Raw genomic sequence first — 115343 nt, 5'->3', positions numbered from 1 at the left:
ACTCCTCAGCGGGCGGCCGCTCGCCTTCTGGCTTGTGTCGACCCTGGTCGGATCGTTGGGTTACGTTTCCGAACAGAGCAACCCGTGGGCGCCGCCGGGCTGGCACGGCCGGGTCGTGTTGATCAGCATCGTCCTGTTCGCGTCGGCGATGCTTCTGGCGGCCGTTCCTGCTCCCGAGACGGCAGGTCCCGTCCCTGTCCTGACCGTCCTGCTCGGCGGCCTCCTGTGGCTGGGCCAACATCGCTCGTCACTGATGCCCTGGGGTGCAGGGGTCCAGGCTTTCCTCGTCGATGCGTTCTGCGTCCTGGCGGCGACCGTGATCATCCTCTGGCTACGCCTCGCTAAGCGCTCACGCGCCGGCTTCGTGCTTGCCGTCGGCGGGGTTGCAGCATTCGCCACCGAGCAATTCCGCCCCTGGGCACCGGCCGGCTGGCACGAGCGGGTTTTCGTGATATCAGCGATCACGATGGTGATCGGCTCATTGGTGCGATCGCCGACTACGTAGGGCGGGAGAGCCATGGAATGGTTCTCCTGTTCGGCGCCGGGTGGGGCATCGGCGCTTTGGCCGTCGGACATGAGCGGCCCGGGCGCAGTCAGATCGAGCCGGCATATGCCGCACTTCTCAAAGTTCTCGGCACGAGCCTCCTGGTCGTTGCCGTCACCGGCCTTATCTGCTTCGTCATCCAGATGGTTGCTTCGAGCATCGAGGAATATCGGCAAGACACCCAAGGCGGGGACACCGAAAGGGAACTCCTTGCGGGATTTTGCGTCCAGTCGACCATCGCCGCCGGCGGTGGCGTTCTGCTCGGGGTTGCGGCACTGACTACATTGCGCGTCTACCACCAGAACGGGTTCACAAAGGGCGGCCTGTTGCTGCTCATTCTCGCGGGGATGGGCGTCGGTTTTGCCGGGATCGGTGCGGCTCTCGCGGCAGCGATTGATCATCGAAACTTGACGCGGCTCCCGCAGAACGTCGACGAGGTAGGGGCCTTCCTCGTACGGGCAGCGACGACCGGGCCATACGCCCTCGGCCCCGGGCCGGCAATCATTTACGCCGGAACGACACTGCTGTCGAGTTGCATGTTCATCGTCAACACGGCACTTGCCTGGTTCACTCTCGGGTTGGCCGGCGGCGCCTTGGCGGTCGTGGGTGCCACCCTGTCCGTCAGTGCCAATCTGCGCCGGCTGTCGGACCGGGCCGCAGCCGGCTTCTCCTCGGTCCGTTTGAGCGTGGCCCAGGTCTGGCAACAGGAGGGTCTGGCGTCCCGGGCCACCGCGACCGGGGGAGGTGCGGTCATGCTGCTGTTCTTGGTGAGAGCCGAATTGGTGCCGACACCCCTGCGGGTGCTCCTATCGCTGCTGGTTGTGTCCGGCTTCGTCCTCGCAGCGGAGGCGCCCGCCCCGCTGCTGGTCGCCCTGCAGAGCAGACAAGGCGAATTCAGCTGGCACGACGCCAAGAGTGACCGACGGGTCCACACTCGTTTCCGAGCCGCTGCGACGGCACTCGCCGCCAGCTTCGCCGCGACAGTCTGGGTGACCTCGTTCCATCTGGACACTTGGGTGCGCGCGGTTCTTACGCTCGTCGCGATCGCCGGTTTCGGGGCGTCTTCGGATTCGGAGTAATCACCATTGCGACCGTCAGCGACAACATTCGGACCGGGGACCGTACGCTGGCCGACCGCGCTCAGCGTATCGCGGGCACCCACGGAGGCCTCTTTCGGTTGCTACCGGCGCCTCGTCGCGTGCCACTGCTGCTTGACTGGGACGACGAGCATCTTCTAACCCCGGTCTCGGATGGGCAGGCCTTCGAGGAGGCTTTGGACTCGCACCCGCCATTGTTGATCGAGCCGGGAGACGCGGAGTAAGCCTTCGAGGATTAGTCGGGCGGCCCTGCTCTCGTTCAGCGCTACAAGCTCGCTGATTGAATCCAGCGTCGATTCCATGGGCATGCCGACCGCGAGCAGCATCTCTCCCATCAGTTGACCCCACAGCTGGTCGTCGTTCAGACGGTCCAACCGCGTCGGCCGAACCTGGGCTTCTTCGTCTTCGGTAGGCAGTTCCGGCCATTGTTCCGCAGAGTCCGGGACGGTCAACAGGCTTCGGAGCCGCCGCAGAGCGTCTTCGCCATCAACCGTAAGCAGGTTGAGTCCATTCACGGCCCCTTCCTTATCCGCAAGTGAATCGAGGCGCCACACTACATTGATGCGTAAGAGCGCCGGCACCTGCCGCATCTCGGTTATCCTGCGAAGAACTTGCAAGAAGTCTTCGTCTGTCTCGGCGCGCCGCGCGATTCGGTCAACCGCGTCAATTCTGCTCTCCAGGTCGACGGAGCCGTCGAGAATTTCGTCGAGGTCGGCGAAATAGGCGGCCCTGTTCCGCTCCACACGGACCGGCCTGTAAGCACGGTTGCGGGCTATCACCAGGCGTGCACCGTCATTGGTGTTCTGCTGGGCCGGTGTCGGGTACGGCCCGGCCAGATCAATTTGCATTTTCTGGAAGAGCTGGTGCATCTCAATGAACTTTTGCCCATCCGGAATCCCGCGCACCAACAACTTGATAAGAGCGCCGGTGAAGGTCGTGTACGTACTACCGACCGGGGCCAGAGACGTCTCATTCGCCGCAGAAGAAGCGAGGACATACGTGCCCGCCATCTTTGCCTGCCGGGCGAGCAATTCTGAATCCTCCGCACTCCCCAGTCGGTTCAGCGTGGCGGTCCCGGAGTAGCAGCAGTCCAGCACCAGGATCCGGAACTTGGCCCGGCTGCTCTCGATGGCTTTCTTGAGGTCATTGACCCGCAGAAAAGACCACGGCTCGTTGCCGCTGGTGCTCTCGGGGAGACTCAACAGAAGAGAGTCGCCGTCCCGGTCATCGAGAACGGCGTGCCCACAGTAGTAAACTAGCAACGTATCGGTGGCTTCTCGACCCAGGCGGGATACTGCCTTGAGGACCTGTTGGAAGCTTCGCTGCTCAACCTCTTCGCAATGTTCGGGCGTGAAGAAGCCGACCTCACGATCGCAGAGCGCATCGCGTAGACCGCCCAGATTGCTATGGACCTGCGGCACCGGCGGGAGGCGGTCGCCCGCACAAGTATGGGTGCCGATCAGCGCTGCCCTCGACTGTTCGGGATTCGGTGTACGTGGCCCAGTCATTCTCCGGTCAGCTCTCGAGTCAGGCTGAGGGCGATCTTCTTGAGATCTTCCGGAGAGGAGTTTTCCAGGTTTGACCCATTTACCTTGATCTTCTTGCGTCCAACGCTCACCTCGACAGAAAAGCTGGAGCGGCGACTCTTCAGCCACATCAGCACCGATCCGATGAACATGGTCACCACGCCACCATTCGCCAGCAGGAGTTTGACCACCTCCAACCCGCCGCCCAGCTCACCCTGACGCGCGTCAGAGGGAATAACCTCGTACAAACCGCGCAACTCGTCGGATCTGATCAACCAACCGTGCAAAGAAGATCGCTGTGCTGGATCGCCCGTTGTCACAACCAGTTCGGTAGGAACAGGTCCGGCTCCATAAGGATTCGCAGTCGGCATACATCGAGGATGATGGGTATCTGCGGGTGAATGCAACGGCGGCTCAGGCGAAGCTGGAGAGACGCCGGGTTGATGTCGGTGACGATGCCGGCCACGTCATCGGCAGCGGCCGCGTGGCGGGCCACAGCTGATCCGCTGTCGGGCTCGACCCGGCGGCGGGTGCGTAGTCGGCCTCGGGCGGCCCGCCGGCAGCGCTCCCCCGTTTACCTGCTGACAGAGACTTCGGCGGCCGGCTCGCGCAAGTCACGCCAGATGCTGCCCTCGGAGGGGCCGAGCTCGGTGCCGAGGCTCTTGGCGACGATGCGGCCCTCGTCTCGCCCCGCACCGGACGCCGGCGCGGAGCGAGACGAGCAGACAGCCGGGGTCAGGCGGCGAGCCGCGCTTTCAGGGCGTCCAGCTCGGCCCAGAGCACCGCCGGAAGCTTGTCGCCGAACTTCTCGAACCACTCAGTGACCTGGGGGATCTCGGCCCGCCACTCGTCGGTGTCGACGCGGAGGACGGCCTCCAGGTCGGCCGAGGTCAGATCGAGGCCGGTCAGGTCGAGGGCGTCCGGGGCGGGTACGTGGCCGATCGGGGTCTCGACCGCGCCGACCTTGCCGTCCAGGCGGTCGCAGATCCACTTGAGGACCCGGCTGTTCTCGCCGAAGCCGGGCCACAGGAAGCGCCCGTCGTCGCCGCGGCGGAACCAGTTGACGTAGAAGACCTTGGGCAGTCGCGCGGCGTCGCCGGTGGCGCCCTTGGCCATGTCGATCCAATGCTGGAAGTAGTCGCCGGCGTGGTAGCCGATGAACGGCAGCATGGCCATCGGGTCGCGGCGGACCACGCCGACCTGGCCGACCGCGGCGGCGGTCGTCTCCGAGGAGAGGGTGGCTCCCATGTAGACGCCGTGCACCCAGTCCCGGGCCTCGGTGACCAGCGGGACCGTGGTCTTGCGGCGGCCGCCGAAGAGGATCGCGTCGATCGGGACGCCGCGGGGGTCGTGGTATTCGTCGGCGAGGATCGGGCACTGCTCGATCGGGGTGCAGAAGCGGCTGTTCGGGTGGCTCGACGGCGACGACGAGTCCGGCGTCCAGTCCTGGCCTTTCCAGTCGGTCAAATGCTGCGGAGGCGTGCCCATGCCCTCCCACCAGACGTCGCCGTCATCGGTGAGGGCGACGTTGGTGAAGACCGAGTTGCCCCGGGCGAGCGTGCGCATCGCGTTGGGGTTGGTGTGGAAGTCGGTGCCGGGCGCGACGCCGAACAGGCCGAACTCGGGGTTGGTGGCCCATAGCCGCCCGTCCTCACCGAACCGCATCCAGGCGATGTCGTCGCCGACCGTCTCCACCTTCCAGCCTTCGATCGTCGGCTCGAGCATGGCCAGGTTGGTCTTGCCGCAGGCCGACGGGAACGCGCCCGCGATGTAGCGGACCTGGCCCTCGGGCGAGGTCAGCTTCATGATCAGCATGTGCTCGGCGAGCCAGCCCTCGTCGCGGGCGGCCACGCTGGCGATGCGCAGCGCGTAGCACTTCTTGCCCAGCAGGGAGTTGCCGCCGTAGCCCGAGCCGAACGACCAGATCTCGCGGGTCTCCGGGAAGTGCGAGATGTACTTCGTCTTGTTGCAGGGCCAGGGCACGTCCTTCTGTCCCGGCGCGAGCGGTGCACCGACGGAGTGCAGCGCGGGCACGAAGTCGGCGTCGTCGCCCATCGCGGCCAGGACGTCGGCGCCCATCCGGGTCATGATGCGCATGCTGGCGACCACGTACGGGCTGTCGGTCAGTTCGACGCCGAACATCGGCTGCGGGGCGTCGAGCGGACCCATGCAGAACGGGACGACGTACATCGTCCGGCCGCGCATACAGCCCCGGTAGAAGACGGTCATGGTCGCCTTCATCTCGGCCGGGGCCATCCAGTTGTTGGTCGGGCCGGCGTCGGCCTCGTCGACCGAGCAGATGAAGGTGCGTTCCTCGACCCGGGCGACGTCGCCGGGGTCGGTGCGGGCCCAGAACGAGTTGGGCTTCTTGGCCGGGTCCAGCCGGACCAGCGCACCGGAGTCGACCAGGGCGTCGGTGAGGCCGGTCCACTCGGCCTCCGATCCGTCGCACCAGACGATCCGGTCGGGCGTGGTCAGAGCGGCGACTTCGTCGATCCACTTGAGAAGACGGGCGTGGGGCACGGTGATCTCCTTCGGTCGTCACTGACCAATGACCGATCGGGCCGCGCGGGCGGCCGGGTCACGGGAGTCACGTCAGACTAAGACGTATCGGGGTCCTATTCATCGGTCGTTCTTGTGGACAACCGCACAATCCATGGTCCTCGTGCGCATAGACGTTCGATTCTTCGCTCCCATGCGCAGTTGTGCGCGCGTGACGACAAACGGTCAGTTCGCGACCGGCCGTTCGGGCCTTTCACAAAACGGTCATAAGGTCCTAAGCTTCACCTAATCGGGTTTTCCTCCCATCCCGCCCGCAGGAGGCAGGAATGACGATCCCGGGCAGCGAGCAGGACACCGACATCGCTCTCCTGACCGCCGTCCGCGCCGGTGACACCGGCGCGTTCGGCACGCTTTACGAACGGCACCGCGGATCGGCGCGGCAACTGGCGTACGGGCTGGCGCGCGACCCGGCCGACGCGGACGACCTCGTCGCCGAGACGTTCGCCAAGGTCTTCGCCTCGCTGCGGTCCGGCCGGGGCCCACTGGTCGCGTTCCGCGCCTACCTGCACACGACCATGCGGCACGTCTGCTACCACCGGGCCCGGCGCGACCGCCGGCTCGAGTTCACCGACGACCTGACCCGGTACGACGAGGGGCTGCCGTTCACCGACCCGGCGCTCGACCGGCTGGAACGGGCGTACGCGGCGGCCGCTTTCCGCAAGCTGCCGCCCCGCTGGCAGGACGTGCTCTGGCAGACCGAGGTCGAGGGCAACACCCCGGCCGAAGTCGCGGGCGTACTCGGCATGACGCCGAACGCCGTCGCCGTGCTCGCCCACCGGGCCCGGGAGGGCCTGCGCAGCCTTTATCTGCAGCAGCACGTCGCCACCGCCGAGCACCCCGAATGCCGGTGGGCCGGCGACCGGCTGGGCGGCCAGGTGCGGGGCCGGCTCGCCACCCGGGACTCCAATCGCATGCGCGCCCACCTGAGCTGGTGCGCCGAATGCCGGGGCCGGCTGGCCGAACTGAGCGAGATCGACGGCTTCCACCACCGTCCGTATCGGCAGCGTCACCATGCTGGGAGTGCCGGTTAAGACTCGCAAACGAAAACTGCGTTCCGTGACAGGCGTCGGTACTCTCGGGTTCGTGCCCGACACCCCGCCGCCGCCGTCCGGGCTGCGCACCCGGCTCCGCGGGCTGGTGCGGGAGGTCGGCAAGTTCGGCACGGTCGGCGGGATCTCGTTCGCGATCGACACCGTCATCTTCAACCTGATGCTCGGCGCGGGTGCCGAGACCCTGCTCGCCAAGCTGGTCTCGACCGTGGTGGCGACGACCGTCGCGTTCCTCGGCAACCGCTTCTGGACCTGGCGGCACCGGGCCCACTCCCACATGGCGCGGCAATACACCATGTTCTTCGTGCTCAACGCGGTCGGCCTGGGCATCGGCCTCGGCTGCCTCGCGATCAGCCACTACGGACTGGGTTCGATCTGGCCGGCCTTCCAGAGCCGCCTCGCCGACAACCTCTCGGCGCAGATCGTCGGCACCGCCGCCGGCACACTGTTCCGCTTCTGGTCCTACCGCCGCTTTGTGTTCCCGGACACTGCCGACCTGTTGTCCGGCGGACAGGATCCGCACGACGACACTCGAGCGACTAATGTGACGTCGCCTTCTTCCCCCCCTCGTGACTCGGCGTGACCGTCGACTCTCCCGTAAGGTAGCCCAATGCCTTCAGGCACCCCGCTGACGCAACGCCTGCGCCGTCTCGCTCCGGAAGCCATCGCGTTCGGCGTCATCGGCGCCGGCAACACGCTGCTCTACATGGCCATCACCTGGGCGGCGCTGCCGATCGGCGCGGTCAAGGCGAGCGTCATCGCCACGGTCGTCACGACCACGCTGGCCTACATCGCCAACCGCTACTGGACCTACCGCAACCACACCCGCACCGCCCTCCGGCGCGAATACCTCTTGTTCTTCGGGTTCAACCTGGTCGGCATGGTGATCCAGTCCGGCGCGGTGGCGATCGGGAAGTACGGCTTCGGTCTCTCCGAGGACACGGACAAGTTCGCCTTCATGGGCGTGACCGTCGTCGGCATCGTGATCGCCACGGTGTTCCGGTTCTGGGCCTACCGCACGTTCGTGTTCCTCAAGCCGCCGGTCGACGGGCACGAGGCCGCGATCGCCGACCTCGACGCCACGGCCGGTTTCGCCGAGCTGAGCGCGGAAGAGGCCGCGGGCAGCGTGGCCGCCCTCGACCTGCAGTTCGAGCCCGAGCGTCTCAGGTAGGAGTCCGCCGACCGAACAACCCGCGGCGCTGGACCGGCAACTCGGGCTCCGGCTCGTCCTCGTCGTCCACGTCGTCGGGAAGACTCTCGATCAGCTCGTAGAGCAGGTTCTGCACGTCGTGGGCGCGAGGCACGGCGGCCAGCACCGCGGGTTCGTCGCCGATCGAGGTGACGGTCAGCGTGCCGGCGCCGGTCAGACGGTCGAAGACGGACTGGCTCAGGGCATGGTCGTTGATCCGGTTGAGCGGCAGGTCACGGCGCTCCCGGGCGATCACACCGTCCTGCAGGACGACGCGCTCGCCGGTCACCAGGTAGTGGGTGCAGCGCCACACCACCAGCGGCCGCACGCCGTAGCGGACCCCGTAATAGAGCATGATCAGCGCGACCACGCCGAAGGCCAGCAGGCCGCCGTCGTTCTGCGGGAGCATCACCCACGCGAGGACGGTGACGGCCAGCGCCACCAGCAGGATCAGCACCGGGCCGACCACGACCCTCCAGTGCGGATGCAGATGGAGGACGAGTTCCTCATCGTCGGCGAGCACATCGTCGGGGAACGCCACGCGCTCAGCGTACGTGCAGGACGTCACCGGCCGAGACGTGATGGTCACGGTCGTCGCCCGTACGGACCACCAACCGGCCGTCCGGGTCGACCGCGGTGGCGCGGCCGGTCAGCTCACCGCCCCCGGGCAGCAGCACCCGGACGTCCTGGCCGATCGTCGAGCAGCCCCGCCGGTACGCCGCGAGGAGCCCCGACAACTCGGCGTCGCCGTCCGCCTCGCGCCACCCCTGGTACCAGTCGGCGATGCCACGCAGCAGGGCCCGCAGCAGCGGCTCCCGATCGACGTGCTCGGCCCCGGCCACCCGCAGCGAGGTTGCGGGCAGGCCGGACGTCTCCGGCAGTTCGTCGGCCCGCGTGCTGACGTTGAGGCCGATGCCGACAACGACCGCGTCGCCGGTCATCTCGGCCAAGATGCCGGCGCCCTTCCCCTGATCACCCTGCGCATCCTTGACCAGCAGATCGTTGGGCCACTTCAGGGTGGCGTCGACCTCGGCGACCCGGTGCACGGCCTCGCGCAGCGCGACCCCGGCCAGCAGCGGCAGCCAGCTGAAGGCGGCCGGGGGCGCGGGCGCCCAGCCCTTCTCCTCGTCGGGCCGGCCCGGCCGCAACAGGACACTCAACGTGAGGCCGGCCCGCGGCGGCGACGTCCACTGCCGGTCGCGGCGGCCCCGGCCGGCCGACTGCTGCTCGGCGACCACGACCAGGCCCTCGGCGGCGCCGCGGTGGGCGGCCTCGATCGCGTCGGCGTTTGTCGAACCGGTCTCGCCCCGGATGTCCAGCCGCGACCAGAACGCGCCCGGCGTGACCAGGGCGCGGGTCAGGGCCCGCGCGGAGAGCGGCGGGCGGTCGAGGTCCGAGTACGGCGAAGCCACCCGCCGAGCTTAGGCCGGTCGCGTGGAGGCGGGGCCGCCCGGGCTACCGCGGTGGATCGGCGGCGTGCCGGCTCACGTAGACGTTGTCTCCAGGGATGGCCGGGCGGGGGCGTGGACGCGGACGGCGGCGCTCGGGTTCGCCGGTCGGGGCGCGGAAGCGCTGGTCGGCCTCGTCGGGGCGCAAGCGTCGGGGCTCGTTCTCGAGGAAGCGGTTGTCGGCCGGCTTGGTGTCGCGTCCGGTCCACGAGCCGGGCAGGCGGACCTGACGCTCGTCGGCCAGGCCACCCGGCCCCTCCGGGCGCCCGACGGGTCCCTCTTCCAGACGCTCTTCCAGACGCTCTTCCAGACGCTCTTCCAAGCGGCGGCGGCGCTTGTCCGACCGGCGGCGGCGCTCGCCGGGGACCGGGGGCCAGGTCGGGACCAGCTCGGTCGGCTCGGTGCCCACCGGGGTGAGGTCGAAACCAGTGGCCGGCTCGTAGTCGGGGACCGCCGGGAGACGCTCGACCGGGATGGGCCAGCCGTAGCCGCGGGCCGACGGTTCCGGGTCGTCCTCGGGCAGGTCGAGGCCCTCCATCGGGACGGGGGTCCAGTACTCGCCGGACGGGGACTCGGCCGGGTCGTCGTGGTATTCGGGGCGGATCCAGCCGTCCACCCGACTGCCGTAGGCGGGGTCGGAACGGTCCACCCCGCGTACCGGAATCGGGCGTGACTCCTCGTCGCCCGGGGTGACCACCAACGGGTCCGGCTCCGGCTCGTCCGGAGCCGGACGATAGGCCGGGATGACCGAGAAGATCTCGACCTCGGCTTCTTCAGCGTCGTCGCCCAGGCCGATCGACGCCAGGCCCCCGGGGAGATCGTCGTCGCCGCTCGCGTGCCGGCGATTCTGCCGCGGCGTGTCCGGGCGGCGGGGCTCCGGACGGTCGAGTTCCGCCCAGGAAGCGCGCCTCGCCGCCGGCAGTTCCACGTCGGCGATCTCGGTGCGGGCAGCCTCGGTGCGGGCGGCCTCGACCCGCGACGGCCGCCGCGGCCTGGATCCGGTGCCGTCCCGCTGGGGTGACCCGCGATGCGGGCCGCTCTCGAGCGCCTTCGGCCCGGCCTCGACCTGCTTCGGGCGGCCCTCGACCTGCTTCGGGCGGCCCTCGACCTGCTTTTGGCCGCCCTCGGGCTTGGCTCGCCCGAAGAGGACCGAGCGGAGGCAGATCAGCGTGGCGATGCCGCCTGCGATGAAGGCGATCCCGGCCGCGGTCATCCAGTTCGTCACACCAGACGTAACGAATGGGGCATTGAGTGCGAAACGCACCCGTAGCGACGCGGAGCCCGAACCCGCATTACGATCACCGGAGACCCCCTGAACCATCGTTCGAGAGTGCGAGGAACCCGGTGACGACGCAGCAGGACGCGGACATCCACACCACCGCCGGCAAGCTCGCCGACCTGGCCCGGCGCACCGACGAGGCGGTGCACGCCGGCTCGGCCCGGGCGGTCGAGAAACAGCACTCGCGGGGCAAGAAGACCGCCCGCGAACGCATCGAAATGCTGCTCGACGAGAGTTCGTTCGTCGAACTCGACGAGCTGGCCCGGCACCGGTCGACCAACTTCGGACTCGAGAACAACCGGCCCTACGGCGACGGCGTGGTCACCGGCCACGGCACGATCGACGGCCGCCAGGTGTGCGTGTTCTCGCAGGACTTCACGGTCTTCGGCGGCTCGCTCGGCGAGGTGTTCGGGGAGAAGATCGTCAAGGTACTCGACCTGGCCATGAAGATCGGCTGCCCGATCATCGGGATCAACGACTCCGGCGGTGCCCGCATCCAGGAGGGCGTGGTCGCGCTCGGGCTGTACGCCGACATCTTCTTCCGCAACGTGCGGGCCAGCGGCGTCATCCCGCAGATCTCGCTGATCATGGGCCCGTGCGCGGGCGGAGCGGTCTACTCGCCGGCGATCACCGACTTCACGGTCATGGTCGACCAGACATCGCACATGTTCATTACCGGCCCCGACGTGATCAAGACGGTCACCGGGGAAGAGGTCGGGTTCGAGGAACTGGGCGGCGCCCGCACCCACAACACCCGCAGCGGCAACGCGCACTACCTGGCTTCGGACGAAGACGACGCGATTGACTACGTGCGGGCACTCCTGTCCTATCTGCCGTCCAACAACCTGGACGAGCCGGTCGCGTACGAGGAAATCTCCGACCTGTCGGCGTCCGACGCCGACCTCGCCCTCGATGGTCTGATCCCGGACTCGGCCAACCAGCCCTACGACATCAAGAAGGTCGTCGAAACCGTCGTCGACGACTTCCTCGAAGTGCAGCCGCTCTACGCGCAGAACATCGTCGTCGGCTTCGGGCGCGTCGAGGGACGGCCGGTCGGCGTGGTCGCCAACCAGCCCATGCACTTCGCGGGCACCCTCGACATCGCCGCCTCGGAAAAGGCGGCCCGCTTCGTCCGCACCTGCGACGCCTTCAACATTCCGGTGGTCACCTTCGTCGACGTGCCCGGCTTCCTGCCGGGCACGTCGCAGGAGTGGGACGGCATCATCCGGCGGGGGGCCAAGCTTATTTATGCGTACGCCGAGGCGACGGTTCCCAAGGTCACGGTCATCACCCGCAAGGCGTACGGCGGTGCGTACGACGTGATGGGCTCGAAGCACCTCGGGGCCGACATGAACTTCGCCTGGCCGACGGCGCAGATCGCGGTGATGGGTGCACAGGGCGCGGTCAACATCCTCCACCGGGCCGAACTGGCCTCCGCCGACGATCCGGTGGCGCTGCGGGCGTCGCTGGTCCAGGAATACGAGGACACCCTGGCGAACCCGTACATCGCGGCCGAGCGGGGCTACGTGGACGCGGTGATCAAGCCGTCGCAGACCCGGATCCAGGTGACGCGGGCGCTGCGTACGCTCCGCACCAAGCGGGAGACGCTGCCGCCGAAGAAGCACGGCAACATCCCGCTCTAGGCGCTGTGGCGTAGCAGCAGCACGCCGCCGTAGATGAGTGCGGCAAGCGAGCCGGCCCAGAACAGGGCGACGAAGAAGGCGCTGGACAACCCGGTCTTGTCGGACAGGGCTCCGGTGTCCGGCTCGCCGCCCCGTTGCCATCCGAAGTACAGATCAGGGATCTTCCTACTTCCGCCGATCAGCAGGAACCAGACCCAGATGTGCGCGAAGACCAGCTGCACCTGCTCGGTCGACCGCATGGCGACCACCCAGATCAGCGCCCCGGTCAGCGGCACCGCTATGAAGCCGAACGCGTTCCGCACCATGACTAGCATCATGGCGATCAGCACGAGCGTCATCAGCAGGACCGCGCGGGGCGCCATGTCGTGCACCAGCATCCAGGCACCGGCCAGGCCGAACATCGACGGGCCGAGATAGCCGGCCAGCCCCGCCGCCAGCGTCTGGATCAGCCCGAAATCCTTGACCTTCTTGCTGTAGCCGGTCGAGCCGCTGCCGTCCCGGTTCACTCTTATCTGCTTGACGACGAGACCGGTCAGCGACCCCAGCATGGCATGACCGCCCTCGTGGGCGATCGTGATGGCGTGCGAGGTGTATCTCCACAGCGGCCCGGCGGCAACGAACGCGACGATGCCCGTCGTCCAGGCCATTCCCGGATCGGCCATGACCGGACGGTAGCCGGATGGCTACCCGGAACGTATTGGCCGATAGGACTACGTCGTTGCGCTAGGTAGCCACTGCCCGGCGAGCAGGAACGCGCCGACGACGAGGGCGGCGATGTCGACCACCAGGAACACGGTCACCCAGAAGAGGGCCGGAACGTGGGTGACGTGGGCCAGTTGATCGGCGTCCGACTCCGGCATGCGGCCGCGGCTGCGCAGGCTCTGCAGCTCGAAGACCGGGCGCACACCGCCGAAGAGCAGGAACCACACCCCGGCGTACGCGAACACGGCCTGCACCTGGGCCGAGGCATACCACGACACGACGACCACGATCGCGCCGGTGACCAGCAGCGACAGCACCCCGAACAGGTTGCGGATGTTGATCAGCATGAGCAGCAGCAGGACCACGGTCAGCCACAACAGCAGGGTGATGCGGTTGCCGCCGAGCAGCCAGGCGCCGAGCACACCGACCAGTGACGGGGCGATATAGCCTGCGAGCAGGGTGAACATCATGCCGGGGCCGGTCGGACGGCCGGCCGACAGGGTGAGGCCGGACGTGTCGAACTCCAGCCGGATGCCCCGCAATCGGCGGCCCGTGAGCAGGGCGATCAGGGCGTGGCCGCCCTCGTGGGCGATCGTCACCGCGTTGCGGGCGATCCGCCACACCGGACGGAACGCGACCGCCAGCAGGCCGGCCAGAGCAGTAAGTAGCACGAGCAGGCCGGGCGGATCCGGCTGAGCACCGAGCAGCTTGTCCCAGAGGTCTGTCACACCGTCGATCACAGCCCGCGACTGTAGCCGATCAACCTAAGCGCGACGGCGGAGCACCGTACGAGTAGCGGGAACACCACGCCGGGTCAGCGAACGGGTGGCCACGACGCCGCCGGCGACCAAGGCGAGCGCGGCGAGAAACGAACCCATGACGGCAGAACCAGCCGCGGCGAACAGCATTGCCACGTCGGCGACCGCGATCAGCATCCAGAACGCGATCGTAGGTTTACTGCCGTAGCGTCGGCAGCCCATGGCGTACCTCCATCCGTGATACCGCATGAATTACCCATTCACCCGGGTCTCACGCATGCGGCTACGGCTTGGGCTGGAACCCCTGATAGATCGCCTGGATGTCCTTCTGACCGGCCGCCCAGTCCTCCGGCGTGGTGTACCAGTTCAGCGAGTACGCCGCCGAGCCGCTGAACACGATGTTCCGCTTGTCGGCGTGCTGCTCGTTGCCGTTGTCGGAGACGTACGTGAACTCCCAGTCGGCGCACGCCTTGAACTGGCAGCCCACCGGAACAATCTTGATCTTGTGGTAGCCGCCGTGCCCCTGACTACCTTCCTGATCCTTCCAGTCCTTCACCGGATCGGCCGCCGGGGCGTTCGTCCGGTCCACCATGAGCAGCCGGTTGTTCCACCGGATGTAGATCTGGCTGCCCTGCGGGTCGACCGCGGCGTTCGGCGGCAGCGGAAGCGTGAAACCGGGCCAGTTGCCCTGAGTCGGCCGGGTGTACCACCGCCATCCGGCGGGCAGCGCCACAGCGGCTGCGCTCGACGGCGCGGACGAGGCGCCCTTGCTCGGCTGAGTGCTCGGCTGAGTGCTAGGAGTCGTCGAACCGGCCGCACCGGACGGGACCGGCCCACCGGTCGCACCGCCCGTCGGCGACTTGTCGCCGCCGCCGAACGCCTTCACCGCGAGCACAATCAGCAGGACCACGATGACCAGCAGCGCGACGGCACCGATCGCGGCCTGCTGGTACGTGAGGCGGGTGCCGAAAATGGTGATGCCCGCGGTCTTCCGGAAGGTCGGGCTGGGCTGCATCGGATTCCACGCCGGACGCGGGGCCGGGCTGAACGGCGGCAGATTGCTCGGCACCTCGGCCCCGTCGTCGCCGGCTTCGGCGTCGGACAGGGGCGACCGGTGGTCACGGGCCGCCGGGAGCGCGATCGTGCCGTCGACCGGGGCCTTGCCCCGGCGACCCCGGGCCAGCGGCATCGCGACCTGGGAGGCCTCGGCGGCCGGGGTTTCCTTCCGGCGGGCACGGGACCGCGGCAAAGCAACGTGAGCGGCGGCGATGTCGTCAGCCTCGACCGGGTGCTCCTGGGCGGTGGTCTCGGCTGAGCCTTCCTCGCCGCGCGCCGCCGATGCATCCTCGGCCCGGGCGTCGGCAGTTTCGGCCTCGCCGGTCACATCCGCTTGGCTCGCGGCGGTGGCCTTAGCCGCGCCGTCCGCCGCCTTCGCAGCCTCGCCGTCGTTCCCTGCCGCGCCGCCCTTCGCTGCCGCGCCGTCGTTTCCTGCCGCGCCGCCCTCGGCTGCCGCACCGTCGTTCGCTGCCGCGGTGTCGTTCGCTGCCGCGCCGTCGTTTGCGGCCTCGCCGGGTTCCTTGGCGGGCACGGCCGATGAATCGGTCGGAGTTGCCTCAGTGTCCTGAGCGGTCGTGGACTTGGCGGTCTCCTGCTCGCGCTTCGTGGCTGACGATTCCTCGCCCGTCGCCGCGGCCACCGCATTGCTCGCGCTCTCGGCGCCGTCCGCGCCGGAGTCTCCTTCAGCAGCACTGCCAACGGTGGCGGGACCGGCGCCGTCCGAGGTGGCCCGGCCGGCAGTGGTCGAGGCCGCCTCGGCGGCAGCGCTTTCGGTGCTGCTGTCTTCGGCGTTGTCCGAGTTGACCGTGGTCGCGGTGTCCGGGCTGATTGGCGGGGCTTGGCTCGCGCCGGCCTCCTCGGCAGCACCGGCGGCGTCCGCCGCGGTCTCCGTATCGGGGTCGGCGTCCGCCGTTGTCGTGCTGTCGCCGGTCGTGCCCGATCCGGACTCGATCTGATCGGCGGCGTCCGGGCCGCGATCAGCCGTCGAAGGCTCGGTGGAGGCGGGTTCGGCACCGGGGCGGTCCGGTGGCGGGACCACCGTCGTGGCGTCGGCGAGCGGTGCGTCCGCCGGGTGCCGCACGACCGTGGTCGACTCGGCCGCGGGTGCCGCGCTCGACGGGCCGGCGGACGGGGTTTGCTTGGCCGGAGCCGGAGCCGGAGCCGGAGCCGGAGCCGGGGCCACGGTGGTGGCGTCGGCCGTCGGGGCGGTGACCGCCGGCTTGCGACCGGAACCCGGCCGGGCCGGCGCCGGCACGACCGTGGTCGCGTCGGCGGACAATGGGCGGCGCTTGCCGGCCGGGGGCGGGACGACCGTGGTCGCGTCGGCAAGCGGCTGCGGGACGACGGTGGTCGCGTCGACCGGCGTCGTCTTGCCCGGCGGCGGAACCACCGTCGTCGCGTCGGCGGGCTTTGTCTTGCTGGGCCGCGGAACCACCGTCGTCGCGTCGGCCGTCTTCGTCTCACCGGGCGACGGAACCCGGGTCGTCGCGTCGACGGGCCGCGGAACCACCGTGGTTGCGTCGACGGGCCTCGACGGCGGAACCACCGTCGTCGGGTCGACGGGCCTGGTCTTGCCGGGCGGGGGGACGACCGTCGTCGCGTCGGTCGGTTGCCCCGTCGCGGCGGCGTCGGCCAGGGACTTCTCGTGTTCGGGGGCGGCCTTCTTACGCCGGGCCGCGGCCACGTCGGAGGCGGTGAAGCCGCCCGGACCACCCCGTGCGGTGCGAGTCAAAGCCGGATCCACCTCGCTCGGATGTGAGCGAGCAGGCCGGGACGGCGGGGTTGCGGGTGGTGGCGGGGCTTGCCGCGTACCGAATGGGGGTTGGTCTTCACGGACCGGCGGGCCATCGACCCGGGTGGGGTCGAGACGCGAAGCGTCGGCCTTCGGCCCGTCGACGCGGGTCGGTTTGTCGGGGGTGCGGCCGACCGAGGCCTTGCCGGGCACAAAAACCGGCGGCCGGCCGTCGCCGGCCGCCACGCGGCCCCCCGAAGCTGGTGTCTGACCGGGCGGATTGCCCTGACGCGAGGGCGCGACCGGCGGACGCGGACCGGGCACCACCGGCATCGCCCCGGTCGGCGGAAGCGCACGACCCAGGCCCGGACGGCGCATGGTCGGGCTCATCGGGAAGGTCAGTTTGGACCGTCGGCCGGTCGCCCGCAGCAGCAGACGCTCGGCCTCCTCCGCGTTGATGCGGTGCGTCGGGTCCTTGCGGAGCAGGCCGTTGAGCACCGGCTTCAGCGGGCCCGCGTTGCGTGACTGCGGCGGATTTTCGGTCGCCAGGGCGGCCAGCGTCGCGATGGCCGACGGGCGGGCGAACGGCGAAGCACCCTCCACCGCGGCATAGAGAGTGGCGCCCAAAGACCAAAGATCGGCGGCCGGTCCGGCGGTGCCGTCCCGGGCGCGCTCCGGAGCGATGTACGCCGGGGAGCCCAGCACCAGACCCGTTCGGGTGACGTTGGGGTCTCCCGGAACCGTGGCCAGGCCGAAGTCGGTGAGCACCACGCGGCCGTCGGCACCGATCAGAACGTTGCCGGGTTTGACGTCGCGGTGCACCACGCCGGCGCGGTGCGCGGCGCGCAGCGCGTTGAGCACGCCCAGGCCGATCTCGGCCGCGCGGACCGCGTTGAACGGGCCGTCGCTGGCCAGCGTGTCGTGCAGCGAGCGGGACGCCACGTATTCCATGACGATCCATGGGTCGGCATCCGTACGCAGCACGTCGAAGACGCGGACCACGTTGACATTGTTGAGCCGGGCGATCGCGCGCGCCTCACGCAGCGACCGCTCGCGCATCTCCTGCCGCTCCCCGGGCGTCAGGCCGGGCGGCGGGACGAGTTCCTTGATGGCGACGTCGCGGTGCAGCACGACATCGGTCGCCCGCCAGACGCGACCCATCCCGCCCTGACCGAGCGGCGCGACGAGCCGGTAACGGTCAGCGACAATAAGCGGGGGAGAAGAAGACATCACGCAGAAAATACCCGGTCCTGTCGAGCGGCAGCTAATTGATCAGCCGAGTGTGGGACGCGTGTCACCGGAACCTCCGGGCCTTTGTCGTACGCTCGGTCGATGGATGAGGAACCGCTGGTCAGCGTCGTACGCGGCACCCCGACCGATCTTGAGCTGGCCGCACTCGTCACGATCATCGCGGCCCGATCCGCAGCCGTCGATGCACGCCCGGCCCGGCCCGCCACCTCGACCTGGGCCCGATCCGCACGTCCGTCGATCGGCCCCGCTTCCTGGCGCTCCTCAGGCCTGCCACGATAGATCATCTGACCTCGATCGATATCGGTCGGGTTGCGACCGTCCACCGCCGCCGATCGCGACCCCCGCGGCTGGCGGCGAGCGACTACCCTACGAGAGCTCAACGTGAATGTTCGGTGAGTGATCGTCAAGTAGTTCCGTCGGGGGAGGAAGCATGCTTTCCGAGGAGGACCGCGGGCCCGCCTGGATGCGAGATTACGGTTATACCGACTTCAGCCAGATCGAGGCCGACGTAACGGCGATGGAGCAGTTCGCGACTCAGCTGCAGGGCGACGTCACGAAGAACTACAACACGCACGTGCCGGTGGTGCAGCAGCTGATGTTGACCGAGCTTCCCTCGCCACCCGCCGAGTTTCAGGAACTGTCGTCCTTCCTCGTCGTGCACAACGACGCGCAGAACATCTCCCAGCAGAACGTCTTCCACTTCAGCAAGGGCACCGAGCAGTTCGCCACGGTGGCCAAGGACGTCAGCAAGGATTACCGGGGCTCGGACGCCTTCTCGCACGCCAAGGTCTCGGACGTCGATTCGGCCTTCACGTCGGTCTCCAAAGACGGGAACGAGTGATGTTGGAAGCGGGCGGTGGAGGCGGCGGGGGCACCGACTGGTGGGGCATGAGCATGGAAATGATCCAGCAGCTCGCCCAGAGCCCCGACATCGACGCGCATTACCAGATCGTCGACGGCTGGCAGAAGTCCGCCGATCTGGTCGGCGAGCACATGTTCCAGGTTCAGCAATACCGGGAGTCGCTGGCGACGGCGTGGCCCCCGGAGAAGAGCAGCGCGGCGGCGGCCTACATCACCCGTCTCGACGCTCTGATCAAAAACCTCAACGAGACCTACGAGGCTGCGCTCTCCAACCACGAGGCGTTGAGCTCGGCAAGCCTCTCCCTCGGTCTGGCCAAGTCGGAGATGAATAAGCTCTACAGCCAGTGGGATACGAACAACAAGGCGTTGGTGGCCTTCAACCAGCAGCAGGCGCAGAAGAAAGCGCAGGCCACGAGCGGCCAGCCGACGCCGACCCCGAGCCCGAGCGGCGACGAGCCGCCCCCGGTGACCGCGTCGCAGCAGGAGGCCTTGCGGCAGAAGGCGATCACGTTGATGTCCGGCGTGAGTTCCGACCTCGCGCAGGCCCAGCTCAAAGTCGTCCGCCCGGCTCAATACACCCCCATGTCTGACGTCGGCAGAGACACCCACAACGTCGGAGGGGGCGCCAACAACGCGCCTAACCTGCCACCGGTCGTGCCTACCCCTTTCTCAGGCAACGGCGGCGGGTCGACCAGTGGAAGTTCGTTTTCGTCGAACCACGGCGCCACCACCGCCTTCCCAACCACGCCGCACAACGCGCTGCCGACCACCGGCTCGCCGTTCCCCAGCGGCAACGGCAATCCCGGCCTGGTACTTGGCGGAACGAATACCGCGCCTCCACCGCCGCCAACCCTTGCCCCTGGCCCCAATCCGATCACCACATTGCCCGGCGGCGGCGGTCCGGCCGTGAACCCGGGCATCATGCCGCCGGGTACAGGCCCGGTCCTGCCGAACGGGACGCTGCCGACGGGCGGCAACTTCCCCAAGGGCAAGGGTGGGTTCAAGCCGTTCGGGGGCGCACCTGAGGGCGGGTTGAAGGCGATGCCGCCCGGCGGGATCATCGGAAAAACCCCCGGCGTCGGACTTAGCGAGCCGATTGCCGGTCGGCTGGGGCCGCAGCGAGTCAATCCGGTCGGCGGAGTGATCGGCGGAGAGCCCACGACCGGTCCCGGCATGGTGGGCGGCCGAGGTGTGGCTTCCGGTGCCCGGGGAGGTGCTACCGCGACCGGTCGCGGTGGCATGAGCGCCGGCGGCACCCAGCAGCCCTATGGCCAGTTGGGCGGTCGACGATCTGGTCGGCGTGGCCAGTCCGAAGACATGACTTGGGATCCAAATAACCCGTGGGCGACCGACGAGGGCGTTGACCCGGTGGTGCTGCCTCCGGTAGAGCAACGCATCGACCCGGGACCGGCGATCGGGCTCAGTTGATTATCCGTCGTGCGGTGCATGCGGCTGCCGGGGCGCTTCTCCTAGCAGCCGCTGTTGTCATCCCCACCAGCCCGGCCATGGCCGACAGCATCCGGGACCAGCAGTGGTTCCTGCGAAGCCTCAATGTCGGTCGGGCACAGGCGATCAGCAACGGCGCCGGCATTACTGTCGCCCTCGTCGATACTGGCGTTTATCCACATCGAGACTTCAAAGGCAACCTTCTCGCGGGATACAACCTCGTTACCGCTAAGCCCGACGGCCGAATCGACACTGATGGTCACGGGACCAACATGGCTGGCCTGATCGCAGGTAGCGGCCACGGTAATAGTGGAGTGCTAGGCATCGCCCTCCGCGCCAAAATCCTTCCGATCAAGGCCGGGAACGATGGGCACATCCCCGGGGGTATGGTCGCCAAAGGAATCGACTATGCCGTAGCCCACAAAGCACAGGTCATCAACGTTTCGATCGCATCCGCGCCTGCCTTTGAGCTGCTCAAGGCCATCAAAGACGCGAATAAGGCTGACGTGGTGATCGTCGCTGGTTCAGGAAACGAGGGGGACCAGCTAGTAGGCTACCCGGCGGCCGCTGATGGCGTCCTAGCCGTTGGCGCGACCGACAAGAAAGGCAAGCACTGGTCGGATTCGACTCACGGCCCGAACCTTCAGATATGTGCGCCGGGGGTAGACATCGTCTCGACCGGTATTGGGAACAAATACGTCGGCTCGGATGGAACCTCTGACGCGACGGCAATCGTGTCAGGTGCCGTTGCGATGGTCAGGGCGAGGTTTCCAAAGCTGTCGGCCCCTGAGGTAATCCACCGGATCACGGCCACCGCCGATGACATCGGACCGCCGGGGCGCGACGACGACTGCGGATTCGGCGAGCTAAATATCGTCAAGGCGCTCACGGCTGACGTGCCGCCGCTGAGCGGGGGCGCTCCTAGCGCGTCGACGTCGCCCAGCGTGACCACCACGGCTTCGGCGACCGCCTCTAGCGACAATGCTGCTGAACCGCCCAGCGCGGAGAAGGCGGACGGCGGCGCGCCGCTTATTGTCGGCGCGCTGGTGGCCGTGCTGCTGGTTGCGGGGCTCGTAGGTTTCCTGGCGGTGCGGCGGCGGCGGCGGGCGTGACTGGAAAATAGGGCTGAAACGCGCGGTTGTGTGCCCCGAGGGGGGCTTTGGCCCTTGTAGCCTCTGAAGCGTGCAGAACGACATCGCGTATCACCTGATCCTGGCCTCGGCCAGCCCGGCCCGCCGTGCCCTGCTCGCCGCGGCCGGGATTGACGCCGAGGTGATGGTCAGCGGGGTGGACGAGTCCGTCGTCGAGGCCGAGGACGCCTACACGCTGTCGCTCGGGCTGGCGCGGATGAAAGCTCGCACCGTCGCCGCCGACCTGGCCGCCGACCCCGGCGCGCTGGTGCTCGGGTGTGACTCGGTGCTCGCGTTCGAGGGTGAGATTTTCGGCAAGCCGGCCAACGCCGAAGAGTCGGTCAAGCGCTGGATGATGATGCGCGGCCGCTCCGGGGTGCTGCACACCGGCCACCACCTGACCGGGCTGGTCTCCGGCAAGCAGGCCGAGGGTGTCGGGACAACCGTGGTGCATTTCGCCGACGTCACCGATGAGGAGATCGCGGCCTACGTGGGGACCGGCGAGCCGCTCAACGTGGCCGGTTCGTTCACGCTGGACGGCCGCGGGGGCGCCTTCGTCGACCGCATCGAAGGCGACCCCGGCAACGTTATCGGCCTGTCGCTGCCGCTGCTGCGTAACCTGCTCGCCGAGATGGACATCTCGATCACGCAACTGTGGCGGAAGTCGGACGAAGCCGGCTAGCGCACGCTGCGGGCAAACTCGCGGGCCGCCCAGCCGACCGCGAGGACCGCCAGTGCCGCCATGATGGCCAGGCCCTGCCAGACAACCGGCGCGCCCAGGTCACCCTGGAACAGGGCCCGGATGCCTTTCACCGCCCACGAGAACGGATTCCAGTCGGCTACCCCCTGGAGCCAGCCCGGCGCGTACGTCAGCGGCAGCAGGATGCCGCTGAGCAGCAGCACCGGCTGCGACACCGTGTTCATGGCCGGGGCCAGCGCGTCCTCGCTCTTGAGGACCAGCGCGATCCCGTAGCTGACCGCCGACGTCATCATCGAGATCAGCGCCAGCAGTAGGTAGGCCAGGAGCAGGTTGCCGATGAACACGCGCAGCCCGAACGCCAGCGCCAGCACCGTGATGATGACCGCCTGGGCGATCAGCGAGACCGTGTCGCGCAGCGAGCGGCCGAGGAGCAGGGCGAGCCGGCTGATCGGGGTGACCCGGGCCCGTTCGATGACGCCGGCCCGGAGTTCGGCGATCAGGCCGAAGCCCTGGAACAGGCCGCCGAAGATGGCGAGCAGCACCAGCAGGCCGGGCACGAAGATCTGGTACGCCTCGGCGTTGGTGCGGACCTGCAGCGCCGGTTTCAGCAGGGGCGCGAAGAGCAGCAGGTACATGACCGGCTGGAAGATCCCGACGAAGATCCAGACGGGGTTGCGGAGGAGCAGCCCGAGCTGCCGGTTGAAGATCAGTGAGGTGTCGCGCAGCAGCTTCATCAGCTCTCCCGCAGGGATCGGCCGGTCTTGGTCAGGAAGACGTCGTCGAGGCTGGGCCGGTGCAGTTCGATGGTGCCCAGCGGCACCCCGGCCGCGTCGAGGGCCCGCAGGATCTGCGGGATCGCCACGGCGCCGTCGTCGACGAACAGGCGCACTCCCCCGTCGTACGTCTCCAGTTTGTAGGAGGCGAGAGCCTCCGCCGCCGCGCTGAGCCCGCCCGCGGCCAGGCCCACCCGGACGACGTCGCCGGAGATCTCGCGTTTGAGTTCGGCCGGTGTGCCGGAGGCGACGATCTCGCCGTTGTCCATGATCGAGATGCGGTCGCAGAGCGCGTCGGCCTCGTCGAGGTAGTGCGTGGTGATGAAGACGGTCATGCCTTCGTCGCGGAGGCGGCGCACCTCTTCCCACATGTGGGCGCGGCTCTGCGGGTCGAGGCCGGTGGTCGGCTCGTCGAGGAAGACGACCTTCGGGTCGTGGATGACGCCGAGCGCGATGTCGACGCGGCGCCGCTGGCCGCCCGAGTACGTCCGGCATTTGCGGTCGGCGAATTCGCTGAGCTGGAAGTTGTCGAGGAGCCGGGCGGCGCGAGATGTGGCGGAGGCCTTCGTGATGCCGTAGCAGCGGGCCTGGTGGATGAGTTCTTCGCGCGCGGTCGACTCGTCCCACGTGCTGCCGCCCTGCGCCACGTACCCGATGCGGCGGCGCACCTCGGCCGGGCTGTCGAAGAGCGAAACGCCGGCGACGGTGGCGGAGCCGCCGTCCGGCTGGATGAGTGTGGCCAGCATGCGCAGGGTGGTGGTCTTGCCGGCCCCGTTGGGACCCAGGAAACCGAAGATCTCGCCCGGGGCGACGTCGAGGTCGACGCCGCGTACGGCGTCGACGACCCCTTGGCGTGTCTTGAACGACTTGCGTAACCCGCGAGTCTCAATCATGCGGGAACGGTAAGCCCGCCGACCACACTAGTCAAACTTGATTATTCGCTTCCGACGAAAGATAGGGCTGCCCCGACTCGATGCGGGCGGCAATCCGCTCACACCAGTCGATCTCGGCCGTGGATCGCGCCATCACGAGCTCCCACATCCAGGCGACATAGACCGGCTTGTTGTCGAGCCAGTCTGCCGAGAGAGCAGCCTCCAGCTGTTTGACCCCCGCCGAAAGCTGCATCGCCCGGTTGCGCAGCGCGGCCGCCGCCTCGTCGCGGGGCAGGGTCGGCAGGAATGCGAACGCGGCCATGAAGGGGTCGGGCGCCGAGGCGAGATGCCACCACTGATTACGCAACTGGGACTGGAACTCGGCCGCGCCCTTCGGCGTGATCTCGTACGAGGTGCGGGCCGGCCGGGCACCCACCTGCTCGGTCGCCACCTCGCGCAGCAGGCCCTCCTCGGACAGCTTGCGCAGCGCGTGATAGATCGAGCCCGGCTGCACGTTGGCCCACTTGTCGGCGCTCCAGCTCAGCAGCTCCCGGCGTACGTCATAGCCGTGCACCGGCTGCAGCCACTGGACCACCCCGAGGATCATCATGCGCGTCGCGGACACCCTCACAGCGTAGGCTCACGTCGTGCGCAAGGTATTGATCGCTAACCGTGCCGAGATCGCCGTCCGAGTCGTCCGGGCCTGCCAAGATGCCGGGCTGACCAGCATCGCCGTCTATGCCGACGGTGATCGCGACGCCCTCCACGTCCGGCTGGCCGACGAGGCCTACGCGCTGGGTGGCGAGACCGCCGCCGACTCCTACCTGCGCATCGACAAGCTGATCGACGTCGCGAAGAAGGCCGGCGCCGACGCGGTGCACCCGGGCTACGGCTTCCTGTCGGAAAACGCGGATTTCGCCCAGGCGGTCATCGACGCCGGGCTGACGTGGATCGGCCCGACCCCGCAGGCGATCCGCGACCTCGGCGACAAGGTCACCGCGCGGCACATCGCGCAGCGCGTCGGCGCCCCACTGGTGCCCGGCACGGCCGAACCGGCCCAGGACGCGGCCGAGATCGTCGCCTTCGCGGAGCAGCACGGCCTGCCGGTCGCGATCAAGGCGGCGTTCGGCGGGGGCGGCCGCGGGCTCAAGGTCGCGCGCACGCTCGAGGAGATCCCGGCGCTGTTCGAGAGCGCGACACGCGAGGCGGTGGCGGCCTTCGGGCGGGGCGAGTGCTTCGTCGAGCGCTACCTCGATCGTCCCCGGCACGTCGAGGCGCAGGTGCTCGCCGACACGCACGGCAACGTGGTCGTCGTCGGCACCCGCGACTGCTCGCTGCAGCGCCGTCATCAGAAGCTGGTCGAGGAGGCCCCGGCGCCCTTCCTCACCGAGGCGCAGCGCGAGTCGATCCACTCCAGCGCCAAGGCGATCTGCCGCGAGGCGGGCTACCACGGCGCCGGCACGGTCGAATACCTGGTCGGCCAGGACGGCACGATCTCGTTCCTCGAGGTCAACACCCGGTTGCAGGTCGAGCACCCGGTCAGCGAGGAGACCGCCGGGATGGACCTGGTGCGGGCCCAGTTCCAGATCGCGTCGGGCCACCCGCTCGACGTCACCGAGGACCCGGTTCCCCGCGGGCACGCGATCGAATTCCGCCTCAACGGCGAAGACCCGGGCCGCAATTTCCTTCCGGCCCCCGGTTCGGTGACGGCTCTGCACTGGCCTTCCGGCCCGGGCGTACGCGTCGACGCCGGCGTCGAGCAGGGCAGCGTGATCGGCGGAAACTTCGACTCCCTGCTCGCCAAGATCATCGTCACCGGTTCGACCCGTGCGGAGGCGCTCGAACGGTCCCGCCGGGTGCTCGACGAGACGGTGGTCGAGGGCATCGCGACCGTGTTGCCGTTCCACCGCGCGGTCGTTCTTGACGAGGCCTTCACCGGTGAACCGTTCACGGTCCATACGCGGTGGATCGAGACCGAGTGGGCGGGCGGCATCCCGCCGTTCGCGGCCGTGCCGGTCGACGCCGCGGAGTCGCCGCGGGAGACGGTCGTGGTCGAGGTCGGGGGCAAGCGGCTCGAGGTTTCGCTGCCGGCGTCGCTGCTGGCCGGGGGTCCGGCGCCGGCTGCGGCCCGGCCGGCGAGCCGGCGGACGGGCGTGGCCGCGCAGAAGGCGGCCGGGAACGCGGCGTCACTCACCGCCCCGATGCAGGGCACGATCGTCAAGGTCGCGGTCTCGGACGGCGACTCGGTCCAGGAGGGCGACGTGATCGTGGTGATCGAGGCGATGAAGATGGAGCAGCCGCTACAGGCCCACAAGTCGGGCGTCGTCTCGGGCCTCACGGTCGAGGTGGGGGCGACGGTGACGGCGGGCGCGGCCATCTGCTCGATCGACTAGCTCGAAATCCAGTAGCGCAGCTTCCCGCCACTCGGCGAGTCGGGAACGCCGCCGTTCCGCTCGATCGTGCGGCGGGACGCCTCGTTGTCCTCGTCACAGGTCAGCAGCACCGACTCCAGGCCGATCCGCCGCGCCCAGGCCAGCGACGCGGCCAGCATCGCCGTGGCATGCCCCTGCCGGCGGGCCGACGGGCGCACCTCATATCCGATGTGGCCGTTGCGTGACCCGGCCGGCTCGGGCGCCAGCCGATGCCGGATGCTCAGCCGTCCCAGGAACGCGGAGCCTTCGACCCACCACAGGTGGGTCGTCGGCACAAGGTTGGCCGGCCGCGGCGTCTCCTCGAGCTCCTGGGCCCGGAGATCGTCGAGAAATCGCTGGAACTCGGCCGGCTCGTGCCACGAGGATGCGTAGGTGGCCACCGCGCGAGCGATCGGGCCGGTCGGATCGAGCTGATCTTCGGCCCGGAGTTCGTCGACGGCAGCCAGGAACGAAGCCTGGACGGACAGGGCGGGAAGCGTCAATGCGGGCACGCGCCCACACACTACGCATAGGGGGGCCGTCGGTACGGGACCTACCGACGGCCCAGCCGCAACACCAGGAACGGGGGACCCGGCGTTTCCGGCACCACAAAGGTACGCCGACCGGGCACGCCCAGAAAACAGCACGCGTGCGTACCAGTCTGTCGTGATCGAGACCGTACCGTGTCGGTCGTCACCGCCGACCGCCCCTGATCAGGGAGCATGCTGAACACAGCACAATCTCAGGTGCCAACCCGGATACTGCCGGGAGCCGACGATTCCCCCCGAGGTGACCACCCGATGACCCAGTTGTTGACCGCCATGGCAACACCGTTGTGGGCGTACCTTGCCCTCTTCGGGTTCCTGACGGTCGACGCGATGGTCCCGGTGGTCCCGGTCCAGGCGATCATGATCACGACCGGGGCGCTGACCGTCTACGGCAACCTCAACCTGGCGCTGGTGATCGCGATCGGCGCGCTCGGCATGTTCGCCGGAGACTCGATCGCGTTCATGCTCGGCCGGTCGACCGGTGGCGTGGGCCGGCACTGGCTGGGCAACCTGCGGGCCCGGTTCGCCCCGAAGAACGAGGACGCCGAGACCAAGAGCGGCGCGCGGAGAGCGGCCGAGCGGTTCACCCGCGGTCTGCGGCGACCGGGCCCTCTCGTACTCCTGCTGTGCCGGTTCGTTCCGGGCGGCCGGATGGCCGCCGGTTTTCACGCCGGCCGCACCGGCTACCCGCTGAAGATGTTCGCCCTCTACGACGGCGCCGCCGCGATCTGCTGGGCCACCTACGGCGGCCTGGTCGGCCACGTCGGCGGCACCGCGATCACCCAGTCGGCCTGGCGGCTGTTCATCATCGCCGCCACGGCCGCGGTGGTCTTCGGCACGGCCGGCTGGATCCTCGCCCTCTTCGGCGGCCGCAAAGCGGCCGACCAGGCCGACCAGGCCGACCAGGCGGAGGAGGCGAGCGAAGAAACGACCGCGGCGGCGCTCGACGCGGAGCTGACCGGCGTACCGGTAATTACTGCCGTTCGTGTTGCATCAGCTGACGTGCCGCCTCAGCGATAGACCCCGACAGCGACGGATAGATCGTGATGGTGTGCGCGAGCTGATCAACCGTCAGGTTGTTCTCGATCGCCATCGTGATCGGCAGGATGAGCTCGCTCGCCTTGGGAGCCACCACCACACCGCCGACGATCTGACCGGTCGCCGGCCGGCAGAACAGCTTGACGAAGCCGTCCCGCAGGTCGGACATCTTGGCCCGGGCGTTGCCGGTCAGCGGCAGCATGACCTGCCGGGCCGGCATCCGGCCCGCATCGACGTCGTTCTGCGAGACGCCGACCGTGGCCAGTTCGGGGTCGGTGAAGACGTTCGCCGAGACGGTCCGCAGCCGTAGCGGCGCCACCGCCTCGCCCATCGCGTGCCAGACCGCGATGCGTCCCTGCATGGCGGCCACGCTGGCCAGCGGCAGCACGCCGGTGCAGTCGCCGGCCGCGTAGATGCCGGGCACGTTGGTGCGGGACACCCGGTCGACCGTGATGTAGCCGCCGTCGGCGACGTCCACTCCGTATTCGCGCAGGCCGAGGGACGCGGTGTTGGGCACTGCACCGACCGCCATCAGCGCGTGCGAGCCGGTCACCGTGCGCCCGTCGGCCAGCGTGACCAGCACCCCGTCGCCGGTGTTGACCACCGAGTCGGCGCGTGACTTGCTGAGGATCGTCATGCCCCGCTCGCGGAAGACCCGCTCGATCGCCATCGCGGCGTCGGCGTCCTCGTGCGGCATGACCCGCTCCCGGCTGGAGACCAACGTCACCTTCACACCCATCGCCAGGTAGGCGCTGGCGAACTCGGCACCTGTCACACCCGAGCCGATCACGATCAGGTGGGACGGCAACTCGGTGAGGTCGTAGACCTGCCGCCAGTCGAGGATCCGCTCGCCGTCCGGCTTCGCCGACGCGAGCACGCGGGGGGTTGCTCCGGTCGCGATGAGCACGGTCGCGGCATCCAGGGCGTACGCGTCGGAGCCCTCCGGCGTGATCAGCACCTGGTGGGTGTGCCCGAGGCTGTCCTCGCCGAGCCTCGCCCGGCCGCGGACGACGTCGACACCCACCTTGACCAGCTTGTCCTGGATGTCGCCGGACTGGGCCAGCGCCAGCTTCTTGACCCGTTGGTTGACCGCGACCGCGTCGACGGTCGCCTCGACGCCGCCGGAGCGGATGCCGAACCGGTCGTTGTGCCGATATCCGGTCATCACCTCCGAGCTGGCGATGAAAGTTTTGGACGGCACACAGTCGGTCAGCACGCACGCACCGCCCGGGCCGTCCGCCTCGACGAGGGTCACATCCGCGTCGAGTTGGGCGGCGACCAGGGCCGCCTCATACCCACCCGGTCCCCCACCAATGATCACGATCCGGCTCACGGTGCACTGTCCTCTCCGCGTCAACTGTGCCGACACGCACTCCTTGTATTCTCCACGACCGCCCTGTCCGGCTATCGTCATCGCCGTGCGTCATTACGCCGCGTATGGCTCAAACCTCGACCCGGCCCGCATGCGGGCCTACTGTCCGCACTCCCCGATGGTGGGGGTGGGCTGGATAGAAGGCTGGCGCCTGACTTTTGCCGGTGAGGGGGATATGGGCTGGGAGGGTGCCGTCACGACGATAGTCGAGTCGCCCGGCGACCGCGTCTTCGTGTCCCTCTACGACGTCCATCCCGGCGACGCCGCCCAGCTCGACGAGGTCGAGGGCGTGACCGCGGGGGCGTACCAGAAGCTCACGGTGCGTGTATCAACGCTCGAGGGTGACCTCAGCGCCTGGGTCTACGTCTTCGACGGCTACGAGGGCGGCATGCCGACCGCGTGGTACCTCTCCGAGATCGCGAACGCGGCGGAGAAGGCGGGCGCGCCCGACGACTACGTCGAGGAGCTCCGGGGGCGCCCGACGCGTACGTCAAACCCGGAGATCTAGCGACCTCTCGTAGATGTTGGCCTGGTAGAGCGGGGTCAGTCCGACCGCGAGGTAGAGCTGGACCGCGCGGGTCGGGTTGGCCATGTCGACGCCGAGGCCGGCTTTCTCGCGCCCGTTGCCGGCATAGACGGCGAACGCGTGCCGCAGCAGCGCCTCGCCGATGCCCCGGCGCCGATGTCCGCGGCCGACCGCGAGGCGCCGGACGAAACCCTCGTTGTCCTCGCCGTCGACCGACTGCAGGGCTCCGGCGATCTCGTCGTCGACCAGGGCGACCAGCCACTCGTTCCAGGTCTTGGTCGGCTCGGCTTCGACCTGCCGGCGCCACACGTCGTAGTCGACGGCCAGGTGGTCGGTGTCGCGGAACGCGTCCTCGATCACCTCGTGGAACCGGCGCATCTCGGCCTCGTCGTCGTGCCGCAGCTCGCGGATCGTGACGCCGACCGGCGGCGCGGGCGGGGTCGGCGAGACACCGTCGAGGGACCTGCGCATGCGCGAGTGCTGCCGGTTGAAGACGAAGCCGGCCTCGGTCAGCAGCTCGATGTAGTCCTTCTCGATCGGCACCGCCCCGGCCCGGATCCGGTAGATCTCGTGCCCCAGTTCGGCACCGCGCTCGGCCACCCGGGCCATGATCATCTCCAGCAGCGGACGCTGGGCGGGCAACCCGCGCGACGGCCAGACGTAGACCTCGATGAAGTCGCGGTCGCCGCCGTCGGTGTTGTGCGGATAGGTCCAGCCGACGAGCGTGCCGGTCTCGTCGAACACGACCCAGCTGTCGCGGCTCATGTCGGTGCCCGGGTCGGTGAGCGCCTCGCGCACCTCGTCGGGGGTGAAGTCGGCCTCACCGACCGCGGCCATGTCGCTGGCTTGCACCATCGCGAGGATGGCCGGCAGGTCGTCGAGCGTCGGCCGGCGTACGTTCCAGCCCTCGGGCAGTGCCGTCCCGGCGAAAGGCAGTGCGGTCATCGTCGGATCGGACCACACCGCCCGGGCGCCGGTCGAGCGGTTATCGGGTCAGCCGGTGGCTGATCGACTCGAGCAGCCCGACGAACTCCACCCGCTCGGACCGGTCGAGGGCCGCGTAGGCCTGCCCGGCCAGCGCGTCGGCGACCGATTCTGCCCACATGAGACGACGCACGATCGGCCCGGCCGGAGGGTAGGGCGGCTGCCACCCGAAGGCCACCGCGCCGGTCTCGCCCTCCGGCCCGGCGATGATCGCCTGCAGCGGGGTGAGCCCGCTCGCCCGCACCGCCACCACGTGCACGCCGAGCCGATGCTCCTGCAGCAGGTGCAGCATGATCGCGGCCAGCGCGCCCGGCGACGGGGCGGGCACCGGCATGGCCCGCCAGGCCGCGAAGAGCGGCAGGGCGGCCACGTCGACCGCGGTCACCACCCGGTCGCCCAGCTCGAGCAGGCGGGTCAGCCGAGGGAAACCGCCCAGCCGTTCGACGCCCCAGGCGCACATCTCGTGCAGGTGCCAGGCGGCGACCTCCATCGGCGCGGAGGTCTTGGCGGTCGACTCCCAGCCGTCCACGACGGCCTCGGGAGCGATGAAGCCGATGGCCGCGGCCACCGTCTCGGGGCGGACGTCGCCGAGCGCTCCGGCCCGTGCCGACACGTGGTAGGCCCAGCCGGAGAGGCCCAGCAGACGCGCCCGGCGGAGCGTCTGCGGTGACTCGGCGAAGGCACCGACGATCGTCGCGAGTCCCGGTTTGGCGTTGGCGGCAGCCTGTTCGGGGGTCACGCGCCGATTCTGCTCTCCTCGTGACCGATCTGGAAAATATTCTTCCCGTCCGATTCGAACGGTCTTTTCTCGATCAGGGGTGCCGGGCGGGGCGGTCGGCGAGGAGAGGGATCAATCGGAATCGTCGCCTTCCAGATCTTCGATCGCCGCCTGGACGTCACCCACGCGCCGCCTCGCGGCGGCGGCCTCCCGCTCCGCGGTCCGGCGGGCCAGCTTGCGCCGAGCAACGTCGGCCTGTGCTTCGGTACGCCGTCGCTCCAGTTCCGCCAGCTCGGCGTCGAGGTCCTCGACCAGGTGCTCGGCGTCCCGCTCGGCGGACTCCGCGCGCTCGACCTGCTTGTCGGCCCGCTGTTCGGCCGCCTCGGCCGCACCGAGTTCCCGCCGCAGTTCCCGTTTGCGCTGCTCGCGCTCCCGGCGACGGCGCTCGGCAACGGCGTTGGCCGCCTTCTCCCGAGCGGCATTCGGCAGCTCGATGACCTCGGCGTCCGCATCCCCCTCCCCGGTCTCGGCCTCGTCCGTGTCGTCCGAGTCGGTGACCAGTCGCAGACGCGGGCGGGGCACCTCACCGAAACCGGCGTAGGTGGCCGACCGGATCAGCCGCCCGGTACGCACCTGGGCCGCCACGTCCGGCTCGGCCAGCGCCGCGCTCAGCGTCGCCTCGACCTCCCCGAGCGGCAGCTTGATGCCGGGCTCCTCGGCCTGAGCCAGCTGACGGGCCGAGGAGACGAGCGCCGAGACCACCTGCCGGCGCTGGGCGGTCAGCTCGCGCAACTGGTCGCCCTTCAAGCCGCGCTGCGCCTCGCGGAGCGCACCGGAGAGCTCGACCAGCTCCTCGATCAGCTCCGGGCGGCGCAGCGCGAGCAGGTTGACCACCCAAGCGGCCACGGTCGGCTTCTTGAGGGCGGCCAGGCGCTTGGCGGTGTCCCGGTCGCCGGCTTTCCGGGCGTCGTTGACCGCGGCCGTCCGGGCCGCGACGAAGCCCTCCGGCGGCGACTCGTAGAGCCGCCGGATGAGGTCGTCGGTGGCGCTGCTCGGCATGGTCAGGCGAGAACCGTGCCGGGCGCGAGCCGCGCGTAATCGGTGCCGCCGAGGTTGCCCAGGAGGTTGTCGTACAGCCCGGCGCCGTTCTCCTTGAGCAGCGCGTCGTGCAGCGCGAAGGCCCGGCCCGGCTTGACCTGCCGGACGAAGTCGATCGTCTCGGAGACCTTGGCCCAGGGCGCGTGCAAGGGCGCGAACAGGGTCTCGACCGACGCCCCCTCGGGAACCTGGAACGAGTCGCCCGGGTGATAGAAATTCGTCGACCCGTCGTCGACCAGGTAAGCCACGTTGGTGATCCGGGGGATGTCCGGGTGGATCACCGCGTGCTGCCCGCCGTACGCCGTGATGTTGAGGCCGACCGCCGTGAACCTCTGGCCCGGCTCCACCGGCACGGTCTCGCCCGGGAAGTCGGCGAGCAGCGCGAGCACGTCGGGGTGGGCGTAGACGTGCAGCCCGGGCCGCTGCTGGGCGGCCTCGACGACGGCCGCGACCGCGATGTGGTCGGGGTGCTCGTGGGTCACCAGAACGGCGTCCACCCCGTCGAGCGCCGACCGCTCGCTGAACACGCCGGGGTCGACCACGAGCACCCCGTCGCCCTCGACCCGTAGGCAGGAATGGCTGTACTTCGTGATTCGCACGGGACTCCTCCGCTGCCGATTCGTAATGCGTCAGTTCGCAGTCTGCCGGAACCACCCCCGCATTGCCGCACGTCTGAGGTGGCACGCCGTCACGGGGATGGGGGAAACATGACTGCCAATTACCGAAGAACGATATTTCTGGCCGGTTCGTTGCTGCTCGCCGGGCTGGTGGTGACCGGCTGCAGCGCCGGCAACAACGCCAGTACCGACAAGGCGTCGGCCTCCGGCGGGGGCATGGCCGCGGCACCCGAGAAAGCACCCGACCAGGTCGACGGGGCGACCGCGAAAGACAGTCCCGACCTGAGCGTCGACCAGCGTTCGATCATCTATACCGGCGCGATGTCCGTACGTGTCCGGGACGTCACCGCCGCCGCCTCCCAGGTCACCGGCATCGCGCAGGTCGCCGGTGGTTTCATCGGCGCGGACAACCGCGATCGCAGCTCGGGCAACGACACCGCCACGATGCAGCTGCGGATTCCGGCCGACAAGTTCCGCACCGTGGTCGACCAGCTGTCCAAACTGGGCACCGAGGAGTCCCGGCAGATCAGCACCGAGGACGTCACCGAGCAGACGGTCGACCTCGACGCCCGCATCTCCGTCCAGCAGGCCCGGGTCGACAGCGGCCGCAAGCTGCTCGCCTCGGCCAAATCGCTCAGTGACCTGGTGATGCTGGAGAAGGAGGTGGCGACCCGGGAGTCCGACCTGGCGTCGCTGCAGGCCAAGAAGCGGCACCTGGCCGATCTGGTGGCGCTGTCCACGATCTCGGTCACGCTGCTCAACGAGCAGGCGCCGCCGCCGAAACCCCAAGCCGAGAAGCACGGGTTCGTCGGCGGTCTGGCGGCCGGATGGCACGCGCTGCTCGCCTCGCTCAGGGTGGTGCTGACCGTGCTCGGGGCGGTGCTGCCCTGGGCGCTGGTGATCGGCTTGCCGGCCGGGGCGATCTACTACCTGGTGCGTCGGATGCGGCGGGGGCGGGGCTCACCGCGTACGGAATCGGCCGGGGCCGAAACGGCCCCGGCCGACACCTGATCGCCGCTGGAAAATCAGAAGGCGCCGGTGGAGAGCGCCGCCAGCGCGGTGTGCAGCATGACCCGCACGCCGTAGCCGATTGCGCTCTCGTCGACGTCGAAGTCGCCCTGGTGCAGGTCGTGCTTCACGTCGGAGCCGGGTGCCGCGGTGCCGAGCCGGATCATGGAACCGGGCACGTGGTCGAGGTAGAACGCGAAGTCCTCGCCACCCATGCTGAGCTCGGCCTCGACGACTCGTTCGGGGCCCAGCGCCGCGCCGGCCGCACCGGCGATGATCGCGGTGGCCATCCGGTCGTTGATCACCGGCGGCACGCCGCGGTGGTAGCCGATCTCGACCTTGGCCCCGGTCGGCGCCACCACGTCCTCGATCAGCTTGGTGATCAGCTCGGGAACGGTCCGCCAGGCGTCCCGGTTGAGGATGCGCACGGTGCCGCGCAGCTCACCCTCGCCGGGGATCGCGTTGAACGCCTTGCCGGCGTGCACTGCGCCCCAGACCATCGATACCCCGGCCCGCGGGTCGATGCGGCGATCGAGCAGCGACGGCACGTCGACGATGATCCGGCCGAGCGCGTACACCAGATCGGCGGTCAGATGCGGCCGGGCGGTGTGCCCGCCGGGACCGGTCAGCTTGACGTCGATGGTGTCGGCGGCCGCGGTGAACGGGCCCGAGCGCACCCCGACCAGGCCGGCCGGCAGTTGCGGGTAGCAGTGCAGCGCGAAGATCGCGGCGACGTCCTTGAGCACCCCGTCCGCGATCACGCCGGGTGCACCCGACGGCACGGCCTCCTCCGCCGGCTGGAAGATCAGGCGGATCCGGCCGGGCAGTTCGCCCTGCTCGTGGAGCTGCGCCAGGGCCAGGCCGAGGCCGAGCATCACCGTGGTGTGCACGTCGTGACCGCAGGCGTGCGCCACACCGTCCACCGTGGAGCGGTAGGGCACGTCCTTGAGATCCTGCAGGGGCAGCGCGTCGAGATCGGCCCGGAACGCGATCACCCGGTCGCCGGTGCCGATGTCGCAGATCACGCCGTTGCCCTTGGGCAGAAGCTGGGGCGACAGACCGGCCATGGCGAGCTCGCGGGCGACAGTCGCGGCGGTCTCGAACTCGTGGTACGACGGCTCGGGGTGGGCGTGCATGTGCCGACGAATGGCTACCAGCTCCGCACCCCGCGCGGCGAGCCAGCGGTCGAGCTGGCCGGGAAGGGGTTCCGCTCCGGGCAGCAGCCCGGGCCAGGGTGTCGGAGCGCCCTTGAATTCGGCACCCTCGGGCGCCTCCAGAGCAGTAGTCACGTCGGCTTCCAAATCTGTTGGTGCTGGAACAGCACTCTTGAAGTTTTGTCGGGTTTCCGCAACGCGCGACAGCTTAGACCGTCTTTGGTGACGCTGTGCAACGCCATTCCCGTACGCATCGGGTCGCGCTGGGTCACGAAAGCCCTGCTGGGAAGAGGGGGAAGCGGTGCCGGGGGTGTCATTCCCACGCAGCATGGTGCCCCTCACCTCCTACAACGGGTAACGAATCCGAGAGGTGACGCGGTTCAACGTCTACCCCTTCGATCCGCGCCCGGTCGTTCTAGAAATGCTCCACCGGCTGGTAGGTGCCCCACACCTCACGCAACGTGTGACACACCTCGCCAACGGTCGCACGAAGACGCAATGCCTCTTTCATCAAAGGTAAAACGTTCTCAGTTCCCCCGGCGGCCTTCGCCAAATCCGCCAGTGCACGTTCCACCGCCGAGCCGTCTCGTTTCAACCGCAATTCCGTCAGTCGGGCGACTTGCGCCGACTCGATCGCCGGGTCGACCCGGAGCGGCTCGTAGCGCTCCTCGGAGTCGGCGGCGAAGCGGTTGACCCCCACCACGACCCGGTCACCGTTGTCGATCTCGTTGGCGATGCGGTACGCCGACGTCTCGATCTCCTGCTTCTGGAAGCCCTGCTCGATCGCGTCGACCGCACTGCCGTACGAGAAGACCCGCTCGATGAGCGCGACCGCCTCCGCCTCCACCTCGTCGGTCATCGTCTCGATCGCGTACGACCCGGCGAACGGGTCGACCGTGCCGGTCAGGCCGGTCTCGTAGGCGAGCACCTGCTGGGTGCGCAGAGCCAGCCGGGCCGACTTCTCGGTCGGCAGCGCGAGCGCCTCGTCGTAGGCGTTGGTGTGCAGCGACTGGGTGCCGCCGGCGACCGCGCCGAGCGCCTGGATCGCCACCCGCACCAGGTTGACCTCGGGCTGCTGGGCGGTCAGCTGGACGCCCGCGGTCTGCGTGTGGAACCGCAGCATCAGCGATTTGGGATCTCGCGCGCCGAACTCGTCGCGCATGATGCGGGCCCACATGCGCCGGGCGGCCCGGAACTTGGCGATCTCTTCGAGCAGCGTGGTGCGGGCGACGAAGAAGAACGAGAGCCGGGGCGCGAAGTCGTCCACCGCGAGGCCGGCGGCGAGGGCGGTCCGCACGTACTCCATGCCGTTGGCCAGCGTGAACGCGATCTCCTGCGCGGGCGTGGCTCCGGCCTCGGCCATGTGGTAGCCCGAGATCGAGATGGTGTTCCACTTCGGGATCTCGGTGCGGCAGTAGGCGAAGGTGTCGGCGACCAGCCGCAGCGAGGGCTTGGGCGGGAAGATGTAGGTGCCGCGGGCGATGTATTCCTTGAGGATGTCGTTCTGGATCGTGCCGGAAAGGGCCGCGCCGGGCACCCCGTGCTCCTCGGCCACCAGCTGATAGAGCAGGAGCAGCACCGAGCCGGGCGCGTTGATCGTCATCGACGTCGACACCTGATCGAGCGGGATGCCGTCGAACAGCCGCCGCATGTCGTCGAGCGAGTCGATCGCCACCCCGACCTTGCCGACCTCGCCGTGCGCGATCGGGTCGTCGGAGTCGTAGCCCATCTGGGTCGGCAGATCGAAGGCGACCGAGAGGCCCATCGTGCCCGCGGCCAGCAGCTGGTGGTAGCGCGCGTTGGACTCGGCTGCGGTGCCGAAACCGGCATATTGCCGCATCGTCCACGGGCGTTCGGTGTACATGGTGGGATAAACACCGCGGGTGTAGGGGAATTCGCCGGGCTCCCCGATCGGCGCGTCACCGACGTCGCCCGGGTGGTAGACCGGCTTGATCTCGAATCCCGATTCCGCGTTCACACGCGCGATCCTAACCTTCGTTCAGGCGGGGACGCGTGAGGGTTTTTGTACTCAGCGTCCGAAAAGGTCGACTCGGCGCGATCTCTCGGTAACTCACGGTCGAACCTTCGGGAACACACCCGCACCGGCTTTCAAATCGACCCCCGCTCCGGGCAAGATAGCGGGGTTGGTCCGACAGCCCCTACATCCCCTCGGTGGCATTCTCAGTGACTCAAATTCCGACGTGGAGCAGTGGTAATCCCGCTCCCACCAGCGGACGCGCGGCCCCGGGCACACTCATCGGCGGGCGATACACGTTGCGCGCCGCCGTGGGACACGGCGGCATGGGCACCGTGTGGCGCGCGGCCGACACCCTGCTCCGCCGTGACGTGGCGATCAAGGAAGTCGTCCTTCCGCCCGGTCTGGCCCCCAGCGACCGCGACGCGATGTACGAGCGGACCATGCGCGAGGCTCGGGCGGCCGCCGCGCTCCAGCACCCCGCCGTGGTGCAGGTCTACGACGTCGTTCATGAGAACGGCCGGCCGTGGATCGTCATGGAGCTGCTCGACGCCCGCAGCCTGGCCGACATGGTGATCGAGGACGGGCCGATCGCGCCCCGGGTCGTCGCCAAGATCGGCATCGCGCTGCTCGGCGCGCTCGAGGTCGCGCACGCGCACGGCGTGCTGCACCGCGATGTCAAGCCGGCCAACGTGCTGATCTGCAACGATGGGCGCTGCGTGCTGACCGACTTCGGCGTCGCCCGCATGCCCACCGACGTGCAGCTGACCACGCCCGGCATGGTGCTCGGCTCGCCGCACTTCATCTCCCCCGAGCGGGCCATGGGCAACGAGTTCGGCCCGCCCAGCGACCTGTTCTCGCTCGGCGTCACGCTCTTCACCGCGGTCGAGGGCCGGCCCCCGTTCGACAAGGGCGACCCGATCGAGACCATGCACGCCGTGGTGGAGGACCCGCCGGCGGCGGCCGTGCGGGCCGGCTCGCTCGCCCCGGTGCTGATGGGCCTGCTCGAGAAGAACCCGGCCCGCCGGATGGACGTGCAGACCGCGCGCACCCTGCTGCGCCAGCAGCTGGCCGGTCCGCTGGCCAGCCAGATGCCGGCACACATGCACACCGACCCCTACTCGGTCGTACCCTCCCAGCGGCCGGCGACCGCGCCCGCCGAGACGCAGGCGATCCCCCCGCAGCCGGCCCAGCCGCAGCAGAACGGCCAGATCGGTGGCCGGGCCATGCTCGCGCCGGGCGACTCGCTCACCGACCACCTGGCCAAACTGCAGGAGACCAACACCCCGAAGAGCGGTCGCCGCCGTGCGGCCGAGCCGGCCCCGGCGGGCACCCCGACCGGCATGATGCCGGCCGCGAACACCCCGACCGGGCTGATGCCGGGCATGCCCCAGGCCGACCCGACCAGCGTTCTGCCGCCGCGCGGCGCCTGGCAGGGCGCCCCGATGGGCGGCACCGTCGTCGCGAGCCCCTCGGCCAAGCGCAAGGCGATGATCGACAAGACGGTCACCGGGGTTCGGGAGGGCACCGGCAAGCTGGTCACCACCGTCAAGGGGTGGCCGCGCAAGCAGCAGCTGATCGCGGGGGGCGGCGCGCTCGCCGTCCTGATCCTGCTGGTCGTGGTCGTCTCGTCCACCGGCGGCAACGACCAGACCAGCCCGCCGGTCGCCGGGCCGTCGTCGGCCGCGCCGGTCAACGCCTCGTTCGACACCCAGATCTACAACGCCAAGGGCGTCTCGGTAAAGGTGCCCAAGTCGTGGAAGAAGACGACCGGCGAGTCGTACGTCGACTACGTCGATCCCGACGACAGCAAGCACAAGGCACGCATCCTGGTCGAGAACGGCAACGGATCACCGGAGAGCTTCCTCAAGGTGGCCGCGACCCGGCTCAAGAGCAACAAGGCCAGCTGCCCTTCTCCGTACAAGCAGATCGGCATCTCCTCGCGGCAGATCGCCGGTCACGACGGGGCCGTCCTCGAATACCAGTGCGGCAACGGTGACTCCGAGCGGCACGCCCTCTGGGGCGCCGTGGTTACCGGGCGGCACGCATACTCATTCTTCGTCACCTCGACCGAGGATCAGTTCGCGGCCAGCAAGCCGATATTCGAAGAGATGCTGTCGAGTTACAAGCTCTCCGACTCCTGACGCTCAGTAATGTAATTGACACCCATAGATTCCTCCCCTTAGGTTCCCTTCTAGGAATTTTCCTAACGGGGAGGCATTTATGCGTTTCAAGGCACTTTTGTCAGCGGCCGCCGGGGCTCTGATTCTCTCGTCACTCGCCTTCGGTTCGCCTGCGCAGGCCGCACCGAAGACCTCGGTCCAGGCCGAGATCGACTCGCTGGTCAAGGGCGGTGCGGAGCAGATCGGGCCGGCCATGGTGCAGTGGCGGAACGGCGCCGTCGTCTACGACCTCGATCAGAAGCTCGACGCCCGGGCCAACGCCTCCTTCAACGCGAAGCTGGCGCCGGCCGCGACCGTGCACAACTGCCCGTCGGGCTACTTCTGCTTCTACGACGCGCAGAACTACGGCGGCCGCCGGGTGCAATACCGGGACTGCTACGAGCAGGCCCTGCCGGAAAACTTCACGAACAATGTGACGTCCTGGGTGCACAACAAGTCGAGCGGCGTCGTCCAGCCGTACTGGGTCGGCGGCGACATCCTGTGGACCGAATACCCGAACTCCTCGTCCAGCAACGTGGGCACGGCGGACAACGACCTGATGTACGGGTTCCTCTGCCACACCTGAGCAGCAGCGGATGGCCCGGCTTCCCAGCCGGGCCGTCCGGGCTCGTGATATCAATCCTGGGTGACGACGCCTACCGATGAGCTGCGGGGCCAGGCCGAGGCCTGGCTTGCCGACGATCCCGATCCGGCGAGCCGGGCCGAGCTGACCGACCTGATCGCCGGTCTGCCCGGCACGGCCGACGAGTTGCGCGACCGGTTCTCCGGACCGCTCACCTTCGGCACCGCCGGACTGCGCGGCCGGCTCCGCGCCGGGCCCAACGGCATGAACCTCGCGGTGGTCACCCGGGCCGCGACCGGCCTGGTCAACTGGCTGGCCGCCCAGGGCGGAAAGGGCCCGCTGGTGATCGGCTACGACGCCCGGCACGGCTCACGCGAGTTCGCCGAGCAGACCGCCCGGATCGCCACCGGCGCCGGACGCGCGGCGATGGTCATGCCGGGCGTGTTTCCCACGCCCGTCCTGGCGTACGCGGTGCGGGCGCTCGACGCCGTCGCCGGAGTCATGGTGACCGCCAGCCACAATCCGCCGCAGGACAACGGTTACAAGGTCTATCTCGGCCGCGAGCTGGGTGGCCCCGGTGGCGACGGCGCCCAGATCGTGCCGCCGGCCGACGCCGGCATCGAGGCGGCCATCCGCGCGGTCGGCGACCTGACCGCGGTCCCCCTGGGCGAGCCGGGCACGCCGATCGACGAGAGGACCGTTCAGGGGTACGTGCGGCGCGCGGCCGCCGTCCTCGACCCGTCCGGTCCGCGCGACCTGACCGTGGCCTACACCCCGATGCACGGCGTGGGCGGCAGCACGTTCGCCTCCGCCTTCGCCGCGGCCGGGTTCCCGCTGCCGGCCGTGGTCGCCGAGCAGGCCGAGCCGGACCCCGAATTCCCGACCGTCAAGTTCCCCAACCCGGAGGAGCCGGGCGCGATGGACCTGCTGCTGGCGCTGGCCGCCGAGCGGGGAGCCGACCTGGCGATCGCCAACGACCCCGACGCCGACCGGTGCGCGGTGGCCATTGAAGGCGACGAGCCCGGCAGCTGGCGGCCGCTGACCGGCAACGAGCTGGGCGTGCTGCTCGCCGACCACCTCATCCGGCGGTCGACCCCGGGGACATATGCCACCACGATCGTCTCGTCGACCCTGCTCAAGGCGCTGTGCGAGGCCCGCGACGTGCCCTACGCCGAGACGCTCACCGGCTTCAAGTGGATCGTCCGCGGCGCGGTCGACCTGGCGTACGGCTACGAGGAGGCGCTCGGCTACTGCGTCGCGCCCGGCCTGGTCCGCGACAAGGACGGCATCACCGCCGCGCTGCTGGTCGCCGAGCTGGCAGCCGGGCTCAAGGCGGCGGGCAGCTCCCTCGCCGGGCGGCTCGACGAGCTGGCGCTCGAGTTCGGCGTGCACCACACCGACCAGCTGTCGGTGCGGGTCGACGATCTGAGCGAGATCACCCGCGCGATGGCCCGGATCCGGTCGAACCCGCCGGCCGCCCTGCTCGGCGACGAGGTCACGGTCACCGATCGGGCGGAGGCCGACGTGCTGACGCTGCGCACCGGCCGGGCACGCGTCGTCATCCGGCCGTCGGGCACCGAACCCAAGCTCAAGGCGTACCTCGAAGTGGTCGAGCCGGTGACCGACGGCGATGTGGCCGCCGCACGCAGCCGGGCCGCCGAAGCGACCGCGAAGGTCTTGCGGCCGGAGGTCGCCTCGGCTCTCGGTTTGTAGTTCCCGCTCCGCGGGCGAGCGTCAGGCGGGCTTGGGAGCGCCCAGGGCGGCCGAGATCGCCCGGCCGAGGGTGGCCACCACCAGGGCGACGCTCGGGCGGACGATCGAGTCTTCCAGGCTCGCGCCGCCCGAGAAGCCGGCACCCGAGGCGATCTCCTCGAGGCGCTGGTGCGCCCGGGCGCTCTCGTCCGGCGGCAGGCGCAGCGCCGGCTCCATGCGGGTCGCGGTGAGCAGCGTGGCCAGCGCGGCCGTCCGCTCGTCGGGGATCTCGTCGCTGGTCAGCGCCTTGGTGAGCCGGACGCGGATCTCAGCCTCGTAATGCGGGTCGGTGGTCGGGTAGCGGTGCACGTGGATGAACTCCATCTGGGTCTCGTCCACGTCGCGGACCACGCCCCGCGCGATCAGGTCCTCCAGGACCCGGGTGCGCAGACGGTGGCGCAGCCGCTGCACCCACTGGGCCGGCGTGTGCGGCTCGTCCTCGGCGGCCCGGGCCAGCACCGCGTCGGCGATCTGGTCGCCGGTCGGGGTGGGGTCGTTGACCGTGAGAAAACCGTCCACGTACGCGATTCGGCCCGCCAGCGCGAGGTCGACCAGCACCGCCGCGGCCATGCCGAGGTCAAGTCCGATGCGGGAGCCGGTCGCCTTGCCGGTCTGGTCGTCATAGGCGAGGAGGAGCAACTCCTCGGCCAGCGGTATGGAGGTCATGGCACGAACGATAGTGGCCGCGGTCACCGGTCACGATCGCCAGGTCGGTCTAATCCTTGGTCAACAACCACTCGATCAGCCGGGCGGCGGCCGGTCCGGTGCCCTCGGTCGGGTGATCGGACGCGAACGCCTTCGCCGCGTGCTCGTACTCGTCGGCGATCCGCGGCAGGTCGCCCACCGCCGCCGCCACCTCGTCGAACGTCCGCAGCAGCGGACCGGGCGCCTTGGTCTGAAGGTCGACGTTGAGCCCCGGCGAGGCCGAGTGCTGGGCCAGGTCGGGCACGTAGAGCAGGGCCGGCTTGCCGGTGGTGACGAAATCGGCGATCAGCGACGAATAGTCGGTGATCAGCGCGTCCGAGGCGAGCAGGAGCGCACCCACGCCCGGGTAGTCGGAGACGTCCACCGAGCCGTCGACCACGCCGAGGACGTCCTGGTCGAGCGTGGGATGACGGCGTACGAGAAGCCGGTAGCCGTCGGGCAGCGCCCGCGCCGTGGTGGTCAGGTTGAGCAGGCGACTGGGGTCGCTCGAACCGCGTTTGCGCAGCTCCATCGGGCGGCGGGTCGGTGCGTAGAGCACGAACCGGGTGTCGGCGGGCAGGCCGAGACGCGCCGCGACCTCGGCTCGGGCGTCCTCCGGCTGCCTCGCCCGGAGCACGTCGTCGGCGGGCCGGCCGTACTCGAGCACCGGGCCGTCGTAGCGGAATTCCCGGCGCAGCACCGGCGTCGCCGAATGGCCGGGCGAGGCCAGCGCGGTCCACTTGCCCGCGTCGGCCGTCAGCTGTTCGACGAGCGTACGACCGAGCGGGTGGGCGACCGCGAGGGTACCGATGCGGCTGATCGGCCAGCCGTCGGTCAGGCGCAGCACGACCTGCTGCGGGCGGGGCCGGAACCAGGGCGGCAGGTCGTCGTTGGTGACGATCCAACGCGAGTTGAGCAGCGCGGCCCGCCAGGCGTCGGTGCCGAGCACGACCGGCTCGGCCCCGGACGGGACGGGCTGGCCCCGCTCGGTCGTCCAGAGCGCGGCCGGGGCGTCCGGCCGGGCGGTCAGCTCGGCCAGCAGCGCGGCCGGATCGTCGGCGACGCGCCGGCCGGGCGCCCCGTCGAAGAGCACGACGTCGCGCAGGACCGGCTCGGTGAGGCCGGTCGAGGGCGGCTCGGTGGTCGTACCGACCGGTGCCGGGCCGACGAACAGGATCGCCCGCTCCTCCCCGGCGCCGCTGAGCACCCGGACGGTGCCGTCGGGCGCGGTCGAGGCGAGCGGCAGGACGGCGCGCGCGCTTCCGGCGAAGCCGAGCGGCGCGATGGTGGAGTGGTGCCGCCCGTTGCTCCGGAAGGCCATGTCCCAGGTGCCCTCGACCAGTGGCAGCGGGCCGGCCAGGCCGGGCATCGCCTCGGGGTCGACCTCGACCGTCCAGCGGCCGCCGGTGACCCGCAGCGGCAGCGTGCGGTCGCGGCGCCGGCCGCGGATGCGGAGCATCAGCTCGCCTTCGACGTCGCGGCCGCTCTCGCCGCGCAGCACGAGCACGCCCCGCGGGTTCCACGACACCTCGGTCACGACCGGGCCGAGCGGGCGCGTGCACACCGACACCTTCCCGGTGTCGGAGACCGCGGTGTAGACCTCGTCGGCAGCGGCGGCGGCCCGGGTCGGCAGGTATTCGTCCCCGGCGACCAGGCTTACCGTCTCGGTTCCGAGGACGAGGTCGACCGGGAGGCGCTGGGCGTAGAGGCCCATGGCGTGGTTGTCGTCGTCGGCACCGAGGGCGATCTCGGCGAGCGGGATGCGGGCCCGGAAACCGGGACCGTCGGTGACCTCGACCGGCACGGTGCGGGCGGCCAGGCCCTTGGCCCGGCGCAGCACCAGCTTGACTTCGCCGGCCGGGGCCGTGCGCAGCCGGCCCTCGAGCACCAGGTCGTCGCCGTCGCGGTGGCTGCCGATCAGCCACGCCTCGACCCGGTTGACGCCCAGGAACAGCTGGTTCTTCGACAGGTAGGGGGTGACCCAGACGCCCGGCGCGACGGCCCGGCGCGGGAGCACCTCGGCCCAGCCGTCGGGCACCCGGACCGGCGCCCGGTTCAGCTCGAGGTTGGCCGCGGTGGCGACGGCGATCCGCCAGGTGCTGTCGCGCCACGCCTTGCGGATCCGCATCATCGCCGGATCGATCGTCACGGTGAATCCCGACCCCGAGTCGGACCGGGCCCAGAGCGGGAGTTTGCGCCGGGTGCCGGTGCGGGCGAGCCAGAACAGCCGGGCCCGGCCGAGGCGGCGCGGTGCAGCACCGTGCACCGAGAGCGTGCCGGTCAGCTGGAGCTTGTCGCCCTGCCAGGTCACCGACTTGACGTGGGCGGCCAGCGGCGGCCGCTTCTTGGTCCGCGCGGCGCGGAAACCGGTGTCGAGCAGCTCGATCAGATCGCCCAGCCGGCCCTCGCGGATTAGCCGCCAATGCTCGCGGGCCGGCTGCGGAAGCCGGTCGACCGCGCCCGGGTCGAGCTCGCCGAGGTACGCCGTGGCGAGCTCCATGAACGTCCGCTGGAACTCGGGCGACGCACCGGGCAGAAATTTGAGGTAACTGCTGAGCTTGTCGCTGATCGCCTGTTCCTGGTAGACCCGCAGCAGGTCGTGGTGGCCGGAGCCGGCCAGCTTCTCGCGGGTCAGGTTGACCGAATAGAACCGGTCGACCAGGTTGCGCAGGTCGTGATCGGACTGGGTGATCGAGAGGACCGCGCCCTCCCGGACCCGCCAGAAATAGATCGGCTCGGCGACGATCGCGACCTTCGTGGCCAGCGCGTGGGCCGGCACGGTGACCGGCACGTCCTCGAAGAGGCGGCCGGGCGGGAACTCGAAGCCGTGCCGGTCGTAGAAACTGCGGCGGAAGAGCTTGTTCCAGATCGTGCGGTCGCGGAGCAGCTTGTGATCGCGGGAGACGTGCGCCTTGAGGTTGGTGGTGCTGACCGCGGTCTTGTGCGGCTCGCCCTGGTGGGTGCCCCGGGAGCTGAGCCGCAGCACCCCGCCGCTGGCGAAGTCGGCGCCGCCGGCCAGCGCGAGCACCAGCAATTCGTACGCATGGGCGGCCAGCACGTCGTCACTGTCCACAAAGGCGACGAACTCGCCCGTCGCATGCTCGAGCCCGTTGTTGCGGGCGATGCTCAGGCCGGAGTTTTCCTGGCGGATCAGCTGGAACCGCGGGTCGGCCCGCACGAACTCCTCGGCGATCGCCGCGCAGCCGTCGGTCGACCCGTCGTCGACCAGGATCACCTCGAGGTCGCGGTAGGTCTGTGCGCGCAGCGAGTCGAGGCAGTCCCGCAGGAAGGGCTCGACGTTGTAGATCGGCACGACCACGCTGACCAGGCCGGGAGTCATTTCTCCTCCAGGAAGACGCGTCGGACGACCCGCTCGGCGGCGTGCCCGTCCTCCAGCGAGCAGAACCGGTCGCGGAAGCGGGCCCGGTAGGCCGCCGCGTGTTCGCCGACGACCTGGCCGCTGTCGAACGCGTCGACCAACTCGTCGAACGAGCGGGCGAAGGTGCCCGGGTGATCGGTCGCGAGGTCGAACGTGACGCCACGCACCGCCTGGTAGACCTCCCAGTCCGGCGCGAAGATCACCAGCGGCTTGTCGAGCACCGCGTAGTCGAACATCACCGAGGAGAAGTCGGTGATCATCACGTCGGCGGCGATCATGAGCTGCTCGACCGACGGATGGGTGGAGACGTCGATCACCCGCGGGTGCTGGGGCGGGAAGCCGATCGAGTCGTAGAAGTAGTGCCCGCGCAGCAGCACCCGGGTGCCGGGCCCGAGCGCCTCGGCCAGCTCGTCGACGTCGAGCACCGGGGTGAAGGCGGCGTGCCACTCGCGGTGCGTCGGCGCGTACAGCACCACGCGCTCGCCGTCGGCGATGCCCAGCTCGGCCCGGGCCGCCGCGGTGTCCGCCGGGGTCGCCCGCGCGAGCCGGTCGTTACGCGGGTAACCCGTCTCCAGGGTCTCGCCCTTGATCGGGAACTGCCGGTCCCAGAGCAGCGTGGTGTGCCGGTTGGCGGTGACGCTGAAATCCCACTTGGCGATGTTGCGGCGCATGCGCTCGGCGTTGTAGCCGACCGTCGAGGCCGGGAACTTCGGCTGGTCCAGGCCCATGGTCTTGAGCGGGGTGCCGTGATGGGTCTGCACGTGGATCGCGCCGGGACGCTTCACCACCTCGGGCGGGAAGGTGGCGTTGTTGATCAGGTATTTGGCGCGGGCGAGGGCACGGTAGTAGTCCTTGGTGCCCGGGTTCACCGTCTTGACACCCGGTGGCACGGTGGCGCCGGGCTTGACCACCCAGACGCCCTTGACCGCGGGGGCCAGCTCCTGGGCCTTCTCGTAGATCGCCGCGGGGTTGCAGGCGTAGCCCCGGTACCAGTACGCCGCGTAGACGGCGAGGTTCTCGTCCATCGGACGGCCGAGTTCCCGTTTGTAGTAGCGGCTCAGCGCCCGCTTGCGCAGCCGCGCACGACCGGTGCCGACCACGTTGCGGGCCTTGCCCACCGCCGCGCGAGCCCGGTCACGCGATCCGAAGAGCAGCCGGTATGACCCGTAGGAGCCGTTCGCGATGGCCTTCATCCGGCGGCCGGTCGCGTCCTTGGAGTGCTTGCGGACCAGCTCGGAGAGCCGGTCGAACACCTGACGGCCGGTCTTGTCGTCGTCGAGGAGGTGGCGAACGGAGTTGACGGCCCGGTCGAGCGCCCGCCGGCGCACCTTCGGCTCGGCGGCCGCCAGGACGGGCAGGCTCAGCGCGGCGTCGAGTTGCGTGACGAGATCGGCGTGCCGGGCCGGCCGGGTGGTGCGGATCGAGCCTTCGCGGTCGAGACGATGGATGTAGCACGGCGGTTCGACGGTCGACACCGTCTGGGCCTGGGCGAGCACCGCATAGCCGAACGCCACGTCCTCGTACCAGCCCTCGCGGAAGCGGATGCCGGCGTCGAGGAGGAACTGGCGGCGGACGACCAGCGCGCCGAGGGGCGGCGCGGCCCGGGTGAGAGCACCGGCGCCCAGGACCACCTCGCCCGGCGTCCTCCACCGGGTCACCGATCGGTTCCAGCGCTCGCGGGCCACGCCGACGACCAGTACGTCCGGCTTCTCTTCGCGGAGCTTCGTCTCGATCACGGCGAGCGCACCGGGCACGATGCGGTCGTCGCCGTCGACGAACCAGACGTATTCACCGGTGGCCCGCTCGAGGCCGGCATTGCGGGCCGCGCCGGGGCCGCCGTTGGCCGTCCGGTGCGTCACGCTGAGTCGCGGATCGGCGGCGGCTCGCTCGTCGAGCACCTCGCCGCCGTGGTCGGTCGAGGCGTCGTCGACGGCGATCACCTCGGCGTCGACGGTCTGCTGAAGCAGAAGGGAATCTAGAGATTCGCCGAGATAGCCCTGCACATTCCATACGGGCACAACGACGCTGACGAAATTCGGCATGGGTGAACGCAGACCGTCCGTACGAAATCGCGAGGGGAACCCCGAGGTTAGCACCAGGTTGTTTCGGGACCGAGTCGTCGATTCGGGGCCACCGGACCGTTACGCAAAGTGACGGGCGTCGTCACGGTAGCGTCATCTGCAGGGCAAGAGGCGTTCACGCGAGCGTGGCCGCTTGTGTACCATCTCTTCCCACCGTCCGCCACGTTCAGCCACACTTGAGAGTGGAGTCATGCGTCTTTCGGTCGTAGTTCCTTGCTACAACGAGGAAGACGTGATCGACACGTTCGATGCACGGGTTCGCTCGACGCTCAACGGGCTCGGCATCGAGCACGAGCTGTGCTACATCGACGACGGCAGCTCGGACGCCACGCTCGAGCATCTACGCTCGCTGGCCGCCCAGAACGAAGACACCACCCGCTACGTCTCCTTCAGCCGCAACTTCGGCAAGGAAGCGGGCATGCTGGCCGGCCTGCGCGAGGCCACCGGCGACGCCGTGGTGATCATGGACGCCGATCTGCAGCACCCGCCGGCGCTGCTCGAGCGCATGCTCGAGCTCCATGCCGCCGGCCACGACCAGGTCGTGGCCCGCCGCACCCGCGAGGGCGACCGGTTCGTCCGCAGTCTGCTGAGCCGCATGTACTACCGGCTGATCAACAAGATGGTGGACGTCGAGCTGACCGACGGCGTCGGCGACTTCCGGCTGCTGTCCCGCCGCGCGGTCGACGCGCTGCTGTCCCTGCCGGAATACAACCGGTTCTCCAAGGGCCTGTTCGCGTGGATCGGCTTCGACACGGTCACCTTCGACTACCGCAACGTCGCGCGGGAGGCGGGCGCCACCAAGTGGCGGTTCAGCAGCCTGCTCAACTACGGCATCGACGGCCTGATCTCGTTCAACAATCGCCCGCTGCGGCTCGGCATCCACGTCGGCTTCGTCCTGAGCGGGCTCGCGGTGCTCTATGCCGTCTGGACCACCGTGGCCGCCATCATCGGGGGCATCAGCCAGCCCGGTTACGTGACGCTCATCGTCGCCATCGCCGGACTGGGCGGCCTGCAAATGGTGATGATCGGCCTGGTCGGGGAATACATCGGGCGGATCTATTACGAATCCAAGCGCCGGCCACACTTCCTGATCAAGGAGACGAACGTGCCGCGTGACACCTTCCGCGGCCCGGGCGCGGGCGTTCAGGCCGTCCTCTCGCGGAGCACGGTGATTCCGCAGGAACGCTGGCCGGCCGAGACGCCGACGACGGTCGGGCCGACCGCCTGATGCGGGCCCACCTGTTCCAGATCACGAAGTTCGCCGTCGTCGGTGTCATCAACACCGGCACGTTCTACGCGATCTATCTGTCGCTGCACCCCTGGATGCCCTATTACCCGGCCTACGTCATCGCCTTCCTGGTGAGCATGGTCGGCTCGTTCTTCCTCAACACGTACATCACGTACCGCACCAAGCCGACCTGGCGGAAGTTCCTGCTGTTCCCGCTGACCAACCTGACCAACTTCGTCGTCACGTCGGTGGGCGTTTTCGTGCTGGTCGAGTGGTTCCACGTCGGCGAGCGGATCGCGCCGCTGCTGGCCGCGATGGCCGCGATCCCGGTGACCTTCGTGCTCTCCCGGCGCATCCTGACCCACCGCGACGGCGACGCCGCCGCGCCGCCGACCGAGCCGGAACGCGTCACCGAAGCCGCTTGAGCCGGTCCACGTCGTACCACTTGGCCGTGCAGGCGGCGACCCAGTCCCGCGAGTACACCGAGGTGTAGAACGGCTCGGCCAGGTTGGCGATGTTCAGCGGCCGGTACGACACCGTGGTCGCACCAGCCGCGGCCTGCTTGTTGATCCGGCTGTTCTGCTTGTCCCACTTCGCCGCGCGGGTCGTCGCGGCGTCGTGCAGGTTTTCCACCCGCGGTGTCAGGGAGACCACGCCGGCAAAGGCGAAAGCGGCCGCGAGAGTGGCGGCGACCAGGCCACCGACGAGAGCGCGCGAGCCCGCACGGCTCTCCAGCACCCTCCGCAGCGCCCGCCCGGCCACGACCCCGTAGGCGCACAGCGTGAAGACCATCGGCGCCACGAAGCTGAACCAGGTGCGGTAGTACGTCCAGCCGGTCGGTCCGTAGCCCTGCCGAACCCCGAGGATGATCACGAACGAGGCGACCAGGACGACCGGAATCGGCATGAGGAACGCCACGACCTTGAGGAACAGCACCGGCCGGGGCCGCTCCGAGTCGACGTCGCCCTCGTCCGACGCCCGGCCGGTCACCAGCAGGCCGACGGCCAGGCCGATCGCGACGGCCGCCAGATAGGTCCACTGTGCAGCCAGGATGTGGACCACCTTGAGCCAGTCATGGTACGAACCCTGCAGGTTGGCCGCCGAGAGCAGTGGCGCGGCGTCCGGGTTCTGCGCGCGGCGCCACTGGGCGCCGGGCGAGGTGAACAGGACGGCATAGCCGGCGATCAGGCCGACGCAGGCGGCCACACACCAGGCGAAGGCGTACCACCGGCGCACGAAACGGAACCACGGGAGGACCAGCAGGCCGGCCGCGGCGGCGGCGAGCCCACCGATCACGACGAACGGCTCGTTGAGCGTGCCGAGGAAGAACCCGACGAGAACCGCCACGCCGAGCGAGACGCCGCGGACCCACGACCGCCCGGAGCGGCCGCACCAGAGCGCCAGCGCCACGGTCCACAGGGCGATGACGATGGGCAGCGTGTGCGAGATCGTCGCCGGCGCCCACAGCAGCGCCTGATAGGGGTTCTGCGCCGCCGCGAAGAGGAGAACCTCGGTCACCCCGGCGATCGCGGTCAGCAGGAACAGCGGCACCCGCCAGCCGATCAGGATGCTCAACTCGCGCAGCAGCAACACCATGCCCACCCCGAACGTGACAACCAGGAACGCCGGCAGCAGCTTCATGCCGGTCACGCCGTCGACGTCGACCAGCCCGCTGACGAAGGCGTTGGCGATCCGGCCGTTCTGCGTCTCGTAGAAATCCTTGGTGATGCCGAAAACGCCCATGTCGCGGGTCTTCCACAACGCGCACCAGTCGTCGGACGTGGGCCGCACGAAACGGCCCAGGTAGCCCAGGGCCACCAGCAGCCCCGCCGACACCACAGTCACGGCGCTGGCGATCGCCTGGAGCGTGAAGCGATACCAGGTCGGAGGCACGTTACTTTTCCCCATCCGGCGAAGGGCGCTGCGGTGAACGCAGGGCGTCCTGAGTCAAGACCGGAGGGAGTGTAAAGGATTCTCACGTCTGCCGGGGGACCTGGTGTTTTTCCTCAGTGGAGGTCGGGGAGCACCTTGCCGCGCTCGGCGAACCAGGCCAGGGAGTCGCGAATGCCGTCGGCGACCGTGTGCTCGGCCCGCCAGCCCAGCAGCTCGGCCGCGCGCGTGCTGCGCGTGTAGGCGCCGGCGGTGTCGCCCGGACGCCGGGGCGCCCGCTCGATCGCCACGGGCTTGTCGACGACCTCGTTGAACGCGGCGACGAACTCGAGCACCGTGGTGCCCGTGCCGGTGCCGAGGTTGATCACCTGGTAGCGCGGGTCCTCGCCGACGAAGACCGAGTCGTAGACCTCGATCGCACGGACGTGGGCGGCGGCCAGGTCCCACACGTGGACGTAGTCGCGCAGGCCGGAACCGTCCCGGGTCGGGTAGTCGACCCCGGTCACTCCGAACGCCTCGCCGTTGCGGTAGGCCTCGACCAGCTTGCCCAGGGCGTGGCTGGGCGCCGGCACCTGCAGGCCGGTGCGCATCTTGGGATCGGCGCCGATCGGGTTGAAGTAGCGCAGCGAGAGCACGCGCAGCGGGGTGCTGACGGTGATGTCGCGCAGCATCTGCTCGACGAACTGCTTCGTGCGCCCGTACGGGCTCAGGGCCGCGACGCCCGAGTTCTCGTCGACGCTGAAGTCGTCGCCCGGCTCGTAGATCGCGGCCGAGGAGCTGAACAGGAACCGGGTGACGCCCTTGCCGATGAGGTGGTCGACGAACTCCAGCGTCTTCGCGACGTTTTCCCGGTAGTAGTGGATCGGGCGCTCGACCGACTCGGGCACCACGATCAGCGCCGCGCAGTGCATGACCGCCGAGATGTCCGGGTGGTCGGCGAAGATCTGGTCGAGGACCGCGCGGTCGGCGATGTCGCCCTCGTAGAAGGGGCGCCCCTCGGCGAACTCGCGGCGGCCGGTGACCAGATTGTCAAGGATTACCGGCTGGTGGCCCGAATCGATGAGACAGGACGCGATCGTGCTGCCGATGAACCCTGCGCCCCCGGCAATGAGCACCTTCACGTAATCTTCCCTTCATCCACCGCACGGGCGTCCGAGCGTATCCGATCGTTTTCCACTGCACGAGTTACCGGGAAGCCGTCGACTGGACGCCTACCGCTAATTTGGATGCAACGTGGCGGTAATTTACTATGCCCGCCACCGCATCTCGGCTGCTCAGCGGCCATTTCATTCGGTGCTCAAGTCCATCAGAAGGGACCGCTAGCCGTGACCCCGACGACCTCCCGGCCCGATGTCACGGTTGTGGTCATCGTCTACAACGACGCAGCGCGCATCGAGACAGCGGTGCAGTCCGTCCTGCATCAGTCGCTGCGCAGCCGCGAAGTGATCGTTGTCGACGACCACAGCACCGACAACACCCCCGAGGTGATGGAACGGGTCGTCGCGCAGCATCCCGACGACGTCCGCTACATCCGCCTCCCGGCCAACTCCGGCCACTGCGGCGCGCCGCGCAACGCCGGCGTGAAGCAGGCCCGCGGCCGATTCGTGATGTTCCTCGACAGCGACGACACGCTCGATCACCACGCCCTGCGCAACCTCGTGGCGATGGCCGAGGAGTCGGGGGCCGACATGGTCGTCGGCCGGTGCGTGCGGCACGACGTGTCGACCGGCGTCGAACAGTCCTGGATGCCCTGGCTGGTCAAGAACCGCGTCGTCTACGAGTCGCTGCGCGACCAGCCCGACCTGCTCTACGACGTACTTTCGACGAACAAGCTCTACCGCCACGACTTCCTGATCCGGGAAAACCTGGTCTTCCTGGAGAACCGCTACTACGAGGACAACGTCTTCTCCGCCCACGCCTACCTCACGGCCAAGCGGATCGCCGTCATCCCGCAGCGGGTCTACACGTGGAACGTCGAGCGCAGCGGCGCCTCGCTGTCGATCAGCAACCGGCCCCGCGATGTGCGCAACCTCACCGACCGGATCGCGGTGACCGAGCAGATCGACGCGTTGCTCGACAGCCACGGCACGCCGGAACTGCGGCTGCAGAAGGACATCCGGTTCATCGACAACGACCTGCGCACGCATTTGAGCAGCATCCGTGACCTGCCGCTGGCCGCCCAGCAACAGATGATCGAGATCGCCCGGCCGTACGTCAACGGCATCAACCCGGAGGCGCTCCGGCAGGCCAAGCCCCTCGGCGCAATCGCGGCGTACATGGTTCGCCAGGGTGACGCCCAAGGCGTCGTCGACGCCTACAACTACATGGTCTACAAGCCGCGCCGGGCGCACCTGACCACCCCGCTCACCGTGCACGACGGACGCGTCTACTGGTCGGACCGCTATCTTGACGATCCTCTCGGCAAAGAGATCCTCGACGTCACCGAACTCGGCCTCCAGGACAAGCCGCTGGCCAACCTCGATCTGGGCACCGAGGTCACGGCCGCGCGACACGACGGGCCGGCGGTGACCCTCACCGGCAGCGTCGCCAACCCGCTGGCCCGGTTCGACGGGCATGCGATCAAGGCCGATCTGGTCATGCGCGACCGGCGCAACCGCCGCCGCCAGTTCGTGACCAAGACCAAGGTCGAGAACGCCGGCGACGAGCTGACCTGGACCGCGACGATCGCCCCCGACCGCGCGCCGCGCCCGCTCGGCGTGATCGACCCGGTCTACTCGTTCACCCTGCGGGTCAAGGCCGGCGGCGAGACCTTCAGCCTCCAGCTGTTCGCCACCGACGAGGTGCTCGACGAGTTGCGGCTGCCCGTGCGGCCCCGGCTGACCCAGTGGGCGGGCGACCACATGGAGGCGTACCGCACCGACAACGGCAACCTGGCACTCCGGGTGGCGGCCGAAGGCCGGCGTGCCCGCACCGGGGCGAAGGTGCTCAACCGGCTCCGGTCCCAGCCGCTCGGCGCCCGCGCCTGGAGGAAAGCCGCAAGCGTCCGCAAGAGCCTCGAAGAGCGGATCAACGACCGCGCGACCAAGATGTCCTGGTACGAGAACGTGTTCTCCCGCCTGCCGATCAGCAAGCGGACGATCCTGTTCGAAAGCCACATGGGCAAGCAGTTCTCGGACAGCCCGCGCGCCATCTACGAGGAGCTCAAGCGTTCGGGAGCGCCGTTCCGCGCGGTCTGGGCCTTCACCGGCGAGCACCCCAACGGCTTCCCGGCCGACGTCAAGCTGGTCCGCCGCATGTCGTACCCCTATCTGCGCGAACTGGGCCGGGCGAAGTACTGGGTCGACAACCAGGGCTTCCCGCACGACCTGCGCAAGCGCTCGGGCACGACCTACATCCAGACCTGGCACGGCTCGGCGTTCAAGCGGATGGGTTTCGACGAGTCGAAACTCAAGAGCCAGACCGCTGCCGAGCAGCGGCGATTCCAGGGCGCCATCGATCGGTTCGACATCTTCCTCGTACGCACGGAGCACGACGTACGCACTCTCACCAAGGGCCTGCGCGTGAACGCCGAGCTGATGCGCGTCGGCTATCCCCGCAACGACGTGCTGATCAAGCAGGACAACCCGGAAGAGCTGGCCGCGCTGCGCAAGTCGCTCAACCTGGTCGGCGACGACCGCAAGATCCTGCTGTACGCGCCCACCTTCCGCCAGCACGAGATCGGCTGGGGATCGAAGGGTCTCGTCCTGCCGTTCTCCCTCGACCACTTCGTGGAGCGCTTCGGCAACAAGTACGTCCTGCTGATCCGCCCGCACTACCTGGTCAAGTTCGCGCTGCCCCCGGGCTACGCGCACACCGTGCGCAACGTCGCCAACGTGCACGACGTGACACCGCTGATGCAGCTCTCCGACGCGGTGATCACCGACTACTCGTCGGTCATGTTCGACTACGCCGACCTCGACCGTCCGATGGTCTTCCACGTGCCGGACTACCAGGACTACGTCGACAAGAGCCGCGGTTCCTACTTCGACCTCGCCGAGGTCGCGCCGGGCCCGCTGACCCGGACCGAGGACGAGCTCTTCGACGCCCTCACCGACCTCGACGCCCTCAAGGACCGCTACGCCGAGCAGCACCGGGCCTTCGCGGACCGGTTCTGCGAGTACGACACCGGCACCGCGGCCAAGGCCGTCGTCGACCGTTTCTTCTCCGGAGGACGCCGTGGCTGAGCCGCGCGACATCTTCATCGTCACCAACGCCGTCTTCGAACTCGGCGGCCTGCAGCAGTGGGCGCACGAGATCTCGCGCCTGCTGACCGGGCGGGGCCACCGCGTCCAGCTGATCGGCGTCGAGCCGGCCCGGGTGGTCCGCGGCTACGGCTCCGACCTGCCCTACCCGACCCGCACCCTGCACGACGACTTCCTGCCGCCCAAGCCGAAGGTGAGCGGGTTGCACGCGCTCAACCCGGTCGACCGGGTGCGTCAGCGGCGGCGGGACGCCGAGATGGCCCGGGGCGTACGCCAGCTGTCCGCGCTGTTCCGTGCGGCGCAGCCGGGTGCGGTCGTGATCGCGGCACAGATCTGGGCCGGTGAGTGGGTGGCCGCGGCCGACACCGACGGCATGATCGTCATCGGCATGTCCCACGAGTCGTACCAGGCCACGCGCAGCAGCTCGCGCTACGAACGGGTGCAGCGCTACTACGCCGACGTCGACATCCACCTCACGCTGACCGACGCCGACGCCGACGCCTGGGCGCGCGCCGGCATGTCGAACATCGGGTCGATGCCCAACCCGATGATGGTCGAGCCGGCCAACCTGCCGACGCTCGACGAAAAGACGATCATCACGCTCGGCCGGCTCTCCCACGAGAAGGGCATCGACATGCTCCTCGAGGCGTGGGCGCTGGTCGGTCCGCAATACCCGGACTGGGAACTCAAGGTCTTCGGCTCCGGCCCGGACGAGTCACAGCTGCGTGCCCAGGCCCGCGAGCTGGGGCTGGACGACACGCGCATTCTCCAGGGCCGAACCGACAACATCGACGCGGCGCTCAGCTCCGCCTCGATCTACGCGCTGCCCTCCCGCCAGGAGGGCTTCCCGGTCGCGGTGATGGAGGCCATGGCGTACGGGCTGCCCACGGTCGCTTTCGACTGCGCGCCCGGGGTCACCGAGCTGATCGAGGACGAGGTGAGCGGCGGCCTGGTCGTGACGCCGGGCAACGTGCCCGGCATGGCAGCCGCCCTCGAACGGTTGATCAAGGACCGGGACCTTCGCGGACGGCTGGGCGAGGCCGGGCAGCGGTCGGTGCAGCGCTACTCCCCCGACCACATCCTCGACCGCTGGGAAGCGCTCTTCGCCCTGCTGGAGCGCTGAGGAGTGCAGGCTGTTCTGGCCACCCTCGGCTACGTCCTCTCGCCGGACCGCAAGCACGTGCTGATGATCCGGCGGGACACCCGGCCCGACGACATCCACTACGGCTACTACAACGGGCTGGGCGGCAAGCTCGAGCCCGGCGAGGACGTCGCGAGCGGGATGCGCCGGGAGATCCGCGAGGAGGCCGGGCTGGAGTGCACCGGCCTCGACTTCGCGGGGACGATCTCGTGGCCCGGCTTCGGCCGGGACGGCGCCAACTGGTTCGGCTTCCTCTTCCGCGTCCACGGGTGGACCGGCGAGCCGCTGACCGGCAACGACGAGGGCAGCCTGCACTGGGTCGAGGTCGAGGACATCCTGGCCCAGCGCGTCCCGATGTGGGAGTCGGACCGGCACTTCCTGCCGCTCGTCTTCGCCGACTCCCCCACCGTCTTCCACGGCGTCATGCCCTTCGCCCAGGGCAAGGCCGTCAGCTGGTCCTACTCAGAGCTCTAGAACCGCACTTCGCCCGTCGACGTTATGGGGCCCCGAAAATTCAGAGGCGAAGCCGAGCAATTTTCGGGGCCCCATGACGTCGACCTCCCGGGGCGAAGTGCCCGCCGAGCGGAGCGAGGCCATGAGCACAGTCAGAAGCGGGGCATGCCGCCGAACTGGCGGTCTCCTGCGTCGCCCAGCCCGGGCACGATGTACATCTTCTCGTTCAGCTCCTGGTCGATCGCGGCGGTGACCAGGCGCAACGGCAATCCGGAGCTGGCCAGCCGCTCGATGCCCTCCGGGGCGGCCAGCACGCAGCAGATGATCACGTCGGTGCAGCCGCGGTCGACCAGCAGCTTGCAGCAGTGGATCAGCGAGCCGCCGGTGGCCAGCATCGGGTCGAGCACCAGCACGGGCAGTCCGGTGAGGTCGCCCGGCAGCGACTCCATGTAGGCCCGCGGCTCGAACGTCTCCTCGTCGCGGGCCAGGCCGACGAAGCCCATCGACGACTCGGGTAGCAGGGCCAGCGCCGCATCGGACATGCCGAGGCCGGCCCGCAGCACCGGGACGATCAGCGGCGGGTTGGCGAGCCGGATGCCCTCGGTCGGCGCGACCGGCGTCTCGATCGGGTATTGCTCGATCGGGAACGTGCGGGCCGCCTCATAGACCACCATCGTGGTCAGCTCGTGCAGCGCGGCCCGGAACACGCTCGGGTCCGAGTCGGCCTTGCGCATCGCGGTGAGCCGGGTCTGCGCCAGCGGGTGATCTACGACCAGTACGTCCACGGGCTCAACCTACCGGTCCTTCAAGATCAACTGTCAGTGGGCCGCGTAGAATCGCTTTCATGACTGCGACAGCGACGTCGAGGCTGTCTTCCTTGACCGATTCGCCCTCTGACCTCCGGACTTTCCTGCACGGACTGCCGGGCGTCGACAAGGTGGGCGTCGAGGCCAGGGCGGCGACGCTCGGCACCCGATCGATCAAGACGACCGCCAAGGCCCGGGCGATCGACCTGGCGATCAGCATGGTCGACCTCACCACCCTCGAGGGCGCCGACACCCCGGGCAAGGTGCGCGCCCTCTCGGCCAAGGCCCTGCGGCCCGACCCGGCCGACCCGACCTGCCCGCCGGTCGCGGCGGTCTGCGTCTACCCCGCCATGGTCCCGGTCGCCGCCGAGGTGCTCCGCGGCACCGGCGTCCACCTGGCCAGCGTGGCCACCGCCTTCCCGTCCGGCCAGGCGCCGCTCGACGTCAAGCTGGCCGACACCCGCGACGCGGTCGCGGCCGGCGCCGACGAGATCGACATGGTGATCAGCCGGGGCGCGTTCCTCGCCGGCGACTACGCCAAGGTCTTCGACGAGATCGTCGCGGTCAAGGAGGCCTGCGGAGCGGCCCACCTCAAGGTCATCCTGGAGACCGGGGAGCTCGGCACCTACGACAACGTCCGCCGGGCGTCCTGGGTGGCGATGCTCGCCGGGGCCGACTTCATCAAGACCTCGACCGGCAAGGTTCCGGTCGCGGCGACCCTACCGGTCACGCTGATCATGCTCGAGGCGGTGCGTGACTTCCGGGCTGCCCGCGGGCGGCAGGTCGGCGTCAAACCGGCCGGCGGCATCCGTACGACCAAGGACGCGATCAAATACCTCGTGCTGATCAACGAGACCGTCGGCGACGACTGGCTGTCTCCGGAGTGGTTCCGCTTCGGCGCCTCCTCGCTGGTCAACGATCTGCTGATGCAGCGCACAAAGCTCACGACCGGCCACTACGCCGGCCCTGACTACTTCACCCTGGACTGACTGCGCTTGCCTGAGGCGGCTCCGCCGCACTGCGAGAGGAAAAGCGGCAAATGTTCGAATACGCCCCCGCGCCTGAGTCGCGCTCCATCGTCGACATAGCACCCTCGTACGGCCTGTTCATCAACGGCTCGTTCGACGAGGGCAAGGCCACCTTCAAGACCGTCAACCCGGCCACCGAGGAGGTCCTGTCCGAGGTCGCGCTGGCCGGCCCGGAAGACGTCGACCGTGCGGTCGGCGCGGCCCGCAAGGCGTACGAGAAGTGGTCGGCGCTGCCCGGCGCCGAGCGAGCCAAATATCTCTTCCGCATCGCCCGGATCGTCCAGGAGCGCTCGCGGGAACTGGCCGTGCTCGAGTCGCTCGACAACGGCAAGCCGATCCGGGAGTCGCGCGACGTCGACCTGCCGCTGGTCGCCGCACACTTCTTCTACTACGCGGGCTGGGCCGACAAGCTCGCGTACGCCGGCTTCGGCCCCGACCCGCGGCCGCTGGGCGTGGCCGGCCAGGTCATCCCGTGGAACTTCCCGATGCTCATGCTGGCCTGGAAGATCGCGCCGGCGCTGGCCGCGGGCAACACGGTGGTGCTCAAGCCGGCCGAGACGACCCCGCTGTCGGCACTCTTCTTCGCCGACGTCTGCCGGCAGGCCGAGCTGCCGCCGGGCGTGGTCAACATCGTGACCGGCGCCGGCGACACCGGCCGCTACCTGGTCGAGCACCCCGATGTCGCCAAGGTCGCGTTCACCGGCTCGACCGAGGTGGGCCGGCAGATCGCCCGCTCGGTGGCCGGCACCGGCAAGCGGCTGACCCTCGAGCTGGGCGGCAAGGCGGCCAACATCGTCTTCGACGACGCGCCGATCGACCAGGCGGTCGAGGGCATCGTCAACGGCATCTTCTTCAATCAGGGGCACGTCTGCTGCGCAGGTTCGCGCCTGCTGGTGCAGGAGTCGGTGGCCGAGGAGCTGCTGTCCTCGCTCAAGCGGCGGATGGCCACGCTGCGGGTCGGTGACCCGCTCGACAAGAACACCGACATCGGCGCGATCAACTCCGCCGCTCAGCTCGCCAAGATTACCGAATTGTCGGAAATCGGGGCCAACGAGGGCGCCGAGCGCTGGTCCCCTCCCTGCGAGTTGCCCGACCGCGGCTTCTGGTTCGCGCCGACGATCTTCACCGGAGTGACCCAGGCCCACCGCATCGCCCGCGAGGAGATCTTCGGGCCGGTGCTGGCGGTGCTCACCTTCCGGACGCCCGACGAGGCGATCGAGAAGGCCAACAACACGCCGTACGGTCTCTCGGCCGGCATCTGGTCCGACAAAGGCTCGCGCATCCTGGCCGTCGCCGACCAGCTGCGGGCCGGCGTGATCTGGGCCAACACGTTCAACAAGTTCGATCCCACGTCGCCGTTCGGCGGTTACAAGGAGTCCGGTTACGGTCGCGAGGGCGGTCGTCACGGCCTGGAGGCGTACCTTGCCTGAGACCCGTCTTTCCGTACGGAAGACCTACAAGCTGTACATCGGCGGGGCGTTCCCACGCAGCGAGTCAGGACGGACCTATCTGGTGGACGGCGACAACGTGGCGCTGGCCTCCCGCAAGGACGCGCGGGACGCGGTGGTCGCGGCCCGGAAAGCGCAGCCCAAGTGGGCGGCCGCCACGGCGTACAACCGCGGGCAGGTGCTTTATCGCGTCGCCGAGATGATCGAGGCTCGCCGAGCCGAGTTCAAGGTCCTCGGCGTCGCCGGAGCCGAGGTCAGCGCCTCGATCGACCGCTGGGTCTGGTACGCGGGCTGGTCCGACAAGATCGCCCAGGTGACCGGCAACGCCAACCCGGTGGCCGGGCCATACTTCAACCTCTCCGCGCCCGAGCCGACCGGCGTGGTCGGCGTGACCGCGCCGGCCTCCCTGCTCGGCCTGACCAGCGTGCTCGCCCCGGCGGTGGTCACCGGCAACACGGTCGTCGCGGTCGCTCCCGGCCCGCAGATCGCGGTGACACTGGCCGAGGTGCTCGCCACGTCCGACGTGCCCGGCGGTGTGATCAATGTCCTGACCGGCCGCCCGGCCGAGATCGCGCCCTGGCTCGCCTCGCACGACGACGTCAACGGGCTCGACCTGACGGGCATCGACGATCAGGAGCTCGCCACCGAGCTGGAACGCACCGCCGCCGGCACGCTCAAGCGGGTCCGGCGGCCCGGCACGACCGACTTCACCGTCGATCCCGGGCTCGGCGCGATGACCGCATTTCTGGAGACCAAAACGGTCTGGCACCCCAAGGGTTTCTAAGGCACCTTTATCGGTCAATGTTGAAGTGCGGGGGACGGTCAGCCCTCGGTCAGGCGCGCCCACTAGGGTGTGTCGGCAGACACCGTCCCCGAACCGCCCAATTCATCACCCGGAGGTCACCGTGGCCAGCCAGTCCGACGAAGAGACTGAGGGAACGCCGTCCTCATCCTCATCTGGGCTCTCCGGGCGTGAGCTCTGGGAGTCGGCCGGCGTCACACCGGTCGAGATCGCCCTTCCCGGCGGGGTCGCGCTGACCCTGCGCGCGTACCGCAAGGCGGGCGAGATCACCCCGACCGAGCTTGAGGCCGAGGAGGACGACCCGTTCGAGGCCCGCAAGCGTCCGGTCGAAGATGATGACGACGACGAAGAGGTCATCGTCGACGAGGAGTTCCAGGCGCTGCTGGCCGAGGGCGACGACGGGGAGACGGCCAAGGCCGACGAGCCCGACGCGGCCGACTTCGAGGACGAGAAGGACGAGTCCGACGATCAGCCGGAAGATGAAGAGGTACCTCTCTTCCTCAGCCACAAAGGCAAGCTGATCGCCTTCAAGAGCCCGGAAGGCCTGGTCTCCTTCATTCGTTCGGGTGCTCCCAACGACCTCGCACAATTGGACGGCTGGGCCACCTTGGCCGACCGGGTACAGTCGACCGACGTCGACCCGCTGCCGGACGATCGCTACGAGCTCGACCTCGTGGTGGAAAACCTGCGCGGCGGGCACGACACGTGGGACCTTCCGCTGCTCATCGCGGCCGGCGAGGTGGCGCGAGACCTGGGATACGCCCTCCGGCTCAAGCCGGTCATCCTGGCCCTGTCGCCCGGCTCACCGCTCGATGACCTGGACGAATCCCTGCGGGCTGCCGAGACCGGTGGCATGGGCGGATTCTTCGGTCGTCGCCGGCTGAAGAAAATCGGGGCACAACAGGCAAGTCTTGGATGGCGCTCGATAATCGGCAAGATCTCTGCCGCTGTGGACTGGCGCGATTGACCCCTGAGCGGGGACCATCATTGCTTGGCCAAATGACTCTCTCCCGGGGAGGAGGACGACGCCGTGGCGCTCGTGCGGGTGTACTGCGGTCTGGCGTCGGCTGATGATTCGGTGCGTGCGGCCTCGTCCGCGCAACTGACCATCGCCGTGGTGGACGACGCAGGCCGGCTGCTCGGCGTTCACGAGATCAGCGACGACCCGTCCGGCTATGCCGACCTGGGTTCGCTGCTCGTGGCGCGGACGAGTGGGTTCACCGACGCCGCGGTTGCCGCCGACAGCGACGACCATGTGGTCACCTCGCTGCTCACCGCGGCCGGTCGCCCCATCGTGGTCGCCGACGACGACTCGACCGACGACTTCGCCGAACGCTTCGCTGACGACGACTCGGTCGAAGAAATGCAGGCGCCGCCGGCCGCCCGTCGCGCGGTCGGCCTGGCCCGGGCGTTGCAGGCCGGGGCCATCGCCGCGGTCAACCTTCAGACCCCGCGCGAGCTGGTCAGCTACAAGCCGATCCTGGCCGCGCACGTCGCCATGCTCAACGGCCGTCACGGCGCCGCGATCGCCCTCCGCGAGGTGCTCCGCGAGCTCTACCCGGCGGCCCTGCGGGCCTACCCCGACCCGGCGCACCCGCTGGCCATGTCGGTCCTCGACGCGATTCCGGAGCCCGGCCGCCTGTCGGTCGGTGGCGCCGAGTCCGAGCGGGTCGCCGAGCACATCGTTTCCGAGCTGGGCCGCAGCGGCGCCGGCACGGAAGACGAGATCATCGCCGCGGTGACCGCGCTCAGCGTCGCGATCAGCGAGTCGCCCCGCCGCGGCGGGGTCAACAAGTCGCTGGCGCCGTCCGCGGCCAGGTCGATCCGCCAGGCGATCGCCGCCGTCCGGGCCTGCGACTCCGCCTGCACCGAGCTGCTGAGCACGCTGGCCGACCGCACCCCGCTGACCGCCGGTCAGGGCGTTTCCCGCCGCAGCGCCCGCCGGGCCGCCGAGCCGGCCCCGCTGCAGCCCGCGTCGGCCGCCGACGCCTTCGGCAGCCGCCGCAGCCGCCCCGAGCCGGCCGCGACGGGCAACGGCCCGGTCATCCCGCAGCCGCTCAACGCGCCGCCCGCCGCACCCGAGCCGATCATGCCGCCGCCGCTGGCCCCGCGCCCGGTGACGCCGCCGCCCGCGGCCCCGGCCGCCTCGGCCGCGTTCCCCAACCGCGCACCCGCCCCGGGCAACCGCCCGGTGTCGGTCCCGCCACCCCCGCCCGGCATGACCCCGATCACCCCGGGTTCCCGCCCGCCGGCCCGCACGCCCAACCCGGCCGCTCCGACGTCGGCTCCGGCCGCGCCCGCGGCGTCGGCCGGCACCCCGGCCGACAACGGCCAGCCGTTCCGCGCCACCCTGACCAACGCGGCGATCAACAGTGTCCGCGCCGAGCGGCAGCGCACGGTGATCCCGCCCCGCCCCGACACGTCGTCCCCGCGCCCGTCGTCGCCGGCCGCCGGGGGCAGCGCCACCGACTACTCGCTGCCCATGCCCAACCAGCGCCCCGGCCAGGAGACGGCCGAGCCGGGCTCCCGGGCCAACTGGCCGCTGCTCAACGCGGGCGACGAGCCCGGCGCGTCCGCTCCCGCCGCGTCGATCAGCTCGCCGCCGGCGGACAACGGCCGCAACGGCCGGGTCAAGCCGCCCTGGCAGGACATGCCGAAGGAGCCGCCGGCCCTGCGCCTGGTCGAGCCCCAGCTCGGCCAGAGCCTCGACGCGACGATGGCCGACATTCCCGCGATCAGCGAGCCGCCGTCTCTGCGGGTGGTCGACGGCGAGGGCGGCCGCGGCCGCATCCGCCGCAGCGCCTCCGTCGCCTCGAGCATCACGTCGTCGACCAGCTCGACGCTGACCGCCCTCGACCGCAGCACCAACCCCCCGGTGGCCGCCGAAAGCAGCGACGGCGACCTGCTGATCTTCGCCGCGGCCCGCTCAGCCTGGTTCACCGGCCACGACGACGTCGCAGCCGACCTCGAGTGGGCCAACCCCAACGACTCCGGCTGGCGCGCAGCGGAAAAGGCCGCAACCCCGGCGGTCGCCGCCGAGACCGCGGCCGGCCTGCCCAAGCGCGTCCCCCAGGCCAACCTGGTGCCCGGCTCGCCGCTCCGCGAGGAGCGCCCGCTGCGCATCGTCCGCGACGCCGCCAGCATCGCCGCCCACACCACGGGCTACTTCCGCGGCTGGCGCCGAGGCCAGGAAATCGGCGGCTTCGCCATGGGCGGCCGCCCGGGCCGCGAGGCCGCCGGCGGCTGGGACTTCACCCGCGACGGCGCCCCCGCCGACGACTACCGCAACAGCGAGGCCGGCTACCGCCGCTAAGGCCGCTTCCCGACGGCCGCGAGCCCTCCGCTCGCGGCCGTTCCCGTACGCACTCTCCGAGCAGCGACGGCCTCGTCGCATGACCAGCATCCCGGGCCGACTTCGGCTGGCAGGCCCCAAGGCCGCCACCCGCACGCCGCGCACTCCAGACCTGCAGCCACTCGGCTGCGCCGCGAACCCGCCGCCGCCCGCCCCGCGACGCAGTCGCCAATCCGTAGCCGTCCGGGCGCGCCGCTGAGCCGCCAACCACGCGCGAGCTGTGCCGAGCGACGGCCCTGGCTTCTCTGTCTCGGCGCCACACTTCCCACCCCGCAGCCATCGCCCGCCCAGCGCTGCCCTTCCAACCGGCAGCCGTTCGGGCGCCCCGCTATAGCCGCCATCCGGCTGCCGTCCGTAGCTCGTCGGCCCCGCCCGGTGCGCGCGGCCAGCGCCCCCTGGCAGCCAGCAGCGTCCGGTCGCCCCGCAAAGCCGCCAACCTCACGCCTAGCGCCGCACGCCCCCAACCCGCAGCCTTCCCCGCCCGCCGCAAAACCGCCGCCCTCACTCCGGGCCGCCTTTCTGAGTGCACTGCCGTGACCCCGGCCGCTGCCCTAAGTGCACTTCCGGACCCTAACCATCGCCGCTGACGCCCCGTCTCACCGCGACACCCCGCCTCACCGCGACACCCCGCCTCACCGCGACACCCCGCCTCACCGCGACACCCCGTCTCACCGCGACACCCCGTCTCACCGCGACGCACCGCGAAAGCGGCCGTCGCGAGGTACCCCTCTGGCGCGCGGTCCCGCAAGGCCCTGGGGAGCTGATGCTCCGGGAGTCGCTGCCGTGCCCGATTCACCTCCTACGCAGGCGCACCATCCGACGCGGTGTCCATGGAGCCACCGCTCGCCCGTCCGCGCGAGGCGAGACCCGCGCTCACCCTCGCCCGGCGGCGCCGCCTCGAGCCCGCCTCCGGCCAGCGATGACACGTCCGCCAACGCCGCACCCCGATGGCCGCGGAAGCACTCATCGACCATCCCTGCGAGGCGGCCGACCGACATGGCCCACATCCGGCGGCGTCGCCTTTGAGCCTGCCTGCCTGACCGCCGGACCACCTCACCCGATGCCCACCGCCCCCGTGGGGCGGCCCCTGACCGCACCGACATGGCTCCGCAACCGGCGGCGGCCCGGCCTTAGACCCCGCCCGCCCAACCGATTGCCGTCCCTGCTGTCCGCGGGGCGCCTCCCCGACTCATCCCCGCGAGGTAGCACCGCAGCGCCGCGAATACCGCCTTCGCGACCCGATGCCCGCGAAGCGATCCCGAACATCAGGCTGCTGCGCCCGCCGCCCCCGATGTCGTGGCCCCGCGGCGCCTGCTCCGCAAAGGAGGCCCTCGACCGCCGCCGCGATGCTCGCGGAGTTGTGCCCGCCTCGGGGCGCCGCTCGGTGAAAGGCGGTGGCAGCATGGCCGGATGCGGGCGATCATCTTTGACTTCTTCGGCACGCTCACCGACCCTCGGGCGGAGGTCGGGCGGCGCACGGCGTTCGAGGCGACCGCGGCCGCCCTCGGTGTGCCGGCCGGCGACTTCTGGGCCGCGATGGGCGGGAGCTACCCGCAGCGGATCGTCGGGCGCTACGGCGGCACCAGAAGCACGCTCGCGGCAATTGCCCGGCAGTGCGGGGTCACGCCGACCGATGACCGATTGGACGCCGCAGTGGCCGTCCAGGTTGAAGGGGCGGAACGGGTTAGGCCGCCTCGCCCGGGGGTTCTGGAGCTGCTGGACCGGCTGCGCGCTGCCGGGTTCCGCATTGGACTGATCAGCGACTGTTCGAGTGAGCTCTGCGAAGCGTGGCCGACCACCCCGTACGCCCCGCGCGTCGACGTTCCGGTTTTCTCCTGGCGTGAGGGCTATGGCAAGCCCGATCAGCGCCTCTACTCTGCCGCCGCCGAACGCCTGCGGGTGCCGGCCGCCGAATGCTGGTATGTCGGGGATGGTGGCAGCCGCGAGCACGACGGCGCGCGCCGGGCCGGGATGCGCCCGGTGCTCGTGACCAACGCGGCCTTCCCGGAGGTGGGCGGGTTGCGCACCGATCCGGACAGCTTCCGCCCCGACGCCGTCATCGACGATCTGGACGAGCTGCCCTCGTTACTCAGGGTGCCCGCTTGACGTACGGGCTGAGCCGTCGCCGGGCGCGGAGAAGCCCCGCACCGTCGCACGGTGCGGGGCTTCTACCGTTTGTCAGGCCGGCGCCACGGCCCGCGAGCGACGCATCGTCAGCACATACTCGACCAGCGAGATGAGGACGTTTTTCGTCGACTCACGGTTCCGGGCGTCGCAGCTCACGACGGGCACGTCGCTCGAGATCGCCAAGGCGTCCCGCACGTCCTGCGCGTTGTGGTACTGCATGCCGTCGAAGCAGTTGATCGCTACCAGGTAGGGCAGGCGGCGATGCTCGAAGAAGTCGATGGCGGCGAAGCAGTCGGCGAGCCGACGCGTATCCACCATGACGACGGCACCGATCGCGCCACGCACCAGTTCGTCCCACATGAACCAGAAACGCGTCTGGCCCGGTGTGCCGAACAGATAGAGGATCAGGTCGCGGTCGATGCTGATCCGGCCGAAGTCCATGGCGACGGTGGTCGTCATCTTGCCGGGCATCTGTCGGTTGTCGTCGACGCCCACACCGGCCGAGGTCATGATCGCCTCGGTGGTCAGTGGGGTGATCTCGGAGACCGAGCCCACCAGCGTCGTCTTACCAACGCCGAAACCACCGGCGATGACAATCTTCGCCGATGTGACGCGCCCCGCAGCGGGACGGTGCGACATGTCAGAGCCTGCGAAGTCCACTCAGCACCCTTTCCAGCAGTTCCGTGCCTACCGCATCGGTCTCGTCGTCCAGCGAGGTGGGCTCGTAAATCGCGACCAGGCCGTCGGAGGCCATGTCGGCGACGATCACTCGAGCCACACCGAGCGGCAGTTGCATGCGTGCGGCGATTTCTGCGAGCGACTGCACACGGCCGCCGTCGCACATCGTCGCGATGTACTGATGCTCGCTTCCACCCTGCCCGCCGCGGATCATTCCAGATCGACCGCGCACAGTCGTCTCGATCAGCGCTTCCAGCGCTATGTCCAGCTTCGGCCGGGTCCGACCGCGGGTCACGGCGTACGGCCTGACCAGCGCGCCGGTCGGCTCATCGCGTTCGGGCATCGTCACCGCTCACCCCTTCCTCGAACCCCTAGAAGTTGTCGTCAATGTTCTTCACAGTCGCCGGCCGAGCCTACTCGCGGTGGGAAACCCGCGACAAACCCGCGAACGGCGCCGGTCGTGTGCCGGTTCAGCCGAGGACCCCGGCCGCGGAACGCGGTGCCGGGGTAAGGGCCTCGCCAACACGGTCGACCAGCAGGGCCATCTCGTAGCCCACCTGCCCGACGTCGCAGCTGCGCGCCGCGAGCACCGCGAAGGAGGAACCGTCGGAGATCGACATCAGGAAGAGGAACCCGTTGTCCATCTCGACGACTGTCTGCAGCACCGCACCACCCTCGAAGCACCGTGCGGCGCCCTGAGTCAGGCTGACCAGGCCGGAGGCGATAGCCGCCAGCTGGTCGGCCCGGTCACGCGGAAGGTCCCGCGAGGCTGCCAGGAGCAGACCGTCGGCGGAAACCGCGATCGCATGTGCGACTCCGGGAACGCGGTCGGCGAAGTTGGCCAGCAGCCAACCGAGATCCTGCGTAGATGTCATGCCTCATGCTCCTTGCCAGCCTGCGAGGACTGCTGCCCTCCCGGAGTTCCCTCCGGGTTGGTCGATGGTTCCTGCGTGCGACCACGCTGCACACCCCGGTGGTACGCGGAGAGAAGACCGCGGACCCCCTCGGGAGTACGGCGCTGGACGGAATTACCGCCCCGGTCCACACCGCCGGGGACGAGCTGGGCCATCGGGGTCCGCTTGGGCAGACCCGCGGTGGTCGTGGTGTCGACCGGCATCTCCGCCGCCGCCCGGGCGGCCTGCCAGCCCTCGTCCGCTGCCGTCTGCCACGGGCTTGTGGAGGCGGCGGCGGCCGGAGCCGCGTTGCCGTTCGAGACGGCCGCGCCGACGGTGGCCGGGTCGAGTTCCCGGGACTCCGGCGGGCCGGCCTGGTGCGGAACGCCGACCGAGCGTGCCGGTTCGGCGGTCGAGAATCGCTGCGAGCTGATCGTGTCGTCGCCGAGACCGTTGTTGTCCGGCGCGGGCGCCGCCGGCTTGGCCGGGGCGTTGGCCGGAGGGGCCGACGTCATGAACCAGGCCGACTCGAGCTCCCGGAAGATCGGCAGCTCCATGGTCTCGTCGGCGTACTGCGTGCCGCCGTTCTCCCGCTGCCGGGCCGCGGCCTGAGCGGCCGCGATCTGGGCGGCCGCGGTCGCCTGGGCCTCGGCGGCCTGGACCGCCGCCGCCTCGTGCGCCGCCCGTGCCGCGGCGGCCGCCCGCTGCGCCTCGGTCTGCGGGCCGCCCGAGGTGGGCGTCGCGGAGACCGGGGTCGCCGAGACCGGCGGGGCCGAGGACGGGATGGGAGCGGCCTGCGGCTGCCGGGTCGACTGATCGGGCCGGTAGCGCGGCAGCTCAGTCGTCATGTCGAGCGCGGCGGCCAGGCTCTCCGGCACGTGCGGGGGCGCGTCCGGACCCCGCTCCGGTGCGACCGGCGGCCAGGCCGGCGGCGCGGACGCCGCCTGCTGAGGCTGAACCGGAGGCTGCTGGTACGGCGCCTGCTGAGACGGCGCCTGCTGGTACGGCGCCTGCTGGTACGGCGCTTGCTGAGACGGCGGCTGGTACGGCGCCTGCTGCTGGAACGGGGGTTGCTGTTCCGGCGGCGAGGAGACCGGGCGGCCACCGAACGGCGGACCGGACGGGACGGGCGGCGCCGAGATCGGGGGCACCGGGGGCGAGGAGATCGGCGGAAGGGCCGGACCGCGTCCCTGAGTCTCCGGGTTGGACGGCAGCTGGCGCGGGATGGTCGCGCCGTACCCGCCTGAGTCGCCGTCGGTGCGGACCGGCTCGCCGCCGTTGCGGCGCTGCGGCAGACCGTCGGGACCGGCGAAGCCTTGCGGCTGACCGGACGGGCCGGACGGCAGCGGCGGGATGACCTCGTTGCTGCGCGGCCCGTAGAAGCCGTTCATGCCGCCGCCGTTGGTCGACCCGTTGGCGAAGCCGTTGGACGACCCGTTGGCGAAGCCGTTCGACGGGGCGCCGGTGAGGTCGGACCACGCCGGAACCGAGCGACCGCCGGTGCCGAGCATGCCACCGTTGGGCATCGGCGGGTTGGGGTCGAACGGGCGGCTGCCCGGGTAGCCTCCGCGGCCGCTCTCCAGAGCCAGGGGCTCGGGGAAGCCACCGCGCTGCGGGCCGCCCTGGGGGCCACCGTCGAAGCCGGGACCGAGCTGACCGCGTCCGCCGGCGACCGCCGGAACGCCGCTGCCACCCATCAGGACCGAGGACGGCAGGCCGACCTCGGCGATCGTGCCGCGCTCGGTGTCGGCCGGGCGCAGTTCGACCTTGACGGCGTGCCGGTTGGCCAGCCGGGCGACCACGACGAGGCCCATCATGCGGGAGACGGCCACGTCCACCATCGGCGGATTGGCCAGCCGCTCGTTGAGATCGTTGAGCTGGTCGCGGCTGATGCCGATGCCTCGGTCTTCCACCGACAGCAGGGCACCGTCGCCGAGCCGCCGGGCCTCGACGATGACCGTCGAGTTGGGCGGGGAGAAGGCGGTCGCGTTGTCGAACAGCTCGGCGACCAGGTGGACCATGTCGTTGACGGCGTGCGCCGACACCTCGATGTCGCGGTCGATGATGCCGAACTCGATGCGGGTGTAGTGCTCGACCTCGGACTGCGCCGCGCGGAGCACGTCGATCAGGGCAGCCGCCTCGCGCTGCACGCGGGTCGAGTCGGCGCCGGCCAGAACCAGGAGGTTTTCGTCGTTACGACGCATCCGGGTGGCCAGGTGGTCGAGCTGGAAGAGCTCGGCCAGACGGTCCGGGTCTTCCTCGCCGCGCTCCAACCGGTCGAGGTGACCGATGAGCCGGTCGACCAGGATCTGGGAACGACGGGCGAGGTTGACGAACATCGTCGCGACGGAGCCCCGCAGGGCGGCCTGCTCGGCCGCGGTGCGCACCGCCTCGAGGTGAACCGCGTTGAACGCCTCGGTCACCTGACCGAATTCGTCCCGGCTGCGCACCGGCAGCGGCTCGGCGATCTGGTCGGCGACCTGTGCCGGTGTGAGCGAGCCGGACAGAGCCGGATCACGCAGCCGTTCCACGGCGTGCGGCAGACCGAACTGGGCGACCGAAAGGGCACCCTGGCGCAGTTCGCGCAGCGAGCGGGCCATCGACCGGGCGACCAACCACGCGAAGAGGATGGCCAGCAGCAGCATGCCGAGCAGGACGCTGGTCTCGATGAACACCCGCCGGTTGACGCCGTTGCGGATGTCGGTCGCCTGGCTGACGACGCTCGCGTCGAGCTTTTCCTCCAGTCCCCGGAAGAGCTTGTCGTAACCGGTCATCGCGGACTCCCACTTCTGGGAGTCGAACGGGATGTCGGTCGTCGTGTTCGACATGAAGTCGATCGGCACGGTCAGGTTGGTCGCCGCGCGGGCGTCGGCCTGGCTGCCGATGGCCTTGAACTGGGCGATCTCGGGGTCGGAGCCGACCGAGTTGAGCGTGCTGACCGCCAGGTCGAAGCCGGTCTCGGTCGCGGTGAACTCGCGGCGGAGGTCGGACGTCAGCCGGCCCCGCTGCAGGATCTCGTGACCGACGTCGCGCTGCTCGGCGACGTACTCCTTGGCCTGGGCGACTGCCGCCACGGTGCGCATGTGGTCACCGAGGTCGGTGTTGTCGGAGAGCTCCGAGGAGTCGTCGCGCACCGACAGCAGGTCGTTGATCAACGTGTTGTACGTCGACTTGATGCTGTCCAGCTCGAGCTTGGCGTCAGCCGCCTGGCTCCGGGTTGCCGGAAGGTCCGAGAGGTTGTTGTCCAACCGCGTCAGCAGGTTGTTGACCTTGTAGGGCACGTCACCGACGGTCAACCGCTGCTGCGAATAGGCCAACTTGGCCTGATCGACCAGGCCCGTCTCGTTGTTGTACGCCTTTTTGGCGGCCGTGTAGACGGTCTGGTTGGTGTCCTTATTGGTCTTGATCATGACGGCGTATGCACGCTCGTTCTGCAGATGGTCAACCAGACCACCGGCAGCCTGCGACAACGCCGAAAGGCTTCGGGCGCGCTCCGCGTTGCTGGCCGTATTGATGTGGTCCACCAGGCCGCTGACGCCGACGATGATCGTCGCCAGGGTGGGTACCAACATGATGAGGCCGAGCTTCGACCAGATCGGCAGGTCTCGCAGCCGATCTGCCGGCCGACGGAGACGCGACATGACGCCATTCGCCGTCGTTGGGCGCTTGCTCACGTCACCGTCCTCCTGATTCGGGCCCGGCCTTCGGCTCGCCGGGCACCGCACACGGCCGACTCGCCGGTCGGGCCCCCGAGATTCCATCACGACGAGTGTCAAAGAGAAAGAGCAGGCCGACACGGACCGTTTGTGTGGCGCGATCGTTGCCCGAGTTGCGGCGCCGATCGTCGATCCAGTGTCACTGCTTGTATCGGGGTGCGTTCTCAGAGTCACTCAACCCGATCGGCGCGGCGGGGGGTGGGGCCTGCCGATCGCGCCCGATCGTAGTGGATCGCGGCAGGAGAGACGATGGCGCGGTACGCGCCGCACGGCAAGGTGAGATGCCGGTTTTTGCAGTGTTTGTAGGCACCATTCTGACCGAACGGATGAGTACCGGCGCCGAATAGGCATATCTGAAGTGCTGTAGCCCAGTTTGTGCCAGCTCTAGGCGATCAACTTCGCGTACGCCGGCTTGATCACCTCGTTGATGATCGTCAGCCGCTCGTCGTACGGGATGAACGCGGACTTCATCGCGTTGATGGTCAGCCACTGGAGCTCGGCCCACCCCCAGCCGAACGCCTCGGTCAGCAGGGTCATCTCCCGCGACATCGAGGTGCCGCTCATCAGCCGGTTGTCGGTATTGACGGTCACCCGGAAACGCAGGTCGTGCAGAAGTCCGATGGGGTGCTCGGCGATCGAGGCGACGGCACCGGTCTGCACGTTCGACGACGGGCAGAGTTCCAGCGGAATCCGCTTGTCGCGAACATAAGCGGCGAGCCGCCCGAGAACCGCCGGTCGGCCGGTGATGTCGTCCACAATGCGCACTCCGTGACCCAGGCGGTCGGCTCCGCACCACTGGATCGCCTGCCAGATCGACGGCAACCCGAAGGCCTCGCCCGCATGGATGGTGAAGTGGAAGTTTTCGCGCTGGAGGTATTCGAACGCGTCCAGGTGGCGGGTGGGCGGGAAACCCGCCTCGGCGCCGGCGATGTCGAACCCGACCACCCCGGTGTCCCGGAAGCGGACCGCCAGCTCGGCGATCTCCTGCGACCGGGCGGCGTGCCGCATCGCGGTCAGCAGCGTGCCGATCCGGATCACCCGGCCCCCGGCGGCCGCCTCGGCGCAACCGTCGCGGAAACCCGCATCGACCGCCTCGACCACCTGGTCGAGCGTGAGGCCGCCCTCCAGGTGCTGCTCGGGCGCGTAGCGGACCTCGGCGTAGACGACGCCGTCGGCGGCCAGGTCGAGCGCGCACTCGCGGGCCACCCGGTGCAGACCCTCCTCGGTCTGCATCACGGCGACGGTGTGCGCGAAGGTCTCCAGGTAACGTTCGAGCGAGCCCGAATCGGCGGCGGCCACGAACCAGTCGCCCAGCGCGGCCGGGTCGGTGGTCGGCAGTTCGTGCCCCACGGCGTCGGCGAGCTCGACGACGGTCGCCGGCCGGAGGCCGCCGTCCAGGTGGTCGTGCAGGAGCGCCTTCGGGGCCTTCACGATGTCGGAATGTTCAATGGCGGCCATCAGAAGAGCCTAGAGGCAGGGAACGAATGATCGACGGAGCATTGCCGTACCTGCGGTGCCCGGTCTGCGAACAACCCCTGTCCCGCGCCGACCGGTCCCTTCGATGCACCGAAGGGCACCTGTTCGACCTGGCCAGGCAGGGATATGCCAACCTGTCCAACGGCCGGGTGCCCTACTCCGGTGACACGGCGGAGATGGTCGCCGACCGCGAGACGTTCCTGTCGGCCGGGCACTACGCCTTCATAGCGGACGACCTGGCCGGCTATCGGAGGAACGGGCTCGTGGTCGACGCCGGCACCGGCACCGGCTACTACCTGGCGGCAGCGCTGGACGGAAACCCGGGGAGCACCGGCCTCGGCGTCGACGTCTCCAAAGCCGCACTGAAAAGGGCCGCCCGGGCTCACCCCCGGGCCGCAGCCGTACTGGCCGACCTCTGGCGGCCGCTGCCGATCGCCGACGCGTCGGCCGAACTGCTGCTGAACGTCTTCGCGCCCCGCAACGGCCCCGAGTTCCATCGGGTGTTGAAACCGGATGGCCGGCTGCTGGTCGTGACGCCGGCCCCGGACCATCTCGCCGAACTGATCGAGGCGCACGGGCTGATCCACGTCGACCCGGACAAGGCGAACCGGGTGGCCGAGTCGCTCGGCGACCACTTCGCGGCTGTCGAGAGCAAGGTGCTGCGCCGCCGGCTGGAGCTGACCGGATCCGAGGTGCGCACGCTGATCGGCATGACACCGAACGCACATCACGTGCCGGCCGAGACCCGCCCCGACGAGGCGGGCAGCGTGACGGCGGCGGTAGTGGTCACGGCGTACCGGAAGGCGGCCTAGACCGAAAGGTCGACCTCTTCCCATTCGGCGGGTTGTTCGTGATAGGGCCCGCGGAAGACGACCGCCCACTCGAGCGCCCACCTCCGCTGCCCGATCGCGTTGGAGTCGATCTCGCCCGGCAGCGGTGCGCCCGCCGCTTGGGCCTCCTGGAACGCCCAGTCCAGGCAGTAGTAGAGGTCGAGCAGCACGACCGCCTCGACCGGATCTCGCGGGGACATCAGCGACCGGGAGCGCCACTGCCCGAACGTCTCACCAGCCGGCAGATCGGGCATCTGGGACATCAGCCGGTCCTCCGGCGGAGCGGTCGGGTCGAGGTGCCGGGCCAGGCCGAGCAGCCAGGCCAGCGCGAAGACCGCGTCGTGATGCAGCACGAAGGACCGGTGGTCGCCCTTGGCCCCGATAACGAACTCCCACTCCGGCGGCGTGACCAGATCGACCAGGTGCGATCCGAGGATCCAGCCCATCGCGAGCTCGGTCGGCATGCCGAAGCACCGGGCCACCACCACGTGCAGGATCGCCGCGCGAGCCTCCAGGTCGAGCGTGGGCCGCAGCTCGATGGTGTCGCCCGGCTCCCAGACCAGCGGGAAACCAGGCGGGGGCAGCGGCAGGCCGAGCCGCTCCAGTTCGTCGAGGCTGGCCTCGCGAACGGCGCGCGGATCGGGTGCGGCCTTCGTCATGGTGCGTCAGGCTATGCGGTCGAGAAGAAGGTTTGTAGTAGAGGGCGCCCGCTCGCCGACGACGATCGCCCCCGCCGCGACGGAGCGGGCCGGCGGGATGCGGCCGGCGTCGTCGGCCCGCAGTTCCAGGAGCACGTCGCCGGCCTCGACCCGGTCGCCCGGCCGCACACGAAGAAGAACCCCGGCGCCGAAACTGACCGGGTCCTCCTTGCGGGCACGCCCGGCGCCGAGCCGCCAGGCGGCAAGACCGATCTCGTACGCGTCGACCGACTCCACCACCCCGGCGCGGGAGGCACGCACCACCTCGTTCTCCCTGGCCACCGGCAGCGGCGCCGACGGGTCACCGCCCTGGGCCCGGATCATCGCCCGCCAGGTGTCCATCGCCCGCCCGGACGCGAGCACGGCCGCCGGGTCGGCCTCCAGACCGGCCGCCTCGAGCATCTCCCCGGCCAAGGCCAGAGTCAGCTCGACCACGTCGGCCGGTCCGCCGCCGGCCAGCACCTCGAGGGACTCGGCCACCTCGACCGCGTTGCCGACCGCGAGGCCGAGCGGGGTGTTCATGTCGGTGAGCAGGGCGACCGTCCGTACCCCGCTGTCGGTGCCCAGCCGCACCATGGTCGACGCCAGCTCGCGGGCCGCGTCGAGGTCCTTCATGAAGGCGCCGGAGCCGACCTTGACGTCGAGGACCAGCGCGCCGGTGCCCTCGGCGATCTTCTTGCTCATGATCGAGCTGGCGATCAGCGGGATCGCCTCGACCGTGCCGGTGACGTCGCGCAGCGCGTAGAGCTTGCGGTCGGCCGGGGCCAGGCCCTCACCGGCCGCGCAGATCACCGCGCCGACCTCCTGCAGCTGCTTCTTGAACGCGTCGTTGCCGATCGTGGCCTGCCAGCCGGCAATCGACTCCAGCTTGTCCAGGGTGCCGCCGGTGTGGCCGAGGCCGCGGCCGGAGAGCTGGGGCACGGCGGCCCCGCACGCCGCGACCAGCGGCGTCAGCGGCAACGTGATCTTGTCGCCGACGCCGCCGGTGGAGTGCTTGTCGGCGGTCGGGCGGGTCACCGAGGAAAGGTCGAGCCGCTCGCCGCTGGCGATCATCGCGGCGGTCCACCGGGCGATCTCCCGTGGCGTCATGCCGCGCAGCAGGATCGCCATGGCCAGCGCCGACATCTGCTCGTCGGCGACCACGCCCTTGGTGTACGCGTCGACGACCCAGTCGATCTGGGCGTCGCTCAGCTCGCCGCCGTCCCGCTTGGCCCGGATGACGTCGACCGCCGCGAACTCGCTCATCTCGTGTCCCTACCTATCCCTGCCACCGGGCGGGGATGCCCTCCGGCGGTTCTCCCTCGCCGGCCCAGGTCAGGCCGCCGTCGGCGTCCACCACCACGATCCGTGGCGTGCGGACCTGCCCCCAGGCCACCGCTTCGGTGGTGGTGGGGAAGTTGGGCCCCTCCTCGAGGACGCCCTTGTCGGCGTCGCTCTCGGCCGGGCTGCCACCCGACCGCTCCCAGTAACCGGTCCACACCGTCTCGCCGCCGTGCAGGTCGGGGTGCACGAAGACGGTGCCCCGCCCCCGCCACCGGGCCAGTTCGGTCGGCACCTGGTGGCCGGACGCCGGGCCGGTGACCTTGTCCAGGTCGTCCGGGCCGAACGCGTGTGGCAGCAGTTCGGCCATGCTCAACGGCCGGGGCAGCGCCTCGACGATGCACTGCGGCCCGCCGTGTTCCCAGAGCAGCTGCCGGCAACGCCCGCAGGGCATCAGCGGCGAGCCGTTGGCGTCCACGCAGGAGACGGCCACCAGCCGCCCGCCGCCAGTCGCGATCAGCGAGCTGACCAATCCGCATTCGGCGCACAGCGTGACGCCGTACGAGGCGTTCTCCACGTTGCAGCCGACGACCACCCGGCCGTCGTCCACCAGCCCCGCCACCCCGACCGGAAAGTCGGAGTACGGGACGTACGCGTGCCGCATGGCCTCGATGGCCTGCGCACGCAACCCGGCCCAGTCGATCTCCATGCGCCGATTGTGCACCACCCCGCGGGCCGCGGGCTCAGCTCTTGACGTACGGCACACCGTCGGCCTTCGGGGCCCGCACCCGGCCGACCAGCCCGGCCACCGCGACGATGGTCGCGAGGTAGGGCAGCATGTTGAGGAACTGGTTGGGCACCGGGCTGCCGACCACGCTCAGGTAGTTGGCCAGTTCCTGGGTGAAGCCGAAGAACAGGGCCGCGCCGAGCGCCCCGAACGGCGTCCACCGACCGAAGATGAGCGCGGCCAGCGCGATGTAGCCGAGGCCGCCGGTCATGTTCTGGTTGAACGCGTCGCTCGAGATCAGCGTGAAGTACGACCCGCCGGCGCCGGCGACGAGGCCGCCCAGCAGCACGTTCGTGTATCGCAGTCCACGCACCCGCACGCCGACCGTGTCGGCCGCGACCGGGTGCTCGCCGACCGCCCGGGTGCGCAGGCCCCACCGGGTGCGCTTGAGCGCGAAGTGGATGACGAAGACCAGGATCAGCGCCAGCCAGACCAGCACGTTGGTGTGGAACAGCACCGGGCCGATCAGCGGGATGTCGGACAGGCCGGGCACCTTGATCTCGGCGAGGTGCGGCGGCTGGTTGTATTTGGCCGCGTCGGGCTGCATGAGACGGTCGTAGAGGAAGCCGGTGATGCCGGCCGCGAAGAGGTTGAGCACCACGCCGACCACCACCTGGTCGACCAGGAACTTGATCGCCAGCACGGCGAGCAGTGCCGCGATCAGCACACCGCCGAGCATGGCGCTGATCACGCCCGCCCACACGCTGGTGGCCAGCGTGCCGAACAGGGCGGCGCAGAACGCGCCGGTCAGGAACTGGGCCTCGATGCCGACGTTGACCACGCCGGAACGTTCGCCGAGCACACCGGCCAGCGCGCCGAGGATCAGCGGCAGGGCCAGCTCGAGGGAGAACCGGGCGGTCGCCACCAGCGGCAGGAACTTCCCCGCCACCTGCCAGCAGAGGAACGAGACGACGAAGGTGACGATGCCCAGCACGAGCAGCGCGTTGTAGCGCTTGCGGACCCGGGCGGTCAGCATCAGCACGCCGATCGCCAGCGTGATGACGCCGAACACGATCGTGCCGAGCTGCCCGTTGAGCTTCAGCGCGGCGCCGGTGGCGTTCTCGCTGAGCGTGAAGCGCGCGGTATTCGACTCGGCCAGCGGCCCGAAGACCGCGGCCGCGATCAGTCCGATCACTGCGATGCCGGCACCGAGGCGGCGCTGGCGGATCCAGAATGGTTCCGGCGCCGTGACGACCTCGGAGCGTTCCTCGACGGTTGCGGTGGACACCCCGCTCACCAGCCCTTCGCCATCGAGGCGCCGAGCCGGGCGGACCGGGCGGCGCGGAGCTGGAAGATCGCCTTGACCAGTGCGGGCGCGGCGATGAACACGACGATCAGGGCCTGGATCACGGTGACCAGCTGCACCGAGATGCTCAGGTCGGTCTGCAGGTAGTTGCCACCGGCCCGCAGGCCGCCGTAGAGGATCGCGGCCAGCAGGGTGCCCCACGGCTTGTTGCGCCCGAGCAGGGCGACCAGCAGACCGTCGAAGCCGATGTTGCCGGCCACCTGGGCGGTGAGCCGGTCGGCGGTGCCGAGCACCTGGGTCGCGCCGCCGAGGCCGGCCAGCGCCCCGGCCACCACCATCAGCATCGTGTACGTGCGGCCGACGCTCATGCCGGCGGTCCGGGCCGCAGTCGGGTTGAGGCCGACCGCGCGCAGCTCGAAACCGAACGAGGATCGGTTGATCAACCAGGCCACGCCGGCCGTGGCCAGCACGGCCAGCACGATGCCCAGGTGCACCCGCAGCGGGGCGGGCAGCGCCGGCAGCTCCGCGCTGGCGTGGATGGTCTTGCTGATCGCGTCGCTGCGGTGCGGGTCCTGAATGCCCTTGGTCAGGATCAGCCAGCTCAGGAACAGGCTCGCGGTGTAGTTGAGCATGATCGTGATGATCACCTCGTGGGCACCGGTCCGGGCCTTGAGGAAGCCGGGGATGAACCCCCAGAGTGCCCCGCCGAGCGCGCCGGCGACGAGCGCCACGACCAGGTTGAGCACGATCGGCAGGCCGAGGGAGAAGCCGGCCACCGCGGACAACACGCACCCGAGGACGGCCTGCCCCTGGCCACCGATGTTGAACAGGCCGCCCCGGAAGGCGATCGCGACCGACAGGCCGGTGAAGACCAGCGGCGCCGCGTACGTCAGTGTCTCGGAGATCGGGTTGAAGGCGTTCTGCCAGGTGCCGGTGCCGTCGAACCACTTCTGGAACGACAGCGGGTCGAACACCGCACCCTTGAACAGGTCGTAGTACGCGTTGCTGACCAGACCCCAGCTGGCGCTCAGTGCGTCGCTCGGCCGGGAGGTGAAGTACGAGTACATCGAGAGCACGTGCGGGTCGGAGATGACGACCAGCACCGCGCTGATGACCAGGGCCAGCACGATCGACAGGATCGTGACGGTGACGGTGTTGGCCGACCACAGGTTGCGCACGAACAGCGTGAGAAACGAATCCGGCTTTTGCTCGGGCTCGGGGGGCGCCTCGGCGGTGGTGCTCACGCGCTTTCCTCTTCCTCGACAGCGACACCGGCCATGAGCAGGCCCAACTCCTCGCGCGGGCGGTCCGGCGAGACGACTGCGAGGATGCGGCCGCGGTACATCACGGCGATCCGGTCGGCCAGCCCGACGACCTCGTCCAGCTCGCTGGAGATCACGATCACGGCGGTGCCGGTGTCCCGCTCGTGCACGATCTGGTTGTGGATGAACTCGATCGAGCCCACGTCCACGCCGCGGGTCGGCTGCGCGGCGATCAGCAGCTTGAGCGGCCGGGACATTTCGCGGGCCACGACGACCTTCTGCTGGTTGCCGCCGGAAAGGGTGCCGACGGTCGACTCGGCCGAGGAGGTACGGATGTCGAAGCGCTCCACCCGCTCGCGGGCCGAGTCGGCGACCGCCGAGGGGTTGAGCCGGAACGCGTTGCCGTACGGCGCCCGGTCGTACATGTCGAGGACCAGATTTTCGGCGACCGTGAACTCCTTGACCACGCCGTCGAGGCTGCGGTCCTCGGGGATGTAGCCCACTCCGGCGCCGAGGATCTGCTTGGTCGTGCGGCCGGCCAGGTCCTGCCCGGCGAGCTCGATCGTGCCGGCGCGTGGGATGCGGAGCCCGACCAGCGCCTCGGCCAGTTCGGTCTGGCCGTTGCCCTGCACGCCGGCGATGCCGAGCACCTCGCCGGCCCGCACGGTCAGGTCGATGCCGTCGACCACGCGCACGCCGCGCTCGTCGTCGACGATCAGGTTGCTGATCTTGAGCATCTCGTCGCCCGGCTCGGCCGGGGTCTTGGTGACCTCGAGGCTGACGTCGCGGCCGACCATCAGCGCGGCCAGTTCGTCCTCGGAGGTGTCGGGGGTGGCGGTCGCGACCGTACGCCCGCGCCGGATCACCGTGATCCGGTCGGCGATCGCCTTGACCTCGCGCAGCTTGTGGGTGATGAAGACGATCGACTTGCCCGACTCGGCCAGCCCGCGCATGACCGCGAGCAGTTCGTCGGTCTCCTGGGGGGTCAGCACCGCGGTCGGCTCGTCGAGGATGAGCAGGTCGACGTCGCGGGTCAGGGCCTTGACGATCTCGACCCGCTGCTGTGCGCCGACCGGCAGGTTTTCGACGAGGGCGTCCGGGTCGACCGGCAGGCCGTACTTCTTGGAGGTCTCGAGTACGTCGCGTCGGTTGCGGCGGCGGTCGAGCCAGCCGAGCGGGCCGCCGGTGGTCTCCTCGGCGCCGAGCGCGATGTTCTCCGCCACGGTGAAGACCGGGATCAGCATGAAGTGCTGGTGGACCATGCCGATGCCGGCCGCGATCGCGTCCCGCGGGCTGCGGAACACCTTGGCCTCACCGTCGACCAGGATCTCGCCCTCATCCGGCTGCAGCAGACCGTAGAGCTGGTTCATCAGCGTCGACTTGCCGGCGCCGTTCTCGCCCAGCAGGGCGTGCACCTCGCCCGGCTCGACGGTGATGTCGATGTGATCGTTGGCCACCAGGTCGCCGAAGCGCTTGGTGATGCCGCGCAATTCGAGTCTCAGCGGAATCTCCCCGACCTCGGTCCAACCTTGAAGACCATTAGAGTGGCCGCCGCGAAGCCGCGAAAGTTCTTCGCGGCCGCACGGCGGCCAGGATCCTACCCAGCTAGCGAGACGTCACTTGGGGTCGGCGGCCGACTCGACCTTGACCTTGCCCGAGATGATGTCCTTCTTCAGCTGGTCGACCTCGCCCTTCAGGCCCGAGTCGACCTTGCTGTCGAACTGGTTGTAGGGCGCCAGCGAGACGCCGTTGTTCTCCAGGTTGCCCAGGTAGCCCGGGGAGGCGGCCAGCGCCTGGCCTCCGGCACCGGAGACGACGGCCTTCTGCACCGCGTCGGTGACGTTCTTCTGGACCGTGGTCAGGAAGACGTCGCAGTCCTGCGCGGCGCTCTTGCAGCCGTCCTGGTCGACCCAGATGATCGCGACCTTGCCGCCCGAGCTCTTGGCCACCTCGGCCGCGCCGAGGCCGGTGCCACCGGCGACCGGCATCACGATGTCGGCCCCCTGAGCGACGAACGTGCTGGCCAGCGCCTTGCCCTTGGCCGGGCTGGCGAAGTCCTCGGTGAACGAGCCGTTCTGCTTGGCCTTGTCCCAGCCGAGCACCTGCACGTTCTTCTTCTTCTGGGTGTTGTAGTAGGCGACGCCGTCGGCGAAACCGTCCATGAAGATGGTGACCGGCGGGATCTTCCGGCCGCCGAAGGTCGCCACCTTGCCGCTCTTCGAGTAGCCCGCCGCGAGGTAGCCGGCCAGGAACGCGGCCTGGTCGGTCTCGAACTGCATCGGGTAGATGTTGGCCGCCGTGCTGTTGCTGTCGACGATCGCGAACTGCGACTTGGGGTTCTCCGTCGCGACCTTCTTGGTGGCGTCGCCCATCAGGCCGCCGACCGCGAGGATGAAGTTGCAGTTCTGCGAGGTGAAGCCGCGCAGGTTGGGCTCGTAGTCGCTCTCCGCGGTGGAGGCGACGTACTTCGGATCCACGTTGCCGGCCTGCGTCTTGGCCGCCTGGATGCCGGCCCACGCCGAGGCGTTGAACGACTTGTCGTCGATGCCGCCGGTGTCGGTGACCATGCAGGCCTTGAACGCGGCGGTCGTGCCGGCGCTCGATCCGCCGGTGCTGCCGGTGCTGCTATCGGGTGCCTTGCCACACGCGGCCGCAGTGAGCGTCAGCCCACCTGCCGCGAGAATCGCAACGATCCGCTTCCCACGTACCGAGCGCAAGACGCCCTCCTTCCACTGCACGCCCGACCTCCGTCGGGTGTGTCTTCAGGTCGGGAGCGTAACCGCAGGCCACAGTGGCAGAGGCAATTCCGCCCGGACTGTTGGCGCACCGTTATCAAGCGGCGGCGGCCACCGGCCCTTCAGGTGCGATTCGGCGGGAATTGACCGGTGAGAGCGGCGACCGGCCGTCAATCTTGCGGCCGACCGGCCCCGGAAGCCACGATTTCTTCGGCCTCGGCCACTCGGCCGATGCCCGATCGACCGGCCCGCCAGGCGCGGATGCCCAAGACGCCGACGGTGGTGCCGATCACCAGCGAGGCGACGATCAGAACCGCGTGCACCCAGAGGAAGGCGGTCGGCGTCCCGTTCCGGAACGCACGGTCGTCGTCGTAGATCGCCAGCCCGAACCGCGGCCAGATCAGCCACGTCCAGACCCCGACGCCGATCAGGAAGACGGCCCACTTCCGCGAGATCACCATGACCCCACTATCTCAACCGGTCCGGTCACGCATGCTTTCGGTACGCGGCGAGCGCCGCCCCGCACCAGCCGTCGCCGCGCCCGCCCCTCCCGGCCCGGGCCCGCACGCTCCCACCCGCGACATTCGTGCCGCCCGGTCAACCGGCGAGCCTCGCCGCGATCCGGGCCCAGCCCTCGCGTACCTCAGCCTCGGTCGGCGCACGCCCGGGACGCACCCGCCGGGTCTCGTACGCCTCTTCGTCGAACTCGGGTTCGTCCGGGCCGGCCGGCGCCTCGGCCGCCGCCCGCGCCAGTTCGATCTCGTCGCGGATCGCCTCGGCGTCCGGGCGGGGCAGCAGCGGCTCGACGACCGCGAGCAGGTCCTCGTCGGCCACCACGGCCTGGGCCAGCGCGAGCGCGTGGGCCCGCTCGTAGGGCCCGCAGACCACCGGTTCCCAGTCCTCCTCGTCGCCGAGCGACCCGATCGTGATGACCCAGGGCAGGTCGGCCACCGGCGAGTCCGGCGGCAGGTCCAGCGTCACGAGTGAGCCCACGGGCACATCATTCCGGGCGGCTGTACCGAATCCAGGTATTTTGCCCCACTGGGGCATTTTTATCGTCTGCTGAGAGATCAACAACGCGGCCGTGCGGGCTGGTTGCCGCCCAGGCCGCGCCGAACAGCAGCAGCTGGTTGAAGACGTAGAGATAGACCAGCACACCGACCGCCGAACCGACCAGCCCGTACGCCGGGTTGCGCTCCACCAGGCCGACGAACGACTTGCCGACCGTGTTGAGCAACGTCAGCCCGACGCCGACCTGCAGGACCGGGGGCGCCATCCGGCGTACGGTCATGCGCAGCCGCGGCACCGCGGCGAGCAACGCCGCCGCCAGCAGCATGTTGACCGCGATCGTGAGCAGCAGGCTGATCGTCGACAGCACCCAGCCGCCGGCCAGCCAGTCGAGAAGCTGTTCGAGGCCGTAGACCGCGAGCTGGGAGGCGGCCAGCAGCAACAGGATGCCGATCAGCACGAGCAGGTCGAGCGCCTGCCGGACACCGATGTAGCCGGGCTGCTCGGGAACCCTCCAGATCAGCCGCTGCGAGGACCGGATCGACTCCACCCAGCCGATGCCGGTGAAGGTCAGGCCGATGAGGCCGACGATGCCGACCGTCCGGCCGCTGTCCTGGATGGCCCGCACGTCGAGGAAGGGCAGATTCTGCCGGAGGAAGTCGTGCACGATGTCGAACAGCTGCTTGTTGTTGGTCAGCAGGATGCCGAAGACCGAGTAGCCGATCAGCAGCAGCGCGAAGATGGCGAAGAACCCGTAGTAGGCGATCGCGGCGGCCAGCCGTCCACCCTGCACCTCCCAGAAGCGCAGCAGGGCCCGGCAGAAGTGGTCGAAATAGCGGGAGCGCAGGCGCACTCGCATGATCCGCGACTCGGCGGCGTTGTACGCCCGATCGATCGGGTTCACCGGGCGACCGTAACTTAACTTCAGGCGCCCAGCGGGAAGTCGCGGCGCGGCCGCCACGGTCCTTCGCCGCCGTGCGAGAACAGGGTGAACGCGCTGACCGGGAACTTGCAGGAGAAGCCGGAGAGGTCGTCGAACACCGCGTCGAGCGCCTCGGGCGGCACGTCCTGGGCGACCGTGACGTGCGGGTGGTAGGGAAACCGGGTCTCCCGGCTGACCTCGTCGGCCGACGTGATCGCTTCGGCCAGCAGCTCGCACTCGCTGATGCCGACCACCAGGGTCACGAACACCACCTCGGTGACCGGGCGGAACGTGCCGGTGCCGCGCAGGTGGATGGTGAACGGCTGCTGGGCGGCCGCCACCTTTTCCAGGTGCCGCTCGATCGCCGGCAGGTCGGCCGTCGCCACCTCGGTCGGGCCGAGCAGCGTGACGTGAGCCGGCGTGTACGCCGCCTGCGGATCACCGGCCTCGCTCCGGCGCCGGGTCAGCATCGGACCCCACGGGTCGGGGATGTCGATCGCGACGCCGATCCGCGTCGCCGGGTCCGCCTCACGCACCGGGTCGCCCACTCCGGCTCAGACCCCGCGCGCCGGGCTGAGGAAACCCACCTTCTGGTACGCCGTGGCGAGCGTGACCGCCGAGACGGCGCGGGCCTTCTCCGCCCCGACCGCCAGCACCTTGTCGAGGTAGCCGGGGTCGTCCAGATAGGCCTTGGTGCGCTGCTGGATCGGCTTGACGAACTCGACCACCACCTCGGCGAGGTCTTTCTTGAGGTCGCCGTAGCCCTTGCCCTCGTAGTGCTCGAGTAGCTCGTCGATCGCGCGGTTGGTGAGTGCCGCGTACATCGTCAGGAGGTTGCTGACGCCGGGCTTCTTCTCCTCGTCGTAGAGGATCTCGCGGCCGGTGTCGGTGACCGCCGACTTGATCTTCTTGGCCGAGCGGGCCGGGTCTTCCAGCAGCTCGATGATGCCGTTGGGCGAGGAGGCCGACTTCGACATCTTGGACGTCGGGTCCTGCAGGTCGGTGATCTTGGCGGTGTCGCGCACGATGTACGCCGAGGGGACCGTGAACGACTGCCCGTACCGGGTGTTGAACCGCTGCGCGAGGTCGCGGGTCAGCTCGAGGTGCTGCCGCTGGTCTTCCCCGACCGGCACCTGGTCGGCCTGGTAGAGCAGGATGTCGGCGGCCTGCAGGATCGGGTAGGTGAACAGCCCGACCGTGGTCGTGTCGGCGGCCTTGGCCGACTTGTCCTTGAACTGGACCATGCGCCCGGCCTCGCCGAACCCGGTGATGCAGCTGAGCACCCACGCCAACTGTGCGTGCTCGGGCACGTGGGACTGCACGAACAGCGTGCAGCGCTCCGGGTCGAGCCCGACCGCGAGCAGCTGGGCGACCGAGATGCGGGTGCGGCTGCGCAGGGCCGCCGGGTCGTGCCCCATGGTGATCGCGTGCAGGTCGACCACGCAGTAGAACGCGTCGTGCGTGTCCTGCATCGAGACCCAGTTGCGCACCGCGCCCAGGTAGTTGCCGAGGTGGAACGAGTCGGCGGTCGGCTGGATGCCGGAGAGCACTCGCGGGCGACGGGCGGCGTCGGACATGAACGCCATTGTGTCAGTCTCGTAGGGCGGCCCGCGAACCCCCCGGGCCCGAGTGTCTGATGTTTGAAGTTGTTGACTTGTGAGCGTTTGTGGGGAATTCTTGGTCCGACCGAAGGAGTAATGCCGTGAAACTGCTCGTTACCGGGGGCGCCGGCTACATCGGCAGCGTCACCAGCCAGCTGCTGCTCGACGCCGGCCACCAGGTGGTCGTGCTCGACAACCTGGTCACCGGGTTCCGCGAGGCCGTCGCGCCCGACGCGACCTTCGTCGAGAAGGACATCGAGAACGCGGCCGACGTACTCACCGAAGAGGCCGGGTTCGACGCGGTGCTGCACTTCGCCGGCCTGATCGCGGCCGGCGAGTCGATGGCCAGGCCGGAGCTCTACTGGCACGACAACGTGGTGAAGTCGCTCGCCCTGCTCGACGCCGTCCGCGCCGCCCGGGTGCCGCGCTTCATCTTCTCGTCCACCGCCGCGGTCTACGGCAACCCCCTCGAGCTGCCGATCCCCGAGACCGCGGTGAAGGCCCCGACCAACACGTACGGGGCGACCAAGCTGACCTTCGATCACGCGCTGACCTCGGAGACGTTCGCGCACCGGCTGGCCGCGGTGTCGCTGCGCTACTTCAACGTGGCCGGGGCCTACATCCACGACGGTCACGAGATCGGCGAGCGGCACGACCCGGAGACCCACCTGATCCCGATCGCCCTGCAGGTCGCGGCCGGCAAGCGCGAAAAGCTGCAGCTGTTCGGCGACGACTACCCGACCGTCGACGGCACCAACGTGCGCGACTACATCCACGTCGAAGACCTGGCCCGCGCGCACCTGCTGGCGCTCGGCGCGGCCACCCCCGGCGAGCACAAGATCTACAACCTGGGCAACGGCAACGGCTTCTCCAACAAGCAGGTCGTCGAGGCGGCCCGCGAGGTCACCGGCGCCGAACTGCCGGTCGAAGTGGCGCCCCGCCGCGACGGCGACCCGGCCGCCCTGGTCGCTTCGTCCGCCAAGGCCCGCGACGAGCTGGGATGGGTGCCGCAGAAAAACACGCTGCAGGCGATGATCGGCGACGCCTGGACCTTCTACCGCGCCCACGTGGCCTGAAAAGGACATCGCATGACCGTCGCCGAGGACGCCGCTGCCGCGTTCCGCACGCAATACGCCGCCGAGCCGAGCGGCCTGTGGGCCGCGCCGGGCCGGGTCAACCTCATCGGCGAGCACACCGACTACAACGAGGGCTTCGTGCTCCCGTTCGCGCTTCCGCAGCGTACGGTCGCGGCGGTCGGCCCGGCACCCGCCGGCGCCTGGTCGGTCTTCTCCACCGACGCCGAAGGCGAGGTGTCGTTCGGTGTCACCCAGCCGGGTGAGGTGAGCGGCTGGGCCGGCTACCCGGCCGGCATCGTCTGGGCGCTGCGCGACGCCGGTTTCGACGTGCCGGGCGCCCGCATCGCCCTCGCCTCCGAGGTGCCGGTCGGCTCCGGCCTGTCGTCGTCGGCCGCGCTCGAATCGGCCGTGCTCACCGCCCTGGCCGACCTGGGCGGCCTCGACCTGCCGGTCGACCGGCGGCCGGCGCTCGCCCAGCGCGCCGAGAACGTGTACGTCGGCGCGCCCACCGGCATCCTCGACCAGTCCGCGTCGATCCGCTGCCAGGAGGGCCGGGCGCTGTTCCTGGACTGCCGGTCGTTCGAAGTCGAGCAGATCCCGTTCGACCTGGCCGCGGCCGGCCTGGCCATCCTGGTGATCAACAGCAACGCCCCGCACCAGCACGTCGACGGTGAGTACGGCGCCCGCCGCAAGTCGTGCGAGGCGGCGGCCGCGGCCCTCGGCGTGCCCGCGCTGCGCGACATCTCGGTCGACGGCCTCCCGGCCGCGCTGGCCGCGCTGGACGACGACGTGATGCGCCGCCGGGTCCGGCACGTGGTCACCGAGGACCAGCGCGTCCTCGACACGGTCGCGCTGCTGCGGGCCGGCAAGGTCCGCGAGATCGGCCCGCTGCTGACCGCCTCCCACGCGTCGATGCGCGACGACTTCGAGATCACGGTCGACCAGGTCGACGTGGCGGTCCAGGCGGCACTCGACGCGGGGGCGTACGGCGCCCGCATGACCGGGGGCGGCTTCGGCGGCTGCGTGCTGGCCCTGATCGACGCCGACCGGGCCGCCGAGGTCACCGGCGCCGTCGACGCGGCCTACGCGGCGCGCGGCTTCACCCCGGCCACCTCGTGGATCGCGGTCGCCGGGCCGGGCGCGACCAAGCTTTAGGCCGGCCGCTGCCGGGGTACCCCGGGGTCATGACCAGCGAACCGCAGCAGGAAGCACCCGAGCACGACGAGCCCAACGACGCCGGCTTCGCGGGCGCGGCGACCACGCCGACCCCGGAGCGGGGCACGGAAGAGAGCTACGGCGAGTCGATCGCGGTGCCCGCGGGCGACATCACCGGTCCCCTGATGGAGGCCATCGAGCACGCCAGTGACCGCCACCCCGACGAGGACGACGAGCCGGGCGACCGCGAGTAACTCATCGACCCACGGTGCTTTCCCGGGCCAGCAGGCGATGGGCGACGCGCTTTCCCGGGCCAATAGGCGATGGGCGACGCGCAGCTCACGGGGCGGCCCGGAGGCGGCCGGCCCGTCGCCCAGGCGCTCGGCCAGCAGGTCGACCGCGAGCTGGGCGACGCGGGGGAAGACCGCGTCGGGTGGCCGGGGCCGGTCGAGCAGGTGGACCATCGCGGCCGCCCCCTCGGCCCGGCCGAAGCGGCCCACCCCCACCCCCACCTCCAGCGCCGGGTCGTTGGCCGGCGCGGCCTGGGCGAGCGCGGCGCGATAGCCCGGCGAGCCGCCGGCGGCACGAATCCGCACTTTCGCAGCTCGCCCTGTGTGTGCCGCCCGGTGTGCCGCTCGTCGGCTGCCTGCTCAGGCTCTGCTCGCGGCAGCACCTGCCGCTCTATGCCCGGGTGCGCCAGGCCCGGGTGGCGATCGCCGGCCGCCTGCCGGACGGCGGCCGGATGAGCGTGACCGTGGCGCCGGAGCCGGACGCGCCGAGCATCACCCGCAACCTGGTCGGCGACGCATGCCTGCGGTGGGGACCGGCCGAGCTGCTGCATCCGGCTCGCACAGTGATGTCCGAACTGGTCACCAACGGGGTCGAGCACGCCGGCACCGAGCTGACCGTGGTGGTGACCCGGCGTGGTTCCGGGCTGCAGGCGGCGGTGGCCGACTGCATCGACCGGCGTCCGCAGCTCATCGCGCGACGGCGACCGCGCCGGGGTCAGCCGCTCGACGAGCGCGGCCGCGGGCTGCAAATGGTAGCCGCGACGGCGACCGCGTGGGGTTCGCTGCCGACGCCGGTCGGCAAGGTGGTGTGGGCGACGCTGCAGCAGGCCCGCGAAGAGCAGCCGGTCGCGGTGCCGCGGCGGCGTCATCCGAACGCCTCGGCACCGCACCGGTAGAACGACTACTGGGCCTCGATGATCATGCCGGCCGCGACGGTCCGGTTGGTCGACTCGTCGATCAGGACGAAGCCGCCGGTCGTACGGTTGCGGCGGTACTCGTCGGCGAGCAGCGGGACCGTGGTGCGCAGCCGCACCCGCCCGATCTCGTTGAGCGTCAGCTGATCGGCATTTTCGTCGCGGTGCAGCGTGTTGACGTCGAGCCGGTACTGCAGGCCGCGGATCACCGTGCGGGCGGTCCGGGTGGTGTGCTTGATCGAGTATTTCCCGCCGACCCGCAGCGGCGCGGTCTCGTCCATCCAGCAGAGCATCGCCTCGATGTCCTGCGCGACTCCGGGTGCGTTGTGCGGACGGCAGATCATGTCGCCCCGCGAGATGTCGATCTCGTCGGCGAGCCGGACCGTCACCGACATCGGCGGGAACGCCTCGTCGACCGGCCCGTCGGCGGTGTCGATCCCGGCGATCGTGCTGGTCAGCCCGGACGGCAGCACCATCACCTCGTCGCCCGGCTTGAGCACGCCGCTCGCCACCTGACCGGCGTACCCGCGGTAGTCGGTCACCGTGGTCGACTGCGGGCGGATCACGTACTGCACCGGGAAGCGCACGTCGACCAGGTTGCGGTCGGAGGCGATGTGCACGTGCTCCAGGTGGTGGAGCAGCGACGGGCCCTCGTACCAGGGCGACTTGTCCGACCGGGACGCGATGTTGTCGCCGTTGAGCGCCGAGATCGGGATGATCGTCAGATCGGGTGCGTCGAGCTTGGCCGCGAACGAGGTGAACTCGTCGGCGATCTTGTCGTAGACCGCCTTGTCCCAGTCGACCAGGTCCATCTTGTTGACGCAGAGCACCAGGTGCGGCACCCGCAGCAGCGTGGTCAGGAACGCGTGCCGGCGGGACTGCTCGACCAGGCCCTTGCGGGCGTCGACCAGGATCAGCGCCAGGTCGGCGGTGGACGCGCCGGTGACCATGTTCCGCGTGTACTGGATGTGGCCCGGGGTGTCGGCGATGATGAACTTGCGGCGCGGCGTCGCGAAGTAGCGGTACGCCACGTCGATCGTGATGCCCTGTTCCCGCTCGGCCCGCAGGCCGTCGGTGAGCAGCGCCAGGTTGGTGTATTCGTCACCGCGAGACGCCGACGCCGCCTCGACCGCCTCCAACTGGTCGGCGAAGATCGTCTTGGTGTCGTAGAGCAGGCGGCCGATCAGGGTCGACTTCCCGTCGTCCACGCTGCCCGCGGTCGCGAAACGCAACAGATCCATCGGGCGCGCGGCAGCCGCCTCGGTGTCCAGGACGGCCTGACTCATCAGAAGTAACCCTCTCGCTTGCGGTCTTCCATCGCGGCTTCGCTGACCTTGTCGTCGCCCCGGGTCGCACCACGCTCGGTGATGCGGGTCGCCGCGACCTCGTCGATGACCTTGTCGACCGTGTCGGCCTCGGAGAGCACGGCCGCGGTCTGCGAGGCGTCGCCGACCGTCCGGTAACGGACCCTGCGCACCGAGGAGGTCTCGCCGTCGCGCAGCCGGATGAACTCGTTGACCGCGTAGTACATCCCGTCGCGCTCGACCACCTCGCGGTCGTGCGCGTAGTAGATCGAGGGCAGCGGGACGCGCTCGCGGGCGATGTAGTGCCAGATGTCGAGCTCGGTCCAGTTGGACAGCGGGAACACCCGGATCGACTCGCCGGGGTGGTGCCGCCCGTTGTACAACGACCACAGCTCGGGACGCTGATTTTTCGGGTCCCACTGGCCGAACTCGTCGCGGAAGCTGAACACCCGCTCCTTGGCCCGCGCCTTCTCCTCATCGCGCCGGGCGCCGCCGAACAGGGCGTCGAAGCGGTATTTCTCGACCGCGGCCAGCAGCACCGGGGTCTGGATGCGGTTGCGGGTGCCGTCCGGGAGCTCGCGGACCAGGCCGGTGTCGATCGCCTCCTGCACGCCGGCCACCACCAGGTTGAGGCCGAGCGCGGCCACCCGGGTGTCGCGGAACTCGAGCACCTCGGGGAAGTTGTGGCCGGTGTCGACGTGCATGACCGGGAAGGGGATCTTGGCCGGGGCGAACGCCTTCTCGGCCAGCCGCAGCATCACGATCGAGTCCTTGCCACCCGAGAAGAGCAGCACCGGGCGCTCGAACTCGGCCATCACCTCGCGCATCACGAAGATGCTCTCGGCCTCCAAGGCGTCGAGGTGCGAAACGCGATAGGGCTTTGGCTGACTCATCGTTCTCCCGGTTGCAGGCGGAAAGGTCATTCTGTCGGAAGGTGACGCTGCAACGCTGCAAGCAACCGAGGAGCGAGATCCTTACGGCACACCACCACGTCCGGCAACTTCGGATCGGCCTCGTTGTATTTCAGCGCAGAACCGTCGATTCGGCTAGCGTGCAGCCCGGTGGCCAGCGCCACAGCGACCGGTGCGGCGGAATCCCACTCGTACTGACCGCCCGCGTGCACGTACGCGTCGGCCTCCCCGCTGATCACCGCGGCGATCTTCACCCCGGCCGATCCCATCGGGACCAGCTCGGCGCCGATGTCCTCGGCCAGCGAGGTCACGAAGGCGGGCGGCCGGGTGCGGCTGGCCGCGATCCGGATCGGGCCGCCGGTCGCCGACTGCAACGGCAGCGGAGGGTACGCCGGTGGGTGGTCGGTGGCGATCGTGCGGTGCTGGGCCGGCATGGCCACCGCGCCCGAGGTCAGGCAGCTCGGGCTGCTGCACTCGGCGGTCCAGAGCGCCACGTGCACGGCCCAGTCGGCGCGACCCTCTTCGGAGAACTCCCGGGTGCCGTCCAGCGGGTCGATGATCCAGACCCGGCCGGCGCTCAGCCGGTCGGCGCCGGTCCGGATCTCCCGGGAGTGCGCGTCCTCCTCCGAGAGCACCGCGTCGGCCGGCCGCCAGCGGGCCAGTTCGGTGCGCAGCAGGTCGTGGGCGGCCTTGTCGCCGGCCGCCTTGAGGGCGGCGCCGTCGGCGTAGCCCATGTCTTCCCGCACCTGGAGCAACAGCCGGCCGGCCCGGTCGGCGAGCCAGCGGGCGAACGCCGAGTCCTTGGGGGGCGGGGTGCCTCCGTCGACGCTCCCGTCGCGTTGCGCGACCACGCGTGCCGACATCTCTGCCCGCTCGCTCATCGATACGCTCCTCAATATGCTCCCGACGACCGCATTACCGCGGTCATCGTGCGCAAGAGGATCACCAAGTCCAAACTGAGGGACCAGTTCTCCACATAGCGCAGGTCCAGCCGGACCGCCTCTTCCCACGGCAGGTCCGATCGTCCGGAAACCTGCCACAGGCCCGTCATGCCGGGTTTGACGGCAAGGCGGCGCCGCACGTCGTCGGCGTAGACCGCCACCTCGGACGGCAGCGGGGGCCGCGGACCGACCAGCGACATCTGCCCCAGCAGCACGTTGAGCAACTGCGGAAGCTCGTCCAGGGAGAAACGGCGCAGCCAGCGCCCGACTCCGGTGACCCGCGGATCGTCACGGATCTTGAAGAGCACACCATCCTGTTCGTTGAGGTGCCGCAGCTCGGCCAGCCGGGCCTCGGCGTCGACGTACATGCTCCGGAACTTGTAGATACGGAAAAGACGTCCGTCGCGGCCGACTCTTACCTGACGAAAGAGTACCGGCCCGCGAGAGGTCAGCCGCACACACAGTGCGACGCCGAGCAGCACCGGGCCGAAGGCCACCAGCAGGAGGAACGCGGCGACCCGATCGACCAGCTCCTTCACCAGGCGCAGCCCGCCGTGCAGCCGCGGGTGCTCGACGTGCAGCATCGGCAGCCCGTCGAACGGCCGGATCGTGGTGCGCGCCCCGGCCACGTCGACCAGCGCGCTGGCCACCACCAGGTCGACCTCGTCGCGTTCCAGCCGCCAGGCCAGCCGGCGCAGCGCGGCCCCGTCCAGCTCGGGGCAGCTGAGCACGACCACTGTGTCGGCGTCGGCCCGCTCGACCGCGCGCGCCACGTCGTCGAACGTGCCGTAGACGGTCAGCCCGTTCGGCCCGGCCACCCCGACGCCGTCGGCGCCCGGCGGCAGGCAGGCTCCCACCACTTCGAGGCCGTGATAACGCTCGCGACGCAGCTGACGAGTGATCCCGATGATCGACAGCTCGTGGCCGACCACGATCACCCGGCGCAGGCTCTCCCCGCGCGACCGGGCCCGGTGCAGCCGTTTGCGCAGCGCGAACCGCAGCACCACGGAGGACACCACCGCCGACGGCAGAGCGGCCAGGACGTAACCGCGGGCCAGGTCGAGATCGAGCGCGTAGGAGATCACCGCGGTGCCCGCGATCAGGCCCACGCCACCTCGCAGGACCCGCTGATATTCGTCGGTGCCGACGAACAGGAACCTTCTCTCGTACGCCCGGGAGACCGCGAGCACCACCGGCAGAAGGACCGGCAGCAGCGCCGTCAGCACCATGTACGCCAGGTTGTACGAGGTCACCTCGTCGCCGAAACGCAGCGCGAACGTCGTCGCCCCGGCCGTCACCCCGGCCAGCAGGTCGCAGAACACCAGCGAGCGTACGTAGCGCCGCTCCCACCGTTGCCGCCGCGACATTGCCGCGTGCCGCCCGCGGACCCGGACGAACGGGCGCGCGGCGGGACGGGTCGCGGCTGACCGGTTCCGCTTCGCCGACCAGTGCCGGTCGGTGGCGTCGTTGCGGGCCGGGTCGGGCGGCCCCTGAACCGTGCGGGGCGGCGCGTTGTCCCGGCCGGCGGCCGCGGCCGGGACCTTGGCGTTGCTGACCGACCGGGTCGGCCTCGGGCGCCGCAGCGGCCGGGCCTGGTTGGGACTGTTGCCAGGGTTGTGCCGAAGGTCCGGCAGCAGCACCGTCGGCTCGGTCAGGACGGACTCGTGCTCCGCCGACAGGTCGCGCTGCACCGTGAACCTCCCCCGATCAGCCGGACGTTCGCACCGAACCGGTGCATACGTGTGACCAACGGTCGGACGGCGTGCGCGTCACGGGATGAGGAGACGGACAAAACCCCCCAAACGATCTATTCGTTCGGCCCCTATGGGGTCAACTCCCGTGGTACTTGTTCTGCGCCCACTCGACACCCTCGAGAATGATCGCCTCCACCACGTCGGCCGCGCGATCCACGAGAAAGTCCAGCTCCTTGCGCTCGGCCGAGGAGAAATCAGACAGCACGTAGTCGGCCGGATCCTGCCGGCCGGGCGGGCGGCCGACGCCGAACCGGACCCGCGCGTACTCCTTGTTCGCCAATGATTTCGACATCGATCGAAGCCCATTGTGGCCACCCTCACCACCGCCGCGCTTCGCCCGCACCTCGCCGAACGGCACGTCCAGCTCGTCGTGCACCGCGATCACGTTCGCCACCGGCACCTTGAAGAACTGGGCCAGCGACACCACCGGGGCTCCGGACAGGTTCATGAACGTCAAAGGCTTCACCAGCACCAGCCGCGGGCCGCCACCGGGTTTCCCTGGGAGGGCCAGCCGTCCCTCGGCGACCTCGGCGTGCGCCCGCTTGGACCGGCCGAACTTCGCCCCGATCCGGGACGCCAGCAGGTCAGCGATCATGAAGCCCACGTTGTGGCGATTGCCGGAGTATTCCTTGCCCGGGTTGCCGAGACCGGCCACCAGCCATGCGTCGTCGCTCACCCTGCTCCTCCACACATGCAATCAGGGAAAGCGCCCGTGGCGCTTTCCCTGATCCCTGCTTGTCGCTCGGTCCGCCGGACCCGAGTCCTACTCCTCGGACGCGCCCTCGGCCGCGACCGGCTCGCCGCCCTCGCCCTCCGCCGACTCGCCCTCGAGCTGCTCGGCGGTCTGCGCCTGCGTGATGATCGCGAGCACGAAGTCGGCCTCCACGGCCAGCTCGGCACCGCTCGGCAGCTGCACGTCGCCGGCGGTCACCTGAGCGCCCGCCTCCAGGCCCTCGATCGAGACCTCGAAGCCGGTCGGCAGGTGCATCGCCTCGGCGACCACGGCCAGAGTGTTCGACTCGTGCATGACGAGCGTGTTGCGAGCAGCCTCGCCGGTCAGCGTCACCGGGACGTCGACCTGGACCTTCTCGCCAAGCTTGACGATGATCAGGTCGACGTGCTCGTACGAATCCTTGATCGGGTCACGCTGGATCGCCTTCGGCAGAGCCAGCGTGGTGCCGGAAGCGCCGGCAATGTCGATCGTGAAGACCTGGTTGAGGCCGCCATGCCGGATGGCGGCAGCGAATTCACGGGCCGGCAGCGCGATGTGCTGCGGCTTCTCGCCGTGACCGTAAAGCACGGCGGGCACCAAACCGGCCCGGCGCGTGCGACGGGCACCACCCTTGCCGAACTCGGTGCGGGGCTCGGCGCTGATCTTTACCTCGGACACGGGGAAACTCCTGAAACTCTTCGAACGGGCTGCGTCTGGTCGGCGGGCATAGCGGCAAAACTGGCGGCGGGTGTTCCCGTAAGAGGGCCGCCATTCAGCGCTGCCGGGCAAGGGGGCGCGCTGGGCACAGGCCCGGAGCACCGCGTCGATCACGGTGCCTCCGAGCGGCTGCGAACCTCAGCAGACCGCGGGGCACCCTCGCCGTGGCAACCGCACAAGCCTACCCTGGGCGCTCAGCAACAGTTCAGCGGGTCCCTGCGTGCTGACGCTCTTCGCGAAAAGTTCACCCGGGCAGGGCTAGCTGAGACCACCGAAAAGGGTTGTTACCGAGCCATCGTCGAACACCTCGCGGATCGCCCGGGCCAGCAGCGGCGCGATCGACAGCACGGTGATCTTGTCGAGCCGCTTCTCCGGAGGCAGCGGCAACGTGTTGGTCACCACCAGCTCGCTGATCCGGCTGTTCTTCAGCCGCTCGGTCGCCGGATCGGACAACAGGGCGTGCGTCGAAGCGACGATCACATCGGCCGCGCCCTCGTCGAACAGGATGTCGGCCGCCTTGCAGATCGTGCCGCCGGTGTCGATCATGTCGTCGACGATCAGGCACACCCGGCCCTCGACCTCGCCGACCACCCGGTTGGCCACCACCTGGTTGGGCTTCATCGGGTCACGCGTCTTGTGGATGAACGCCAGCGGGCAGCCGCCCAGCCGGTCCGTCCAGCGCTCGGCCACCCGCACCCGGCCCGAATCCGGGGCGACCACGGTCATCGGCCGGCCGGCGTACTTCCGCTGCACGTGCTCGGCCAGGATGTCCATCGCGAACAGGTGGTCGACCGGGCCGTCGAAGAAGCCCTGGATCTGGGCCGTGTGCAGGTCGACGGTGAGAATGCGGTTGGCCCCCGCGGTCTTGAGCAGGTCGGCGACCAGACGGGCCGAGATCGGCTCCCGGCCCCGGTGCTTCTTGTCCTGCCGCGAGTACGGATAGAAGGGCAGGACCACGGTGATGCGCTTCGCCGACCCACGCTTCAGCGCGTCGACCATGATCAGCGTCTCCATGACCCAGCGGTTGACACCCTCGGTCACCGACTGCACGACGAACGCGTCCGACCCGCGCACCGAATCCTTGAACCGCACGAACAGCTCGCCGTTGGCGAACTCGTACGAATCCGACGGCGTCGGATCGATGCCGAGCACCTGACCGATCTCCTGAGCCAACTCCGGGAAACCCTGACCGGAGAAAAGCATCAAACTCTTGCGGTTCTCCGCGACGATGCTGCCCATCGGCTCGCTGCTCCCGTTGGATCTAGGGGGAAGGGGGTGTCAGAAGAAGTATCCCCCGCCGACACCGTACGGCCACGTCCCGAGCCCGCCGGGTGGGATGCCTCACCCCGGCGCCTGCCCCGTCAGCGCGCTACTCGCCGGCAGCTTCCCCGTCCGCGGCCCCCGCGGCCTCTGCGGCCTCCGCCGCCTTCTCCGCCGCGGCGGCCGAGGTGGTGCCTGGACGCTTGCGCGCCGTCCAGCCCTCGACGTTGCGCTGCTGAGCCCGCGTCAGGCCCAGGTTGCCCGCCGGCACCTCCTTGGCGATCGCGCTGCCCGCGCCGATGTAGGCACCCGGGCCCACCTCGACCGGCGCGATCAGCACCGTGTCCGACCCGATGAACGCGGCCTCGCCGATCGTCGTCCGGCTCTTCCGCACGCCGTCGTAGTTGGCCACGATCGTGCCCGCCCCGACGTTGGCCTTCGCACCGATCGTGGCATCGCCCACATATGACAGGTGTGGAACCTTCGCGCCCTCGCCCAGCTCCGAGTTCTTCGTCTCGACGAAACCGCCGACCTTGGCCTTCCGGCCAAGCTTGGAACCCGGGCGAAGGTAGGAGAACGGTCCGACGGTGGCCTCCGGGCCGATTTCGGCACCGATCGCGTGCGTACGCAGAACGACCGCGCCCTCACCCACCGAAGTGTCGATCAAAGTCGTGTCCGGACCGACGATCGCACCGGCCGCCACGTGCGTCGCACCGAGCAACTGCGTGTTCTGGTCGATCTCGGCGTCCGGCGCCAGCGTCACGGTCACGTCGATCCAGGTCGTCGACGGGTCGAGAATCGACACCCCCGACCGCATCCAGGCCTCGTTGACCCGGTCCCGCAGCAGCGCCCGCAGCCGGGCCAGCTCGGCCCGGTCGTTGCAGCCCAGCGTCTCCGGCTCGGGCGCCACGCACACCCCGACCGCCCGGCCGTCGGACGCCAGCAGGGCGAACACGTCGGTCAGGTATTCCTCACCCTGCTCGTTGTCGGTCGACAGCTTGCCCAGCGCCTCCCGCAGCGCGGCCGAATCGAACGCGTAGATGCCCGCGTTGATCTCGCGGATCGCCCGCTCCCGCGCGGACGCGTCCCGCTCCTCGACGATCCGCTCGAGGTTGCCGGCCCCGTCCCGCACGATGCGGCCCAGACCGGTCGGATCGCCGACCTCGGCGGCCAGCACGGTCGCCCCGCGCCCCTGGGACTCATGCTCCCCGAGCAGCCGCTCGAGCGTCTCCGGCCGCAGCAACGGCACGTCACCGTTGAGAACCACGATGGTGCCGGACACGTCGGACACCGCCTCGAGCGCCATCCGCACGGCGTGGCCGGTGCCCCGCTGCTCGGCCTGCAGCACCGGCGTCGCGGCCGGGGCAACCTCGGCGAGGTGCTCGCGCACCTGGTCGGCCTTGTGCCCCACGACCACGATCGTCCGCTCGGCGCCCGAGGCATCAGAGCTGGCCAGCACGTGCCCGAGCAGCGTGCGCCCGAGCAGCAGATGCAGCACCTTGGGCGTAGCGGACCTCATCCGCTTACCCTCCCCGGCGGCAAGAACGACGACGGTACGACGAGGGGCCTGGCTCACGCGGAAACTCCATTGTTCGCAGATAGGCACGGCGTCAACTCAGCCGCTTGAGGCATAGAACCTCTCAGAACACACGCTCGGCCGCCAGGGTTCGAACCCGGAACTTTCGGACCAAAACCGAAGGTGATGCCTATTTCACCACGGCCGAATGGTTCGGTCGTCACACTAGCGCCTGGCGACCGAACGCCAAACCTACTATCCCAGACCATCGAGTGCGTCCATCACTCCCTCCACTTTCCAGTAGAGCTCGCGGGACTTCGGCACCGTGATGATCAGACAGCCGTGGTAGTCCTCTCCGGTGTTGGCCCGCACGGTGGCCGGGTTGTGATGCTTGATGGTCGGGCGCTGAAACAGCTCACGGGGCACATTCAGGCGCTCGGCCCACCAGTCGCCGGCCGCCTCCGCGTCGGCCGTCTCGTGGATGTGCACCCGATAGCGCAGGGAGTCGGGCGACCGGCCCTGCGTGGCCAGAAAGCCCAGGAAGAGCCGGTGCAGGCGCGGATCGCTGTTGATGAAGGTCAGCCGATCGAGTCGTCGCCAGGGCTTTGACTTCGTCCCTTCGCACATGTAGATCAGCGCGCCACCCAGCAGCCGGTCGCGGTCGTCCATCGCACCGAGTTCGACCGCCACTCCGGCCCGGACTTCGGCCTCGCGCCGGTCGCGTGCGGCACGGTGCTCCTCCCAGCGCCCGGCCGCCATCACTGCGGCATGCTCCTGCTTCTGGCGCGCGCGCTCGGAGTCGGGATCGAGCGGGATGTGCTTGACCCAGAGGTACGCCGTCGACTTGGCGACCCCGAGCCGGACAGCGAGGTCGTTGACCGACCAACCCTCTTTCCGCAGTTCGACGGCCTCGGCCCGCAATTCGTCCTTGGCGTTGGGCCGACGCGTCCACTCAGGCGGCTCGATGCCGCGCAGCCAGTCGGTCAGCGTCGAGCTGCCGACGTTGAAGTGCTTCATCAGTTGACCGGTCGAGAGCCCGGGGTCGACTCGCAACCGCCGAGCCTCCTCCCGTCGCGGATCGTTGTTCATCTCCATGTACATACATTAGTACGATATTTTGATCCTTGGTAAGCCTCGATGTGTGCCATTCCGAACCTGGATCCAAACGCTGGATGCAGCGCGAACCTGGGCGAGTTACGCCCCCGTAGGTTACGGTGACGTAGGCGTAGGTAAACGATCAACGCCGCCCCGGTTCCCCAAGCCCCCCGCCCCAGCACTGTGAGGTGTCATGACTTCTGTGACCGAGACCGCTCCCGCGGCCGCCCCCAAAGCGCTCACCGACGGCCCGCAGCCGCGCGGCGTCCTGATCGCCCTCTACGCGTTCGTCGTCATCCCGTTCCTGGCCGTGTTCGCCGCGATCCCGATCGCCTGGGGCGGCTGGCTGTCCTGGACCGACATCGCGATCGCCGGGGTGTTCTACGTGGTGTCCGGGCTCGGCATCACCGTCGGCTTCCACCGCTACTTCACGCACGGCTCGTTCAAGGCCAAGCGGTGGCTGCGGATCGCCCTGGCGCTGGCCGGCTCGGTCGCGATCGAGGGCAACATCATCCAGTGGGTGGCCGATCACCGTCGTCATCACATGTTCAGCGACCAGGACGGTGACCCGCACTCGCCGTGGCGCTACGGCACCGGCTACTGGGCGCTCACCAAGGGTCTGTGGCACGCGCACATGGGCTGGATGTTCAGCCGTGAGCTGTCCAATCGCGAGCGGTTCGCCCCCGACCTGCTCGAGGACCGTGACATCGCGCTGATCGATAAGCTGTTTCCCGCGATCGTGCTTTTCTCGACGCTGGGCCCGGCGGTCATCGGCGGCCTGGTGACCTGGTCGTGGACGGGCGCGCTGACCGCGTTCTTCTGGGCCGGCATCGTCCGCATCGGACTGCTGCACCACGTCACGTGGTCGATCAACTCGGTCTGTCACGTCTACGGCGAGCGCCCGTTCGTGGTCCGCAACGGTGACAAGGCCTCCAACTTCTGGCCGCTGGCGATCCTGTCGTTCGGGGAAAGCTGGCACAACCTGCACCACGCCGACCCGACGTGTGCCCGGCACGGTGTGCTGCGCGGTCAGGTCGACATCTCGGCCCGGCTGATCTGGCTTTTCGAGAAGACGGGGGCGGCGTGGAGCGTCAAGTGGCCGAACCACGAGCGCCTCGCCGCAAAAATGATCAAGGCGTGACGAATGCCGCGGGGACGCTTGGTACGGATCGGACCTGGCAGGATGGCCGGGTGAGTGAGGCGAGCGACAGCGACGGTGACAGAGAGCAGCCAAGACGAGTAATGCCGGCCGCGGCGCCGAGGGTCCGCATGTCGGCCGCGCAGCGCCGCGAGCAACTGATTGCGATCGGGCGGCAGCTGTTCGCCGAGCGCGGCTTCGACGCCACGAGCGTGGAAGAGGTGGCGTCCCGCGCCAAGGTGTCCAAGCCGGTGGTCTACGAGCATTTCGGCGGCAAGGAGGGGCTGCACGCGGTGGTGGTCGACCGCGAGGTCCGGTCCCTTCTCGACCGGATCGCGGCGGCTCTGACCGCCGGCCATCCGCGGGAGTTGCTGGAGCAGGCGGCGCTGGCGTTACTCGACTACATCGAGGATGAGCCGCACGGTTTCCAGGTGCTGGTGCGTGAGTCGCCGGTGCTCTCCCCGGCCGGCAATTTCTCGAGCGTGATGAACGACGTCGCCCACCAGGTCGAACACATCCTGGGTGACGAGTTCAAGCGCCGCGGCCTGGATCCGAAGTTCGCCGAGCTCTATTCGCAGGCTCTGGTGGGCATGGTGGCTCTGGTGGGTCAGTGGTGGCGCGAGGCGCGTAAGCCGAAGAAGGAGATGGTGGCCGCCCACCTGGTCAATCTGGCGTGGAACGGCCTGTCCCATCTCGAGGCGGAACCTGCCCTGCTGACCCGTAGGGTCAAATAGGCCGGTCAGCGGGGGTGCGCCGAGGCCTCCTCAGCGCGGGCGGCCTCGCGGGTGCCGACCTTGCCGTAGAGGCCCGCGGTGAGGGTGAAGATCCCGAGAAGCAGCAGGACCAGCACGTTGATCATCGAGGCGTCGACGGCGTTGGCGTCGGTCTGCATGGTCGCCATGATCAGGACCGCGATGCCGCACATGGCCCAGCCGGCGACCAGGGTGACCTGGTGATGGACGTTGCCGCCGATGACCGTTGCGGCCACGACGATCAGCCCGAGCACGGTGATCAGCCAGGCACCGGCCGGGTTGACGCGGAGTCCGAGCGACCAGTCGTGGCCGTCGTGGCCGAAGAACGGGTCGCCCCAGGTGGCGACGAGGCCGGTCACGCCGGCGACCAGGAGGTAGGCGCCGGCGAGGAAGGCCACGAAGCGGTAGCTCTGACGCAGGTGATGATTGAGGGGGTAGTGCGCCATCAGGCCGTACGGCCCTCCCTTGCCTGTCGGGGCGCTCCGGTGTGCGTGGCCGGGGCGACCTTGCTGTAGAGGCTGGTCAGGATCAGGATGAGCCCGACCAGGAACGTGACGACCACTGTGGCGATGCTGAACCCGAGGAAGTTGGCGTCGGTGCGGCTGGTGGCCAGGCCGTAGGCGCCGAAGACCAGGATCGCCCAGCCGAGGAACCGGTCGGCTTCGGTGTCGGCGTTACGGCCGATCAGGGTGGCGATCACGATGATCGCGCCGAGGATCAGGCAGATGATCGACCAGAGCATGTTGGACTGCTGCCCGAGGACGCGCACGCCGGTCTTGCCGGTGAAGTCGTGCCCGGACGTCTGGATCAGGCCGACGATCCCGAAGACGACCAGGTAGGCGCCGGCGAGGAAGCCGAGCGCGCGGTATATCGGCCGCAGCGGGTGGTTGACCGGATTGTGCGCCATGGTGTCCGTCTCCAAGGTCAGGTGTTGTCCGAGCCGATTCTCGCGCACTCCGGTCAAGCGGCGCAGGCACACCCCCCGCTTCAGTTATCGGGCACCTGTTCGGCGAGTTCGAGCCACTCCTGTTCGACCCGGCCGCGCTCTTCCTGCACCGCCTTGAGCTGCGCCTCGAGTTCGACGATCTTCTCGTAGTCGGACCCGTGGTCGGCCAGCTTCTCGTTGATCTTGAACACACGTTCCTCGAGTTTGCCGAGCTGACGCTCCAGGCGTACGAGATCTTTGCGCGCCTGGCGCGCCTCGGCCGCGGAAAGGCCGGTTGCGGCCGGGGCCGCTTGCGCTTGCTTCGCGGGTACGGCGTCGGGCGCGCCCGTGCCCACCCGGGCCAGATATTCGTCGACGCCGCCCGGCAGGTGCACCAGCCGCCCGTCGCCGAACATCCCGTACGCCTGGTCGGTGACCCGCTCGACCAGGTAGCGGTCGTGGCTGGCGACGATCATCGTGCCGGGCCAGGAGTCGAGCAGGTCCTCCAGCGAGGCCAGCGTGTCGGTGTCGAGGTCGTTGGTCGGCTCGTCGAGCAGCAGCACGTTGGGTTCGGCGGCCAGCAGGCGCAGCAGCTGCAGGCGGCGCCGCTCACCACCGGAGAGGTCACCGACCGGCGTCCAGATGCGCTTGTCGGTGAAGCCGAACACCTCGGCCAGCTGGCCCGCGGAGAGCTCCCGGTCGCCCAGCCGGACCCGCTTGGCCACCTCTTCGACGGCTTCGAGCAGGCGCAGGTCGCCCGGCAGCTCGCGCAGCTCCTGGGAGAGGAACGCCGGCCGCACCGTGCTGCCGGTGACCAGGCGCCCGCCGTCGGCCTTGGTGAGGCCGGCCAGCATGCGCAGCAGCGTGGTCTTGCCGGCCCCGTTGGCGCCCAGGATCGCGATGCGGTCGCCCGGTCCGACCTGCCAGGTGAGGTCGTCGAAGATCATCTTCGGGCCCGCCAGCAGACGCACGTTCTCCAGGTCGTAGACCTGTTTGCCGAGCCGGCTGGTCGCCAGCCGCTGCAGGCTGACCATGTCACGCACCGGCGGCACGTCGGCGATCAGCGCGTTGGCCGCGTCGATGCGGAACTGCGGCTTGGAGGTGCGGGCCGGCGGGCCGCGGCGCAGCCAGGCGATCTCCTTGCGGAGCAGATTCTGGCGGCGCGCCTCGAGCACCGCGGCGACCCGCTGGCGCTCCATCCGGGAGAGCGTCCAGGCCGCGTAGCCGCCCTCGTAGAGGTGCACCTGCTCGTCGACGACCTCCCAGGTCGCGGTGCAGACGGCGTCGAGGAACCAGCGGTCGTGGGTGACCACGACGAGGGCGCCGCGCCGGGTGAGCAGGTACCGGGCCAGCCAGTCGACGCCGGCCACGTCGAGGTGGTTGGTGGGCTCGTCGAGGATCAGCAGCTCGCTGTCGCGCACGAGCAGCGCGGCCAGGGCGACCCGGCGGCGCTCGCCACCGGACATCGAGTCGACCGCGGCGTCGAGACCGAGGTGGCCCATGCCGAGACCGGACATGATCGTGCGGACCCCGGCGTCGCCGGCCCACTCGTGCTCGGCGCCCATGCCCTGTGGAAGCCAGGAGGTGCCGAGCACGACGTCGCGCACGGTCGTGCCCTCGGCGAACGTCATGGTCTGCGGGAGCGTCGCGACGCGCAGGTCACGGCGGTGGGTGACCCGGCCGGAGTCGGGTTCCTCGGTCTTGGCGAGCATGCGCAGCAGGGTCGACTTGCCGGCGCCGTTGAGGCCGACGATGCCGACCCGGGCGTCGTCGTCGAGCCCGAGGGAGACGTCGGTGAGCAGTTGACCGGCGGCGCCGTAGCCCTTGTTGACCCGGTCGAGGTTGACGATGTTGGCCACAGTGCGGACTACGTTACCCGCGCGCCGGGAACCGGTCCGCGGGCGGTGACCGCCTCGCGGCACACCCCGGCCGCGTTGAGCCCGGCGGCGATCCGGCCCGCGTGTGCGGCATCGGCGGCGAGGAAGACACAGGTCGGCCCGGAACCGGAGACCAGACCGGCGAGAGCACCCGCGTCGGAACCGGCCTTGAGCACGTCGGCCAGCTCGGGCCGCAGCGCGAGAGCGGCCGGCTGAAGGTCGTTGCCGAGCACGGCCGCGAGCACCTCGGGGTCACGCTGGCGCAGGGCGCCCATCAGCTCGTCGGAGTCGCCGAGTGCCTTGGGCGGCCAGGCACCGGCGCGCAGCTCGTCGAGCTTGCGGTAGACCTCGGGGGTGGGCAGGCCGTCGTCGGCCAGCGCGACCACCCAGTGCCAGGCGGTGGGCCGGGCCAGGATCGGGCTGACCGCCTCACCGTGGCCGGTGCCGAGCGCGGTGCCGCCGTGCAGCAGGAACGGGATGTCGGAGCCGAGCGTGGCGCCGATCTCGGCCAGCTCCTCGCGTGACAGGCCGGTGCCCCAGAGCACGTCGCAGGCGATCAGCGTGGCCGCCGCGTCGGCGCTGCCCCCGGCCAGGCCCGCGGCCAGCGGGATCGTCTTGCGCAGGTGCAGCCGGGCATGCGCGGGCATGCGCGTGCGGGCGGCGAGCGCCCGGGCGGCCCGGATGATCAGGTTGGTCTCGTCGAGCTCGAGCGCGCCGGCGCCCTCACCCTCCATGGTCAGCGTCAGCGTGTCACCGTTGCGCGCCGTGAGCTCGTCGAACAGCCCGATCGCGTGATAGATGGTGTTGAGCTCGTGGAACCCGTCCGACCGCAGCGGCCCGACACGCAGGAACAGATTGATCTTGGCTGGCACCCGCACCCGGACCGGCCCACTGTGCCGGCGAGGCTCGTCGCCGTCCGGCCCCCACGCCTCGGTCACGGAGCAATGTCCCGAATCGGCAACCTGATGTCGAGAGGCTCGGTCAACACCAGTTCGTCCGCCGAATCAGCTGCCAGTTCGTAGCGACCGTCGATCAGGTCATAGGCGTAGATATGCACAGGATTCTGCTCGATGCGCCAGTAATGCGGAATTCCAGCCGATGCGTAAAGCGCCGGTTTCTCGAACCGATCCCTTCGTCGGGTGCCCGGAGAGACGATCTCGACGACCACCAGAACCTGCTCGGCCTTGCAGAAGTGATGATCAAGGGCAGCCGGACTGTGCACGATCATGGCATCCGGCTCGCGGGTGGTATCCACGTCGACGAGCACCCCGACCGCCATGATCGACTCGAAGCCCTCGGGCAGGTGCTGTTCCAGCCAGCTGACCAGTCGAACATTGATTCTCTGGTGCCCGAAGGAGGGCGATGGAACCACCGTAAGGACTCCGTCCGTGAGCTCCACACGAGGCGCGTCGTCGGGCAGATCAAACAGGTCTTCGACGGTGTAGCCCGCCAGCTTCTGCTTCCAGGGATCAGGTGACCAGGAAAAGTCACCAACTGGCTCGGCTGTCATCGGTCCACCTCCTCGGGCTGCGCGTCGGACGGGCTGAGCTTACCGCCGGGGCCCGACAGTTTGGCCGCCGCCGCGATGGCCGCGAACTGGGCCACCGTCAGCGACTCGCCGCGGGCCTGTGGGCTCACCCCGGCCGCGATCAGCACCCGCTCGGCCGCGTCGGCGCCGCCCGCCCAGCCGGCCAGGGCCGCCCGCAGCGTCTTGCGGCGCTGCGCGAACGCCGCATCGACCACCGCGAACACCGCCAACCGGTCGGCACCCGCGGGCGGCTCGCGACGCGTGAAGGCGACCAGACCCGAATCCACGTTGGGCACCGGCCAGAACACCGCCGGCGGCACCTTCCCGGCCGACCGGGCCTCGGCGTACCAGGCCAGTTTCACCGAGGGCACGCCGTACACCTTGGAACCTGGACCGGCGGTGAGCCGGTCGGCGACCTCTTTCTGCACCATCACCAGGCCTCCGCGGAGGCCGGGCAGCTCGGCCAGCAGGTGGAGCACGACCGGCACGGCGACGTTGTAGGGCAGGTTGGCCACCAGCATCGTCGGCGGCGGATCGAAGTCGCGGCCGCGCACCCGCAGCGCGTCGGCGGTGTGCACGGTCAGGTGCGCAGCGGTGACGGTCGTCGGCAGAGCCGCCGCCAGCGTCGGGTCGATCTCGATCGCGTGGACGTGCCGGACGGCCCCGACCAGCCCCAGCGTGAGCGAGCCGAGCCCCGGGCCGACCTCGAGCGCGACGTCGTCGGCGGTCAGACCGGCCGCCGCGACGATGCGCCGGATGGTGTTGGGGTCATGCAGGAAGTTTTGGCCGAGCTTCTTGGTCGGCGCGACGCCGAGGCGCGCGGCCAGTTCCCGGATCTCCGCCGGGCCGAGAAGTGCGTCAGCCATGGGAGCAAAGACTACGGGCGCCGGGGTAGAAACGAGTCATGACCCAGCTCCTGGAGCTGCGCGGGGTGGTAGAGGCCCCGCCCGACGCGGTCGCCGGCCTGCTGCTCGACGTACGGCCGGGCGGCCGCTCACCGATCGCGGCCGGCGGCGACGCCGAGGACGACGGCGGCGACCGGTTGGTGGTGGTGCGCGACGGCAGCCGGCTGACCGTGACGATCGACCGGGGCGCCCGGGAGGTCACCGAGCAGAGCGAATGGTGGTTCCGCTCGACGACCGCGGTCGAGGCCGACCCGCGCGGCAGCCTGGTCGTGCACCGCATCTTCAACGTGGCCGACGGCAACGGCCGGGCGATCCGGTTCCTCGCCCGCGGGCCGGTCAACGCCGCCCCGCAGCGGTTCGCCGAGGCCCTGCGCCGGCTGGGTGAGGAGCTGGGTGTCGCCGCCTGGCTGCTCTAGCTCCAGGGCCCGAAGACACTCTCGCCGTTCGCCCGGATAGCGGCGCACAGCTCGTCGAGGTCCGAGTCGCGGGCGGCAGCCAGCGCGCGCACGGTCAGCGGGATCAGATAGGAGGCGTTGGGCCGACCCCGATAGGGGATGGGGGTCAGATAGGGCGCGTCCGTCTCCACCATGATCAGTTCGAGTGGGGTCAGCGCTGCCGCCTCCCGCAGATTGGTGGCGCTGCCGAAGGTCACGGTTCCGGCGAAGCTCAGGTAATACCCCCGGCGCACGCATTCCCGCGCGAACGCCGCGTCCCCGGAGAAACAGTGCAGTACTACCTTTTCCGGGGCGCCCTGCTCGTCGAGGATTCTCAGGACGTCGTCGTGGGCGTCCCGGTCGTGGATCACCAGGGCCTTGCCGAATCGCTTCGCGATCGCGATGTGCGCGCGGAAGCTCGTCTCCTGCGCCGCCCGGCCCGCCTCCCTGGTGCGGAAGGTGTCCAGCCCGGTCTCCCCGATCCCCCGCACCCGGGGCTGGGCGGCCAATTCCTCGATCTCACGGAGCGAGGCGTCCAGATCGGACAGGCGGGGTGCCTCGTTCGGGTGAATCGCCACCGCGGCCAGCACGTCACCGCGGCGTGCTGCCAGCTCGGCGCCCCAGCGCGACGACGGCACGTCGACTCCGACCTGGACGACCCGGTCGATGCCCGCCTTCGCCGCCGAGGCCAGCAGCGCGTCCACCGGATCAAGGGATCGACCAGCGACAATGCCGGCTTCCTGGATGGTGATGTCGAGGTGGGTGTGGCTGTCGAAGACCGGTACGGCGAGCGGTTCCGGCGCGGGCGGGAACTCGCCCGAGCGGCGCCCCTGGCCGGATCGGCGGGACTCCGAAGGTGCAGATGACATGTGAGACATTCTGCACCGACCCCGCACGGCTACCGCTTGTTCACCTGGCATCCATCGACGTCGCTTAACTTGCCCGGGGTGACCTTGACCGGCGAGGACAGTGCGGTCGGCACTGATCCCCTAGAGCCGCCGTTGTCGGCGCCGCTACGGCGCGACCTCGGCTGGACGCAGGTGCAGCGGATGAGCCAGTCCGCCTCGCACCGCGACGACCCTGTTCTCCGGCGCATCCGGGCCACCGCGGAGGTCCGCCGCGGCACCCGGATGACCAAGGTGCTGTCCGCCGCCCAGGTGGCGGGGCATCTCGGGGGCTGGCTGCCGTACGGCTTCTGTTACCGCTCGTGCGACATCTCCCACCTGCGCAATCCGGTCGACCTGGCCACGCTGCGCACCGACGGGGCGACCGACGTCGACGTCGCGTACGCCCTGCGCTGGCGCGCCGTCGACCCGCTCGACTACGAGATCCCGGCCGCACCGGGGCAGCCGGGCCTGGCCGTGCTGCCGACCCACGACCGGGTCGGCGCGATGGTGCTCGGCACCGGGTTCACCTTCAGCACCGACGACCTGGTGCCGGAGTTCGTGACCGCCGGGTTCGCCGACCTGCCGATGCCGGCCAACGCGCAGCTCCTGGCGTACCTGCCGGGCGGCGAGGAGGTCGTCCTCTACACCTACCAGCCCGAGCAGCACGGCTGGCTCCGGCTGGCCGGCCCGCGCTGGCGGCCGGTGCTCGACAACCTGCCCGGGGTCAGCCCGGACCGGGAGTACGTGCCGTGCACCGCGCCCGGCTCGTCCAAGCTGGTCGGGCGCATCAACGACAAGGAGTACGAGGCGGTCGCCGACCCGCCCGAGGAGTTCCGGGTGCGGGCGCTGACCCGGGCCGCGCGCTACCCGGTGAGCACGCTGAGCCGGCGGGCCGAGCAGGCGATGTGGCGCAAGGTGCCCTGCTGGGTCCTGCAGCGCGACGCCGCCTGGGCGCGGCTGCGGCTGATCCGCCCGGACGCCGACGGCCTGCTGGCGACCGGGGCGCGCTGCTACGAGCGTGGCGTGTACGAGACGTGGGCGCCGATGGGCGAGCTCACCGATCACCACATCGCGGAGATCCCGTACGAGCTGTGAGCGGGAGGGAAAGGCAGGCGCCCGGCCTCTCCCTCCGACGTCGGGCCGTCGCTCGGAGCCGGGTCCGTAGTGTCGGCGGACGGATCGGCGGCAGTCGCGCCAGCGAAAAAAGCAGGGCCCGCCACCGGGCGGACCCTGCTGCAGCAAGCGAAGCGGCGTCAGCCCGCCAGACGGGCCAGCTCCTCGTCGATCACCGACGGCTCGAGCTTGCGGAACACCGGCTTCGGGGCGGCCAACGGCGTACCGGAAACCAGCGGAACCGACTCCCAGCGCGCGCCCACCGAATAGTCACCCATGAGCACCGGGTAGGACGGGCCGCCGTCGAGGTCGTCGACCTCCTCGATGCGCGGCATCGGCGCGTGCACGCCCTCGCCGCCGAGCAGCTCGAACACCTTCTGCGCGGAGTGCGGCAGGAACGGCGTCAGCAACGTGTTGGCGTCGCTGACGACCTGCAGCGCGACGTGCAGGACCGTCGCCTGCCGGGGCTTCTCCTCCTCCGACTTGAGCTTCCACGGCGCCTGGTCGGACAGGTATTTGTTGGCCTCGGCGACCACCCGCATCGCCTCGCCGATCGCCGCCTTCTGCCGGTGCCGGCCGATCAGCTCGCCGACCGTGGTGAAGCCGGCCTTGGCCGTCTGAAGGAGCGCACGGTCGTCCTCGGTCAGCTCGCCCGCGGCCGGGATCGCGCCGAAGTTCTTCGCCGCCAGCGAGATCGACCGGTTGACCAGGTTGCCCCAGCCCGCGACCAGCTCGTCGTTGTTGCGCCGGACGAACTCGGCCCAGGTGAAATCGGTGTCGTTGGACTCCGGGCCGGCCGCCGCGATGAAGTAGCGCAGCGCGTCGGCGTCGTAACGCTCCAGGAAGTCGCGCACGTAGATGACCACGCGGCGGGACGAGGAGAACTTCTTGCCCTCCATCGTCAGGTATTCGCTGGAGACGACCTCGGTCGGCAGGTTGAGCCGGCCCAACTCGCCCGGCTCGCCGCCCTTGTCACCCTCGCCCGAGTAGCCGAGCAGCAGGGCCGGCCAGATCACCGAGTGGAAGACGATGTTGTCCTTGCCCATGAAGTAGTAGGCCGGGGCATCCTTGCCTTCGCCGTCGGCCGACCACCACTGCCGCCACGCCTGCGGGTCGCCGCTGCGGCGGGCCCACTCGATCGACGCCGACAGGTAGCCGATGACGGCGTCGAACCAGACGTAGATGCGCTTGTCGTTGCGGTCGCGCCAGTCGTCGAGCGGGATCGGCACGCCCCACTCCAGGTCGCGGGTGATCGCCCGGGGCTGGAGGTCGTCGAGCAGGTTGCGGGAGAACTTCAGGACGTTGGGCCGCCAGTTTTCCCGCTTGTCGAGCCAGCCGCCGATCGCCTCGGCGAACGCGGGCAGGTCGAGGAAGAAGTGCTCGGTCTCGACGAACTGCGGGACCTCACCGTTGATCTTGGAGCGCGGGTCGATCAGCTGCTCCGGGTCGAGCTGGTTGCCGCAGTTGTCGCACTGGTCGCCGCGCGCGCTGTCGTAACCGCAGATCGGGCAGGTGCCCTCGATGTAGCGGTCGGGCAGGGTGCGGCCGGTGGACGGCGAGATCGCGCCCAGCGTCGTGCGAGCGACGATGTAGCCGTTGCGGTGCAGCGTGCTGAAGAGTTCCTGCACCACCGCGTAGTGGTTGCGGGTGGTGGTGCGGGTGAACAGGTCGTACGACAGGCCGAGGCCGTGCAGGTCCTCCACGATCACCCGGTTGTAGCGGTCGGCGAGCTCGCGCGGGGTGACCCCGTCGGCGTCCGCCTGCACCTGGATCGGGGTGCCGTGCTCGTCGGTGCCCGAGACCATGAGCACGTCGTGGCCGGCCATCCGCATGTACCGGCTGAAAACGTCGGAGGGCACCCCGAAGCCGGAGACATGACCGATGTGGCGGGGGCCGTTGGCGTAAGGCCAGGCGACCGCGGCGAGAACGTGACTCATGGTTCCTAAGCGTAGTGATTGCGGGCCGCCTCCCGCGAACGGATAGGTTGTGCCCGTATTTATCCCGACACGCCCCATTAGTGACGTGCTCGGTGCGCGACCGCATAGTCCAATGGGGTTATGTCCGGAGACGCGCCACAGCCAGGGGAAACGCCTCACAGCGAAAGCGCGTCCGAGCAGTCGTGGTGGCCCGGCGAGCCAGATTCGAGCCGCCGACGTCATCCGCGGCGCCGCCCACCCCAAACCCCCGGCAACACCGGCACGCTGCTCCCGCAGCGCGAACACACGTACGCGCCGGAGCCCGCCGAAGCCCCAGCCGCGGCCGCCCCCGACGTTTCACTCAAGCAGCGCCCGGCCGAGGAACTCCGCACGGAACCGGGCGGCGTCGAACGCGACCACAACCGCCCGGACGCATTCCGCTACGACCCGCTGAGGCCCCCGGCCGGCTACCGGAGCGCCACGGAAGCTTCCGACTCGCCGCCGCCCTCCGAGGTGCGGCCCCCGCTCACGCCGCGGCCGCCGCTGCCGCCGCTGCCCACAATTCCGCCATCGTCTGCCCCGGCCGCCTCTGCCCCGCCCCCGCCAGCGTCGCCACCGCTGGGGTCGCCCTCACCTGCGGCACCCTCATCTGCGTCGTCCTCGCCTGTGGCGCCCTCGCCTGGGTCTCCCTCGTCTGCGTCACCCTCGCCTGCGTCACCCACAGGTGCGACGCCCTCGGTTACCACGCCCTCATCTGCGTCGCACTCACCGTCCTTGCCCCCTCCTAGCTCGCCTTCTTCGGTCCCGCCGTCCCCTGCGTCGCCGTCCTCTCCGTCGCCGTCCTCTCTGTCTCCGTCCCCTGCGTCGCCGTCCCCTGCGTCGCCGTCCCCCACCTCACCGTCCCTCACCTCACCATGCCCCGCGTCGCCGTCCCCTGCGTCGCCGTCCTCCACTTCACCGTCCCCTGCGTCGCCGTCCTCTGCCTCGCCGTCAGCGACCCCCACCTCGGCCGTCCCTTCGCCCACCCCACCCCAGCACTGGGTGGGGGCCAGTCAACGCTCGAGCTCCGACAATTTCGGCGGCCCATCCACAGGCACCGGATCATCCGCAGCCACCGGGTCATCCACAGCCGCTCCATCGTCTAGAGCGCCTCAGTCGTCCACAGCTCGCTCATCGTCCAGGGCCGCAGAGCCATCCACCGGCCAAGAGCGGTCCGCAGACCGAGAGGCGTCCGCAGCGCGAGAGCTATCCACAGGCCGAGAGCTATCCACACACCCGGAGCTATCCACAGCGGCCGACCAAGCCACAGCCACGGACCCGACGGCCACCGCCGGACAGGCCACCGCCGGACAGGCCACCGCCGGACAGGCCACCGCGGGACAGGCTGAAACCAAATATGCCGAAGCCGGAGAGCACGAAGCCGCACACGCCGAAGCCGAACCCGAGCCCCCAGAACCCGACGTCATGGTTCTGCCCGACCCCGACGACCGGAACCGCCCGACCGTCTCCCTGGACCGCTCCCCCGTACCCGGCCAGGCCCGCCTGACCGAGCCGCTCCCCCGACCCACCGGCGACCCCTCGACCGACGCCCGCCTGGAGAAGCTCGAGAATTCCCCCTTCTGGCTCGACAACCCCGGGCAGGCCGGCACCCGCCGCCTTCCCGAGGTCGCCTCCCACGTCGGCACCCGCCGCCGGACCCGTAAGGGCGTCATCCGCAAGCCCGCCCCGGCCCTGCTCGCCCTGATCATTCTCGCGCTGATCGCTACCTTCTTCGCCTGGGTCAGCGCCGAACCGTTCTGGCTCGCCGTCGGCCACGGCGACCGCGGCTACGCCACCACCACCGCCTGCAGCGGCTCCGGTGTCGCCCAGCGCTGCGCCGGCCGGTTCGACGCTGCTGACGGCAGCTTCGCCGTCACCCGGGTTGCCCTGCTCGGGGTCGCCGACGGCGAGCGGGCCCGCGGCGTCGTCACCCCGGCGCGCATGGTCAGCGCCGACGGCCGGATGGCCTACCTCGGCGACACCGGTCTGCTGGTGCAGCTGCGCTGGATTCTCGGCTTCGTCTTGGTGCTGATGTGCGGCTACGGCATCGCGGGTCTGACCGGCGCCCGGCGGCTCGACGATCCGAGGGCCCGCCGGCTGACGACCCTGACCAGCCTTTTCGCCCCGATTGTGCTGCTCGTCGGCTTCCTCGCCGCCGCCTATTAGACGCTGTGGACGAGCGCGTACACCTCGCGCTTCTTCAGCCCGTACTCGTCCGCGACCGCTTGGATGGCGTCCCGCCGGGACCGTCCCCCGGCCTCCTGGGCGGCGACCGCCGCCCGCAGTTCGTCGTCGTCCGGCCGCTCGGCCGGCCGGGCCGGTGCACCGCCCACCACCAGCGTGATCTCGCCTCGGGGCGGGCTCTCCACCGCCCAGGCCGCGAGGGACGCCAGCGGCCCTCGGCGTACCTCCTCATAGGTCTTGGTCAGCTCGCGGCAGACCGCGGCCGGCCGGTCCTCGCCGAACGTGGCGGCCAGGTCGGCCAGCGCTCCCGTGATGCGGTGGGGGGCTTCGAAGAACACCAGGGTGCGAGGCTCGGCGGCCAGCTCCCGCAAGCGGGAGCGGCGGTTTGTGGGCGTACGCGGTAAGAAGCCCTCGAACACAAAACGGTCGCTGGGCAGCCCGGACAGGGCGAGTGCGGTCGTCACCGCGCTGGGACCGGGCGCCGCGGTCACCGGGAAGCCGGCCTCCAGCGCGGCCCGCACCAGCCGGAACCCGGGGTCGGAGACGCTCGGCATGCCCCCGTCGGTGACCACCGCGACGACCGAGCCGGCCTCGAGGGCTTCCACCAGCTCAGGCGTACGCCGTTCGTCGTTGCCCTCGAAGTAGGACACCACCCGGCCGCTCACCGTGATGCCGAGGTCGCGGGCGAGCCGGGCCAGGCGGCGGGTGTCCTCGGCCGCCACCACGTCGGCGCCGGCGAGTACCTCCCGCAGCCGGGCCGAGGCGTCGCCGATGTTGCCGAGCGGGGCGCCGACCAGCACCACGCGGCCGGTCGAAGGGTTGTCGGGCACGACTGAAGTCCATCACATCCGCTGACTCGCCGACTGCAGGCGTCGCTTCCGCGCGGCACGTCCTAGGATCGCGGGGTGACCACGGCGACACCTGAGGCAGAGATCACCCCGGATCCGCCCGAGGCGGCGGAGCCCGCGGCGGGCGTTCACGCCGTCCCGGACATCGTCCGGCGCCGGCTCTCTTCGCTCGAGAACTGGCTCAACCCTTATTCGTGGCTGGTCACCGCCGTGATCACGGCTATCGCGGCGATCCTGCGCCTCAAGGACCTGAACAGCGTCAAGGGCTACATCTTCGACGAGGTCTACTACCCGACCGACGCGTGGGACCTGCTGCACCACGCGGTCGAGTGGGACGAGAAGACCAACGGCCCGGCCTATGTGGTGCATCCGCCGCTCGGCAAGTGGTTGATCGCGCTGGGCGAGAAGGCGTTCGGCAACCACGAGCTCGGCTGGCGGTTCCCGGCCGCGATCGCCGGCACGCTGATGATCCTCATCCTGATCCGGATCGCCTACCGGATGTTCCACTCGATCGTGCTGGCCGGCATCGCGGGCCTGCTGATGACCCTGGACGGGTTCCAGCTGGTGCTGTCGCGCACCTCGCTGCTCGACATCTTCCTCGGCCTGTTCGTCGAGATGACGTTCGCCTGCCTGCTGCTCGACCGCGACCACTACCGGCGGCGGCTGCTCAAGGCGCTCGAGGACGGCTACGACCCCACCTCGACGTACAAGATCCCGCGGGTCACGCCGTGGTGGCTGCTGGCCGGTGGCGTCTGCTTCGGCCTGGCCAACGGTGTGAAGTGGAGCGCGCTGTTCTTCCTGCCGTTCTTCGGCCTCGTCGTGCTGATCTGGCGCTGGCAGGCCCGCCGCTCGGCCGGCATCCGCGGCCCGATCGCGGCCGGCATCCTCGGCGACCTGGGCTGGTGGGTCGTCAGCATCGGGTTGAGCCTGGTCTTCTACCTGGCCACGTGGACCGGCTGGTTCGTCACCAACGACGGCTACTTCCGCCACTACCGCCAGGCCAACGGGCTCAGCGAGCCGCCGATCCTGGGTGCCCTGCTCAACCTGTGGCACTACCACCAGGAGGCCTACAAGTTCCACAGCGGCCTGACCGCCAAGCACCCCTACCAGTCGTGGCCGTGGCAGTGGCTGCTGCTGGGGCGTCCGGTCTCGTTCTACTGGAACAACACCGGCAACTGCGGCTCGCCCAGCTGCGCCCGCGAGATCCTGCTGCTCGGCACCCCGCTGCTCTGGTGGAGCTTCGGCCCGGCGCTGATCGCCGTGCTGTGGTTCGGCATCGCGCGGCGCGACTGGCGGGCCCCGGCCATCCTGATCCCCGCGATCGGCAGCATGCTCCCCTGGTACTACTACGCGATCACCGACGGCCGCACGATGTTCTCGTTCTACCTGCTGCCCGGCCTGCCGTTCCTGATCCTCGCCGTGGTCTACGTGCTCGGAGCGATCATGACCCCGGCCGAGGGCGTGGCCACCGGCAAGAGACGCACCGACCGGCAGCTGGTCGGCACGGTCGTCGTCGGCGCGTACGTGGTGCTGATAGCCCTCTGCTTCGCGTACTTCTACCCGATCTTCGTGGGCCAGCTGATCACGTACAACTCCTGGTCGTCCCGCATGTGGCTGGGCAGCCGCTGGATCTGATCGCGGCCGCGGTGACCGCTAGACCGCGAGGAGCTGCTCGGCCATGTCGGCCGGGCTGGTCTGGGCGAACGGGAACACCACGTGCAGGGAGGTGCCGTCGCCCGGACGGTCCGAGAGGGCGACCGTGGCGTGATGGGCGTCGAGGATCTTCTTGGCGACGGCCAGGCCGCGGTCCGGGCCCAGCGCGTCGGTCGGGTTGGCGATGGCGCCGTAGAACAGG

At 69.8% G+C, this 115343-nt stretch carries 103 protein-coding genes, 1 tRNA gene and 1 pseudogene (2 of these 105 cut by a window edge); 40 read left to right on the top strand and 65 right to left on the bottom strand.

The window, feature by feature from the left end:
- Positions 1–505, top strand: the 3' portion of a protein-coding gene (locus ACIA5C_RS27780; RefSeq protein ID WP_396059594.1) for a hypothetical protein. It extends 203 nt beyond the left edge of the window; the window shows 505 of its 708 coding nt (coding positions 204–708); the start codon falls outside the window, past its left edge; it ends in the stop codon at positions 503–505.
- A gap of 17 nt (positions 506–522) precedes the next feature.
- Entirely contained in the window at positions 523–1623 is a 1101-nt protein-coding gene (locus ACIA5C_RS27775) for a hypothetical protein (RefSeq protein ID WP_396059592.1), read from the top strand.
- Positions 1624–1778: 155 nt separating this feature from the next.
- On the opposite strand, the gene ACIA5C_RS27770 is transcribed toward ACIA5C_RS27775, so the two are convergent.
- The 3 genes from ACIA5C_RS27770 to ACIA5C_RS27760 form a co-directional block, all read right to left on the bottom strand.
- Complete coding sequence (locus tag ACIA5C_RS27770) at positions 1779–3062, bottom strand: caspase domain-containing protein (RefSeq protein ID WP_396059590.1); 1284 nt, start codon at positions 3060–3062, stop codon at positions 1779–1781.
- A gap of 83 nt (positions 3063–3145) precedes the next feature.
- On the bottom strand, positions 3146–3538 hold the full coding sequence (locus ACIA5C_RS27765; protein WP_396059588.1) for a hypothetical protein: 393 nt from the start codon (positions 3536–3538) through the stop codon (positions 3146–3148).
- A gap of 364 nt (positions 3539–3902) precedes the next feature.
- Entirely contained in the window at positions 3903–5690 is a 1788-nt protein-coding gene (locus ACIA5C_RS27760) for a phosphoenolpyruvate carboxykinase (GTP) (RefSeq protein WP_396059586.1), read from the bottom strand.
- 305 nt (positions 5691–5995) lie between these two features.
- Between ACIA5C_RS27760 and ACIA5C_RS27755 the strand changes: the two genes are divergently transcribed.
- Genes ACIA5C_RS27755 through ACIA5C_RS27745 form a run of 3 tightly spaced genes read left to right on the top strand, consistent with a single transcriptional unit; the run spans position 5996 to position 7949 of the window.
- Complete coding sequence (locus ACIA5C_RS27755) at positions 5996–6760, top strand: sigma-70 family RNA polymerase sigma factor (RefSeq protein WP_396059584.1); 765 nt, start codon at positions 5996–5998, stop codon at positions 6758–6760.
- The gene (locus ACIA5C_RS27750; RefSeq protein WP_396059582.1) at positions 6741–7361 is read left to right on the top strand and encodes a GtrA family protein; all 621 of its coding nucleotides are present in this window, start codon (positions 6741–6743) and stop codon (positions 7359–7361) included. Before ACIA5C_RS27755 ends, ACIA5C_RS27750 begins: the two co-directional genes overlap by 20 nt.
- Positions 7362–7388: 27 nt before the next feature.
- The gene (locus ACIA5C_RS27745; RefSeq protein ID WP_396059580.1) at positions 7389–7949 is read left to right on the top strand and encodes a GtrA family protein; all 561 of its coding nucleotides are present in this window, start codon (positions 7389–7391) and stop codon (positions 7947–7949) included.
- Here the strand turns inward: ACIA5C_RS27745 and ACIA5C_RS27740 are convergent.
- The 3 genes from ACIA5C_RS27740 to ACIA5C_RS27730 are packed head-to-tail and all read right to left on the bottom strand — an operon-like array spanning position 7942 to position 10640.
- The gene (locus ACIA5C_RS27740; RefSeq protein WP_396059578.1) at positions 7942–8508 is read right to left on the bottom strand and encodes a PH domain-containing protein; all 567 of its coding nucleotides are present in this window, start codon (positions 8506–8508) and stop codon (positions 7942–7944) included. The genes ACIA5C_RS27745 and ACIA5C_RS27740 overlap by 8 nt on opposite strands.
- Positions 8509–8512: 4 nt before the next feature.
- A complete protein-coding gene (locus ACIA5C_RS27735) occupies positions 8513–9379 on the bottom strand; it encodes a biotin--[acetyl-CoA-carboxylase] ligase (RefSeq protein ID WP_396059576.1) in 867 nt (288 codons plus the stop codon).
- Positions 9380–9422: 43 nt separating this feature from the next.
- The gene (locus ACIA5C_RS27730) at positions 9423–10640 is read right to left on the bottom strand and encodes a hypothetical protein (RefSeq protein WP_396059574.1); all 1218 of its coding nucleotides are present in this window, start codon (positions 10638–10640) and stop codon (positions 9423–9425) included.
- A gap of 119 nt (positions 10641–10759) precedes the next feature.
- Here ACIA5C_RS27730 and ACIA5C_RS27725 point away from each other — a divergent pair, with 119 nt between their 5' ends.
- Positions 10760–12337 (top strand): acyl-CoA carboxylase subunit beta, encoded by a 1578-nt coding sequence (locus ACIA5C_RS27725; RefSeq protein WP_396059572.1) that lies wholly within the window; start codon positions 10760–10762, stop codon positions 12335–12337.
- Here ACIA5C_RS27725 and ACIA5C_RS27720 read toward each other — a convergent pair.
- From ACIA5C_RS27720 to ACIA5C_RS27705, 4 genes and pseudogenes are all read right to left on the bottom strand, one after another.
- Complete coding sequence (locus ACIA5C_RS27720) at positions 12334–12999, bottom strand: M50 family metallopeptidase (RefSeq protein WP_396059570.1); 666 nt, start codon at positions 12997–12999, stop codon at positions 12334–12336. The genes ACIA5C_RS27725 and ACIA5C_RS27720 overlap by 4 nt on opposite strands.
- A 48-nt stretch (positions 13000–13047) precedes the next feature.
- Complete coding sequence (locus ACIA5C_RS27715; RefSeq protein WP_396059568.1) at positions 13048–13779, bottom strand: M50 family metallopeptidase; 732 nt, start codon at positions 13777–13779, stop codon at positions 13048–13050.
- Positions 13780–13803: 24 nt separating this feature from the next.
- Positions 13804–14019 (bottom strand): hypothetical protein, encoded by a 216-nt coding sequence (locus ACIA5C_RS27710; RefSeq protein ID WP_396059566.1) that lies wholly within the window; start codon positions 14017–14019, stop codon positions 13804–13806.
- 2599 nt (positions 14020–16618) lie between these two features.
- Positions 16619–17815 (bottom strand): annotated as a pseudogene (locus tag ACIA5C_RS27705) (serine/threonine-protein kinase); the annotation flags it as partial.
- Positions 17816–17917: 102 nt separating this feature from the next.
- Here ACIA5C_RS27705 and ACIA5C_RS27700 point away from each other — a divergent pair.
- The 5 genes from ACIA5C_RS27700 (at position 17918) to ACIA5C_RS27680 (ending at position 21955) form a co-directional block, all read left to right on the top strand.
- Positions 17918–18115, top strand: a complete 198-nt coding sequence (locus tag ACIA5C_RS27700) for an acyl-CoA carboxylase subunit epsilon (RefSeq protein WP_396059564.1) — start codon at positions 17918–17920, stop codon at positions 18113–18115.
- A 151-nt stretch (positions 18116–18266) separates the two neighbouring features.
- A complete protein-coding gene (locus ACIA5C_RS27695) occupies positions 18267–18677 on the top strand; it encodes a hypothetical protein (protein ID WP_396059562.1) in 411 nt (136 codons plus the stop codon).
- A 59-nt stretch (positions 18678–18736) separates the two neighbouring features.
- Positions 18737–20125 carry a hypothetical protein gene (locus tag ACIA5C_RS27690; RefSeq protein ID WP_396059560.1) on the top strand — a complete coding sequence of 463 codons (1389 nt, stop codon included), beginning with the start codon at positions 18737–18739 and terminating at the stop codon, positions 20123–20125.
- Between the two features lie 77 nt (positions 20126–20202).
- On the top strand, positions 20203–21255 hold the full coding sequence (locus tag ACIA5C_RS27685) for a S8 family serine peptidase (protein ID WP_396059558.1): 1053 nt from the start codon (positions 20203–20205) through the stop codon (positions 21253–21255).
- A 70-nt stretch (positions 21256–21325) separates the two neighbouring features.
- Positions 21326–21955, top strand: coding sequence for a Maf family protein (locus tag ACIA5C_RS27680; protein ID WP_396059556.1), 630 nt, complete (start codon positions 21326–21328; stop codon positions 21953–21955).
- Here the strand turns inward: ACIA5C_RS27680 and ACIA5C_RS27675 are convergent.
- Genes ACIA5C_RS27675 through ACIA5C_RS27665 form a run of 3 tightly spaced genes read right to left on the bottom strand, consistent with a single transcriptional unit; the run spans position 21952 to position 24243 of the window.
- Complete coding sequence (locus ACIA5C_RS27675; protein ID WP_396059554.1) at positions 21952–22707, bottom strand: ABC transporter permease; 756 nt, start codon at positions 22705–22707, stop codon at positions 21952–21954. The two genes, ACIA5C_RS27680 and ACIA5C_RS27675, sit on opposite strands and share 4 nt — an antisense overlap.
- Positions 22707–23639, bottom strand: coding sequence for an ATP-binding cassette domain-containing protein (locus ACIA5C_RS27670; RefSeq protein WP_396059552.1), 933 nt, complete (start codon positions 23637–23639; stop codon positions 22707–22709). Before ACIA5C_RS27670 ends, ACIA5C_RS27675 begins: the two co-directional genes overlap by 1 nt.
- A gap of 31 nt (positions 23640–23670) precedes the next feature.
- Positions 23671–24243 carry a PadR family transcriptional regulator gene (locus ACIA5C_RS27665; protein ID WP_396059550.1) on the bottom strand — a complete coding sequence of 191 codons (573 nt, stop codon included), beginning with the start codon at positions 24241–24243 and terminating at the stop codon, positions 23671–23673.
- 22 nt (positions 24244–24265) lie between these two features.
- On the opposite strand from ACIA5C_RS27665, the gene ACIA5C_RS27660 reads away from it, so the two are divergent.
- Entirely contained in the window at positions 24266–26011 is a 1746-nt protein-coding gene (locus tag ACIA5C_RS27660) for an acetyl/propionyl/methylcrotonyl-CoA carboxylase subunit alpha (protein ID WP_396059548.1), read from the top strand.
- Here ACIA5C_RS27660 and ACIA5C_RS27655 read toward each other — a convergent pair.
- Positions 26008–26541 carry a GNAT family N-acetyltransferase gene (locus tag ACIA5C_RS27655; protein WP_396059546.1) on the bottom strand — a complete coding sequence of 178 codons (534 nt, stop codon included), beginning with the start codon at positions 26539–26541 and terminating at the stop codon, positions 26008–26010. The genes ACIA5C_RS27660 and ACIA5C_RS27655 overlap by 4 nt on opposite strands.
- 288 nt (positions 26542–26829) lie before the next feature.
- Here ACIA5C_RS27655 and ACIA5C_RS27650 point away from each other — a divergent pair, with 288 nt between their 5' ends.
- On the top strand, positions 26830–27597 hold the full coding sequence (locus ACIA5C_RS27650; protein WP_396059544.1) for a DedA family protein: 768 nt from the start codon (positions 26830–26832) through the stop codon (positions 27595–27597).
- Here the strand turns inward: ACIA5C_RS27650 and ACIA5C_RS27645 are convergent.
- Complete coding sequence (locus ACIA5C_RS27645) at positions 27551–28948, bottom strand: NAD(P)H-quinone dehydrogenase (protein ID WP_396059542.1); 1398 nt, start codon at positions 28946–28948, stop codon at positions 27551–27553. The genes ACIA5C_RS27650 and ACIA5C_RS27645 overlap by 47 nt on opposite strands.
- A gap of 85 nt (positions 28949–29033) precedes the next feature.
- Between ACIA5C_RS27645 and ACIA5C_RS27640 the strand changes: the two genes are divergently transcribed.
- Entirely contained in the window at positions 29034–29495 is a 462-nt protein-coding gene (locus ACIA5C_RS27640; protein WP_396059540.1) for a gamma-glutamylcyclotransferase, read from the top strand.
- On the opposite strand, the gene ACIA5C_RS27635 is transcribed toward ACIA5C_RS27640, so the two are convergent.
- The 4 genes from ACIA5C_RS27635 to ACIA5C_RS27620 form a co-directional block, all read right to left on the bottom strand.
- The gene (locus ACIA5C_RS27635; RefSeq protein ID WP_396059538.1) at positions 29478–30458 is read right to left on the bottom strand and encodes a GNAT family N-acetyltransferase; all 981 of its coding nucleotides are present in this window, start codon (positions 30456–30458) and stop codon (positions 29478–29480) included. The genes ACIA5C_RS27640 and ACIA5C_RS27635 overlap by 18 nt on opposite strands.
- A gap of 40 nt (positions 30459–30498) precedes the next feature.
- Positions 30499–31236 carry a hypothetical protein gene (locus ACIA5C_RS27630; protein ID WP_396059536.1) on the bottom strand — a complete coding sequence of 246 codons (738 nt, stop codon included), beginning with the start codon at positions 31234–31236 and terminating at the stop codon, positions 30499–30501.
- A gap of 111 nt (positions 31237–31347) precedes the next feature.
- Positions 31348–32274: a hypothetical protein gene (locus ACIA5C_RS27625; protein ID WP_396059534.1), complete on the bottom strand. Its 927-nt coding sequence runs from the start codon at positions 32272–32274 to the stop codon at positions 31348–31350.
- A 2-nt stretch (positions 32275–32276) separates the two neighbouring features.
- Positions 32277–32912, bottom strand: coding sequence for an MBL fold metallo-hydrolase (locus ACIA5C_RS27620; RefSeq protein WP_396059532.1), 636 nt, complete (start codon positions 32910–32912; stop codon positions 32277–32279).
- Positions 32913–33020: 108 nt separating this feature from the next.
- Here ACIA5C_RS27620 and ACIA5C_RS27615 point away from each other — a divergent pair, with 108 nt between their 5' ends.
- Positions 33021–33941 (top strand): DUF4349 domain-containing protein, encoded by a 921-nt coding sequence (locus ACIA5C_RS27615; protein ID WP_396059530.1) that lies wholly within the window; start codon positions 33021–33023, stop codon positions 33939–33941.
- Between the two features lie 14 nt (positions 33942–33955).
- Here the strand turns inward: ACIA5C_RS27615 and ACIA5C_RS27610 are convergent, their stop codons facing one another.
- Together ACIA5C_RS27610 and ACIA5C_RS27605 are read right to left on the bottom strand one after the other, a co-directional pair.
- Positions 33956–35227 (bottom strand): amidohydrolase, encoded by a 1272-nt coding sequence (locus ACIA5C_RS27610; RefSeq protein WP_396059528.1) that lies wholly within the window; start codon positions 35225–35227, stop codon positions 33956–33958.
- Between the two features lie 280 nt (positions 35228–35507).
- Positions 35508–37070 (bottom strand): methylmalonyl-CoA mutase, encoded by a 1563-nt coding sequence (locus ACIA5C_RS27605; protein ID WP_396059526.1) that lies wholly within the window; start codon positions 37068–37070, stop codon positions 35508–35510.
- A 206-nt stretch (positions 37071–37276) separates the two neighbouring features.
- Here ACIA5C_RS27605 and ACIA5C_RS27600 point away from each other — a divergent pair, with 206 nt between their 5' ends.
- The 3 genes from ACIA5C_RS27600 to ACIA5C_RS27590 all read left to right on the top strand — a co-directional run bounded on the left by ACIA5C_RS27600 (position 37277) and on the right by ACIA5C_RS27590 (position 41525).
- Complete coding sequence (locus tag ACIA5C_RS27600; RefSeq protein ID WP_396059524.1) at positions 37277–39211, top strand: serine/threonine-protein kinase; 1935 nt, start codon at positions 37277–37279, stop codon at positions 39209–39211.
- 79 nt (positions 39212–39290) lie between these two features.
- Positions 39291–39815 (top strand): peptidase inhibitor family I36 protein, encoded by a 525-nt coding sequence (locus tag ACIA5C_RS27595; protein ID WP_396059522.1) that lies wholly within the window; start codon positions 39291–39293, stop codon positions 39813–39815.
- Positions 39816–39875: 60 nt separating this feature from the next.
- Entirely contained in the window at positions 39876–41525 is a 1650-nt protein-coding gene (locus ACIA5C_RS27590) for a phospho-sugar mutase (RefSeq protein WP_396059520.1), read from the top strand.
- A gap of 21 nt (positions 41526–41546) precedes the next feature.
- On the opposite strand, the gene ACIA5C_RS27585 is transcribed toward ACIA5C_RS27590, so the two are convergent.
- The 3 genes from ACIA5C_RS27585 to ACIA5C_RS27575 are packed head-to-tail and all read right to left on the bottom strand — an operon-like array spanning position 41547 to position 47669.
- Positions 41547–42230 carry a GPP34 family phosphoprotein gene (locus ACIA5C_RS27585; RefSeq protein ID WP_396059518.1) on the bottom strand — a complete coding sequence of 228 codons (684 nt, stop codon included), beginning with the start codon at positions 42228–42230 and terminating at the stop codon, positions 41547–41549.
- Between the two features lie 49 nt (positions 42231–42279).
- On the bottom strand, positions 42280–45588 hold the full coding sequence (locus ACIA5C_RS27580; protein WP_396059516.1) for a CDP-glycerol glycerophosphotransferase family protein: 3309 nt from the start codon (positions 45586–45588) through the stop codon (positions 42280–42282).
- Positions 45585–47669 carry a CDP-glycerol glycerophosphotransferase family protein gene (locus tag ACIA5C_RS27575; protein WP_396059514.1) on the bottom strand — a complete coding sequence of 695 codons (2085 nt, stop codon included), beginning with the start codon at positions 47667–47669 and terminating at the stop codon, positions 45585–45587. Before ACIA5C_RS27575 ends, ACIA5C_RS27580 begins: the two co-directional genes overlap by 4 nt.
- Positions 47670–47898: 229 nt before the next feature.
- Between ACIA5C_RS27575 and ACIA5C_RS27570 the strand changes: the two genes are divergently transcribed.
- Both ACIA5C_RS27570 and ACIA5C_RS27565 read left to right on the top strand, forming a co-directional pair.
- The gene (locus ACIA5C_RS27570) at positions 47899–48936 is read left to right on the top strand and encodes a glycosyltransferase family 2 protein (protein ID WP_396059512.1); all 1038 of its coding nucleotides are present in this window, start codon (positions 47899–47901) and stop codon (positions 48934–48936) included.
- On the top strand, positions 48936–49361 hold the full coding sequence (locus tag ACIA5C_RS27565; protein ID WP_396059510.1) for a GtrA family protein: 426 nt from the start codon (positions 48936–48938) through the stop codon (positions 49359–49361). The genes ACIA5C_RS27570 and ACIA5C_RS27565 overlap by 1 nt, the downstream gene beginning before the upstream one ends.
- Here ACIA5C_RS27565 and ACIA5C_RS27560 read toward each other — a convergent pair.
- Positions 49345–50829, bottom strand: coding sequence for a DUF6056 family protein (locus tag ACIA5C_RS27560; protein WP_396059508.1), 1485 nt, complete (start codon positions 50827–50829; stop codon positions 49345–49347). The two genes, ACIA5C_RS27565 and ACIA5C_RS27560, sit on opposite strands and share 17 nt — an antisense overlap.
- A gap of 113 nt (positions 50830–50942) precedes the next feature.
- A complete protein-coding gene (gene galE / locus ACIA5C_RS27555; RefSeq protein WP_396059506.1) occupies positions 50943–51947 on the bottom strand; it encodes a UDP-glucose 4-epimerase GalE in 1005 nt (334 codons plus the stop codon).
- 204 nt (positions 51948–52151) lie between these two features.
- Here galE (ACIA5C_RS27555) and ACIA5C_RS27550 point away from each other — a divergent pair, with 204 nt between their 5' ends.
- Genes ACIA5C_RS27550 through ACIA5C_RS27540 form a run of 3 tightly spaced genes read left to right on the top strand, consistent with a single transcriptional unit; the run spans position 52152 to position 56643 of the window.
- Positions 52152–55010, top strand: coding sequence for a CDP-glycerol glycerophosphotransferase family protein (locus tag ACIA5C_RS27550; protein ID WP_396059504.1), 2859 nt, complete (start codon positions 52152–52154; stop codon positions 55008–55010).
- Complete coding sequence (locus tag ACIA5C_RS27545) at positions 55003–56151, top strand: glycosyltransferase (RefSeq protein ID WP_396059502.1); 1149 nt, start codon at positions 55003–55005, stop codon at positions 56149–56151. Before ACIA5C_RS27550 ends, ACIA5C_RS27545 begins: the two co-directional genes overlap by 8 nt.
- A gap of 3 nt (positions 56152–56154) precedes the next feature.
- On the top strand, positions 56155–56643 hold the full coding sequence (locus tag ACIA5C_RS27540; protein ID WP_396059500.1) for an NUDIX hydrolase: 489 nt from the start codon (positions 56155–56157) through the stop codon (positions 56641–56643).
- A 131-nt stretch (positions 56644–56774) separates the two neighbouring features.
- Here the strand turns inward: ACIA5C_RS27540 and upp are convergent, their stop codons facing one another.
- Positions 56775–57407 carry a uracil phosphoribosyltransferase gene (upp, locus tag ACIA5C_RS27535; protein ID WP_396059498.1) on the bottom strand — a complete coding sequence of 211 codons (633 nt, stop codon included), beginning with the start codon at positions 57405–57407 and terminating at the stop codon, positions 56775–56777.
- A 59-nt stretch (positions 57408–57466) separates the two neighbouring features.
- Here upp and deoC point away from each other — a divergent pair, with 59 nt between their 5' ends.
- The 6 genes from deoC to ACIA5C_RS27505 all read left to right on the top strand — a co-directional run bounded on the left by deoC (position 57467) and on the right by ACIA5C_RS27505 (position 66164).
- The gene (deoC, locus tag ACIA5C_RS27530; protein WP_396059496.1) at positions 57467–58417 is read left to right on the top strand and encodes a deoxyribose-phosphate aldolase; all 951 of its coding nucleotides are present in this window, start codon (positions 57467–57469) and stop codon (positions 58415–58417) included.
- Between the two features lie 50 nt (positions 58418–58467).
- Positions 58468–59886, top strand: coding sequence for an aldehyde dehydrogenase family protein (locus ACIA5C_RS27525; protein ID WP_396059494.1), 1419 nt, complete (start codon positions 58468–58470; stop codon positions 59884–59886).
- Positions 59879–60688: an aldehyde dehydrogenase family protein gene (locus ACIA5C_RS27520; RefSeq protein ID WP_396059492.1), complete on the top strand. Its 810-nt coding sequence runs from the start codon at positions 59879–59881 to the stop codon at positions 60686–60688. The genes ACIA5C_RS27525 and ACIA5C_RS27520 overlap by 8 nt, the downstream gene beginning before the upstream one ends.
- A 121-nt stretch (positions 60689–60809) precedes the next feature.
- Positions 60810–61673, top strand: a complete 864-nt coding sequence (locus ACIA5C_RS27515) for a DNA primase (protein ID WP_396059490.1) — start codon at positions 60810–60812, stop codon at positions 61671–61673.
- A gap of 63 nt (positions 61674–61736) precedes the next feature.
- On the top strand, positions 61737–64019 hold the full coding sequence (locus ACIA5C_RS27510; protein ID WP_396059488.1) for a transposase: 2283 nt from the start codon (positions 61737–61739) through the stop codon (positions 64017–64019).
- Positions 64020–65468: 1449 nt separating this feature from the next.
- Positions 65469–66164: an HAD family hydrolase gene (locus ACIA5C_RS27505; RefSeq protein WP_396059486.1), complete on the top strand. Its 696-nt coding sequence runs from the start codon at positions 65469–65471 to the stop codon at positions 66162–66164.
- Between the two features lie 72 nt (positions 66165–66236).
- Here ACIA5C_RS27505 and ACIA5C_RS27500 read toward each other — a convergent pair whose 3' ends face one another.
- The 5 genes from ACIA5C_RS27500 to ACIA5C_RS27480 form a co-directional block, all read right to left on the bottom strand.
- Positions 66237–66824 carry a GTP-binding protein gene (locus ACIA5C_RS27500; RefSeq protein WP_396059484.1) on the bottom strand — a complete coding sequence of 196 codons (588 nt, stop codon included), beginning with the start codon at positions 66822–66824 and terminating at the stop codon, positions 66237–66239.
- A 1-nt stretch (position 66825) separates the two neighbouring features.
- A complete protein-coding gene (locus ACIA5C_RS27495) occupies positions 66826–67206 on the bottom strand; it encodes a DUF742 domain-containing protein (protein ID WP_396059680.1) in 381 nt (126 codons plus the stop codon).
- 127 nt (positions 67207–67333) lie between these two features.
- The gene (locus ACIA5C_RS27490) at positions 67334–67738 is read right to left on the bottom strand and encodes a roadblock/LC7 domain-containing protein (RefSeq protein ID WP_014447580.1); all 405 of its coding nucleotides are present in this window, start codon (positions 67736–67738) and stop codon (positions 67334–67336) included.
- Positions 67735–71397: a nitrate- and nitrite sensing domain-containing protein gene (locus tag ACIA5C_RS27485; RefSeq protein WP_396059482.1), complete on the bottom strand. Its 3663-nt coding sequence runs from the start codon at positions 71395–71397 to the stop codon at positions 67735–67737. The genes ACIA5C_RS27490 and ACIA5C_RS27485 overlap by 4 nt, the downstream gene beginning before the upstream one ends.
- A 459-nt stretch (positions 71398–71856) precedes the next feature.
- On the bottom strand, positions 71857–72930 hold the full coding sequence (locus tag ACIA5C_RS27480) for an adenosine deaminase (protein WP_396059480.1): 1074 nt from the start codon (positions 72928–72930) through the stop codon (positions 71857–71859).
- Between the two features lie 26 nt (positions 72931–72956).
- Between ACIA5C_RS27480 and ACIA5C_RS27475 the strand changes: the two genes are divergently transcribed.
- Positions 72957–73760 carry a putative RNA methyltransferase gene (locus ACIA5C_RS27475; protein WP_396059478.1) on the top strand — a complete coding sequence of 268 codons (804 nt, stop codon included), beginning with the start codon at positions 72957–72959 and terminating at the stop codon, positions 73758–73760.
- On the opposite strand, the gene ACIA5C_RS27470 is transcribed toward ACIA5C_RS27475, so the two are convergent.
- From ACIA5C_RS27470 to trpS, 12 genes are all read right to left on the bottom strand, one after another.
- A complete protein-coding gene (locus ACIA5C_RS27470; protein WP_396059476.1) occupies positions 73757–74437 on the bottom strand; it encodes a DUF4272 domain-containing protein in 681 nt (226 codons plus the stop codon). The two genes, ACIA5C_RS27475 and ACIA5C_RS27470, sit on opposite strands and share 4 nt — an antisense overlap.
- A 6-nt stretch (positions 74438–74443) precedes the next feature.
- Positions 74444–75721, bottom strand: a complete 1278-nt coding sequence (locus ACIA5C_RS27465) for a thymidine phosphorylase (RefSeq protein WP_396059474.1) — start codon at positions 75719–75721, stop codon at positions 74444–74446.
- Positions 75722–75734: 13 nt separating this feature from the next.
- Positions 75735–76445: a cytidine deaminase gene (locus ACIA5C_RS27460; protein ID WP_396059472.1), complete on the bottom strand. Its 711-nt coding sequence runs from the start codon at positions 76443–76445 to the stop codon at positions 75735–75737.
- Between the two features lie 34 nt (positions 76446–76479).
- Positions 76480–77751 carry an ABC transporter permease gene (locus ACIA5C_RS27455; RefSeq protein WP_396059470.1) on the bottom strand — a complete coding sequence of 424 codons (1272 nt, stop codon included), beginning with the start codon at positions 77749–77751 and terminating at the stop codon, positions 76480–76482.
- A 5-nt stretch (positions 77752–77756) separates the two neighbouring features.
- A complete protein-coding gene (locus ACIA5C_RS27450; protein WP_396059468.1) occupies positions 77757–79013 on the bottom strand; it encodes an ABC transporter permease in 1257 nt (418 codons plus the stop codon).
- Positions 79010–80521, bottom strand: a complete 1512-nt coding sequence (locus ACIA5C_RS27445) for an ABC transporter ATP-binding protein (RefSeq protein ID WP_396059466.1) — start codon at positions 80519–80521, stop codon at positions 79010–79012. Before ACIA5C_RS27445 ends, ACIA5C_RS27450 begins: the two co-directional genes overlap by 4 nt.
- Positions 80522–80647: 126 nt before the next feature.
- The gene (locus tag ACIA5C_RS27440) at positions 80648–81748 is read right to left on the bottom strand and encodes a BMP family protein (protein WP_396059464.1); all 1101 of its coding nucleotides are present in this window, start codon (positions 81746–81748) and stop codon (positions 80648–80650) included.
- Between the two features lie 188 nt (positions 81749–81936).
- Complete coding sequence (locus ACIA5C_RS27435) at positions 81937–82227, bottom strand: SCO4848 family membrane protein (RefSeq protein ID WP_396059462.1); 291 nt, start codon at positions 82225–82227, stop codon at positions 81937–81939.
- 136 nt (positions 82228–82363) lie between these two features.
- Entirely contained in the window at positions 82364–82759 is a 396-nt protein-coding gene (locus tag ACIA5C_RS27430; RefSeq protein ID WP_396059460.1) for a hypothetical protein, read from the bottom strand.
- A gap of 7 nt (positions 82760–82766) precedes the next feature.
- Positions 82767–83678 carry a YihY/virulence factor BrkB family protein gene (locus ACIA5C_RS27425; protein WP_396059458.1) on the bottom strand — a complete coding sequence of 304 codons (912 nt, stop codon included), beginning with the start codon at positions 83676–83678 and terminating at the stop codon, positions 82767–82769.
- Positions 83679–83698: 20 nt separating this feature from the next.
- Complete coding sequence (locus ACIA5C_RS27420) at positions 83699–84166, bottom strand: 2'-5' RNA ligase family protein (protein ID WP_396059678.1); 468 nt, start codon at positions 84164–84166, stop codon at positions 83699–83701.
- Positions 84167–84250: 84 nt separating this feature from the next.
- Positions 84251–85273 (bottom strand): tryptophan--tRNA ligase, encoded by a 1023-nt coding sequence (gene trpS / locus ACIA5C_RS27415; RefSeq protein WP_396059456.1) that lies wholly within the window; start codon positions 85271–85273, stop codon positions 84251–84253.
- 125 nt (positions 85274–85398) lie between these two features.
- On the opposite strand from trpS, the gene galE (ACIA5C_RS27410) reads away from it, so the two are divergent.
- The 4 genes from galE (ACIA5C_RS27410) to ACIA5C_RS27395 all read left to right on the top strand — a co-directional run bounded on the left by galE (ACIA5C_RS27410) (position 85399) and on the right by ACIA5C_RS27395 (position 88714).
- On the top strand, positions 85399–86373 hold the full coding sequence (gene galE / locus ACIA5C_RS27410) for a UDP-glucose 4-epimerase GalE (RefSeq protein ID WP_396059454.1): 975 nt from the start codon (positions 85399–85401) through the stop codon (positions 86371–86373).
- A gap of 12 nt (positions 86374–86385) precedes the next feature.
- Entirely contained in the window at positions 86386–87528 is a 1143-nt protein-coding gene (gene galK, locus ACIA5C_RS27405; RefSeq protein WP_396059452.1) for a galactokinase, read from the top strand.
- A gap of 29 nt (positions 87529–87557) precedes the next feature.
- Positions 87558–87782 (top strand): hypothetical protein, encoded by a 225-nt coding sequence (locus tag ACIA5C_RS27400; protein ID WP_396059450.1) that lies wholly within the window; start codon positions 87558–87560, stop codon positions 87780–87782.
- 374 nt (positions 87783–88156) lie between these two features.
- Positions 88157–88714: an ATP-binding protein gene (locus tag ACIA5C_RS27395; RefSeq protein ID WP_396059448.1), complete on the top strand. Its 558-nt coding sequence runs from the start codon at positions 88157–88159 to the stop codon at positions 88712–88714.
- 5 nt (positions 88715–88719) lie between these two features.
- On the opposite strand, the gene ACIA5C_RS27390 is transcribed toward ACIA5C_RS27395, so the two are convergent.
- The 10 genes from ACIA5C_RS27390 to ACIA5C_RS27345 form a co-directional block, all read right to left on the bottom strand.
- On the bottom strand, positions 88720–90018 hold the full coding sequence (locus tag ACIA5C_RS27390) for a sulfate adenylyltransferase subunit 1 (protein WP_396059446.1): 1299 nt from the start codon (positions 90016–90018) through the stop codon (positions 88720–88722).
- Positions 90018–90929: a sulfate adenylyltransferase subunit CysD gene (gene cysD, locus ACIA5C_RS27385; protein WP_396059444.1), complete on the bottom strand. Its 912-nt coding sequence runs from the start codon at positions 90927–90929 to the stop codon at positions 90018–90020. The genes ACIA5C_RS27390 and cysD overlap by 1 nt, the downstream gene beginning before the upstream one ends.
- Positions 90930–90955: 26 nt before the next feature.
- Positions 90956–91810 carry a 3'(2'),5'-bisphosphate nucleotidase CysQ gene (locus tag ACIA5C_RS27380; protein ID WP_396059676.1) on the bottom strand — a complete coding sequence of 285 codons (855 nt, stop codon included), beginning with the start codon at positions 91808–91810 and terminating at the stop codon, positions 90956–90958.
- Between the two features lie 29 nt (positions 91811–91839).
- On the bottom strand, positions 91840–93255 hold the full coding sequence (locus ACIA5C_RS27375) for a sugar transferase (protein WP_396059674.1): 1416 nt from the start codon (positions 93253–93255) through the stop codon (positions 91840–91842).
- Between the two features lie 463 nt (positions 93256–93718).
- On the bottom strand, positions 93719–94318 hold the full coding sequence (gene pth / locus ACIA5C_RS27370) for an aminoacyl-tRNA hydrolase (RefSeq protein ID WP_396059442.1): 600 nt from the start codon (positions 94316–94318) through the stop codon (positions 93719–93721).
- Between the two features lie 87 nt (positions 94319–94405).
- Complete coding sequence (locus ACIA5C_RS27365; RefSeq protein WP_396059672.1) at positions 94406–95032, bottom strand: 50S ribosomal protein L25/general stress protein Ctc; 627 nt, start codon at positions 95030–95032, stop codon at positions 94406–94408.
- 297 nt (positions 95033–95329) lie between these two features.
- Positions 95330–96310 carry a ribose-phosphate diphosphokinase gene (locus tag ACIA5C_RS27360; protein WP_396059440.1) on the bottom strand — a complete coding sequence of 327 codons (981 nt, stop codon included), beginning with the start codon at positions 96308–96310 and terminating at the stop codon, positions 95330–95332.
- Between the two features lie 130 nt (positions 96311–96440).
- Positions 96441–97907 (bottom strand): bifunctional UDP-N-acetylglucosamine diphosphorylase/glucosamine-1-phosphate N-acetyltransferase GlmU, encoded by a 1467-nt coding sequence (gene glmU, locus ACIA5C_RS27355; RefSeq protein WP_396059438.1) that lies wholly within the window; start codon positions 97905–97907, stop codon positions 96441–96443.
- 76 nt (positions 97908–97983) lie between these two features.
- Positions 97984–98055: transfer RNA gene (locus tag ACIA5C_RS27350), tRNA-Gln, on the bottom strand.
- Positions 98056–98102: 47 nt separating this feature from the next.
- Positions 98103–98942 (bottom strand): helix-turn-helix domain-containing protein, encoded by an 840-nt coding sequence (locus ACIA5C_RS27345; RefSeq protein ID WP_396059436.1) that lies wholly within the window; start codon positions 98940–98942, stop codon positions 98103–98105.
- 193 nt (positions 98943–99135) lie between these two features.
- On the opposite strand from ACIA5C_RS27345, the gene ACIA5C_RS27340 reads away from it, so the two are divergent.
- Positions 99136–100083: an acyl-CoA desaturase gene (locus ACIA5C_RS27340; RefSeq protein WP_396059434.1), complete on the top strand. Its 948-nt coding sequence runs from the start codon at positions 99136–99138 to the stop codon at positions 100081–100083.
- Between the two features lie 101 nt (positions 100084–100184).
- A complete protein-coding gene (locus ACIA5C_RS27335) occupies positions 100185–100814 on the top strand; it encodes a TetR/AcrR family transcriptional regulator (protein WP_396059670.1) in 630 nt (209 codons plus the stop codon).
- 5 nt (positions 100815–100819) lie between these two features.
- On the opposite strand, the gene ACIA5C_RS27330 is transcribed toward ACIA5C_RS27335, so the two are convergent.
- The 6 genes from ACIA5C_RS27330 to rsmA all read right to left on the bottom strand — a co-directional run bounded on the left by ACIA5C_RS27330 (position 100820) and on the right by rsmA (position 106028).
- Entirely contained in the window at positions 100820–101278 is a 459-nt protein-coding gene (locus ACIA5C_RS27330; protein ID WP_396059432.1) for a DUF4383 domain-containing protein, read from the bottom strand.
- Positions 101278–101739 (bottom strand): DUF4383 domain-containing protein, encoded by a 462-nt coding sequence (locus ACIA5C_RS27325; RefSeq protein WP_396059430.1) that lies wholly within the window; start codon positions 101737–101739, stop codon positions 101278–101280. Before ACIA5C_RS27325 ends, ACIA5C_RS27330 begins: the two co-directional genes overlap by 1 nt.
- A gap of 80 nt (positions 101740–101819) precedes the next feature.
- Complete coding sequence (locus ACIA5C_RS27320) at positions 101820–103616, bottom strand: ABC-F family ATP-binding cassette domain-containing protein (protein ID WP_396059428.1); 1797 nt, start codon at positions 103614–103616, stop codon at positions 101820–101822.
- A gap of 8 nt (positions 103617–103624) precedes the next feature.
- Entirely contained in the window at positions 103625–104572 is a 948-nt protein-coding gene (locus ACIA5C_RS27315; RefSeq protein WP_396059426.1) for a 4-(cytidine 5'-diphospho)-2-C-methyl-D-erythritol kinase, read from the bottom strand.
- Positions 104569–105144: a Uma2 family endonuclease gene (locus tag ACIA5C_RS27310; protein ID WP_396059424.1), complete on the bottom strand. Its 576-nt coding sequence runs from the start codon at positions 105142–105144 to the stop codon at positions 104569–104571. The genes ACIA5C_RS27315 and ACIA5C_RS27310 overlap by 4 nt, the downstream gene beginning before the upstream one ends.
- Positions 105141–106028 carry a 16S rRNA (adenine(1518)-N(6)/adenine(1519)-N(6))-dimethyltransferase RsmA gene (rsmA, locus tag ACIA5C_RS27305; RefSeq protein ID WP_396059422.1) on the bottom strand — a complete coding sequence of 296 codons (888 nt, stop codon included), beginning with the start codon at positions 106026–106028 and terminating at the stop codon, positions 105141–105143. Before rsmA ends, ACIA5C_RS27310 begins: the two co-directional genes overlap by 4 nt.
- A gap of 38 nt (positions 106029–106066) precedes the next feature.
- Here rsmA and ACIA5C_RS27300 point away from each other — a divergent pair, with 38 nt between their 5' ends.
- Positions 106067–106483, top strand: coding sequence for a hypothetical protein (locus ACIA5C_RS27300; protein WP_396059420.1), 417 nt, complete (start codon positions 106067–106069; stop codon positions 106481–106483).
- Here ACIA5C_RS27300 and ACIA5C_RS27295 read toward each other — a convergent pair.
- Positions 106480–107379, bottom strand: a complete 900-nt coding sequence (locus tag ACIA5C_RS27295; protein WP_396059418.1) for a TatD family hydrolase — start codon at positions 107377–107379, stop codon at positions 106480–106482. The two genes, ACIA5C_RS27300 and ACIA5C_RS27295, sit on opposite strands and share 4 nt — an antisense overlap.
- Positions 107380–107448: 69 nt before the next feature.
- On the opposite strand from ACIA5C_RS27295, the gene ACIA5C_RS27290 reads away from it, so the two are divergent.
- Positions 107449–108483, top strand: a complete 1035-nt coding sequence (locus tag ACIA5C_RS27290; RefSeq protein WP_396059416.1) for a hypothetical protein — start codon at positions 107449–107451, stop codon at positions 108481–108483.
- A 158-nt stretch (positions 108484–108641) separates the two neighbouring features.
- On the opposite strand, the gene metG is transcribed toward ACIA5C_RS27290, so the two are convergent.
- Entirely contained in the window at positions 108642–110438 is a 1797-nt protein-coding gene (gene metG / locus ACIA5C_RS27285; protein ID WP_396059414.1) for a methionine--tRNA ligase, read from the bottom strand.
- A gap of 446 nt (positions 110439–110884) precedes the next feature.
- Positions 110885–111421, bottom strand: coding sequence for a hypothetical protein (locus ACIA5C_RS27280; RefSeq protein ID WP_396059412.1), 537 nt, complete (start codon positions 111419–111421; stop codon positions 110885–110887).
- 460 nt (positions 111422–111881) lie between these two features.
- On the opposite strand from ACIA5C_RS27280, the gene ACIA5C_RS27275 reads away from it, so the two are divergent.
- Positions 111882–112622 carry a hypothetical protein gene (locus tag ACIA5C_RS27275; RefSeq protein WP_396059410.1) on the top strand — a complete coding sequence of 247 codons (741 nt, stop codon included), beginning with the start codon at positions 111882–111884 and terminating at the stop codon, positions 112620–112622.
- Here ACIA5C_RS27275 and rsmI read toward each other — a convergent pair.
- Complete coding sequence (rsmI, locus tag ACIA5C_RS27270; protein ID WP_396059408.1) at positions 112619–113470, bottom strand: 16S rRNA (cytidine(1402)-2'-O)-methyltransferase; 852 nt, start codon at positions 113468–113470, stop codon at positions 112619–112621. The genes ACIA5C_RS27275 and rsmI overlap by 4 nt on opposite strands.
- A gap of 75 nt (positions 113471–113545) precedes the next feature.
- Here rsmI and ACIA5C_RS27265 point away from each other — a divergent pair, with 75 nt between their 5' ends.
- Positions 113546–115123 (top strand): dolichyl-phosphate-mannose--protein mannosyltransferase, encoded by a 1578-nt coding sequence (locus ACIA5C_RS27265; protein ID WP_396059406.1) that lies wholly within the window; start codon positions 113546–113548, stop codon positions 115121–115123.
- A gap of 18 nt (positions 115124–115141) precedes the next feature.
- Here the strand turns inward: ACIA5C_RS27265 and ACIA5C_RS27260 are convergent, their stop codons facing one another.
- Positions 115142–115343: the 3' end of a GAF domain-containing protein gene (locus tag ACIA5C_RS27260; protein WP_396059404.1), read on the bottom strand. Its footprint extends 1043 nt past the window's final position; only the last 202 of its 1245 coding nucleotides appear in the window; its start codon lies beyond the right edge, outside the window; it ends in the stop codon at positions 115142–115144.

It is taken from the genome of Actinoplanes sp. NPDC051343 (assembly GCF_044455125.1).
GTDB lineage: Bacteria > Actinomycetota > Actinomycetes > Mycobacteriales > Micromonosporaceae > Actinoplanes.
Note: the sequence above shows the minus strand (reverse complement) of the source record. Positions and strands in the feature narration are given on the sequence as shown.

What these genes read in the sequence shown, in the direction of transcription:
- ACIA5C_RS27465 (WP_396059474.1), bottom strand. Translation starts at nt 75,721, where the DNA reads ATGAGCGAGTTCGCGGCGGTCGACGTCATCCGGGCCAAGCGGGACGGC.
- ACIA5C_RS27480 (WP_396059480.1), bottom strand. Translation starts at nt 72,930, where the DNA reads ATGGCCGCCATTGAACATTCCGACATCGTGAAGGCCCCGAAGGCGCTC.
- ACIA5C_RS27460 (WP_396059472.1), bottom strand. Translation starts at nt 76,445, where the DNA reads ATGGAGATCGACTGGGCCGGGTTGCGTGCGCAGGCCATCGAGGCCATG.
- ACIA5C_RS27435 (WP_396059462.1), bottom strand. Translation starts at nt 82,227, where the DNA reads ATGGTGATCTCGCGGAAGTGGGCCGTCTTCCTGATCGGCGTCGGGGTC.
- ACIA5C_RS27595 (WP_396059522.1), top strand. Translation starts at nt 39,291, where the DNA reads ATGCGTTTCAAGGCACTTTTGTCAGCGGCCGCCGGGGCTCTGATTCTC.
- ACIA5C_RS27625 (WP_396059534.1), bottom strand. Translation starts at nt 32,274, where the DNA reads ATGCCGAGCAGCGCCACCGACGACCTCATCCGGCGGCTCTACGAGTCG.
- ACIA5C_RS27695 (WP_396059562.1), top strand. Translation starts at nt 18,267, where the DNA reads ATGCTTTCCGAGGAGGACCGCGGGCCCGCCTGGATGCGAGATTACGGT.
- ACIA5C_RS27340 (WP_396059434.1), top strand. Translation starts at nt 99,136, where the DNA reads ATGACTTCTGTGACCGAGACCGCTCCCGCGGCCGCCCCCAAAGCGCTC.
- ACIA5C_RS27765 (WP_396059588.1), bottom strand. Translation starts at nt 3,538, where the DNA reads ATGCCGACTGCGAATCCTTATGGAGCCGGACCTGTTCCTACCGAACTG.
- ACIA5C_RS27400 (WP_396059450.1), top strand. Translation starts at nt 87,558, where the DNA reads ATGACCAGCGAACCGCAGCAGGAAGCACCCGAGCACGACGAGCCCAAC.
- ACIA5C_RS27500 (WP_396059484.1), bottom strand. Translation starts at nt 66,824, where the DNA reads ATGTCGCACCGTCCCGCTGCGGGGCGCGTCACATCGGCGAAGATTGTC.
- ACIA5C_RS27670 (WP_396059552.1), bottom strand. Translation starts at nt 23,639, where the DNA reads ATGATTGAGACTCGCGGGTTACGCAAGTCGTTCAAGACACGCCAAGGG.
- ACIA5C_RS27295 (WP_396059418.1), bottom strand. Translation starts at nt 107,379, where the DNA reads ATGTCTCACATGTCATCTGCACCTTCGGAGTCCCGCCGATCCGGCCAG.
- ACIA5C_RS27685 (WP_396059558.1), top strand. Translation starts at nt 20,203, where the DNA reads ATGGCCGACAGCATCCGGGACCAGCAGTGGTTCCTGCGAAGCCTCAAT.
- ACIA5C_RS27310 (WP_396059424.1), bottom strand. Translation starts at nt 105,144, where the DNA reads ATGACAGCCGAGCCAGTTGGTGACTTTTCCTGGTCACCTGATCCCTGG.
- ACIA5C_RS27710 (WP_396059566.1), bottom strand. Translation starts at nt 14,019, where the DNA reads ATGGGCTGCCGACGCTACGGCAGTAAACCTACGATCGCGTTCTGGATG.
- ACIA5C_RS27420 (WP_396059678.1), bottom strand. Translation starts at nt 84,166, where the DNA reads ATGCTGACCCGGCGCCGGAGCGAGGCCGGTGATCCGCAGGCGGCGTAC.
- ACIA5C_RS27475 (WP_396059478.1), top strand. Translation starts at nt 72,957, where the DNA reads ATGATCGACGGAGCATTGCCGTACCTGCGGTGCCCGGTCTGCGAACAA.
- ACIA5C_RS27750 (WP_396059582.1), top strand. Translation starts at nt 6,741, where the DNA reads ATGCTGGGAGTGCCGGTTAAGACTCGCAAACGAAAACTGCGTTCCGTG.
- ACIA5C_RS27565 (WP_396059510.1), top strand. Translation starts at nt 48,936, where the DNA reads ATGCGGGCCCACCTGTTCCAGATCACGAAGTTCGCCGTCGTCGGTGTC.
- ACIA5C_RS27720 (WP_396059570.1), bottom strand. Translation starts at nt 12,999, where the DNA reads ATGGCCGATCCGGGAATGGCCTGGACGACGGGCATCGTCGCGTTCGTT.
- ACIA5C_RS27360 (WP_396059440.1), bottom strand. Translation starts at nt 96,310, where the DNA reads ATGGGCAGCATCGTCGCGGAGAACCGCAAGAGTTTGATGCTTTTCTCC.
- ACIA5C_RS27755 (WP_396059584.1), top strand. Translation starts at nt 5,996, where the DNA reads ATGACGATCCCGGGCAGCGAGCAGGACACCGACATCGCTCTCCTGACC.
- galK (WP_396059452.1), top strand. Translation starts at nt 86,386, where the DNA reads ATGACCGTCGCCGAGGACGCCGCTGCCGCGTTCCGCACGCAATACGCC.
- ACIA5C_RS27700 (WP_396059564.1), top strand. Translation starts at nt 17,918, where the DNA reads ATGGATGAGGAACCGCTGGTCAGCGTCGTACGCGGCACCCCGACCGAT.
- ACIA5C_RS27275 (WP_396059410.1), top strand. Translation starts at nt 111,882, where the DNA reads ATGGTTCTGCCCGACCCCGACGACCGGAACCGCCCGACCGTCTCCCTG.
- ACIA5C_RS27330 (WP_396059432.1), bottom strand. Translation starts at nt 101,278, where the DNA reads ATGGCGCACTACCCCCTCAATCATCACCTGCGTCAGAGCTACCGCTTC.
- ACIA5C_RS27690 (WP_396059560.1), top strand. Translation starts at nt 18,737, where the DNA reads ATGATCCAGCAGCTCGCCCAGAGCCCCGACATCGACGCGCATTACCAG.
- ACIA5C_RS27585 (WP_396059518.1), bottom strand. Translation starts at nt 42,230, where the DNA reads ATGACCTCCATACCGCTGGCCGAGGAGTTGCTCCTCCTCGCCTATGAC.
- ACIA5C_RS27485 (WP_396059482.1), bottom strand. Translation starts at nt 71,397, where the DNA reads ATGTCGCGTCTCCGTCGGCCGGCAGATCGGCTGCGAGACCTGCCGATC.
- ACIA5C_RS27300 (WP_396059420.1), top strand. Translation starts at nt 106,067, where the DNA reads ATGACCCAGCTCCTGGAGCTGCGCGGGGTGGTAGAGGCCCCGCCCGAC.
- ACIA5C_RS27335 (WP_396059670.1), top strand. Translation starts at nt 100,185, where the DNA reads ATGCCGGCCGCGGCGCCGAGGGTCCGCATGTCGGCCGCGCAGCGCCGC.
- rsmA (WP_396059422.1), bottom strand. Translation starts at nt 106,028, where the DNA reads ATGGCTGACGCACTTCTCGGCCCGGCGGAGATCCGGGAACTGGCCGCG.
- ACIA5C_RS27495 (WP_396059680.1), bottom strand. Translation starts at nt 67,206, where the DNA reads ATGCCCGAACGCGATGAGCCGACCGGCGCGCTGGTCAGGCCGTACGCC.
- ACIA5C_RS27775 (WP_396059592.1), top strand. Translation starts at nt 523, where the DNA reads ATGGTTCTCCTGTTCGGCGCCGGGTGGGGCATCGGCGCTTTGGCCGTC.
- ACIA5C_RS27525 (WP_396059494.1), top strand. Translation starts at nt 58,468, where the DNA reads ATGTTCGAATACGCCCCCGCGCCTGAGTCGCGCTCCATCGTCGACATA.
- ACIA5C_RS27745 (WP_396059580.1), top strand. Translation starts at nt 7,389, where the DNA reads ATGCCTTCAGGCACCCCGCTGACGCAACGCCTGCGCCGTCTCGCTCCG.
- ACIA5C_RS27345 (WP_396059436.1), bottom strand. Translation starts at nt 98,942, where the DNA reads ATGGAGATGAACAACGATCCGCGACGGGAGGAGGCTCGGCGGTTGCGA.
- ACIA5C_RS27635 (WP_396059538.1), bottom strand. Translation starts at nt 30,458, where the DNA reads ATGACCGCACTGCCTTTCGCCGGGACGGCACTGCCCGAGGGCTGGAAC.
- ACIA5C_RS27390 (WP_396059446.1), bottom strand. Translation starts at nt 90,018, where the DNA reads ATGAGTCAGGCCGTCCTGGACACCGAGGCGGCTGCCGCGCGCCCGATG.
- ACIA5C_RS27675 (WP_396059554.1), bottom strand. Translation starts at nt 22,707, where the DNA reads ATGAAGCTGCTGCGCGACACCTCACTGATCTTCAACCGGCAGCTCGGG.
- ACIA5C_RS27505 (WP_396059486.1), top strand. Translation starts at nt 65,469, where the DNA reads ATGCGGGCGATCATCTTTGACTTCTTCGGCACGCTCACCGACCCTCGG.
- ACIA5C_RS27575 (WP_396059514.1), bottom strand. Translation starts at nt 47,669, where the DNA reads ATGCCGAATTTCGTCAGCGTCGTTGTGCCCGTATGGAATGTGCAGGGC.
- ACIA5C_RS27580 (WP_396059516.1), bottom strand. Translation starts at nt 45,588, where the DNA reads ATGACTCCCGGCCTGGTCAGCGTGGTCGTGCCGATCTACAACGTCGAG.
- ACIA5C_RS27325 (WP_396059430.1), bottom strand. Translation starts at nt 101,739, where the DNA reads ATGGCGCACAATCCGGTCAACCACCCGCTGCGGCCGATATACCGCGCG.
- ACIA5C_RS27375 (WP_396059674.1), bottom strand. Translation starts at nt 93,255, where the DNA reads ATGTCGCGGCGGCAACGGTGGGAGCGGCGCTACGTACGCTCGCTGGTG.
- ACIA5C_RS27470 (WP_396059476.1), bottom strand. Translation starts at nt 74,437, where the DNA reads ATGACGAAGGCCGCACCCGATCCGCGCGCCGTTCGCGAGGCCAGCCTC.
- deoC (WP_396059496.1), top strand. Translation starts at nt 57,467, where the DNA reads ATGACTGCGACAGCGACGTCGAGGCTGTCTTCCTTGACCGATTCGCCC.
- ACIA5C_RS27570 (WP_396059512.1), top strand. Translation starts at nt 47,899, where the DNA reads ATGCGTCTTTCGGTCGTAGTTCCTTGCTACAACGAGGAAGACGTGATC.
- ACIA5C_RS27650 (WP_396059544.1), top strand. Translation starts at nt 26,830, where the DNA reads ATGACCCAGTTGTTGACCGCCATGGCAACACCGTTGTGGGCGTACCTT.
- ACIA5C_RS27615 (WP_396059530.1), top strand. Translation starts at nt 33,021, where the DNA reads ATGACTGCCAATTACCGAAGAACGATATTTCTGGCCGGTTCGTTGCTG.
- ACIA5C_RS27380 (WP_396059676.1), bottom strand. Translation starts at nt 91,810, where the DNA reads ATGTCGGCACGCGTGGTCGCGCAACGCGACGGGAGCGTCGACGGAGGC.
- cysD (WP_396059444.1), bottom strand. Translation starts at nt 90,929, where the DNA reads ATGAGTCAGCCAAAGCCCTATCGCGTTTCGCACCTCGACGCCTTGGAG.
- trpS (WP_396059456.1), bottom strand. Translation starts at nt 85,273, where the DNA reads ATGTCCGACGCCGCCCGTCGCCCGCGAGTGCTCTCCGGCATCCAGCCG.
- ACIA5C_RS27490 (WP_014447580.1), bottom strand. Translation starts at nt 67,738, where the DNA reads ATGACATCTACGCAGGATCTCGGTTGGCTGCTGGCCAACTTCGCCGAC.
- metG (WP_396059414.1), bottom strand. Translation starts at nt 110,438, where the DNA reads ATGAGTCACGTTCTCGCCGCGGTCGCCTGGCCTTACGCCAACGGCCCC.